General features: G+C 48.5%; 113 protein-coding genes (2 of these 113 cut by a window edge). 23 read left to right on the top strand and 90 right to left on the bottom strand.

Going from position 1 to position 115,343, the window contains the following annotated elements; translation table 11 throughout:
- From ABH899_RS17295 to ABH899_RS17240, 12 genes are all read right to left on the bottom strand, one after another.
- Positions 1–380, bottom strand: the 5' portion of a protein-coding gene (locus ABH899_RS17295) for a GNAT family N-acetyltransferase (RefSeq protein WP_369998619.1). The gene continues 148 nt to the left of window position 1, outside the view; only the first 380 of its 528 coding nucleotides appear in the window; the start codon lies at positions 378–380; its stop codon lies beyond the left edge, outside the window.
- A gap of 44 nt (positions 381–424) precedes the next feature.
- Complete coding sequence (locus tag ABH899_RS17290) at positions 425–622, bottom strand: hypothetical protein (protein WP_369998617.1); 198 nt, start codon at positions 620–622, stop codon at positions 425–427.
- On the bottom strand, positions 619–1,125 hold the full coding sequence (locus tag ABH899_RS17285) for a MarR family winged helix-turn-helix transcriptional regulator (RefSeq protein ID WP_369998614.1): 507 nt from the start codon (positions 1,123–1,125) through the stop codon (positions 619–621). The genes ABH899_RS17290 and ABH899_RS17285 overlap by 4 nt, the downstream gene beginning before the upstream one ends.
- A 44-nt stretch (positions 1,126–1,169) precedes the next feature.
- Complete coding sequence (locus ABH899_RS17280; protein ID WP_369998611.1) at positions 1,170–2,186, bottom strand: glycoside hydrolase family 113 protein; 1,017 nt, start codon at positions 2,184–2,186, stop codon at positions 1,170–1,172.
- Between the two features lie 634 nt (positions 2,187–2,820).
- On the bottom strand, positions 2,821–4,023 hold the full coding sequence (locus ABH899_RS17275; RefSeq protein WP_369998608.1) for an MFS transporter: 1,203 nt from the start codon (positions 4,021–4,023) through the stop codon (positions 2,821–2,823).
- Positions 4,024–4,047: 24 nt separating this feature from the next.
- Positions 4,048–4,638 carry a TetR/AcrR family transcriptional regulator gene (locus tag ABH899_RS17270; RefSeq protein WP_369999048.1) on the bottom strand — a complete coding sequence of 197 codons (591 nt, stop codon included), beginning with the start codon at positions 4,636–4,638 and terminating at the stop codon, positions 4,048–4,050.
- A 307-nt stretch (positions 4,639–4,945) separates the two neighbouring features.
- Complete coding sequence (locus tag ABH899_RS17265) at positions 4,946–5,167, bottom strand: helix-turn-helix domain-containing protein (RefSeq protein ID WP_369998605.1); 222 nt, start codon at positions 5,165–5,167, stop codon at positions 4,946–4,948.
- 10 nt (positions 5,168–5,177) lie between these two features.
- Complete coding sequence (locus ABH899_RS17260; RefSeq protein WP_009674457.1) at positions 5,178–5,660, bottom strand: DUF2975 domain-containing protein; 483 nt, start codon at positions 5,658–5,660, stop codon at positions 5,178–5,180.
- A gap of 309 nt (positions 5,661–5,969) precedes the next feature.
- Positions 5,970–7,400 (bottom strand): hypothetical protein, encoded by a 1,431-nt coding sequence (locus tag ABH899_RS17255; protein ID WP_369998602.1) that lies wholly within the window; start codon positions 7,398–7,400, stop codon positions 5,970–5,972.
- A gap of 65 nt (positions 7,401–7,465) precedes the next feature.
- Positions 7,466–7,750 carry an ArsR/SmtB family transcription factor gene (locus tag ABH899_RS17250; RefSeq protein ID WP_369998599.1) on the bottom strand — a complete coding sequence of 95 codons (285 nt, stop codon included), beginning with the start codon at positions 7,748–7,750 and terminating at the stop codon, positions 7,466–7,468.
- Between the two features lie 143 nt (positions 7,751–7,893).
- Entirely contained in the window at positions 7,894–8,547 is a 654-nt protein-coding gene (locus ABH899_RS17245) for a M48 family metallopeptidase (RefSeq protein WP_369999045.1), read from the bottom strand.
- Between the two features lie 435 nt (positions 8,548–8,982).
- Positions 8,983–9,210, bottom strand: a complete 228-nt coding sequence (locus ABH899_RS17240) for an LCI fold-containing protein (RefSeq protein WP_369998596.1) — start codon at positions 9,208–9,210, stop codon at positions 8,983–8,985.
- Between the two features lie 238 nt (positions 9,211–9,448).
- Here ABH899_RS17240 and ABH899_RS17235 point away from each other — a divergent pair, with 238 nt between their 5' ends.
- Positions 9,449–10,936, top strand: a complete 1,488-nt coding sequence (locus tag ABH899_RS17235; protein WP_369998593.1) for a carbohydrate binding domain-containing protein — start codon at positions 9,449–9,451, stop codon at positions 10,934–10,936.
- A 102-nt stretch (positions 10,937–11,038) separates the two neighbouring features.
- Here the strand turns inward: ABH899_RS17235 and ABH899_RS17230 are convergent, their stop codons facing one another.
- Complete coding sequence (locus tag ABH899_RS17230) at positions 11,039–11,917, bottom strand: LysR family transcriptional regulator (RefSeq protein ID WP_369998590.1); 879 nt, start codon at positions 11,915–11,917, stop codon at positions 11,039–11,041.
- Between the two features lie 115 nt (positions 11,918–12,032).
- Between ABH899_RS17230 and ABH899_RS17225 the strand changes: the two genes are divergently transcribed.
- Together ABH899_RS17225 and ABH899_RS17220 are read left to right on the top strand one after the other, a co-directional pair.
- Positions 12,033–13,394, top strand: coding sequence for an MFS transporter (locus ABH899_RS17225; RefSeq protein WP_369998587.1), 1,362 nt, complete (start codon positions 12,033–12,035; stop codon positions 13,392–13,394).
- Between the two features lie 245 nt (positions 13,395–13,639).
- The gene (locus tag ABH899_RS17220; protein WP_369998584.1) at positions 13,640–15,694 is read left to right on the top strand and encodes a serine hydrolase domain-containing protein; all 2,055 of its coding nucleotides are present in this window, start codon (positions 13,640–13,642) and stop codon (positions 15,692–15,694) included.
- Between the two features lie 68 nt (positions 15,695–15,762).
- Here the strand turns inward: ABH899_RS17220 and ABH899_RS17215 are convergent, their stop codons facing one another.
- The 16 genes from ABH899_RS17215 to ABH899_RS17140 form a co-directional block, all read right to left on the bottom strand.
- A complete protein-coding gene (locus tag ABH899_RS17215; RefSeq protein ID WP_369998581.1) occupies positions 15,763–16,146 on the bottom strand; it encodes a flagellar basal body-associated FliL family protein in 384 nt (127 codons plus the stop codon).
- 231 nt (positions 16,147–16,377) lie between these two features.
- The gene (locus ABH899_RS17210) at positions 16,378–18,354 is read right to left on the bottom strand and encodes an AraC family transcriptional regulator (RefSeq protein WP_369998579.1); all 1,977 of its coding nucleotides are present in this window, start codon (positions 18,352–18,354) and stop codon (positions 16,378–16,380) included.
- A gap of 70 nt (positions 18,355–18,424) precedes the next feature.
- A complete protein-coding gene (locus tag ABH899_RS17205; RefSeq protein WP_369998576.1) occupies positions 18,425–18,979 on the bottom strand; it encodes a (2Fe-2S)-binding protein in 555 nt (184 codons plus the stop codon).
- 140 nt (positions 18,980–19,119) lie between these two features.
- Positions 19,120–20,091 (bottom strand): alpha/beta hydrolase, encoded by a 972-nt coding sequence (locus ABH899_RS17200; RefSeq protein ID WP_369998573.1) that lies wholly within the window; start codon positions 20,089–20,091, stop codon positions 19,120–19,122.
- A 127-nt stretch (positions 20,092–20,218) separates the two neighbouring features.
- Positions 20,219–21,208, bottom strand: a complete 990-nt coding sequence (locus ABH899_RS17195) for an alpha/beta fold hydrolase (RefSeq protein ID WP_369998570.1) — start codon at positions 21,206–21,208, stop codon at positions 20,219–20,221.
- A gap of 211 nt (positions 21,209–21,419) precedes the next feature.
- Positions 21,420–22,433: an alpha/beta fold hydrolase gene (locus tag ABH899_RS17190; RefSeq protein ID WP_369998567.1), complete on the bottom strand. Its 1,014-nt coding sequence runs from the start codon at positions 22,431–22,433 to the stop codon at positions 21,420–21,422.
- Positions 22,434–22,649: 216 nt separating this feature from the next.
- Complete coding sequence (locus ABH899_RS17185; RefSeq protein WP_369998564.1) at positions 22,650–24,017, bottom strand: sensor histidine kinase; 1,368 nt, start codon at positions 24,015–24,017, stop codon at positions 22,650–22,652.
- Entirely contained in the window at positions 24,014–24,688 is a 675-nt protein-coding gene (locus ABH899_RS17180) for a response regulator transcription factor (RefSeq protein WP_369998561.1), read from the bottom strand. The genes ABH899_RS17185 and ABH899_RS17180 overlap by 4 nt, the downstream gene beginning before the upstream one ends.
- Before the next feature lie 256 nt (positions 24,689–24,944).
- Entirely contained in the window at positions 24,945–25,814 is an 870-nt protein-coding gene (locus tag ABH899_RS17175) for a methyl-accepting chemotaxis protein (protein ID WP_369998558.1), read from the bottom strand.
- A gap of 17 nt (positions 25,815–25,831) precedes the next feature.
- Complete coding sequence (gene yfmT / locus ABH899_RS17170; protein WP_369998556.1) at positions 25,832–27,286, bottom strand: benzaldehyde dehydrogenase; 1,455 nt, start codon at positions 27,284–27,286, stop codon at positions 25,832–25,834.
- A 222-nt stretch (positions 27,287–27,508) separates the two neighbouring features.
- Entirely contained in the window at positions 27,509–29,050 is a 1,542-nt protein-coding gene (locus tag ABH899_RS17165; protein ID WP_369998553.1) for a choice-of-anchor Q domain-containing protein, read from the bottom strand.
- A 104-nt stretch (positions 29,051–29,154) separates the two neighbouring features.
- Positions 29,155–30,114, bottom strand: a complete 960-nt coding sequence (locus ABH899_RS17160) for a carbohydrate kinase family protein (RefSeq protein ID WP_369998551.1) — start codon at positions 30,112–30,114, stop codon at positions 29,155–29,157.
- Positions 30,111–31,412: an alpha-galactosidase gene (melA, locus tag ABH899_RS17155; RefSeq protein ID WP_218231039.1), complete on the bottom strand. Its 1,302-nt coding sequence runs from the start codon at positions 31,410–31,412 to the stop codon at positions 30,111–30,113. The genes ABH899_RS17160 and melA overlap by 4 nt, the downstream gene beginning before the upstream one ends.
- 22 nt (positions 31,413–31,434) lie before the next feature.
- The gene (locus ABH899_RS17150) at positions 31,435–32,259 is read right to left on the bottom strand and encodes a carbohydrate ABC transporter permease (protein WP_369998548.1); all 825 of its coding nucleotides are present in this window, start codon (positions 32,257–32,259) and stop codon (positions 31,435–31,437) included.
- Positions 32,260–32,276: 17 nt separating this feature from the next.
- Entirely contained in the window at positions 32,277–33,212 is a 936-nt protein-coding gene (locus ABH899_RS17145) for a carbohydrate ABC transporter permease (RefSeq protein WP_369998546.1), read from the bottom strand.
- 16 nt (positions 33,213–33,228) lie between these two features.
- Positions 33,229–34,365, bottom strand: a complete 1,137-nt coding sequence (locus ABH899_RS17140) for an ABC transporter substrate-binding protein (protein ID WP_369998543.1) — start codon at positions 34,363–34,365, stop codon at positions 33,229–33,231.
- A 390-nt stretch (positions 34,366–34,755) separates the two neighbouring features.
- Here ABH899_RS17140 and ABH899_RS17135 point away from each other — a divergent pair, with 390 nt between their 5' ends.
- The 5 genes from ABH899_RS17135 to ABH899_RS17115 all read left to right on the top strand — a co-directional run bounded on the left by ABH899_RS17135 (position 34,756) and on the right by ABH899_RS17115 (position 40,489).
- Positions 34,756–35,799 (top strand): LacI family DNA-binding transcriptional regulator, encoded by a 1,044-nt coding sequence (locus ABH899_RS17135; protein ID WP_369998540.1) that lies wholly within the window; start codon positions 34,756–34,758, stop codon positions 35,797–35,799.
- A 324-nt stretch (positions 35,800–36,123) separates the two neighbouring features.
- The gene (locus ABH899_RS17130; protein WP_369999043.1) at positions 36,124–36,918 is read left to right on the top strand and encodes a DeoR/GlpR family DNA-binding transcription regulator; all 795 of its coding nucleotides are present in this window, start codon (positions 36,124–36,126) and stop codon (positions 36,916–36,918) included.
- On the top strand, positions 36,908–38,053 hold the full coding sequence (nagA, locus tag ABH899_RS17125; RefSeq protein WP_369998537.1) for an N-acetylglucosamine-6-phosphate deacetylase: 1,146 nt from the start codon (positions 36,908–36,910) through the stop codon (positions 38,051–38,053). Before ABH899_RS17130 ends, nagA begins: the two co-directional genes overlap by 11 nt.
- Before the next feature lie 369 nt (positions 38,054–38,422).
- Positions 38,423–39,604: an alpha/beta hydrolase family protein gene (locus tag ABH899_RS17120; protein WP_369998534.1), complete on the top strand. Its 1,182-nt coding sequence runs from the start codon at positions 38,423–38,425 to the stop codon at positions 39,602–39,604.
- A gap of 111 nt (positions 39,605–39,715) precedes the next feature.
- Complete coding sequence (locus tag ABH899_RS17115; protein ID WP_369998532.1) at positions 39,716–40,489, top strand: hypothetical protein; 774 nt, start codon at positions 39,716–39,718, stop codon at positions 40,487–40,489.
- A gap of 155 nt (positions 40,490–40,644) precedes the next feature.
- Here ABH899_RS17115 and ABH899_RS17110 read toward each other — a convergent pair whose 3' ends face one another.
- The 8 genes from ABH899_RS17110 to ABH899_RS17075 all read right to left on the bottom strand — a co-directional run bounded on the left by ABH899_RS17110 (position 40,645) and on the right by ABH899_RS17075 (position 51,088).
- A complete protein-coding gene (locus ABH899_RS17110; RefSeq protein ID WP_369998529.1) occupies positions 40,645–41,673 on the bottom strand; it encodes a lytic polysaccharide monooxygenase in 1,029 nt (342 codons plus the stop codon).
- Positions 41,674–42,012: 339 nt separating this feature from the next.
- Positions 42,013–43,767, bottom strand: coding sequence for an ABC transporter ATP-binding protein (locus ABH899_RS17105; RefSeq protein ID WP_369998527.1), 1,755 nt, complete (start codon positions 43,765–43,767; stop codon positions 42,013–42,015).
- On the bottom strand, positions 43,736–45,568 hold the full coding sequence (locus ABH899_RS17100) for an ABC transporter ATP-binding protein (protein WP_369998524.1): 1,833 nt from the start codon (positions 45,566–45,568) through the stop codon (positions 43,736–43,738). Before ABH899_RS17100 ends, ABH899_RS17105 begins: the two co-directional genes overlap by 32 nt.
- A gap of 40 nt (positions 45,569–45,608) precedes the next feature.
- Positions 45,609–46,571: an ABC transporter substrate-binding protein gene (locus ABH899_RS17095; protein ID WP_369998522.1), complete on the bottom strand. Its 963-nt coding sequence runs from the start codon at positions 46,569–46,571 to the stop codon at positions 45,609–45,611.
- A gap of 192 nt (positions 46,572–46,763) precedes the next feature.
- Positions 46,764–47,747, bottom strand: coding sequence for a helix-turn-helix transcriptional regulator (locus ABH899_RS17090; RefSeq protein ID WP_369998519.1), 984 nt, complete (start codon positions 47,745–47,747; stop codon positions 46,764–46,766).
- Between the two features lie 177 nt (positions 47,748–47,924).
- Positions 47,925–49,589 carry a DUF6138 family protein gene (locus ABH899_RS17085; protein WP_369998516.1) on the bottom strand — a complete coding sequence of 555 codons (1,665 nt, stop codon included), beginning with the start codon at positions 49,587–49,589 and terminating at the stop codon, positions 47,925–47,927.
- Positions 49,590–49,853: 264 nt separating this feature from the next.
- Positions 49,854–50,633, bottom strand: a complete 780-nt coding sequence (locus ABH899_RS17080) for a class I SAM-dependent methyltransferase (protein ID WP_369998513.1) — start codon at positions 50,631–50,633, stop codon at positions 49,854–49,856.
- 293 nt (positions 50,634–50,926) lie between these two features.
- Entirely contained in the window at positions 50,927–51,088 is a 162-nt protein-coding gene (locus ABH899_RS17075; RefSeq protein ID WP_369998510.1) for a hypothetical protein, read from the bottom strand.
- Positions 51,089–51,345: 257 nt separating this feature from the next.
- Here ABH899_RS17075 and ABH899_RS17070 point away from each other — a divergent pair, with 257 nt between their 5' ends.
- Positions 51,346–52,422, top strand: coding sequence for a leucine-rich repeat domain-containing protein (locus ABH899_RS17070; protein WP_369998507.1), 1,077 nt, complete (start codon positions 51,346–51,348; stop codon positions 52,420–52,422).
- Between the two features lie 158 nt (positions 52,423–52,580).
- On the opposite strand, the gene ABH899_RS17065 is transcribed toward ABH899_RS17070, so the two are convergent.
- The 5 genes from ABH899_RS17065 to ABH899_RS17045 all read right to left on the bottom strand — a co-directional run bounded on the left by ABH899_RS17065 (position 52,581) and on the right by ABH899_RS17045 (position 56,624).
- Positions 52,581–53,024, bottom strand: coding sequence for an SMI1/KNR4 family protein (locus tag ABH899_RS17065; protein ID WP_369998505.1), 444 nt, complete (start codon positions 53,022–53,024; stop codon positions 52,581–52,583).
- 104 nt (positions 53,025–53,128) lie between these two features.
- Positions 53,129–53,707, bottom strand: a complete 579-nt coding sequence (locus tag ABH899_RS17060) for a TetR/AcrR family transcriptional regulator (protein WP_218231055.1) — start codon at positions 53,705–53,707, stop codon at positions 53,129–53,131.
- A 71-nt stretch (positions 53,708–53,778) separates the two neighbouring features.
- Positions 53,779–54,540 carry an SDR family oxidoreductase gene (locus ABH899_RS17055; RefSeq protein ID WP_218231056.1) on the bottom strand — a complete coding sequence of 254 codons (762 nt, stop codon included), beginning with the start codon at positions 54,538–54,540 and terminating at the stop codon, positions 53,779–53,781.
- A 198-nt stretch (positions 54,541–54,738) separates the two neighbouring features.
- Entirely contained in the window at positions 54,739–55,761 is a 1,023-nt protein-coding gene (locus tag ABH899_RS17050) for a serine hydrolase domain-containing protein (protein ID WP_369998500.1), read from the bottom strand.
- A 38-nt stretch (positions 55,762–55,799) separates the two neighbouring features.
- On the bottom strand, positions 55,800–56,624 hold the full coding sequence (locus ABH899_RS17045; RefSeq protein ID WP_369998498.1) for a MerR family transcriptional regulator: 825 nt from the start codon (positions 56,622–56,624) through the stop codon (positions 55,800–55,802).
- 206 nt (positions 56,625–56,830) lie between these two features.
- Here ABH899_RS17045 and ABH899_RS17040 point away from each other — a divergent pair, with 206 nt between their 5' ends.
- Positions 56,831–57,187, top strand: coding sequence for a winged helix-turn-helix transcriptional regulator (locus tag ABH899_RS17040; protein ID WP_369998495.1), 357 nt, complete (start codon positions 56,831–56,833; stop codon positions 57,185–57,187).
- A gap of 80 nt (positions 57,188–57,267) precedes the next feature.
- Here the strand turns inward: ABH899_RS17040 and ABH899_RS17035 are convergent, their stop codons facing one another.
- The 4 genes from ABH899_RS17035 to ABH899_RS17020 form a co-directional block, all read right to left on the bottom strand.
- Positions 57,268–57,828: an NAD(P)H-dependent oxidoreductase gene (locus ABH899_RS17035; protein WP_369999041.1), complete on the bottom strand. Its 561-nt coding sequence runs from the start codon at positions 57,826–57,828 to the stop codon at positions 57,268–57,270.
- A gap of 213 nt (positions 57,829–58,041) precedes the next feature.
- Positions 58,042–58,944, bottom strand: coding sequence for an SDR family oxidoreductase (locus tag ABH899_RS17030; protein ID WP_218231060.1), 903 nt, complete (start codon positions 58,942–58,944; stop codon positions 58,042–58,044).
- Positions 58,945–59,235: 291 nt separating this feature from the next.
- Positions 59,236–59,715: a cysteine hydrolase family protein gene (locus ABH899_RS17025; protein ID WP_218231061.1), complete on the bottom strand. Its 480-nt coding sequence runs from the start codon at positions 59,713–59,715 to the stop codon at positions 59,236–59,238.
- Positions 59,716–59,819: 104 nt separating this feature from the next.
- A complete protein-coding gene (locus ABH899_RS17020) occupies positions 59,820–60,443 on the bottom strand; it encodes a TetR family transcriptional regulator (RefSeq protein WP_369998492.1) in 624 nt (207 codons plus the stop codon).
- 240 nt (positions 60,444–60,683) lie between these two features.
- Between ABH899_RS17020 and ABH899_RS17015 the strand changes: the two genes are divergently transcribed.
- Positions 60,684–61,949 (top strand): cytochrome P450 family protein, encoded by a 1,266-nt coding sequence (locus ABH899_RS17015; RefSeq protein WP_369998490.1) that lies wholly within the window; start codon positions 60,684–60,686, stop codon positions 61,947–61,949.
- Between the two features lie 255 nt (positions 61,950–62,204).
- Here the strand turns inward: ABH899_RS17015 and ABH899_RS17010 are convergent, their stop codons facing one another.
- The 3 genes from ABH899_RS17010 to ABH899_RS17000 all read right to left on the bottom strand — a co-directional run bounded on the left by ABH899_RS17010 (position 62,205) and on the right by ABH899_RS17000 (position 64,782).
- The gene (locus tag ABH899_RS17010) at positions 62,205–63,653 is read right to left on the bottom strand and encodes a catalase (RefSeq protein ID WP_369998487.1); all 1,449 of its coding nucleotides are present in this window, start codon (positions 63,651–63,653) and stop codon (positions 62,205–62,207) included.
- Between the two features lie 245 nt (positions 63,654–63,898).
- Positions 63,899–64,408, bottom strand: a complete 510-nt coding sequence (locus tag ABH899_RS17005; protein WP_218231064.1) for an SRPBCC domain-containing protein — start codon at positions 64,406–64,408, stop codon at positions 63,899–63,901.
- A 35-nt stretch (positions 64,409–64,443) separates the two neighbouring features.
- Positions 64,444–64,782, bottom strand: a complete 339-nt coding sequence (locus ABH899_RS17000) for an ArsR/SmtB family transcription factor (RefSeq protein WP_009676488.1) — start codon at positions 64,780–64,782, stop codon at positions 64,444–64,446.
- A 131-nt stretch (positions 64,783–64,913) separates the two neighbouring features.
- Here ABH899_RS17000 and ABH899_RS16995 point away from each other — a divergent pair, with 131 nt between their 5' ends.
- From ABH899_RS16995 to ABH899_RS16980, 4 genes are all read left to right on the top strand, one after another.
- A complete protein-coding gene (locus tag ABH899_RS16995; protein WP_369999038.1) occupies positions 64,914–65,216 on the top strand; it encodes an Lrp/AsnC family transcriptional regulator in 303 nt (100 codons plus the stop codon).
- A complete protein-coding gene (locus ABH899_RS16990; RefSeq protein ID WP_369998483.1) occupies positions 65,161–65,478 on the top strand; it encodes an EamA family transporter in 318 nt (105 codons plus the stop codon). The genes ABH899_RS16995 and ABH899_RS16990 overlap by 56 nt, the downstream gene beginning before the upstream one ends.
- A gap of 259 nt (positions 65,479–65,737) precedes the next feature.
- Positions 65,738–66,487 carry a hypothetical protein gene (locus ABH899_RS16985; protein WP_369998481.1) on the top strand — a complete coding sequence of 250 codons (750 nt, stop codon included), beginning with the start codon at positions 65,738–65,740 and terminating at the stop codon, positions 66,485–66,487.
- Between the two features lie 310 nt (positions 66,488–66,797).
- On the top strand, positions 66,798–67,175 hold the full coding sequence (locus tag ABH899_RS16980) for a hypothetical protein (protein WP_369998479.1): 378 nt from the start codon (positions 66,798–66,800) through the stop codon (positions 67,173–67,175).
- 129 nt (positions 67,176–67,304) lie between these two features.
- Here ABH899_RS16980 and ABH899_RS16975 read toward each other — a convergent pair whose 3' ends face one another.
- The 3 genes from ABH899_RS16975 to ABH899_RS16965 are packed head-to-tail and all read right to left on the bottom strand — an operon-like array spanning position 67,305 to position 69,232.
- Positions 67,305–68,093, bottom strand: coding sequence for an ABC transporter permease subunit (locus tag ABH899_RS16975; protein ID WP_369998477.1), 789 nt, complete (start codon positions 68,091–68,093; stop codon positions 67,305–67,307).
- A complete protein-coding gene (locus ABH899_RS16970; RefSeq protein WP_369998475.1) occupies positions 68,094–68,996 on the bottom strand; it encodes an ABC transporter ATP-binding protein in 903 nt (300 codons plus the stop codon). It lies immediately after the preceding gene.
- Positions 68,993–69,232 (bottom strand): PLD nuclease N-terminal domain-containing protein, encoded by a 240-nt coding sequence (locus ABH899_RS16965; protein ID WP_369998472.1) that lies wholly within the window; start codon positions 69,230–69,232, stop codon positions 68,993–68,995. The genes ABH899_RS16970 and ABH899_RS16965 overlap by 4 nt, the downstream gene beginning before the upstream one ends.
- Positions 69,233–69,380: 148 nt before the next feature.
- Between ABH899_RS16965 and ABH899_RS16960 the strand changes: the two genes are divergently transcribed.
- The gene (locus ABH899_RS16960; RefSeq protein WP_369998469.1) at positions 69,381–69,920 is read left to right on the top strand and encodes a helix-turn-helix domain-containing protein; all 540 of its coding nucleotides are present in this window, start codon (positions 69,381–69,383) and stop codon (positions 69,918–69,920) included.
- A gap of 121 nt (positions 69,921–70,041) precedes the next feature.
- On the opposite strand, the gene ABH899_RS16955 is transcribed toward ABH899_RS16960, so the two are convergent.
- From ABH899_RS16955 to ABH899_RS16935, 5 genes are all read right to left on the bottom strand, one after another.
- A complete protein-coding gene (locus ABH899_RS16955) occupies positions 70,042–71,097 on the bottom strand; it encodes a DUF1835 domain-containing protein (protein WP_369998466.1) in 1,056 nt (351 codons plus the stop codon).
- A 64-nt stretch (positions 71,098–71,161) separates the two neighbouring features.
- Entirely contained in the window at positions 71,162–71,344 is a 183-nt protein-coding gene (locus tag ABH899_RS16950) for a hypothetical protein (protein WP_009676436.1), read from the bottom strand.
- A 159-nt stretch (positions 71,345–71,503) separates the two neighbouring features.
- The gene (locus ABH899_RS16945; protein WP_369998464.1) at positions 71,504–72,259 is read right to left on the bottom strand and encodes a sulfite exporter TauE/SafE family protein; all 756 of its coding nucleotides are present in this window, start codon (positions 72,257–72,259) and stop codon (positions 71,504–71,506) included.
- 359 nt (positions 72,260–72,618) lie between these two features.
- A complete protein-coding gene (locus tag ABH899_RS16940) occupies positions 72,619–73,677 on the bottom strand; it encodes a flavin-containing monooxygenase (protein WP_369998462.1) in 1,059 nt (352 codons plus the stop codon).
- 36 nt (positions 73,678–73,713) lie between these two features.
- Positions 73,714–74,304, bottom strand: coding sequence for a TetR/AcrR family transcriptional regulator (locus ABH899_RS16935; RefSeq protein WP_369998460.1), 591 nt, complete (start codon positions 74,302–74,304; stop codon positions 73,714–73,716).
- Between the two features lie 256 nt (positions 74,305–74,560).
- On the opposite strand from ABH899_RS16935, the gene ABH899_RS16930 reads away from it, so the two are divergent.
- The gene (locus ABH899_RS16930) at positions 74,561–75,112 is read left to right on the top strand and encodes a glutathione peroxidase (RefSeq protein WP_218231072.1); all 552 of its coding nucleotides are present in this window, start codon (positions 74,561–74,563) and stop codon (positions 75,110–75,112) included.
- A 147-nt stretch (positions 75,113–75,259) separates the two neighbouring features.
- Positions 75,260–75,973 carry an HAD family hydrolase gene (locus tag ABH899_RS16925; protein WP_369998458.1) on the top strand — a complete coding sequence of 238 codons (714 nt, stop codon included), beginning with the start codon at positions 75,260–75,262 and terminating at the stop codon, positions 75,971–75,973.
- A gap of 172 nt (positions 75,974–76,145) precedes the next feature.
- Here ABH899_RS16925 and ABH899_RS16920 read toward each other — a convergent pair whose 3' ends face one another.
- From ABH899_RS16920 to ABH899_RS16905, 4 genes are all read right to left on the bottom strand, one after another.
- Positions 76,146–76,457: a hypothetical protein gene (locus ABH899_RS16920; protein ID WP_369998456.1), complete on the bottom strand. Its 312-nt coding sequence runs from the start codon at positions 76,455–76,457 to the stop codon at positions 76,146–76,148.
- 64 nt (positions 76,458–76,521) lie between these two features.
- The gene (locus tag ABH899_RS16915) at positions 76,522–77,751 is read right to left on the bottom strand and encodes an MFS transporter (RefSeq protein ID WP_369998453.1); all 1,230 of its coding nucleotides are present in this window, start codon (positions 77,749–77,751) and stop codon (positions 76,522–76,524) included.
- 3 nt (positions 77,752–77,754) lie between these two features.
- Entirely contained in the window at positions 77,755–78,750 is a 996-nt protein-coding gene (locus ABH899_RS16910; RefSeq protein ID WP_369999036.1) for an ROK family transcriptional regulator, read from the bottom strand.
- Positions 78,751–78,948: 198 nt separating this feature from the next.
- Positions 78,949–79,617, bottom strand: a complete 669-nt coding sequence (locus tag ABH899_RS16905; protein WP_369998451.1) for a helix-turn-helix domain-containing protein — start codon at positions 79,615–79,617, stop codon at positions 78,949–78,951.
- A 176-nt stretch (positions 79,618–79,793) separates the two neighbouring features.
- Here ABH899_RS16905 and ytaF point away from each other — a divergent pair, with 176 nt between their 5' ends.
- Positions 79,794–80,417, top strand: coding sequence for a sporulation membrane protein YtaF (ytaF, locus tag ABH899_RS16900; protein WP_369998447.1), 624 nt, complete (start codon positions 79,794–79,796; stop codon positions 80,415–80,417).
- 472 nt (positions 80,418–80,889) lie between these two features.
- On the opposite strand, the gene ABH899_RS16895 is transcribed toward ytaF, so the two are convergent.
- The 3 genes from ABH899_RS16895 to ABH899_RS16885 form a co-directional block, all read right to left on the bottom strand.
- Positions 80,890–81,312 (bottom strand): DUF3995 domain-containing protein, encoded by a 423-nt coding sequence (locus ABH899_RS16895; RefSeq protein ID WP_369998445.1) that lies wholly within the window; start codon positions 81,310–81,312, stop codon positions 80,890–80,892.
- A 129-nt stretch (positions 81,313–81,441) separates the two neighbouring features.
- Complete coding sequence (locus ABH899_RS16890) at positions 81,442–81,957, bottom strand: TetR/AcrR family transcriptional regulator (protein WP_369998442.1); 516 nt, start codon at positions 81,955–81,957, stop codon at positions 81,442–81,444.
- A 182-nt stretch (positions 81,958–82,139) separates the two neighbouring features.
- Positions 82,140–83,123 (bottom strand): phosphotransferase family protein, encoded by a 984-nt coding sequence (locus tag ABH899_RS16885; RefSeq protein WP_369998440.1) that lies wholly within the window; start codon positions 83,121–83,123, stop codon positions 82,140–82,142.
- Positions 83,124–83,306: 183 nt separating this feature from the next.
- Between ABH899_RS16885 and ABH899_RS16880 the strand changes: the two genes are divergently transcribed.
- Positions 83,307–84,494 carry a multidrug effflux MFS transporter gene (locus ABH899_RS16880; protein ID WP_369998437.1) on the top strand — a complete coding sequence of 396 codons (1,188 nt, stop codon included), beginning with the start codon at positions 83,307–83,309 and terminating at the stop codon, positions 84,492–84,494.
- A gap of 109 nt (positions 84,495–84,603) precedes the next feature.
- On the opposite strand, the gene ABH899_RS16875 is transcribed toward ABH899_RS16880, so the two are convergent.
- Together ABH899_RS16875 and ABH899_RS16870 are read right to left on the bottom strand one after the other, a co-directional pair.
- Positions 84,604–86,988 (bottom strand): polyprenyl synthetase family protein, encoded by a 2,385-nt coding sequence (locus tag ABH899_RS16875; protein ID WP_369998435.1) that lies wholly within the window; start codon positions 86,986–86,988, stop codon positions 84,604–84,606.
- A 173-nt stretch (positions 86,989–87,161) separates the two neighbouring features.
- Positions 87,162–88,889, bottom strand: a complete 1,728-nt coding sequence (locus ABH899_RS16870) for an ABC transporter ATP-binding protein (RefSeq protein ID WP_369998432.1) — start codon at positions 88,887–88,889, stop codon at positions 87,162–87,164.
- Positions 88,890–89,178: 289 nt separating this feature from the next.
- On the opposite strand from ABH899_RS16870, the gene ABH899_RS16865 reads away from it, so the two are divergent.
- Both ABH899_RS16865 and ABH899_RS16860 read left to right on the top strand, forming a co-directional pair.
- On the top strand, positions 89,179–89,676 hold the full coding sequence (locus ABH899_RS16865; protein ID WP_369999033.1) for a DinB family protein: 498 nt from the start codon (positions 89,179–89,181) through the stop codon (positions 89,674–89,676).
- A gap of 283 nt (positions 89,677–89,959) precedes the next feature.
- On the top strand, positions 89,960–90,664 hold the full coding sequence (locus tag ABH899_RS16860) for an MBL fold metallo-hydrolase (protein WP_369998429.1): 705 nt from the start codon (positions 89,960–89,962) through the stop codon (positions 90,662–90,664).
- A 206-nt stretch (positions 90,665–90,870) separates the two neighbouring features.
- Here ABH899_RS16860 and ABH899_RS16855 read toward each other — a convergent pair whose 3' ends face one another.
- Positions 90,871–91,440, bottom strand: a complete 570-nt coding sequence (locus tag ABH899_RS16855; protein WP_369998427.1) for a TetR/AcrR family transcriptional regulator — start codon at positions 91,438–91,440, stop codon at positions 90,871–90,873.
- A 171-nt stretch (positions 91,441–91,611) separates the two neighbouring features.
- Here ABH899_RS16855 and ABH899_RS16850 point away from each other — a divergent pair, with 171 nt between their 5' ends.
- Entirely contained in the window at positions 91,612–92,604 is a 993-nt protein-coding gene (locus ABH899_RS16850) for an NADP-dependent oxidoreductase (protein WP_369998425.1), read from the top strand.
- A 257-nt stretch (positions 92,605–92,861) separates the two neighbouring features.
- Here the strand turns inward: ABH899_RS16850 and ABH899_RS16845 are convergent, their stop codons facing one another.
- From ABH899_RS16845 to ABH899_RS16735, 23 genes are all read right to left on the bottom strand, one after another.
- Entirely contained in the window at positions 92,862–93,212 is a 351-nt protein-coding gene (locus ABH899_RS16845) for a DUF1801 domain-containing protein (RefSeq protein WP_369998422.1), read from the bottom strand.
- Between the two features lie 13 nt (positions 93,213–93,225).
- Positions 93,226–93,660, bottom strand: coding sequence for a YciI family protein (locus ABH899_RS16840; protein WP_369998420.1), 435 nt, complete (start codon positions 93,658–93,660; stop codon positions 93,226–93,228).
- A 109-nt stretch (positions 93,661–93,769) separates the two neighbouring features.
- Positions 93,770–95,035 (bottom strand): RNA polymerase sigma factor, encoded by a 1,266-nt coding sequence (locus tag ABH899_RS16835; RefSeq protein ID WP_369998418.1) that lies wholly within the window; start codon positions 95,033–95,035, stop codon positions 93,770–93,772.
- Positions 95,032–95,466, bottom strand: a complete 435-nt coding sequence (locus ABH899_RS16830) for a YciI family protein (protein ID WP_009676473.1) — start codon at positions 95,464–95,466, stop codon at positions 95,032–95,034. The genes ABH899_RS16835 and ABH899_RS16830 overlap by 4 nt, the downstream gene beginning before the upstream one ends.
- Positions 95,467–95,696: 230 nt before the next feature.
- Complete coding sequence (locus tag ABH899_RS16825; RefSeq protein ID WP_369999031.1) at positions 95,697–96,509, bottom strand: alpha/beta fold hydrolase; 813 nt, start codon at positions 96,507–96,509, stop codon at positions 95,697–95,699.
- A gap of 344 nt (positions 96,510–96,853) precedes the next feature.
- A complete protein-coding gene (locus tag ABH899_RS16820; protein ID WP_369998414.1) occupies positions 96,854–98,122 on the bottom strand; it encodes an MDR family MFS transporter in 1,269 nt (422 codons plus the stop codon).
- A 158-nt stretch (positions 98,123–98,280) separates the two neighbouring features.
- Positions 98,281–100,302: an ABC transporter ATP-binding protein gene (locus ABH899_RS16815; protein WP_369998411.1), complete on the bottom strand. Its 2,022-nt coding sequence runs from the start codon at positions 100,300–100,302 to the stop codon at positions 98,281–98,283.
- 14 nt (positions 100,303–100,316) lie between these two features.
- Complete coding sequence (locus ABH899_RS16810) at positions 100,317–102,065, bottom strand: ABC transporter ATP-binding protein (RefSeq protein WP_369999028.1); 1,749 nt, start codon at positions 102,063–102,065, stop codon at positions 100,317–100,319.
- A gap of 54 nt (positions 102,066–102,119) precedes the next feature.
- On the bottom strand, positions 102,120–103,634 hold the full coding sequence (locus ABH899_RS16805; protein ID WP_369998408.1) for a GMC oxidoreductase: 1,515 nt from the start codon (positions 103,632–103,634) through the stop codon (positions 102,120–102,122).
- 37 nt (positions 103,635–103,671) lie between these two features.
- Positions 103,672–103,920 carry a DUF6137 domain-containing protein gene (locus ABH899_RS16800; RefSeq protein WP_369998406.1) on the bottom strand — a complete coding sequence of 83 codons (249 nt, stop codon included), beginning with the start codon at positions 103,918–103,920 and terminating at the stop codon, positions 103,672–103,674.
- Positions 103,921–103,936: 16 nt separating this feature from the next.
- On the bottom strand, positions 103,937–104,578 hold the full coding sequence (locus ABH899_RS16795; protein WP_009676453.1) for a histidine phosphatase family protein: 642 nt from the start codon (positions 104,576–104,578) through the stop codon (positions 103,937–103,939).
- A 38-nt stretch (positions 104,579–104,616) separates the two neighbouring features.
- Positions 104,617–105,642: an LLM class flavin-dependent oxidoreductase gene (locus ABH899_RS16790; RefSeq protein ID WP_369998402.1), complete on the bottom strand. Its 1,026-nt coding sequence runs from the start codon at positions 105,640–105,642 to the stop codon at positions 104,617–104,619.
- Between the two features lie 27 nt (positions 105,643–105,669).
- Complete coding sequence (locus ABH899_RS16785; protein WP_369998399.1) at positions 105,670–106,956, bottom strand: type III PLP-dependent enzyme; 1,287 nt, start codon at positions 106,954–106,956, stop codon at positions 105,670–105,672.
- A 27-nt stretch (positions 106,957–106,983) separates the two neighbouring features.
- A complete protein-coding gene (locus ABH899_RS16780; protein ID WP_369998396.1) occupies positions 106,984–108,243 on the bottom strand; it encodes an ATP-grasp domain-containing protein in 1,260 nt (419 codons plus the stop codon).
- Entirely contained in the window at positions 108,240–108,503 is a 264-nt protein-coding gene (locus ABH899_RS16775; RefSeq protein ID WP_009676518.1) for an acyl carrier protein, read from the bottom strand. Before ABH899_RS16775 ends, ABH899_RS16780 begins: the two co-directional genes overlap by 4 nt.
- Before the next feature lie 68 nt (positions 108,504–108,571).
- Complete coding sequence (locus ABH899_RS16770; protein ID WP_369998394.1) at positions 108,572–109,480, bottom strand: BtrH N-terminal domain-containing protein; 909 nt, start codon at positions 109,478–109,480, stop codon at positions 108,572–108,574.
- Positions 109,461–109,880, bottom strand: coding sequence for a gamma-glutamylcyclotransferase family protein (locus tag ABH899_RS16765; RefSeq protein WP_369998391.1), 420 nt, complete (start codon positions 109,878–109,880; stop codon positions 109,461–109,463). Before ABH899_RS16765 ends, ABH899_RS16770 begins: the two co-directional genes overlap by 20 nt.
- A gap of 67 nt (positions 109,881–109,947) precedes the next feature.
- Complete coding sequence (locus tag ABH899_RS16760) at positions 109,948–110,646, bottom strand: SDR family oxidoreductase (protein ID WP_369998388.1); 699 nt, start codon at positions 110,644–110,646, stop codon at positions 109,948–109,950.
- An 11-nt stretch (positions 110,647–110,657) separates the two neighbouring features.
- A complete protein-coding gene (locus ABH899_RS16755) occupies positions 110,658–111,707 on the bottom strand; it encodes a zinc-dependent alcohol dehydrogenase (RefSeq protein WP_369998386.1) in 1,050 nt (349 codons plus the stop codon).
- Positions 111,708–111,730: 23 nt separating this feature from the next.
- Positions 111,731–112,558: a PIG-L deacetylase family protein gene (locus tag ABH899_RS16750; RefSeq protein ID WP_369998384.1), complete on the bottom strand. Its 828-nt coding sequence runs from the start codon at positions 112,556–112,558 to the stop codon at positions 111,731–111,733.
- A 2-nt stretch (positions 112,559–112,560) separates the two neighbouring features.
- Positions 112,561–113,667 carry a 2-deoxy-scyllo-inosose synthase gene (locus ABH899_RS16745; RefSeq protein ID WP_218231100.1) on the bottom strand — a complete coding sequence of 369 codons (1,107 nt, stop codon included), beginning with the start codon at positions 113,665–113,667 and terminating at the stop codon, positions 112,561–112,563.
- Positions 113,668–113,669: 2 nt separating this feature from the next.
- A complete protein-coding gene (locus ABH899_RS16740; protein ID WP_369998382.1) occupies positions 113,670–114,968 on the bottom strand; it encodes an aminotransferase class III-fold pyridoxal phosphate-dependent enzyme in 1,299 nt (432 codons plus the stop codon).
- Between the two features lie 41 nt (positions 114,969–115,009).
- Positions 115,010–115,343 carry the 3' end of a hypothetical protein gene (locus tag ABH899_RS16735; protein WP_369998380.1) on the bottom strand. 3,341 nt of this gene lie beyond the right edge of the window, so 334 of the gene's 3,675 nt are visible here — the last part of the coding sequence; the start codon falls outside the window, past its right edge; its stop codon occupies positions 115,010–115,012.

The raw sequence follows: 115,343 nt of genomic DNA, 5'->3' as shown, positions 1-115,343 counted from the left end.
TTTTCAATGGCCGCTTTACTTAACTCATCCATTATTCGGCTGCCTATTCCTTGTCTCCGGTAATCCCGGGTAACATACATGAGGTCTATCTGAAGCCGGTCATTCTCTTGGCCTCTAAACTTATTAGCCAGGACACCGAACCCGACTAATGTTTCCCCGTCGTATGCCCCGAAAGCTGTACCGCCGTTTTTTAACTCATACTCATACCTTGAAATGACAGCGTTATAATCGTCTTCTTTCCAGTTAGGGCATTCATGACCTGTTTTTATTTCCTCCAGAACTTCATTCTTGCATGTATAGATGAGCTCTATGGTTTCGGAACGGTCTATATCGCGTATTTTAAACGAATCTTCGAGTTTCATTGGAATGATTGAAACCATACTCTTCCCCCCTATTTGCATTTCTGCGTTTTACTTCATATTACTTAAATATCTCTGCGAATAAAAGCTGATGTTGAAAACCATTTCGATGCGAATCGCCGTGCAATCGCCACGCATAGTACGGCACCGGTATTTAAAGCATTATTCGGACCGATGAGCAAGATATTGAGAAAGAGATCCGCATCATTTGGGAAGCATCGGGAAAGCCCGGTCAAATGATCGGGTTTTTCCTGCTTACTCATTTCGAGTCATTGTCTTCCGCAAGTAAGCTCCGGATATAAAATTCCTGCTGTTTAAGCATATAATCCGAAGCATCTCTCAGCAGTTCGGCAAAGAGCAGGCTTTTTTCCTCCCCCAGATGCTCAACGAGACCGACGAACATATTGAGGCGGGCTTCATTAATGTGTTGGATATACTTTTTGCCTTTATCCGAAAGCCGGATTCTGACAACCCGCCGATCGGCGGGATCGGCGTGACGCTCGACAAGTTCCTGTCCTTCCAGACTGTTGATATGCTGGGTTACCGTTGGCGAAGTGACATTCAGTTTACCGCTGATTTCCGAAACTTTCATTCCCGGACTTTCATCTTCGACATTCATACTAATGAAATAGAGAACCATTATTTCGCCCGGCTTTTGATTGTGTACCGCGCGATTCTGCATCATATTTCCGCCGACCTGCGCTTGGAAATACGATTCCATTAACTGCTCTGCGGTTTGCTTCCGCTCATCCGCCAATCCGTTCACTCCCCTAATATGAATAACATGTGAGATGCAAAGATTCGATTGTTCTATGATTTCATTGCAGCTTTATATCGCGCTGCGATAGTGTGAAAGACTTCCTTGGGCTCCCAAGGCATGTCGGGGTAAGTTGTACCGCAGCTTTCTGTCAGCACCCGTACAACTCCGTATGAGGCTCGATCAAAATCACGATCGGGATCTTCATCGTACGGCAAATTGTGGCTAGCAAAGGTGCACCAGAAGGCCGTGTCGACTCCGGCTTCTTCGAAAATGTCGACGCTGTCGTTGAAATATTGGCTTTGTTCGGACTCGTCACGCTCGTAGCTGCCCTTCAGCCCAACTGCCTGCGCACCGTCCCACTCTACGATGAACATTCCACGTGCCCCCAGATCGGCCGCACCCTTGAAGGTTGTGCACCCGAACTCGGAGATGACCAGAGGTTTGTTTGAGCCGGCCAGCTTCTTGATTGCATCCGCATAAAGATGAGCAACCTCGGCAGAGTTGTAAGCGTCGACAGCGCTGAAGTCGAAAGGTTCCCAGTTCACAGGTTCGCTGGGCAGGGCAGCGTACGTAACGGGACCCCCGAATCGGGCTCGCACGACGTCTACGGCACGTGTCAAAAAGCCGTTGAGCAGAGCCGGTAATTTGGCGAACGCGGTCCGGCTAACCGCCTGTTCGGATAATGCCGCGAGGCGCTCCGACAAAGTCTCGCCGGGAAGGAAACCGCGGGTAAAGAGCATGAGCTCGGCACCCGTCACCATGACCACCTTCGCCCCCGTAAGCCGGAGGCGTTCGGCTCGTTCTGCACAGTCTGCGAGCAAATCAAGCAGCACATCTTGGTCCAGATCGTTTGTGAACGGCGAGAACCATACCTCAAGGCCCGCTGCCGCAGCCGCTTGTGAAGCGATCTCCAGGCGAACGGGCTCGCCGCCCGTTACTCGTACGGCCGTGCAGTGCAGATCATGCCGTATAATTTCCATCTCCCTGTTCACTCTCGCCGCATCGAAATCGGGGTGTGTGCTGGTTCCCTCACTTAGAAATCCCGTGTCATAGGTCACTCCACGCATGCGCATAATGGACGACCTCCTTTCGTTTTCATCCTAAATAGGACGTTTAAATGTTAGGTAATCAATTAAATAGGTAACCTAAGTATATGCGTGTGCACACAGGTAGTCAACCGGGTAGGTGTTACTTAATCCTTAGACAACATGTTGTTAGGGATTGTTTTTTTCGTTTCAGGGCGTTTTTTATCCATCTGTCATTTTCCATATATGATTAGTTCAGTCAGCAGAATCCATAAAAACGCCGAGGAGGAATGATTCCTAAAGAAGATGGTTTCCGTACTCATGACCGCTACGCGGAATGCTTTCCGCCGAGTGTCTGGCCGTCGTGTATTTTATCCTATAAATCTTTAACTCCATTAACTACCTACGAAGGTACCCTTAAAGTATGGTTGAAAATTTATGCTTACGGAATTTTATAGGAGTTCTTGTTGGAATCAAACCGATATCCTGTATCGTTAAAACACAAAAAGCCGCGATTACCGCGACTTCATTTGCATCTAAAAGGAGCCGATGTGTCGGCATCCTTTCAAAAGAAAACTAAATAGTCTACACGATCAGCAGAAAATCAGAGTCGCAATACGGTGATTGACTCGTTTTCGCAAATTTCGCCAGTGCCACGGAAACCGAAGCTTTTATCTTATTTTACCAAGCTGCTAGCGGATTGTTTTTCTTTCCACATCATCGTAATGGCAAGACCAATAAACATAATGACAGCAGCAAAGAGATACGGATAGTTGATATTTACATCAAATAAGATACCGCCTAACGCGGGCCCGAAGATATTGCCCAGGCTTGTGTAGGTTGAGTTCATTCCGGCGATAAATCCTTGTTCTTTTTCGGCAGTTTTTGATAAATAGGTCGTTAATGCCGGTCGCAGCAAGTCAAATGCGAGAAAGATGAAGCAAGTTATCAGCAGAATGGCTAAATAGCTGGAGACCATGGTAGATGCTACCGCTAATACTACGCCAGAAATTAAGCATATTTGGATGAGTTTCTTTTCACCGAGTTTATCTACCATTTTACCAAACATAAAGACCTGCACTACAACCCCGAAGATTGAGCTGATTGTGATAATGGTAGCAATATTTCCTGGAGTGAAACCGAATTTATGATCGGAATACAGACTAAACACAGTTTCATATGCCGATAAACCAAAGGCCAGTACAAACACAATAATAAAGGCAATCATGTATAGTGGATGAAGGGATCGTTTGAGATCCATTACAAAGTTGGTATCTTTTTTAAGCTGAGTGATTTCCAAAAGCTGCTGTTTGGTTAGCGGCTCTTTTAAAATAAACAGGGATGAAATACAGGTGATTAATGCGAAGCCGGCAGCAAAGTAGAATGGGGCACGCACACCCAGCTCAGCAATAAAACCTCCGATACCCGGGCCGATAATAAAACCGATACTAATGGCGGCAGATATATAGCCCATCGCTTTTGGCCTTTCCTCTACCGAGGTAACATCTGCAACAAAAGCAGTTACAGCCGGCATAATAAATGCACCACTGATGCCTCCTAGAATTCTGGATAGATAAAGAACGGATACATGGGTACCTAAACCAAAGATCACCTCGGATACACTGAAGAGAAATAAACCGATTAAGATCATGTTTTTTCTGCCATAACAGTCAATCCAACGTCCTGCCAGGGGAGACATGAGTAATTGTGCGATCGAAAATGCCGCTATTAGATAACCCATCGTTTGGCCTGATAAATGCATCATATTCATAAAGGATGGCATAACAGGGATGATAAGTCCGATTCCTAGAAAAACGATGAATATATTACTTAATAGAATAAGTAAGACTGTTTTTTGTTCTTTCAATGGTTTCTTCATGAAGCAATACCTCTTTCTGTACCATCATAGCTGTGAAATCCCTCTCCAAAATACGGTCCATGAGGCATTTAGTTTATCGTTTAAACGTTTTTCATTATTTCCATATGCAAGCTCGAGCATGATCGAATCAACTATCCCTAAGAAGGCAAGAGTCGGGATAGAGGCTGTATCCTCCGTAATGGCTTTGGCATCGATCCAAGCTTGAAATTTGTTTTCCAATACGGTTTGAATCTTTTGTTCCGTATCGAAAACTTCTTCATTAATCGCTGTTGCAAGATGGAGAGGTGGAAAAAAAGACATACGCAGCCAAAACTTTAACTGCTCGCTCTGTTGAAACAAATCAATGACCAATTGCAAATATCCCAATAAATCCGCTTTGGGGTTTTGAGTATCCACTTTACTCAAATAGTCTAGTTTCGAAGAAATTTCCGTCTCTTTGGCATCTTGTAAAACTTGTAGAAACAGATCATCTTTTCCTTTGAAATGAGCATAGAGAGACTGTTTTTTCATCCCGACATTCTCGGCAATTTGAGATAGAGATGCTCCCTCATACCCATGAATTGTGAAAAATTTTAAAGCGATATCTTTAATCTCTTTACTTTTCAATAGTATCACCTCGATAATTAACGAACGTTCGTCAGTTATTTTATCAAATATAAATTTTTCATGCAAATGTAAGTTGCTTTTGATAAAAATGACACATGGAACTCATTCTTTAGGTTCCTTCTGGCTGACGTTGAACATTATTTTGCTGCAAATATTTCTACACAAAAAAACCTGTCGACACGACAGGCTTAATACTTATTAAATGTGCGGCGCCGAGAACATGGACCGCCTCATTTCTGTTCAAGAAGCCCGGAAGAGCGCTGCCTACCGGCTCCAATCCTACTCCGGGCGGTTATTATACGGTCGAGTGTTTATTCTACCCTTGAACGTCTTCGTCCATTTTGTATTCTAAAATATCTCCAGGCTGACAATCCAGAGCCTTGCAAATCGCCTCTAAAGTCGATAATCGAACCGCTTTTGCCTTCCCGTTTTTCAATATGGAAAGGTTAGCCATCGTGATTCCAACCCTCTCCGATAGTTCCGTTACGCTCATTTTTCTTTTAGCCAACATCACGTCAATATTGATTATAATCGCCATGTTATTCACCTCAGACCGTCAAATCATTTTCTGATTTTATATCGATTGCCTCTTTTAAAAGCTTTTGGAGAACCGCAGCAAAAACGGCGACCACCATGGAAGCGAATATCAGGACCATTCCGATAACAATGAAACCCGGTGCGTCGTCTTTCTCCGCCATAAGATAGAAAAGCGGCATGCCTGCGACATACAAACCGCCGAAAATGAGGGCGCAGGTTTTTATAATTTTCAATGCCTGTACGGATAACTCCGAGAAAGCTTTGTTCTTGTCAATGTAGCTTAAAAGTTTGAAAGCCTGATACAGGGCAAAGTAAAAGGGTAGCGCCGTTGCATACAAGTCAATCCATAGGAGATATTTCAAGTAACTATGTTCCGGATACAATTCCGCTGCAAAATTCGCAATTCCGGGCACCAAAAAAATACACATAGCAAGAACCGGGACTCCGATAAGAATAAGCGCTATTTTTAAAAAGAGTGTTGTTCCTCGTTCCATAATGCACCTCACTTAAAGTTATTGTCATTCTGAATTTAACATTAAATTTATCGCAATTCAATATATTTTGATTGATTTAAAATATTTCTTGATTGTTTTGTACATTCTCTTTAATTTTTGCACAAAAATAAAAAGCATTTCTCTTGGCAAAGAAATGCTTTATAACGATGCACTATTCGATTTATGACCGGATCAGCCTACACCGGCTCTGGATCGCAATGGCAATCCCATTAAAAGCGGCCATTAATTTTGATCAGTAATTCCAAAATTCGCTAGACCGCCATCAATATTGGAGTGGACGTTTCCTGATTAGCCGATCAGAAATTTCGCACCAAATCCTTTACCCGAACGATTAGCGTTCTGAAGCTCTTGCTCACAGACACTCCCAAGAAAAACAACGTTCTCCGGATATAGCTTACCTAATAGCGCCCATAGCACGAGTGGGTTGCCATCGGCTGAAATAAAATGTATACCTGACTCGTTTGTTACCAGACCGTGCAGGTTCAGGATGTCACAGACATCGTGAGTACTGATCTCCGTTGGTGTCTCTGTACGCTCTGTATTAGACCCGGATTGCTCCACCGGGTGATACATAAACCTGTGGCCTCTAAAGGCCTGGCCGAGATCCACTGTATACTCAACAGAGTGGATAGCCAACTTGTAATGTAGCACGACCCGCTCTTTGTCGCCCGATGGAACAATCCGCGCTTCGACTATATTCTTCAACTCCTGATCAGGTAGCTGTAATCCAGTGCTCTTGATGCCACCGGCTGTCTGACTGCGTGGTGCGGCAAAATAATCACTATATTCATAGTCAAAAGCTACGGATGCGGGCTTATTGTCATTACCAGCCATGACTGGTAGTACAGGGTACCAGCGAAGTAAATAACGGGAAGCGGTCCGTTGCCCAGAACTGAGGCTTGCCGGAAGTATGGTGCCGAGCTGGTATTGAAAGCCGTATCCTACCGTGGATAGCTCCGGACTTAGCACGTTTTGGGCAAACTGTACGATCGTCTTATGAGACATTTTTTTGCTTAGAAGCTTGTAGAAAAACTCCTCCCGGCCTCGCTCGACAAATCTCAGGCCTTTGCCCCGACTGCTGTCATCCGGTATTTCGATCGGCACTTCTTCCCAATTCTCGAAAGGCAGGAGCGCGTCCCTTAACAGGATGAGTTGGTGCAGGTATTCATTGAACAACTGCATGACATCAGGACCGCCTGCAGGGCCCATTAACATACTAGCAACCTGTTGTGTCCATAGATGGTTATCGCAGCGGCTTCTGAAATGCAACTGGTCAAGGGTGGAGTTTCCATTGGCTTTGGATGCCCATTTTTCGGAGTTGAATTCACGCGCCCAGCGAGATATTTCCTCTCCGATACGTTGTGCCTGCCGGGTCAACTCGATTCCAGGCTCAGTCTCAAGAGCCAGCTGTTCGAGCGGCAAATCCGACTCTCTCCCGGAAATCGCCAGAATAGCCTGGAGATTATACAGCAACGCCTCCGCGTCAGCCGCCATTCCAAGCTGAACAAGTACGGCCTCCAATAATGTGTCCAATTCTCTTACGATATCTTTGGCGCGGTATACGCCTGCCGAGAGATTCCAATCCATGGCTCCATTATCAAGCTGCACGAGGGTACTGACAGGCGACTGGACAACCAGGGATTCAATATTCAGCTCATTTCCTAAAACAATACTTTTGTTTCCTATAATCAGACGATTGTTATGATTCAATCTCAGCATCTCCTTTTAGTCAAGTGCTTCATTAATTTAATACATTTACATCTATCGAAATATAAAACAAAAAATTAATCCAGATCTCCCCCCAGCACAACATGACGCTTTAATGTATCTTGATTAATTTGATAAAAATGATAGGTCCCTTCCTTGCGCGCCAGCCTTAATACCCCGCAGTCGACGAGCTGTTTCAGATGGTGCGAAAGAGTGGAGCCTTTAAAATGCAGACGATCCCCGATCTCGGTACAGCTTAATTCTTTATGCTTGTTTAAGAGCTTTACAATATTTAACCGGGTTGGTTCCCCCAGTGCTTTGAATACTTTTACCGCTTCATGATGTGATTGCACATTATTCATGGGTTGCCATCCTCGTCTTATTCGATATTTCTATATTTACCGATATATTAAATGATTGAAGTTATCTTTGTCAATATTTCCTTTAAGCGCAGTCTACAACTGGACCGGCATACCTTTGTCATCCGAAAGCATGTATCTTTTCATTACAATGTCATGGCGTGTCCGTACCTAGCGAGGAACGCTTCCTTCGCTTTGTAATCCTTCATCACGCTTCCGACGCGCCGCCAGAAGGATCGATCATGATTCATATGCAAGAGATGACAAAGCTCGTGTATGACCACGTAATCAATAACGTCAACGGGCGCCATTGCCAGACGGTAATTGAAGGTAAGATGCTTAGCCGAGTTACAGCTCCCCCACTTCGTTCGGGACTCCTCGATGATGAAGGATTTGGGCGTGACTTTCAGCTGCTTCTGATAGATTTTTATGCGCTCCCCGATCACCTTCTTACAGCTCGCGAAGTAAAACTTCTTCAGATCATCTTGAAGCTCTTGTTCCGTACGCCCGTTTGTCTCGATTAACTCATGAAGCGGATAATATCGGCCCAGATGAAGGAACTTGCCTTCCTCTTCGTATTCCCTGAACTTCCGAGGCGCGCGAGCAGCCTCAATCGCTTGCAATTGCTTCAGAATTTTATTCCCATGCTGCCTTACCGCGTTCATCACCACATCATCAGCCGTATGATTCGGCGCCTTCACCGTGACGAGTCCCGAAGGATCGATGCGGAGCGAGAGCTTTTTGCGCGGACCGTATTCCACGTGAACTTCTATTTGTTGTTGGCCGAGTACGATTTTCATCATCAACATCATTTCTGTTCGTTTTATTGGGAGCAACCCTACGTAAGCAGCGGTCACCGAATCTTGTTTGACCCCCGACAGCTTCGGAATCCGCATGCTTGGGATACTCCTCTCCAAATGGTATCTCAGATTTTAGTTTATGGCTACCCTTTTAATGATCGATCACACGGTGATTTAAACTTTATGCACGCTATGCTTCACTTTGTTCTTCTGAAAATCGCATTGGGCATCCGAATCCTAGCGGAAGGACTGGAATACGCACGTTATTCATACAGCTCACACACGCTGTTTTTCGGTTATGAGTATACCGGGTAAGAATATTTAAAATAAAACAGCCCGGTCATAATTGACCGAACTGTTCTCGTAAAGGTTATTTTCTGAACGTTTGTTCTTGCCGGATTTACATGTTACGAGCGATCTGCGGGGATAAAAACATCAGCCGCAAACATGTGCCTGATAATGAGCCGTATACACAACGTATCCGCCGTCATTCGAAACATGCTCGGAAGTAATTCCCTTAATGTACCATGTAGTCCCGTTCTCCGTGAAATGATCCGAAAAAATTCCTGTCCTATTTTTTAGATATCTATCCTGGATCGTATCGTTACAAGTAGTAGGAGTTGAAGTGTCTACTGCGGCAAAAGCCGGTGCAGCGGAGAGCAACAGAGATAACGAAAGTGCCGAGTTGATTAAAATTTATATCTGTATAAACGATAGTCATCAGGTTGCTATGCAAAGTAATCAAATTACCATAAAAAGGATACATATCGTTTTATGTGTTCATTCTTCACGTTCTATGTCTATTAACAGTCTAAAAGCCGGCTTATATATACTATTAAATCAAGGCATGATACCATTAATATGTATTTAAGCCATTCTATGATAAAAAGGAGACATGCTGATGAAAAAGTTTGTGCACGCACCTTTGTCGCTTGGTATGGCATTTTCCCTCTTATTTGGCCTCTCGGGGTTGCCTTCTAATGGACATGCGGCGGGTAAAGATTTGCTGCTGAATCCTGAGATCATTAGCGGATCGACAGATCGTACCGATTCGGGCGCGGCTGCTTTGAATCTGGGCGATAATCTGATCGCCAATCCGGGATTTGAAGACAACTTGGCAAGCTGGACCAACTGGGGAAATACCTCCAGCGTCACTTCTCCGGCATTTGCGGGAGCGAAAGCGGCACGGATCGCTTCCGGTGAAGGGGGCGCGGGACAAATCATTCCCGGTATTCCGTCGGGAACGACCTATGTCTTGTCCGGACACGGCAGCGTTAGCGCCGGTACGGATACGGCCATTGTCGGTGTAGATTGTTTAGATGCAAATAACAATGTACTGGCCAAGAACACTTTGAGATTTAATGAAACGCTGTATGAATTTAAATCGACCGCTTTTACGACCGTTCCAGGGACCGCCAAACTCCAGGTATACATATATAAAAATGCCGACAGCGGGGCAAACGCCTTTCTGGACGATCTTAGTCTTAAAGCCAGAAGCGGTGTCCAAGCGATAAATAAGGATGTCAAAGCCATGTGGGTTTGGCAGGAAACGACTTCCGTGCTGGAGGATTCAACGGAACGTTCGACCCTGTTCCAATTCGCTCAAGACAAAGGGGTTAATGTTCTTCTTCTTGCCATAAACAAAACTCATTTGACCACATATAGCCCGCAGCTTAAGCAATTTATTTCTCAAGCGCATGCCAAAGGGATAAGGGTGGAAGCGGTAAGCGGGGAGATAGATTGGGGATTGACAGATAAGCATTCGGTAGGGCTTGAAAGAATAACCGATGTCATTACCTTCAACGGAAGTGCGGCATCGAACGAAAAATTCGACGGTGTACATCAAGATATCGAAGTTTACCGTAACCAAACCCTTTGGAACGACAATAAAGCCCTTGTCATGCAGCAAGCTCTTGCCTATATCGATAAAGCCACGGCACTTATGAGCGGAACCGGTATGACATACGCCCAAGATATTCCGAGATGGTATGACGGTCCGGAATACACGGTTACGTACAACGGCATCGATAAAGGGTTTTATAAGCACTTGATCGACCGGCTGGATTGGGTTGGACTTATGGACTACACGGACCGGTATTCCGATGGTCAATGGCAAGCCGTCCGGGACGCCCAGAGCGAAATTGACTACGCGGCACAAGTTGGCAAAAAAATTACGGTGGGACTTGAAACGATCGATCCCGTAACGGCCGGCGGGGACAGTGTGACATTTTATGAAGAAGGTTTGGACGATCTGGATCGCGCACTGGCCGCAATAAAAGCTCATTACGACGGACATGCCGGTTTTGGCGGCGTCGCGGTGCACAGTTACGGCAAACAAAAAGGAAACGCCTATTATTCTCTGCCGGTTAAAGCGGTGAATCATTATTAGGCAATCCCCTAAGAAGCGACGGGCACTCTACAGAAGAGTGCCCTTCTTCGTTCCCTGCTCCCCGAATCATTTTTCACTACTTCAGCTCCGCTTTTAACTCATCTATTTCGGGTTCGTCCCGAAATAGTCTACAACGACGTTACGGAATTCCAAAGCAGCCCGCGAAATGTAACGGCTCTTGTGCCCTATTAAAGCGATCTCCCTTACTAGCTCGTGGTCCTCTACTTGGAGATAGTGGATTTTTTCCCGCGAATTCCGTGCCGTGCTTGGTAGGAAGGCTATGCCAATTTCGGCTTCCACGAGAGCGCTCAGCCTTGCGGGTTCATCTCCCTCATATACATATTTAGGCGCAAATCCGGCCGATTCGCATACTGAATCCACTAAATCGCGAGTACCGTAGCCTCGCTTTACACCGACAAACCATTCCTCCCTAAGTTCCTTCAAGGATACGCTGCTTCGGTCGGCCAGCCGATGTCCCTTCGGAATAGCTACAAGGATCGGGTCTTTGCACACGATTTGACATTCAATATCTTCCCCTTCTATCGGAGGTGAAGACAAACAGAAATCGACCTCTCCCCTATGAAGAAGCGTTACCATTTCCTGCGTCGTAAGCATTTGGACATGAAATTGGATATCCGGCATTTTTTTCCGAAACTCTCGAAGAATAGGAGGCAGCGTGCTTGCGGTGGTCACCGCCAATTCAAGTGTGCTAGGTTCCAGGCCGGATAAATCCCTCATCTCCTGCTTCCCCTCTTTCAATTCAAACAAAGCCCTTTCCGCACGACGAAGGAATCTGCTTCCGAATTCATTCAAGCGCAGTTTCCTGCCTGTTCGATCGAATAAAGGGACCCCCAGATCCTCTTCCAGACGTTGAATCGTTTTGCTCAGCGACGATTGAGTAACGTGCAAACTCCGCGCTGCTTCGGTCATATGTTCCAATCGAGCTACCGCAAGAAAATAGTGCAATTGAAGAAGTTCCATTTCCTACCCCCCCATATATTCCTTCAAGTCTATGAAATCATAACATGAAATGCGTTGGAGTAAATACCTCTTTTCAAGTAGGCTATCATTAAAACACTTTAGGGGGACTCCACTAATGAATGCCCGCAGCTGGTGGTTGATGATTTCCGTTGGACTGGGGATCCTGCTCAACCCGTTAAATTCATCGATGGTTTCGGTTGCTATTCCAAATCTGCAAAATGTATTTCATCTTGACTTTACACGTGTTTCCTGGATTATTTTTTCATTCTACATTGCAAGTGCTGTCGCTCAACCTGTCATGGGAAAGGCCAGCGATCTATTCGGTCGCAGGAAGATATTTCTTACCGGGCTTCTTGTAGCTTTCTTTGCATCCATGGCAGCTCCACTTTCACCAAACTTCGGGTGGCTTATCGGGTTCCGCATTGTGCAATCTGTCGGAACAAGCATGATGGTTGGGGTTGGAATGGCCATCATTCGCATGTCTATTACGGAGAATCAAGCGACTGCGCTGTCTGTTTTGTCCATATTCCTATCGGGAGCGGCAGCCATTGGCCCCTTTATTGGCGGAATCTTGATTCATTTGTGGGATTGGCCCGCTATCTTCTTCGTCAATATTCCGTTTACGGTCGCCGGCTTTCTATTGGCTTGGAGGACGATTCCTAAGGACGAACCGCCAGCATCCGTTACACGGGGCATGTCCTTTCGTAAATGGTTGCATTTGATTGATGCGTCAGGGATCCTGCTGTTCACAGTGGGACTGGTTGCCCTGCTCGTTGGACTACTCTCGGTCAAATCATCCGGGCATATCACATTAGGAAATGGCATTGTCGGGCTGACAGGCCTCATTCTGCTTTTGGCTTTCGTACGACACGAGCTAAAAACGGCGTCACCCTTTATTCCTTTGCGCACATTCGCCAAATATCCTGCGATAACCTGGGTCAATGTCGAGTTCATGCTCGTTAACGTACTTTATTACTCGCTCTTTTTCGGGATTCCGTCCTACTTGCAAACGGTGCGTCATGTAAGCGAATTCCATACAGGAATTCTTATGTTATGTTTAGGCGTGTGTTCGCTCGCTGCTTCTCCATTGGCAGGTCGATGGATTGATAAATCAGGGCCCAGACCGGCATTGTTCCTGTCCGCAATCTTAATGACATTCGGGTCGGTGTGGCTCGTGACATTGAATCCAACTTCACCGGTTATCAGCGTGTGTTTGGCTTTGGCCGCATTCGGCATTAGCAACGGGTTAAACAATGTCGGTATGCAAGCGGCCTTGTTCCAACGTTCACCGAAAGAAATAATCGGTGTAGCATCCGGATTATTTAACACATCCAGATACTTCGGAACCATTCTCTCTTCTCTGTTGATTGGCACTGTCATGGGAGGTAATTTCAGCTTCGAGGGATTTCGAACGCTTGGGATTATCCTCACGGTAATTGCATTGTCTTTGGTATTCATGAGCCGGCGGCTCCGCTAAAAAAATTTCTTTCCTAATGTAAAATACTTATAACAAAAAAAATATGACCACTTCGGGCTATATCGAGAAACTTATTGTGAACTCCGTGATAAAAAAACTTCTCGATAACGAACAATCCTTAAACAAAATGTTGTTTAGGGATTGTTTTTTTCGTTTCAGGATGATTTTTTTATAAAAAAGTCTTCTCCCTTGTATGATCAATTTAGCTAGTAAAATCTAGTAATACCTACAAGGAGGATTTATTCATGAAAAAAATGGTTTCGGTATTCATAACCGCTATGCTGCTAACTATTCCGGCCACCTCTGTTTTTGCTCAAACGAATCATGATCCTGTAAAAGAAAAAGCCAAAGAGCTTGCGTTGAAGATCGTGTCCGGTTATGGCGCAAGCGGGATACAGTATGCAATCAGAGATCACGGATCCCTTGTTTTATCCGACAGCGCCGGTGTGTCCGACAAAGCTAACAAGCAGCCGATCACCCCAAACACCATGTTTGGCATCGGCTCGGTAAGTAAGATGTATGTTACCGCTGCAGCGATGATGTTAGCCGATTCTAAGAAAATTGAACTCGATAAACCGCTGACCACCTATATCAAGGAATTTAAAATGGCGGATGAACGATACAAAAAGATTACACCGCGCATGCTAATGAATCATTCATCGGGACTTTACGGCAGCCACTATGGCAACGGTACGATGTTCGATGACAATGATACGAGAAATCATGATGAATTACTGGAAAAGTTAAAATCAGAACACTTAAAAGCAAACCCGGGTGAATTTTCGGTATATTGCAATGACGGCTTCCAACTGCTTGAACTCTTGGTTGAACGCGTGAGCGGGTTAAGCTACAGCAGATTCCTCGAAACTCATGTAAGCAAACCACTTCAATTAACCTCAACTAAAACACCACTTGATTCCTTTGACAGAAACAGGCTCGCAAAAATCTATAATCCCGCGGTGGATCAAGCTTTACCCGTCGAAAATGTCAATGTCCTCGGAACAGGTGGCCTTTACTCCACAGCCGAGGAACTAAGCAAGTTCGGTGAAGTCCTGATCGGCAACCGAACTGATATTCTATCCGAGAAGTCGGTCAAAGCCATGCAAAGTCATGAGTATCTGAACGGCGTATGGGTCCCCGAAGAGAACAACACTATTAATTATGGTCTTGGCTGGGATGCCGTCCGTTTAACGCCCTTTGATGATTACGGAATAACGGCATTATCCAAGGGCGGTGATACGCAATCGTATCACGCTGTCTTGGCTTCCCTGCCCGAACATGATATTTCCATCGCCGTGCTTTCGTCGGGAGGGACTTCTATCCACAATACCGCTTTCGCTTCGAATGTTTTATTGGAATATGCAAAAGCCAAAGGCATCATTAAAGAGATTTTGCCTGAGAAGACATTTCAACCGCCCGTGAAAGTGGATATGCCTTCGGATATGCAGGCTTATTCCGGATTATACGGTTCCGTAGGTAAAACGGCAGATTTGGAGATCAAGAACGGAGAGATTGATTTGCCTGCTCTTCTGGGCGAAGTCATACCGGCTCAAAAATATGTGTATACGGGCAGCGGACAATTCAAAAACAACGACGGGAATGTGACCCTGAGCTTTGACCTAGCGAAAAACGGAAAAACCTATTTAAAGCTTAACACTTATTTGAATTTTCCCGGCGTAGGTCAAATCGTCATCGTAACCTATGATTTTCAAAAATTAGACCCTAACCCGCTCGATCAGACGACTAAAACGGTGTGGGAACATCGAAACGGGAAAAACTACTACGCAGTGGATGAAAAGATAACTTCCGTCCGTTATATCAACCAAGCGGGTGTGACCATCAAAATATCCGTCGATACCGGTCATGGATACGCATCCGGCACTAAAATTGTTAGCGGGAATAAAGCAGTGAATGCAGCCGCTATTCCGGTTATTTCCGGGAGAGATGTTTTTGACTTGAATTTCTATCAAAAGAACCATAAGGAATATCTATCAACCCATGGACAGGCCTATATCCGTGAAGATGCGATTCAGCCCTTTTCCCAAGCAAACTCCGGAATTCGCAGCATACCTTCTGATGGAAAGGCCGTCTGGTATAAAATTGATAAAAAATCAGCCAATCGAGTGTTAACCGTTAAGGCTCCGGCAAGCGGGGGATTCGCCGTTTATGACGCGAAGGGAACGGTCGTGAACTTCTCAAAGGTAAGCGGCATGCATTCGGTAGTACTGCCTGAAGGCGGGATGATCGTTTTTGGCGGCAACGCAGGGGATGTATTTAAAATTGATCTGAAGAATAACTAGATCTAACAAGAAAAAGCCCGCGATTTTTTGCGGACTTGACTCGCCTGTGACACAGGTTTCTACAGGATTTAGAATGGAGTAATGGATACACTCCAATCCGATCTTGGAGCTGTAGAGTACACCCGAATTACGTATTCACTCCCGGTGACTAAAGGAAGAAATTGCGCGCTTGCAGCAAATGAGCGGGGGGAGTAATAAAGAGGAAAGAAGCGCTCCTCTCTGTCCAGATCTTCTTCTCCCCATGAATGTACTTTAAATAATGCTGCCTTCAAGCTAGGGGTGCTGCCGCTTCCCGAATAATAAGCATTCAGATTATAGTTAAAAGTCCACAGCGGTCCTTGAAATGTAAATCGGTAACTATACACTTCCTCTTCGCCGCTTGCCGCTGCCGTTGAAGATATGGAAAATAAAAGGGTCAAAAATACTAAAATCATACTAAATCTTCTTTTCATTTTATCCATCTCCTTTTTGGAAAAAACGGGTTCATCCTGAGCAGAATACTCAGCCTAAAACCCATAATTTGCCTGTTTAGAGGATTATAGCATGAAACCATTAGCCTATCCATATATTTTAAATACTAGAAAATATTACAAAGAAGACAATCGTTTTGATTTAAAAAGTGGGAACAAATCCATTTGACTTGCTCCCGCTTTTCCGGCTTTTGAAAGTTGTTTAGTAAGCTTCTACTTTTGCCCAGCCAATAAAACCTTCACAACCTTGTCCAGTTGAAGCTCCAGCGAATATGGATCCTCCATTACAAACTCATCTTGTTTCTCTCCGGAGGAACCGTAATAGTACACCTGGCCTTTTTTAACGGCAGGAACACCTTTCCATACCGGACTGTTTAAGATTTTCTCTGCCCCTTTGTCTTCTGCGCCGTAGACAAACACATGATCACCTAAATAGTCGGGAAGCACTTCAAGAGAAACCTTCGCAAATCCATCTTTCATTTGGAGAGCTTGTTTCGTAGGAGGCAGCCGCAGCATTTGATAGATCGTTGAACTGCCGTAATTACCGCCTTCCGCTGCCAGAACATACAGCCCATTCCACCCGAATTGCACGATCGAAACGGTCTCCCCTTCTTTGATGATTCCGGCAATTTTCTTTTTAGCATCCGCTACTTTCTGCTCGTATTCAGCTATCCATTCCTCCGCTGCCTGTTCCTTGCCGAATATTTTACTAATTCTGCGGAATTTATCTATGGGTCCTGCAGTTGAATTATCTTCCCAGTAGGGCAAGAATACGGTAGTTCCGATTTTCTCGTAAAGCTCAATATTCTCTTCGATTGAGCTTATAATTAAATCCGGCTCCAGATAGGTTAATTTCTCCGGATTCATCGGAAAATCGCCGAGATCTTCAATGCCGGCCATAACGGTTTCCGGTAGGCCCGATTTACTGATCCACGCCTCGTTGAGCATGATGCTTCTAACTCCGACCGGTACTATACCCAGTTTCAATAAATAGCCGAAATATTGATCGGAGGCCACTCGTTTAGGCTCAGCCGGTATCTTTATATCTCCCTTCTGGGTAGATACTATTCTTGTTTTTACTGTCGCCGCTGCTTGCTGATTAGACTGTTCCGTCTTATTTGCCGAGCCTTGCGAATTAACGTTTGGATGTGCCGTATTCCCGCACGCACTCACCAATAAAGAAATACACATTACCAAGGCCATGACCGCTATCTTCGTTCTTCTTTGCATCAATAACTCTCTCCCCGTTTTGTATTGATAATGATTTTCAATATCATTATAGAGAGGATTATTAGTTTGCAGAACGGCAATTCCATCCATAGATAATGGCAATTCCCGATCTTGCCAATCATGAGCATGCTTTTTCCTAAAGCGGGCAGGAGATAGTCCCTTATATTTTTTGAAGCTGCGGCTTAAGGAATGCGCATCCATAAAGCCAACCTGTTCCGCGATCTCCTGCAAAGTTGCGTCCGTTCGCATCAGCAGCCGTATAGCATTGTTCATTCGCACTTGATTTAGATAGTGAATCGGACTATTCTGCATCTCACTCTTGAACTGCCTGGACAGATGTCCTTCACTGCAATCAAGCGCTTGGGCCAGCGATTCCAGCGTAATCGTCTCAGCGTAATGCTCATGTATGTAATGAGCGGCCAGTGAAGCCAGATTAGGCCTTACGGGTCTAATCCTTTGTTGATCCAGTTGCCTTAACAGTTCATAGACGAATTGATAAAAAATCGCTTTGACATGCAGCTTATCCAATGCATGGGTCTGATCCCACTCTTTCTCCAACCGTACAAGCTTATCAAATAAAGCTAAAGGATGGCTTGGAGCAAAAGCATATTGAAAGTGAAAAGGATTATCCTCTCCCATCAAGTGCACAAATTCCTGGCGATTAGGCAAAGGCAGAATCGGTTTGTACAAGATCATATAATATTCCAGCTCATCGCTTGCCAAAATAGTCAAATTCATACCCTTCCCCCCATGAAAAATATAGGGCTCTTTGGCCACGTGGGCATTTCCGTCCAGCCATACCTGAGCACTTCCACGTATCGTATAGAGGAATGCGCTGACAGGCAGCCGATAAGCTCGCAGCGCTTCTCCCTGCTCCATGGCTGTATGTCGAACATCCATGATCTTTATAAAAACCTGATTCCATAGCATCATGTGATCCTCTAATTTCAAGTGGTCCACTCCTTTTCCCGTCCGCAAAAAAACCATTTTCTTTCGCCGAATCGAAAGGAGATGGTTCTTTGGGGGCCGTTTATTTAGCTTTCTGCTCTTCTCTGTATTCTTCACGCCATTTGTCACGCTCAGTTTCTTTGACCCGAGGGCAAGTAAAACAGTAATGGCCGCCATCAACCAGATAATACAGACAGCAAGCTGCTTTCAACCGTACTTGCTTATCGGGAGAGGCCTTTGATTGGGTCATACGAAATTTGACGTTGAGCGGATTTTTGCTTTTTCCAAAAACAGCCCCGTTCAATGATTTCACAATCTCGTAGTTTCTCGTCATCCGGTGCATGACAGTCTCACATTCTTCGGATTCCATCAGCCTTTCGTACCCGTACTCAAGCATGGTCGGCAACTGGCTCCACAGCATGCCCGTCTTTAAGGTGCCCGCTTTTGCAATCGTCTCAAAAACCGGCCGCACGGTCTGGGATAAAAAGCGGCTCAGCTTCTCTTCCGTCCAGCTTGCGCGTTCCAGCGGTTCGTCAGGTCCGTCATGAAGCTCAAGATTGGTCAATAAAAAGTTAATCGCATAATATTCGCGGTCATTATAAGAAGCGGTATACATTTGAACGGTCAGATTATCCAACGTGAGATCCGGCGTTTTACATGGAAATCGGTTTTATTATACCTTGACTGATAATGATTATCAATAAAGTTAAGTAAACAAACCCTAATAACCTGCCCATAGGGCGGTTTATTAGGGTTTAGAGACCTTTTTAAGAGGGGTTATTTTATTCCTTTCATAAATTCTCTAAAATTTTCAGCGATTTCTTTGAATTTGGTATGGTGTAAATAATGGGATCCGTCCATTGTTATTACTTTTCCATGTACAGAATCTTTTATTTGCCCTTCATGCAGAGGTATCCATCCTTCTACACTTGTATTATCCGCTTGTACAAAGAGAAGAAGGGGAAGATTTTTAGGGAATGTTAAATTTTGAGCCCCCTTAAAGTTAGAAGAAATATTTTTCATTTCATTTAACATCGTGTTATTATTCGCGTTTTTATTCATAATCATCTTCATTTGTTCCTTTGTTTTATCCTCAAATAATAAGGATGCATATGGGTCACTGCCTACATTCACGATGAATCTTTGAAGGCCTGATTGCTTAAGAAATTTAAACATGGTTAATGGGAATTTAACATCCATACCCGGTTGTGTGGGTACACTGCTATCGATTCCGACAAATGCACTCACCTCGTTTGGATATTTGTTCACATAATCCAATCCGTAAATGCCTGCAATGGAATGGCCCATTAGCGTGTACCGGTCTATATGAAGCTGCTGTAAGGCTTCATGTATTTCACTTACAATATTCTCTGTGCTCCGCTCTTTTTCGGTTCTATCACTTAATCCATAACCGAAAGGATCAATCGCAACAACTTTGTAGTATGGCGATAATTCATCGATAAGCAGCTTAAAATCAAGTGCTGGTGCGGCTGTTCCGTAACCAGGCAGAAGCACTACCGTTTCTTGACCTTTTCCTTGAATCAAAACATTCATTTTTTTCCCATCGACGGTTACAGACTGACCATAGGGTTCTATTTTTTCTTGTTCCGATTTACTAGCGACCTTATCAACAATAAAAACAATGGCTAGAAAAAGTACGATTAATATAGCTATAGCTCCTAATGATTTAAGTATCATTCGAAGCGGCTTACTCATCCTCTTTTTTATTACCTCTGCTTTTAGTTCCATACTCATCTTCTCCTATCTTTATCTGTTTATCTGGCTGCCAAAACGGGTTACTACAGATAGCTTACACGACGAAGATGTACTCCCTATGACGACAATATGAACGGAGGATGAACAAGATTAGGATGACTTATTTTATTTCTTTCATAAATTCTCTAAAGTTCTCTGCGATTTCTTTGGAATGGGAACGATATAAATAATGTCCTGCTTCCAGTAGGACCACTTTTCCAAGTACAGAATCTTTTATTTGCTTTTCGTGCTCGGGTATCCATCGATCCGTTGCTGGATGATTCGCTTGGATAAAGAAAATAACAGGAAGATTTTTGGGGAATGTTGAATTTTCAGCCCTTGTAAAATTAGAATACATATATTCAATTTCATTCAATTGGTTGGAATTAACCATGTTTTTGTACATAAGAATTCTGATTTGTTCTATTGTTTGATCATCATAGGGTAGTTCAGCATATACGTCGGTATCCGGTTTCATTAGCAATCTGGAGAAACCTGATTTTTTGAGTAGTTTAACCGTTTCTATTTCTGAAGATGAAAACCTCTTCTCGCTTAGCGTTGGAACACTGCTATCGAGCCCGACAAATGCACTCACTTCGTTTGGATACTTGTTTACATAATCTAGTCCGTAAATCCCTGAAATGGAGTGGCCCATTAGAACATAACGCTCAATATGAAGACCCTGCAGGGCTTCATGAATTTCACTCACAATGTTCTCTGTGCTTCGTTCCTTATCGGTTAGATCACTTAATCCATAACCAAATGGCTCAACCACGACGACTTTGTAAAAGGGTGATAGCTCTTCTATTAGCGGTTTAAAATCAAGAGCCGGTGCTGCTGTTCCAAAACCAGGCAGGAGCACGACGGTTTCTTCGCCTTGTCCTTGAATGGTAACATTCATATTTTTCCCATCTACCGCTACGTGCTGACCATAGGGCTCTAATCTTTTTTGCTCCGAATGAGTGCTGATTGTATGAACTGTATAAACAATAGCTAGCAAAAGCACGATTGCTATAAGGATCGCTCCTATGACTTTAAGCAAAATGGTGCGCACTTTATTAGTTCTTGTTCCATGCCTCATTTTCATTTCTTCTGTTTGTGTCACTCTCATCGTCTCCTGTCCTCATCTGTTTATAGAGCTGCCTAAACGGGCCGTTAAGGCAAGCTTATACGATGAAAATGTACTCCCTATGTCGACAATATGAACGGAGGATGAACAAGAAAAAAAAAGCTACGTCGTCACATGCAAGGAAGCTCGCATGTGACGACGTAGCATGGAGAATACGGGGTCAGCGTTTGACAATCCGAATCAACAACTTTTCTTATTTGATTCCTTCCATAAATGCTCTGAAGTTTTCAGCGATTTCTTTTGATTGGGTATGGTGTAAATAATGGGTTCCTTCAAATGTCATCACTTTCCCATGTACAGAATCTTTTACTTGCTCTTCATGTAGGGTTGACCATCCTTCAAGTGCTGCACTATCCGGTTGTAAAAAGAAAATGACAGGCAGGTTTTTTGGGAATGTTAAATTTTCAGCCGCTTTAAAATTAGGAGACCTATTTTCTATTTCATTCACAATGGTGGGATTTCTAAAGTTTTTGTAAGAAAGAATTCTCATTTGTTCTTTTGTTTCATCATCAACGGGTAGTGCAGCATATGGGTCAGCACTTAGTTTCATTATCAATCTGCCTAAACCTGATTCTTTGAGTAGAGTAATTACTGAAGAAGGTATTGGAGATTCAACAACCTTATTCCCGTATTGCTTTGGAGCACTGCTATCGATCCCGGCAAATGCACTCACTTCGTGTTCATATTTGTTCACATAATTTAGTGCGTAAATACCCGAAATGGAGTGACCCATTAGAATATATCGGTCAATGTTAAGACGCTGTAAAGCTTCATGAATTTCACTTACAATATTTTCTGTGCTTCGTTCCTTATCCGTTCCATCACTTAATCCATAACCAAAAGGCTCAACCACTACGACTTTGTAAAATGGTGATAACTCTTCTACTAGCGGTTTAAAATCAAGTGCTGGTGTTCCTGTTCCCAAACCCGGTAGTAGCACGACGGTTTCTTCGCCTTGTCCTTGAATCAAAACATTCATATTTTTCCCATCTACTGTTACAGACTGACCATAGGGTTTTATTTTTCCTTCCTCTGATTTACTGCTGATCTTATCAACGACAAAAACAATGGCTAGAAAAACGACGATTGCCATAACGAATGCTGCAACTATTTTAAGTAAAACGATAAGCCATTTTTTCATCTTATTAGCTGGTTTTTTGCTTGTTGTTGTGTCCAAGTTCATTTTCTCCACCTCTTGTATTTTCACTCACACCTTCTCCTATCGTTATCTCTGTATTGGGCTGCCTTAACGGGTCGTTAAGGAAAGCATATACGATGAAGATGTACTCTCCATGACCGCAATATGAACGGAATATGAACAAGTAAAAAATGCTGCGGCCCACATACAAGGAAGTTTGCATGTGGGCCGCAGCAGTATGGAGAACGCGGTCTAGTCAATCCGATGGATACCCGGTGAATCCAATTAATCAGTTGGCGGAGTGATTGGCAAGGCGACAATGAAGGTCGTTCCTTGACCAAGCTCACTTTCTACTCGAATGTCGCCTTGATGCAGCGATACGATCTGTTTAACGATGGCAAGTCCCATCCCGCTCCCGTCAACCTTGCGACTGTGGGAACGATCAGCCTTGAAAAATCGCTCAAATATACGCTTCTGGTCCTCAAGGGGGATGCCGATACCGGTGTCAGATATTCGGACTGTCACGTTTTTGATATCTTGTCTGACACTTACGTTAATCATGCCGCCATCCTCGGAAAATTTGATGCTATTGCCGATAATATTCGTCCATACCTGGTTTAATAGCTCATGATCCGCCGTTACTTGTATCGTATCTAAATCAAGCTCAAACTGCAGCCTGCGAGCATTCCATTGCGGCTGGAGCGCAACGATGACCCGTCTGATCTGTTCATCGAGGCTAAGGGTGGTCAAACGAAGTTGCCGTGACTGCGATTCCAGCAAACTCAGCTTGAGCAGGCTATCGCTCATTTTGGACATCCGCTTCGCTTCAGCGATAATAATATCCAGATAGCGGCTTCGTTCATGATCAGAGAGACCTACTTGCTTGAGTGCTGAAGCATAACCGGATATCGAAGTGAGCGGAGACTGCACCTCGTGGGACACGTTCGTCACGAATTCCCTGCGCATCTGCTCAAGTTGCTTCAAATCGTGCATCATGTCTTCGAAGCTGCGAGCCAACGTACCCAGCTCACTCGACTGCTTAATATTCAGCTTGACGTTGAAGTCTCCAGCGGCTATCCGCTTGGTTGCTTTTGTCAGCTTTTTGATTGGCCTTACTAAGAATATAGAGGCAACCAGAATCAATAAGCTTCCTGCGATCAACGAACAGGTTGCAAAGATTATTGCCCAACTGGCGACAAAAGTGGCGGAAGGGGGGGCGAGGGTTTCCAAAAACATCGCCTTTGTTCCCATTTCTGTTTTCAACGGCAACCCTAAGAGGACCGAAGCAATCCCATTTGGCGTGGCTTGAACAACGCCGCCATCAATTACCTTTTTTAGCTGCTCCATCGTCACAGGGGCAGACTTATGTCCGTTAAGCTTTCCGTAAGACTGGAACTCACCCGTTGCTTCGTAAATTCGAATATGATAGGAATCGAGCTGCTTCATTTCGCTTACGAAAGAATCCGCTTCACGTAACGGAAGGGTTTTATAAATCCGGACAATGTCTTGGCCAAAGTTACGTAAGTTGATTTGCGCGTTTAAGTTTAATTTATCTTCGAATATCCAAGTCGACACAAAAAAAGCAATGACCGTGCCTGCGATGACGCTGACTAGAAATGTCAGGACAACACGTATATATAAGGATCTGATCATTCGCAGACCTCAAGCCGGTAGCCAAGCCCGCGCACCGTTTCGATACGAAAATCGGGTGTAGTCGCGAATCGTTCGCGCAGGCGTTTAATATGCACGTCTATCGTTCGATCATCTCCGACGTAATCGATCCCCCAAATTTGATCGATCAACTGCCCGCGCGTATAGACTTGTCCGGGTGTTCCGGCAAGCTTATACAGGAGTTCAAACTCCTTGAGCGGCAACGTGAGCGACTCCGTCCCTCTCATTACCTTATAGGTCTGCCGATCAAGAATGACATTGCCGAACTGGATCGTTTGCGTGGAGCCAATCCGGTATCGTTTCAATAATGCCTTAACACGAACCGTTAACTCCAACGGATCGAATGGTTTGGTCAAATAATCGTCCGTCCCAAGTTCGAAACCTTTCACTTTCTCCCATGTTTCGCCTCTCGCGGTCAGCATAAGTAACGGAAGATCAGGGTTGGCCCTTCGAAGTTCCTTGCATAATGTCCAGCCATCCATAATCGGCATCATAATATCGAGCACGACAAGATCAATATGCGTCGAGGCATAGACGGTCAGTGCTTCCTTGCCGTCTGCCGCTTCCGCTGTTGCGAACCCGTCGTTGCGTAGAAACAAACAGACGAGTTCGCGAATGTTCGCATCGTCATCTGCAACCAGTATAGTAGGCATCTGTTCCCTCATTCCTGTTTTCCATCCTAGACAGTAGTACATATTATTATACTATACATAGATTTGATATACCCTTCTCCTATTATTTCTACGCCGCCCTCGTTTAGCTTGGCTGCCATCATGTTGTCCTCTGTCATTATCTGGACTTAGAACTTCTTACAAATTAACCCCGTATAAAAGAAAAAACATAAAAAGAAGTGCATAACAACTGCACTTCTTCTTTTTGAATCGTTCAAAAGAGAAAATCGTTACTTTCCTATTGCCTGTTCTCTTTGGAATAAAGTGTTTCTTCAGCAACCTGCGCTAATTCCTCTGCTTTAATACTTATCTCCTGGATCGTTGCAGAGAATTCATGAATCGCCCCTGACTGGGTATCGGTTAGCGTGTTGATATCAGAAAAAGTATGGTTTAACCGCAGCAAAAGTTCTTGAATATTCTTAGTAATGCCATTAATCTGGTCCACATTCTCTTTGGAACTGGTCGCGAGCTTCCGGATCTCATCGGCAACGACGGAGAAGCCTCTTCCCACTTCCCCGGCTCTTGCCGCTTCGATGGCAGCATTAAGCCCCAACATGTTACTCTGATCCGAAATCTCCTTAACGACAGTGGAAATCTTACCGATCTGCTGCGCACTGGAGCTAACGTCTTTCATTTGGTTCGTTACGTCGGTCACACGGTCGGTAAGGTTAGAAACGGATTGGCTGATATCTCCGATGGACGCCGTTGTTTGTTCGACAATTGCGGAAAAGCTTTCGGCCATCTCAAAAAGCTTATTCGCTTTCTCGAGGCTTGTACCCATGCCTACACCGCCGATAACCCTGCCCTGCTCGTCATGCAGCGGGATGGCGCGTGCAGCAAGCGGAAAACCGAACAGCTCTTTCGGAACGACAGCCGATAATGCCGTATTATTTCGGATCGCATTTGTCACAATGTCTCCCTCCATTAGAGGGTCCCCCGGGCTGACATTCAGCGAGAAGGTATTGCCCGGAATGTTGATGATCAGCTTCTCTGTGTCATAAATGCCGATTGTGATGTCATCATTAGTGAGATTTTTGAGCAGTGGAGCTACCTTTACAAAGGCTCTGATCAGCTCATGCTGTGTTTGTCCTTCAGTCTCAATATTCATGCTTTCTCCCCCAGCCCTTAATACGGGAATTTCCTTTGTCCGTAATTAACCGAAATCCACTTCAGCGTCGTAAATTCATCCAAGCTCCATTCGCCGTTCAGACGGCCCAAGCCGGACTGCTTCTCTCCGCCAAAAGCCACAATCGGCTCGTCATTGATGGTGACATCGTTCACATGGATCATACCGGTGTGGATCTTCTTCGCCATTTCTACTCCGCGCTCAAGATTGGAGGTATGAATAGCCCCGCTAAGCCCGAAACGTGTATCGTTGGCAATTTCGATGGCTTCCTCTTCGGTTTCGAACGGCATGATACACACAACCGGGCCAAACAACTCATCTTGAGCAACATCCATGTCCGGTTTGACATTGACGAGGACGGTAGGCTCTACCATTCTTCCGGTAATCTTCCCCTGCACCAGCACAGCAGCGCCCTGCTCGATTCCGCTTGCGATCAGCTTCTCCAATGTTTCGGCTTGACGATTGTTGATGACAGGACCAATGATCGTCTTCGGATCACTCGGATCACCTGTTGTAAGCGTGGAGACCTTCTCCTTGAATTTATCCACAAAATCCGGATAGATCGTCTTCTGTACAAGAATCCGATTAGCCGACATACAGATCTGGCCTTGATGCGTGAATCTGCTGAATGTCGCCGCTTGTACCGCGTAGTCGATATCCGCATCTTCTAGGATAATGAACGCACTGTTGCCGCCGAGCTCCAGCAGCGGCTTTTTGAAGTTCTTGACGGCCAGTTGGCCGATATGACTTCCCACTTTAGTCGAACCCGTGAAGGAAATGATTCTAGGAATCGGATGCTCGACGAACGCATCGCCAATCTCCTTAATATCTGTCACCACAACATTCAACAGGCCCTTCGGTACACCCGCTTCTTCGAAAATCTTGCCGATAAGCGTTCCGCCTGTAATCGGTGAATCCTCATGCGGCTTCAGCACTACGCCATTGCCTGCACCCAGCGCGGGAGCAACCGACTTCATAGACAAGAAGAACGGGAAATTAAACGGACTGATAACCCCAACCACGCCGGCGGGGATCCGGTACAGCCGGTTCTCTTTACCGTCCTCTACGGAAGGCAAAATCTTGCCCTCCATTCTAAGCGGGAACGTTGCCGCTTCCTTAATCATATTTTTCACAAGACCGATCTCAAAGGCAGCCTTCAGACGCGTTCCACCCAGCTCCTGAATAATAAGGGACGTAATTTCTTCCTCATGAGCTTCTATGTATGTAACCGCATTTTCAAGAATGTCGCGTTTCTTGTAAGGGTTAACCTTGTCCCAATCCAGCTTAGCTTTATAGGCAGCTTGATAAGCATTGTCTATGTCTGCAACGTTGGCTATTTGAAAAGTGGCGATAACCGCATCATTATACGGATTAATGTCAGGCATCGATTTAGCGCTCTTGCCGTCTCTCCATTCGCCGCCTATAAATTGTTTGCCTAACTGTTGGAAGTCCATATAATCCCCTCTTTGTTTGTTAATTAATAGCAATATATATATCGACAAGCTGCCGAAAATTGTTAAGCCTCTCGAGATTTACACTTTTGTTCAGGACACCGTTCCAAATGAATCCGCAAAGACTAATTGCTCGTTTATATGGACACGCAAAACCAGCCTTCCCTATAAAAGGAAAGGCTGGTTGTCTTCATGCGGCTAGCGCTTGGCTCGGCAGCGAAGGTTTTATTCGTCCGCCCCTATATTCACTGCGGCACCCCGTACACGAGGATCTCCGTCGATATCAAACGAGCCGATAATGTCCGGCTCGGTCGATCCGGCGTCAATTGCCGGAGAGCCCGGCCGCAGATGAAAATCGCTCGATGCCGCATTTACGAATGAAGGATCGGCAAACAGCGAGTGGGCGTCATTGCCCGTGCCTTTTTTATAGGCGGCGAAACCGTTATACGTCACATTTTTCCATGTCCAGGCCGCGTTGGCACTGCCCCCTGGCGCAAAGTACAAATTATAATCCACAATGTTCCCCGAATTTTTCGTATATTCATTATAGATCAGAACATCCGAGGTACCGGCTACGAAAATATTATTTTTAATGACATTGTTCTGAGTATCGTACTGGACATACAACTGCCCGCTGCCGTCTCCCAAGCTGTCGTTCTTATAGAATGTATTGTTCACAATGTCGCAGTTTACCGTCGCTCCCCGCTTCTTGTCGTAACCTCCCATAGCCAGGCCGGTCAAGCGGTTGTTGTAGATCATATTACTGCGGACCGTAATACGGCTGGTCGCTTTGCCCGCGTGTTCGGAAGCGATCTCGATGCCGATATCGTTGCCGTAGCTGTAGTTCCGCTCGATCAGGTTGTCTTTGCCGCCATCGACATAAATGCCGCCTGCCGAATTGCTGTTGTTCGGAAGCTTTTTGCCGTAAGAAGGGTTGTTATTGGATGAAATGTTGTATACGCGATTTCCGCGGATGACTCCGTTTCTGGCCTGGTCATACGAAGCATCGGGCGCTTTGCCCTCGAAACCGATCACATCGATGCCGATATTGTCGTTATCGTGGATCGTGTTGTTCGTCACGGCGAACGTGTCGACATTACCGTTGAGAACCAAAGATTCGCTCGATCCGAGCACGAGATTGTACAGCTCGTTTCCGTCAATCGTAAGGTCGTGGATCGACTGGGGAGCTTTCGTCCCGTACACGGCAATGCCGTGGGCGTCCCTTCCCAGAAGGTCGGTTCCGGTCGGAGCGGCCGTGTTCTTGATAGCATGCACTTTGTTGCCGGACAGGTTGATGAAGCCTCCGGCACCGTGCACGTAAATACCGACCGGCATGACATTGCTTTTGGCCGTCGTGAAGTTGCGGACCTCAAATCCTTGAATGTTGACGTAACTGGCATCGGCGAGATCGATCAGCCCTTCCGTTCCGCTGACCGCAAGTCCCGTACCGTCGATGACGGCGGCCTCCGAATTGTAGGACGCGAACGTGATGGGGCCTTGCTGCGCAGAGCCGGATTTCGTGATCTTCAATTTCTCATTGTACACGCCGCCCCGGACATACACGGTGCTGCCGGGACCCGCTTGATCCGCCGCATGCTGCAGCGTCTTCCACGGCGAGCTTAACGTACCCGGATTCGAATCGCTCCCGTTCGCTGCCACATAATAGTCGGTGCCTAAAGCCGATACAGACGGCGATTGAGCAATGCCCAGCCCTAAACCAAGCACAGCCAAACTTAACCCCGTGATTAACGTTTTGCCGAATTGCACGAATGATCATCTCCCTGATTGGTTAATAGTCGGACTTTGATTCGCTTCAATAGAACCGCGTATATCTCTGCGAGATTGTGCGGGCCTCACCTCCCTGTCCGAGTTTAGGCGGTTGACTGCTCTTTGAGCAGCCTGCCGACGGCCGCAGTCGTCGGCAGATTGCCCGTTCCCCCGACGCCGAGCGTGGACAGTGCGCCGCACGCGTTGCCGTACTGCAGCAGCTCCTCCCCTTGCAAGCCATGGAGAGAACCGTAAATGATGCCGGCGTTAAAACAATCCCCGGCTCCTGTCGTATCCCGGGGAGATACCCGGCACGGTCCGGCTGTTGCGACGCTCCCGTCCGGAGCAAGAAGGCTCGCGCCTTTGGACCCTTGCTTGACGGCCACCCGCCCATCTGCGCTTCCGAGCTTCTCGCGGATATCTGCGATCCGGTCCGCTGCGAAAATATGCAGCGCCTCTTCCTCGCTCGGCATAAACAAGTCCGTTTCCTCCAGCAGGGAACGGATGCCCTCGGAATCCCACTCGTTGCGCACGTCCCATCCCGCATCGAATGAAGTACGCGTCCCCCTGGTCCGGGCCTCTTTGAAAAGCTTTTTCCAGTGCGGCCTCATGCCGTCCTGCAAATAGTAGGAACCGAAATGCAGATGGTCCGCTTTGCACAGAATGCTTTCCGGAATATATTCGGGTACTAACATCGGAATACTGCCCGGATAAGTCAAGAGACCCCGGTCGGATGGAGTCGTGAACGACAAGGTGACACCGGTCTTAACATCCGGCAGTACCGTTACTCCATCGGTGTTAACCCCCATCCGCTGAAGCTCGCCGATGCAGTAGGCGCCAAGATCGTCCTGGCCCGCAACTCCCACGAACCTTACGTCGACCCCCAGACTGGCCAGCGCGCAAGCGGTAATCGCGGAAGAGGAACCGAGCACGGTTTGGAATCCGTCAATGATTTTCTCCCGGTTCCACTCCGGTATTACATCCCTGCCGGATACGATTATATCCGCATTCAGCTCGCCGGCGACGACAACGACCGGTTTTCTCGTGCTTGCGGTATGTATCATTTCAGCACCGGTACGAAGTCCCGCTCCGCTTCGTACAGCTCCTCGAACATCTCGCCGATTTCTTCGAGCGAGCATACGGCTGCGGATAAGGGGTCCACCATCAGGGCGTGGCGGGCCATCTCTTTATCCTTGTGGAGCACAGCGCCTACAGCCAGTTCGAAAAAGGCCATATTGGAGCGGCACAAAGCGGCGAGATGCTCCGGCAAGCTGCCGAAATAACAAGGATGAATGCCGTTGCGGTCGATCATGCAGGCCACTTCCACGATACCGTCGGCGGTCAGATTTGTGATCAGGCCGTTATTGGGCACGTTGCCGTAGATGACTTTCGGCTCGTTTTTGAGCATTCCTTCGATAATAATGGCCGCATATTCGTTGCTCGGCTCAAGCTCAAGCGGCCTTTTTCCTTCGAGCTGCTCGATGATTTTCTCGTCGTTTTCCTTGCGCCATATCGGCCAATTGTCCGCGTAATAGCCGGTCGCCCCGTTGTATCCCGAGCTGCAGTGCCGGTCGATCAACGACTGGCGTTTGCGGTAGTAAGGAATGTACTCCGAGAAATGCCCGCTCGATTCCGATACGAACGCCCCCAAATATTTCATCGCGTCGAAGCGCACCGGATCTTTTTTCAGCAGTTCGGGGTCCTGAATTTTCTCCCGAAGCAGCGGGTACAAATCTTGTCCTTCATGGGTCAGTTCGACAAACCAGGACATATGATTGATGCCTCCCGCTTTCCACTGCATCTGCTCGTAAGGCACGCCGGCATATTTGGACAACTGCCTGGACGTGTTCTGAATAGAGTGGCACAGGCCCACAACGGGCAGCGTCGTGATGCGGGACGTAAGCAGCGTGACGGCCGACATCGGGTTGGTATAATTGAGAATCGTCGCATCCGGGCACAAATCCTCGATATCCCGTACGATGTCCATCCAGGTGGGAAGCGTCCGCAGCGTCTTAAACAGCCCCCCGGGCCCGAGCGTATCGCCGATACACTGATTCACGCCGTATTTCAACGGAATTTCGTATTCGTAGCGGACGGTCTGCAGCCCGCCCACTTCAATCTGATTAATGACGAATCGGGATCCGCCGATTACCTCCCTGCGGTCGGTAGAAGCGATTACGTTCCATTTCTTCCCCGTTTGCTCTATAATCCGGGCCACCAGCTTGCGGGCAATCTCCAGCCGTTCCCCGTCGATATCCACGAGTGCGAGGGTTCCTCCCTCTATTCCTTCGATCAGCAAAATATCTGTCGCTATTTCCTGCGTAAATGCGCTTCCCGCGCCGATAATTGAAATTTTGGTCATGGTTGTTCTCTCCTTATTAGGTCTATTTCATGCCGGTCATCGTCAAGCCTTTAATAAACTGCTTCTGGAAAATGAGAAAGACGATGATCACCGGAACCGTTATAAGAACGGCCGCCGACATGACGACGTTATAATTGACGGTATGCGTTCCGTTAAAATAAACGAGAGCCAGCGGCACCGTCATTTTCCGGGTGTCGTCCAATACGATGAGCGGCCACAAATAATTGTTCCACGAATTCATGAAGGTAAAGATGCCGAGCGCCGACAGCATGGGAAAAATAAGCGGGGCGATAATCCGAACCATCAGCCGCAGCTCCCCCGCACCGTCTATTCTGGCGGCATCAAGCAAATCCTGCGGGATGTCCTCGATAAATTGCTTGGCGAGAAAAACCCCGTACGAGCTGACCAGATTCGGTAAAATAATCGCCAGCAAATGGTTGACGAGACCGAGTTTGGCCGTGATCAAATAAGTCGGGATCATGACGACCTGAAACGGGATCATCATCGTCGCCAGAATGAGCAGAAACCAGATCTTTTTTCCTCTGAACTCGTGTTTGGCGAAAATATAACCGGCCAGCGCGCTCGTAAAAAGAGTCGCTGCCGTAATGACGACAGATGTCACCGCGCTGTTTAACAGCCATCTTACAAAGGGCGCGTCCATAAACACTGTGCGATAGCCCTCCAGGCTTGCCTCTTGCGGGAACAAGGTGTGCGATCCGGAGACAATTTCCATATTGCTTTTCAGCGAAGACAGCACCATCCAGAGATAAGGCAGCAGCATTGCACAACCGGCAGCCGTCAGTACCATCAGAATCGCTCCGTCCAGCCATCTGTTTCTACGTTGCATCTATTCTCAAGCCTCCTTCAATGTTCCCAATCCGTGCGGCCCCATTTAAGCTGCAGGACGGTCACGGCCAGAATGATCATCAAGAAAACAGTCGCCATCGCCGACGCATAGCCCATGTTGGAGTTGGAGAAAGCCATCTCATAAATGTGCAGGGCAATCACTCTCGTTTCGTTAAACGGTTCTCCCTTAGTCATGATCTGAAATTGGGCGAAGGCCTGAAAATAGGAGACGACCGTAGTCACGGATACGAACAGCATCGTTCTCCGCAGAAGCGGCAGCGTCAGATATCGGAAGGAATGCCAGCGGTTCGCTCCGTCCAGGAGAGCGGCTTCGTAATATAGCCCGGGAATGGAATCGATTCCGGCGATGAACAGGACGATATTGTAGCCGATGTCCGCCCACAACGTCATGATAATGACGGAATACAGCGCATAATGCGGGTCGCTCAGCCATTGGACGGGCGCCATATGCAGCTTCTCAAGCAGCATGTTGAACAAGCCGTGATTATAATTGAACATCGTGCTCCACACGATAGCCGTTCCGGCAAGCGGAGCGATCGTCGGCAGAAAAAACACCGTGCGCATTAAATTGCGCAGCCATCCTGCCTGCAGCCGCTGAATGGCTACCGCAATCAGCAGTGTGACGGCTATATTCACCGCAACGGCAACGACGACGAATTTTACCGTCACCCAGAGCGATTTCAGAAAAATCGAATCTTCCAGCATCCGCACGTAGTTCGCCATACCGACGAAAATCGTGTTGGAACTGAGGGGATTATATTTGAAAAGGGACAGCCCGAGACTCCAGCCGATCGGCAGGAAAGCGAATGCGCCGAATAACAGCAGAATCGGAATCAGCGACAAATAAATGAACGCGCGCCCGCTCTTTCGGCCTTTGTACGGGGCTGCCGGTGGAATCTTTCGGGTTCTGCCTGCTGCCGGTTCAAGATTCATACTCCGATCACTCCGATCATTTGTGTTGATCCTGATTGTCGTTTATTGATTTTTCAATGCCGCTCAGACCCGCTTCCACGGTTTCCTGTCCGCTTGCCATTAATTGAAAATGATCGTTGATCGCTTTGAAGAAATAATCCCGGTCCGTAATCGGTCCGATCCACTCTCCCAGCGTCAAAATATCCAGCGAAGTTTTCATAAACGGATTGGCTTTGAGAAATTCGGGATTTTCGGCCACCTCTTTTTTGGCGGGGACCGTAAACGTGCTCAGATTCCATTGCAGCAGATTCTCATTGGAAGAAACGAATTCGATGAAATCGACGGCGGCTTTCCGCTGCTTGCTTTTCTGAGCGGCTACCAGTCCCCATCCGGATTCGGCCGCGTATAAGGGCGGATTCCCCGTGAAAGACGGCACCGGCACATACTCGAAGTCGTCTGCCTTGTATGTATTCAAACCGGCGGCTATGGACCAGGGTCCGCGATACGTCATCGCCGAGCTTCCCTGAAAGAAATAGTCGGAGGTGTCAAGCTCGCCGCCGAACGTCGTGAGGTCCGCGACTTTATCGTCTTTGATAAGCGAGATTAGAGCTTCCATCGCTTTTTTCGCCTCCGGCGTCCGAAAGTTCACATGATCGTTTTCGCCCCAATACTTCCCGTTTTGCTGCAAAATCATGGACAAGAACGTAAAGGTGATATTGTCGCCGGATACAAAATCAAATCCCTTCACTTTGATGCCTTTCCCGTCCCGGACCGTCAGCTTACGGGCGCTCTCCACAAGCTCTTCCCATGTAGACGGAGGCCCTGCGATCCCCTTCTCTTTCAACATTTGCGGGTGGATCAGCATGCCGCCGTTTTCGATATTGAATTCGAGCGGAAGTCCGTAAAGCTTGCCGTTCAATGAATATCCCCCTAACGGAGCTTTGTAATAGCCGTCCCGGAGACGTTCGCCGTCCGGTATTTCCGCCAGCAGCCCGTTCGTGGAGTAGACGGGAACCCAGGTGCCGAACATCTCGGCGATGTCCGGAGGATTTTTGGCAATGAAAGAAGCTTTTAGCTTCTGAGGGTAAACATCGTATGGAAAGGATTGATAGTCGATCTCTACTTCCGGATGCTTTGCCTGATAAGCGGCAATCAAATTTTTATACGCATTCATAAAGGCATCTTCCTGATGGCTCCAAAAAACGAGTTTTACTTTTCCGTCCGGATTTGCAGAATTATCAGCCGTCGTTTCTTTATCATTTGCGCAAGACGAAACGATAATTAATGCAAACAATAGAGAAATAAATGAAAATAAGCGGACTCTTTTCAAATTGTAACCCCTTTCTTTTTATTTCATCTGGAATTTTCTACGTCCACATAGAAATAATACCTCTACAAAAATGAGGCGTCAATATTTATTTTGCATTTTAGTTGCATTTTTTTGATCGTAAATTGCAATTTATTTGTTCTTATTTTCAGTTGACCTGCGTTTTTATTTTACTTAACATAGAGAGTAAGTATTTTGGTTCGTTCAATCTTAGATGAAATGAAGGCAGGTCATAGCATGCCCACACTAAAAGATATAGCGGACCGGGTCGGCGTCTCTATCTCTACGGTTTCCCGCGTTCTGGCCGACGATATCAGCCGTGCCTCCCATAGCAAAACACGCCGGAAGATTTGGGACGCTGCCCAAGAACTGGGCTACACGGTCAAGCTTCCCGCACATGAGCCGGTGAAGAAAATAGGCTGTATCGTTTCCACGATGCAGGGACGGCGCTACCATCCCTACTTTTCCGTTATTTTCGAGGGAATAGAGAAAGAATTATCTCTTCACGGCTATCAGATTGCGTTCACTTATACGCAAGAAGATTTGCAAAAACCTGAAATTTTGCAGCAAGTCATCCACAAAGATCAAATCGGAGGCCTAATTATTATCGAGGGCATCGAGAAACAATTGTATGATGATATCCGCAAGCATGTGGAGCATATCGTCGGAATCGACGTGTCCGATCCGGACATTCCTACCATCTCCTATGACCGGGTCGAAGCGGCTCGTACAGCCGTCCAACATTTAACGGATCAAGGCCACAAGGACATCCTCTTTATCGGGGGCACCGGCTTGTCCGGAGAATTCCGGAGGGAGAAGCGCTACCGGGGCTACAAGCTGGCACTGGAGCAAGCCGGTTTGGCGGTTAAGCCGCAGTACGTGCTTAACGCCGAGTGGGAACCGGATCAGGCTTACCGTCTTGTCCTGAATTACATCGACGAGCATCGCGGCCACCTGCCTACGGCGGTTTTTGCGGCCAGCGATATTATGGCGATGGCGGCTATGCGGGCCATTTCCGAGAAGGGCTATCAAATCCCGCAAGATTTCGCCATTATCGGTTTTGACGACAACGAGCCTTCCCGTTACACGGTTCCTCCTCTCTCCACTATTCATATTCCTACCTTTGAAATCGGAAGTGTCGCCGCAAGAACGCTCCTTCAGGAAATGCAGACGCCGTATCCTCTGCCCGTCAAAATTTTGCTGCCGTTTCAACCTTTATTTCGCCAATCAAGCGACCGCCGTTTGCAGAAGCTTCAAGACGAGAACAACGCAGCTCGCTAAACACGCCTGCCCGGAAAAAATCTTGCTCCTCCGCAAGGTCTATATTTTTCCCGGTCGGAGCGATACCTCGTCTTAAAGGCCGATCCGTTTATTCATAAAAACAAGCCATCCTGGACTAAAGCGAAGGATGGCTTGTTTTTTTAATTTTCATTTCGCACTTCTTCATCCCGGCCTCGATTCGTCCTCGTGATTGCTGCCCAGCCTTATTTCAGCCTGTATAGATCAAATGATTTAGGTAAATCAACAAAATACTTACATGTACTTAAAATTTTATCTTGAAATACTTAAAATATATGATAAATTTACTTATAAGAGGTGAAAATGATGTATCAAGAAGAACGATTACTGAAGATACTCGACTATATTAATAAACACCACGCGATGAGTGTGATGGATATTTGTTCGCTTCTAAATGTATCTAGGGATACGGCCCGAAGAGATATTGTTAAATTAGTGCAAGAAGGGGTCGTTATTCGTACACACGGAGGTGTCGCTCTCCCTCAATTACAGAAGGAAATAGCTACTTATCAGGAACGTTTAATTGACGAAACAGACAGTAAAAGAAAAATCGGGAAGTTAGCGGCTAAATTAGTTCAAGATCACGAAACCGTCATTTTGGACGTATCCACTACGGTACAGTCCGCAGCCGAACAAATTTCAGCTAAACATATTACGGCGGTCACGCACTCCATAGACATTGTAGGGATTCTCTCCGGTCGGGAAGATCTGCAAGTTTACGTGCTCGGCGGCTATTTACATGCCAAAAACCGGTTGTTATACGGACCTTCCGTCATCGAGAAGCTAAGGGAATTAAGAGCCGATAAGGCATTTATCGGGGCTACGGCTATACGAGCCGATGGGCTTTACTTTCCGTACGAAGAGGATGTTTCGGTTAAAAAAGAGATGGCCCGCAGATCGGATCAGGTCATTGTTGTGGCAGATTCTACGAAGTTTACAAGCAAGTCGGTTTATCGGTTGGATTTTGATTTTGTAGATATTTTGATTACCGATCAAGAAGTGCCTTTCGCTATTAGAGAGGTCCTTCATACTAAAAATATAACGCTTATACAATGTCAGGAGAAAGACAAATACGAGGAGGAATATACAGATGAGTCTTAAAATTTTGCACAATGTAAACGTGGTTCAAGAAGATAACTCCGGTATGTCTGCCACACTTTGGATACGAGACGGAATTATTGAACGGATAGAAAGTTCCCTATCTGCTCTTCCGGAGGGCGAATATGAATTTATGGACGGTCAAGGCCACTTATTAATCCCGGGCATGATCGATGTCCATATTCACGGCGCCAACGGTTTCGATATGATGGATGGAAGCGAGACGAGTATTCAGGAGGTTTCGCGAGCTTGTGCAGCAACGGGCTGCACCTCATTTCTGGTTACCTCCGTCAGCTCAACGATTGAAGCATTAATAGCCATGATTCGTAGTGTGAAGCGTGTCGCAGGGCATGAAGCCGGGGCCAAAATTGCCGGGCTTCATCTAGAAGGTCCTTACCTGAATCCGAAGCGCAAAGGGATGCAAAATGAACGGTTTTTAAGACATCCGGATCTTACTGAAATGAAAGAAATTTTTGATGAGGCGGACGGGCTGATCAAGATGGTTACAATAGCTCCCGAATTACCCGGCGGTATGGAACTCGTCTCTTTTCTGAAGGAAAGGGGCGTAATTATCGCCGTCGCGCATTCGGATGCCACATACGAGGAGGCCAAGCAGGCCTTTGAAGCGGGAGCCAGTCATGTTACGCATTGTTTCAACGGCATGCGTCCGATTCATCATCGGGATCCCGGTCTGGTTGTAGCCGCTTTTGAACAAGAACATGTAAGCCTCCAAGCGATTGTAGACGGCATTCATTTGCATCCTGCGATCGTTCGAATGATGCATCGTCTCAAAGGACCGGATGGCATGGTACTTATCACAGATGCTCTGCAAGCCATGGGGCTCGGTGATGGGAAATATATGTTCGGCGGCCATCCCGTTACGGTTTCCGAAGGTGTAGCACGCCTTGAGGACGGAACTTTAGCTTCCAGTACGGTTACGATGAATGAGGCACTTCGTCTAACCGTAGAAACCGGTATTTCTTTAACGGACGCGGTTAAAATGGCATCCAGTTCACCTGCACGGCTGTTAGGACTTGCTGCCAAAGGTAAGATTTCCGCGGGTTTTGATGCCGATCTTGTCTTGTTAGACGAACAATTTCAAGTACAATGGACAATGATTAAGGGTTCTATCGTCTAATTAACCAACATTTAAACTCCCTCCCCCCTCACCTTTAACCTTGGATTTCTACAATAGAGAAGGAAAAAAGATGTAAAACGGGGAGAGATTGTTATGCGTTTGTATGAAGTCCTACTTATGGGCTCCAATTTGGTTCTGCTGGTGGTACTGCTTTTCATGAGGAATCGAAAAATCAGCCTGGGTGCAGGCCTTGCGGCTGTCTGCGCACTGAGCCTTCATCTGATTCAGGAAGGTTACCGATGGCAAATGGTCCCCTCCTACTTCGCTGCGGTTATCCTGTTCATTCTGGTTGCCATAAGGATTTATCGAAATCCGAAATCCGTTAAACCCCGGAAAAAAATACGATACATCGGCTATTTTATAGTCGCCGTGCTGCTGAGTTTTTCTGTTTTCTTGGCACAGGCGATGCCGATATTGGTTTTGCCAAAGCCAGGAGGAGAAGCGGCCGTGGGAACCCGAATCTTTCACTTTACGGATTTCACGCGACAAGAGAGCTATCCTAACGTCCCCAAAAATGACCGCGAGCTTATGGTTAGAGTGTGGTATCCCGCAAAACCTCAATCCGGAAAAGGGGAACTGCTATTTCCCGAAGATCCGGCGCAGTTTAGAACATACAAGGAAAACTTCTCAGGAGTGTTCAAGGTCCCCGCATTCATTCTCGATTACTGGAAATATACGCGCGGCTATTCCCATCTCAATGCTGAACTTCTCCCCGCTTCCGCGCCTTCTCCCGTGGTACTGATTAGTCATGGTATGGGTACCGGCAGCGTGCTGCATGTCTCTCAGGCAGAGAACTTGGCCAGTCACGGGTTCATAGTAGCTGCTATCGACCATACCTACAGCACAGCGGCTACCCTTTTCCCGGACGGGCGGATAACCGGGTTCGAGACAAAGACGCCGGCAGATGATTTTTACACGTATGCCAAGCAGGTCGGAGCCGTGTGGGCAGCAGATATTCAGTTTGTCCTTTCGGAAATGGAACAATTGAATCAAGATCCAAATTCCAGCTTGAAGGGCATGATGGATGTAACCCATACAGGTATCATGGGGCATTCGTTCGGGGGCGCCACTTCTTTTAACGCCACCTATTCCAACGATAAGATCAAAGCCGGGATTGATATGGATGGAACGCTTTATGACCTGGAGGATAAAGGGCCGATGCCGAAGCCGTTCATGTTCCTTAACTCCGACCAAAGATCCATGCTTTCCGCGGCGATAAAAAACAATGAGGTTCCGGGCAGTATCCGGGCACAACTGGTGAAGGAACAACGGATGATGGACAGTGTCGGCGCCCATAACGGGCAGGTCATTCATATACGGGGAACGGACCATTTCAATTTCACCGATCTGCAGTTCTATACGCCGATGTTAAAATATACCGGTATGACCGGGAGCATTAACGGGTACAGAGGGGCTGACATTGTCAATTCCTATGTGCTTGATTTCTTTACCAAACATTTGAAAAAGAAGGGCGGTCAACTGCTTGACAATGGTCCTCATCCCCAATACCCGGAAGTTGAATTTCAAAAAGCTACTCTAGCGGCGGAATAGAATGTAATCCGGACCAGCGGCAGGTATCCATCCTTCCAGCAGGGCTCCCCGAGACGCGCGAATAAAAAATCCTATGCGCTATGGGGATCGGTCGCTGCCTGTGTCGCACTGGTGTCGGGGCTGGCGCTTTATGAGTCCCCCTCTATTCTCCAGCCTGCCTCCCCGCAAATTTTGCAGCAGGCACCGTCCGCGTCTCCGACCGGAATCCGGAAATTTCTAACGTACAACGGCTATCGTTATGCGTTCGTCGACGATGGCGCTCCGTTTAAGTTCACGGGAACTGAACCGGTAAAATCGCTCGGAACATTAGCAGTTGATCTCAACCGCGAGACCGGGAAGAATATCGAAGGCAGCGATGTGGAAAAGGACTATGCCGCAACTTTCGCCGTCGGAGGGGAACTGTATGAGATCCCGGCGTACCCTTCACATTTCCGGATTGCGGTTCGATATGAACAGAACTTCTACCTGGCGGAAATCGTCGCGAAGGTAAACGACTCCGCGATAACTGCCAAGGATTATCTGGATATGTCTAATCTTAAGGAACATGTGCGGGACATCCATATTCTGAATCATGCGGGGAATGACGTGCTGAAGAAAATGACGGACCCTGCTTCTGTGAAATCCATCATCGAAGGCCTTTACACGGCCAAAACGGCGGATTTAACCAACCGGGAATTCGAGGGCATCGCGGAAGCGCAATCCCAGGGGAAATCGTATCAACTGAAGTTTAACCTTAAGGACGGGACTAGCATGGCCATGTATATCATCCCGGAGTTAAAAATCGTGTCGATGGGAGATGCGTATTATCAATTGCCCGACCGTTTCTTGGATCAATCCGGCGATACCTTTAAAAACCTGAAACAAGACGCGCTGCCGCTCTACTAAGCTTGTGAACCTGAAACCAACCCTGTTTATTCATTCCTCACGCGACTTCTAAAGGATATATTCTTGGCAACCGTCAAGCGCTTCGCTCCGAATTCCATATCCATGCAAAAAAAGCCCTGGAGGTTTCCGCCTCCAGGGCTTGTGCTGCGTAAACGTTAAGGAATGACCTTCCATACGTTGGTACCCGTCGGAGTTTCGCCTTGTGTCCACCATTTGGCCTCATAGTTGACACCGTTGTAGGATACCTTGTTTCCGCCTACATAAACCGTAGTCGCGCTCCAGGCCGGATACGTCGTTGTGCTGCCGCCCGTCGTTTTGACCGTCACTACGGAAGAGGATGCAGATGCTTTGCCCGAGGAGTCGATAGCGGTCACGGTAAAGCTGTAGGAAGTGCCGCTCGACAAGCCCGTGTTCGTGTAGGAGGTCGAAGTTGTCGTGCCTACCGCAACGTTATCGCGGTATACTTGATAACTAGCCGCTCCCGCTACCGATGCCCAGCTCAAGGAAACGCTGTTGTCCGTTACGGCTGTGGAAGCCAAATTCGTCGGAGCGGGAAGTGCGCTGCCTCCGCCGAAATCTACATCCGCTACATTGACGTAAGCGGTAGGCGCACCGGAGACTTCCCAGATAGCCAGGATGACATGATAACCGGTTCTCTCGGGAACGTTACAATTCGTGGTGTAATAGTTGCTAGGGCTTGCACCGTTCAGATCCACTTGGCAGAAAGGCGTCAAGTCAAAGGAAGCTCTCGTCAGAGGGGCGTTCGGATTCCAGCCCGGCTTGGTGATGAAATATTTGAAGGTCGTTGTAGCGTGTGCGGCGTTCAGCTGCCATTTGAAAGCCTGCGGGCCCGCCTTCATAGGAACTTTGCTCCAACGTGTCGAGGTTTGCTCGTCAAGTTTGGGGAAGGTGTTGCCGGCGCTCGCGATGTGACCGTCGCCGGGGCCTCCGTTAGGAAAGCCTTTGCCCGCTTCGGCGCTTTGCGGCTCGTAAGAGGCTCCTCCACAATCCGTGTTCACGTTGTTCTTGCATAAAAGCCCACGGCTGGCGGGAACATCCAAATATCCGTGAGCCGAGCTGGTTTCGGGAAACAAAACCATCAGTAAAGCGAGCATCAGCAGCATTCCGCATGCGGCAACCAGTTTGTGCAGCAATGCGTGGTTCGGTAAAGCCAAATTCATCATTCATTCCTCCTCAAATTTGGGTTTTCAACGCCAAAAGCGCTTACATTTCATTGTTTTAAACGACATCACCTCCCTAAAAATCTAGCAGCGAGCCATAGTAGTGTAGCAGACACTTGGTGGATACATCTTCCATATTATAAGCCGGATCCGAGCCTATCACAATAATTTTTTAACAAAAAAAGGAGACCCTGTAACGGAATGTCTCCTTCTCTGTGAGCATATAACACCTTCTTGTAACACCCAGCTTGGCGATCAAGAAGTCTTTCGCCGCATCGGTATGAATCTTCACCCCGGCGATCCTCGCACGGATAAATTCGTGTTCGTGTTCTCAACCGTTCATTAAATTAAAGTACTGTTTTGTTCAATCATTTTCCAAGTATCTGTTTGCTGCTGGATATCCCACAATCGGGCGTACAACCCTTTCGCGGCCAGAAGATTGGAATGGCTGCCCTGCTCGACGATGCTGCCGTTATCCAGCACGACAATATTGTCCGCACTTCGAACTGTTTTCAGGCGATGCGCAATGACGATGACAGTTTTGCCCTGTACAAGCCGGTCGATCGCCTGCTGAATGACGGCCTCGTTCTCCGGGTCCAGTGACGCCGTAGCTTCGTCAAGCAAGACGATAGGTGCATCCTTGAGAAGCGCTCTGGCAATGGAAATCCGCTGCTTCTCACCTCCGGAGAGCGTACTTCCTCCTTCTCCGACAAGGGTATCGTAACCGTTCGGAAGTTTCATGATGAAATCGTGGCAGCAAGCCTGGCGCGCCGCTTCCTCGATCTCTTTCATCGTGGCGTTATTGCGTCCGAAGCGGATGTTGCCCGCGATCGTATCCTGAAACAGATACACATCCTGAAAGACCATGGATACTTTGCTCAGCAGCGCTTCGGGCTCCATATCCCGGATATTTTCGCCGCCCAGAAGAACTTTTCCCCCAACAGGATCATAGAAACGCGCGATCAGACGCAAAACCGTGCTTTTGCCGCTGCCCGAAGGACCGACAAGTGCCGTAAACGTACCGGCTGGGATGAACAGATTCACTTCATTGAGCACCGTTTGCCGGTTATAACCGAATGTGACCTGCTCCAGCTCGATATCATAAGCCGCCGGAGGCTGGCTTTTACCCGGCATAACCGGCTCTTGAAGAAGCCGTACAATACGTTCACCCGCTTGTTCGTGATATCGGAATTCCGCATAATTTACGAGCGCCGCGGTTAGCGGATCGTAAATCCGGGTGCCGACGATGAGAAAAGAAACAAACACGACCAGATCCAGACTGCCTCCAAGCAGAAGATGAACGCCGACCATGATCATGAAGGTAAGGCCGGCGCGGATACAGGCAATCGCACTCAGGACGATCGGCCCTAGCAGCCCTTCAATCCGGATGCTTTGCCTCATCAGCTCCCTGAACGATAGGGTCAGCCTTGTAAAGCTCTCCCCCGTCACGTTGTAGGCTTTGATGACACGGATGCCGTTCAGATACTCCTGCAGACGGTTGGCGGCATCGATTTTGGCGCGCATATGGTTGGCGCCAAGCTTATGCTGAATTCGGGAAGTCAGCATCACGAGCGCGACAGCGAGCGGAAACGCGGCGAATAAGGCAAGCGCCATACGCCAGTCCAGAAATGACAATCCCGCAATAGCGAGAACCGGCATGACAAGCGCGCCGATCATTTGCGGAACAAGATGAGAAATACCATGCTCGACCATAGTAAAATCGCCCATCATCATGTTTGCGAGATCTCCGGGATCCCGTTTGTTCAGAAAACCGAGCGGCAGCTTGCGCAAATGCTCGGCCAAGCGCGTCCGCCCTTCCGCCGCGGCGCTGTATGCTTGACGGAATTGGGAACGGTATGCCGGGACTTCACTGACATACATAAGGACCAGAGAGGCGGCCATGCCACCGCATACCCACCACAGCCGCTCTGCTTGAAGAGCGGCCCCGGGTGACGCAAACGGTTCGAAAATGAGCCGTGCCGCTTCCACTAGCAGGGCGAACGGAACAATTCCGATCAGATTGGCCAGCGTCGTATAAAACACCGGCTTGATCAACGCACGGGGGTTACCTGCCGTGATGTTGCGCAGTAAATCCATCGTCTGTCGCCTCCTTCTTCATGCCGATATGCCATTTCTCCGAATCCGTGTAGGTATGCCACATTCTGGCGTAAAGGCCGCCTGCGGCAACCAGCTCGTCATGCTTACCTTGTTCGGTAAGTCTGCCGCCGCTCAGAACAAGGATCTGATCCGCATCGCGGATCACATGGAGCCGGTGGGCAATAACAAGAACCGTCTTGCCCCGGATTAACTCTTTGAGGGCAAGCTGCATCTCATTTTCGTTCTCCGGGTCCGCAAATGCGGTAGCTTCGTCCAGTACGAGAACGGGCGCGTTTTTCAAGATAGAACGCGCTACGGCAATCCGCTGTTCCTCGCCCCCTGACAAGTAAACGCCGCCTTCGCCGATCCGGGTCTCGTAACCCTGAGGGAGCCTGCCGATAAACTCATGGCACTGTGCCGCTCTTGCGGCCGCATACACGTCTTCCGCAGCGGCGCCCGGCCGGCCTACCGCGATATTGTTATACACCGTATCGTAAAAAAGAAATGTCTCTTGAAAGACAAAAGCGACCGTATCCATTAAGTCCGTAACAGACATATCCCGCACGTCGACACCGCCGATACGGATAGCGCCCTGATTAACGTCCCAGAAGCGGGGAACCAGATTCGCTACGGTAGATTTGCCCGCTCCGGACGGGCCGACCAACGCTGTAACCTGCCCTTGTGCGGCGGTGAACGAAATATTCGAGAGCGCTTCGCCGCTTCCGGCTTTCGCCTCGTACGAGAAGCTCACCTTATCAAATGTGACCTCATATTGATCGGGTCTAACCGGACGTTCGGGTTCCGGGATCGGTTTTTCCGCCAATAGACGGTCGATACGTTCTACCCCTTCGCCGATATCACGAAGGGTTGACATCAAGTACATAATCTTAAACATCGGAGCCGACACACCCGGCGCCATGACAAGGAAAAACAGCAGCACGGAAGCGAAGGCGACGTTGCCCGGATCGCGGCTGAGCAGAAATACGCCGACCGGCAGCACGAAGGCCGCAAACGAAACCAGAATCACTTTAAAAATCAGAAAACCGTTCTGAAACTGGTCGGTGTATTTCACGCAGTAATCACGATAGTAAATCATATCGGCATAAAACTTGCGGAAAGAATGCACCGTCTGCCCGAACACCTTCACGGCCGGCATTCCGCGCACATATTGAATCGCCGAGCTGTTTAACCTCTCCAGCGCATCATGGTATTTTTTAACGTTTTTCTTCGTCTCCGGTCCTGTCATCAGAATGATTTGTACGCCGAAGCCGACCAGAATCGGCACGATGCAGGCAAATGCCAGCCATACGTTCAAATAAAACATCACGGTAATCATGAGAAGAGTTGTCACCGCGACGTGAACGAGATCCGGCAGTTGATGGGCGACGAATGTTTCAACTTTCTCCACGTTCTGCTCCAGTGTCTTCTTCACCGCTCCGGTAGACGTGCCGTTCAGCCAGCCTAAAGGCAGCTTTCCGATGTGGGAAGACAGTTTGATTCGCAGGCCGTACAAAATCCGGAAGGCAGCGATGTGGGATATCAATCCTCCCGCGTACATCAGAACAAGACTCCCGATTAGCCCCAGCAGGGCGATGATTCCCCATCGGACCATCAACGCACCGTCCGCTTCGGCAGGATGTGCCGCATGAGCAAGCAGCTCTTTCAGGATAAAATAAACCGATATGTAGGGAATCAGCTGGCCGATCGCGCTAAGTGCGGACAATATACCGGAAACTACGAGAAGACCTCGCTTCTCTTCCGCGATCTGCAGCAGCCGGGCCACGCCAGACTTGTTGCTCATAAGATTCGCTCCTATTCTATTAACAGTGGATTATCCCGATTTACTGTCCGCTCATGGCTTTCATAATCTCATCGATCGCCACGATTTTTCCGAGCGGCATCGGCCCGATAACCGAAGTGTCGTCCAGGACAAATACACGGTTGTTCTTCACCGCTTTTAAACGGTTCCAGATCGGGTTGTCCTTCATCGAAGCCATCACACCGCCGGCAACGGGCTGGACATAGTTATTCACAATGAACAGATAATCCGGATCGGCTTCCGCCAGTCCTTCCAGATTAAAATTCCCCCCCTGCTTAAACGCCTCGACCGGCGTTAATGCCAGATCCTCATAGAAAACCTGCATCCGGCTTCTGTTGAAAGTAGTGAACTCTTTTCCGCTGAACATGGCGGCCAAGACCGTCTCTCCGCGTTTTGACGCCAGCTTTTCTTTGTATTCGGCCGCTTTTTTTTCATAATCGGCAATGACGCTTTCCGCTTTCTCTTCGGCTCCGATGACTTTAGCGATGATCCGAAGCTGCGCCTTCCAGTCCTCGCTGTGCGGTATAATGACAGTCGGGGCGATTTTGTTGTATTCAGTAAATTTGTTTTCATCTTCCGAGATAATCAAATCGGGGGATGCGGCCAGCAGCTTTTCCATACTCGGTTCCCGGCCAAGATCCATTACCTGCTTGCCTTCGAGCCGTTTCTTCAAATTAGGGAAACTGGCGATCATATCCATCCCCTGCGAAGCGTGCGGCGGCTCGCCGAGTACGGTCAAGTAGTCCAAATAAACGATGTATGGGGTAGCTACTTTCTCCGGCTTCTTATCGATCACAAGCGAACCTTTCGCATGTTGGATCGCACGCGGGAACGCCCCCTTTTCACCGGTCGTTTGTGCTGCGGGTCCGCTTGATGGACTACCCGCTTCCGGGGAAACGGTTTTCTCTGCATGGGAACATCCCGTCACAAGAAGAATAAACAGGGCTGCTGCCCAAAAAGGTAACGTTATACGGCTGCGTATCATGTTTGCTAACCCTCTCTCTTTGTTGATAATGATTTTCACTCTCGATCAATCAACATCCTATACCAATTCTTTCTTCCTTGCCGCCTCCATACGGATTTTAAAGCGGTCAGACGGATTTTTTTATCGGGCGAATCTAATAAAAAAACACCGGATGCAGGCATCCGGCGTCTCTTAAATGAAAGAACGTAGCGATCAAAAAACAGTCGAGGAACTCCTCATGAATTCTCCCGGATTAACCCCATAGTGCTTGCGGAAAGCATCGGCAAAATAACTGGAATTCGTGTATCCGACGTAAGCCGCAGCCTCCCCCACCCGGAATCGGCCGCTCTGAAGCAATTGTTTCGCTTTTTCCAGTCTTTGCTCGCGCAAATATCCGAATACGGTCGTACCGTAAACTTTCTTGAATCCGGCTTTCAATTTAAAATCGTTTAACCCGGCGATCCGGGACAGCTCCAGCAAAGACGGCGGACACTCCATCCGTTCCAGCAAAATTTCCCTCGCGCGGCGAATCTTCTCCAGCTCGCTTCGAGTCATGGAAAACGCGGAAGGACTGGGTTCGTTTTCAAACAGCAGCTGCTGAAACGATAAAGAGAGCATTTCAAGAACTTTACATTCCATATGGATGTTGCGGATTGCCTGGGAGAAAGGCATATGAATAAGCTGCCGGACGAGCTGGAGCATGGCGGGATTTATCGCTTGTCTGTACTGATGGAATGATTTGGAGCCGAGCAGACGATGGAAATCGGCCGTTTTGCCCTGGACGATGTTTTCAAGATAATGATTGAAAGACGATACCGGAATATAAATACTTGCCGTTACGAGAGAGCGGCCGCCGACAAAACAAAATTCTCCGGCCCCATGCCCCATAAGACCGAGATTAACCGTATTCGGACATAGTGGAATCTCAAGGCCGTTAACTTGGCCAGCTCCCTCCCCTTCCAGACAGATCGACAGTTCCACCATCGGAATGTCGAACCGGAAATTAACTTGTTTGTTCTTATATAACGTACAATTGGTGAGAACAATAATCAGTTCAGGTCTCGGTACGATGCGCAAAGCAAAACCTTCACCTGTCGAATCGCTTCTCTCCATATTCTCTGTCCGGTTCAAAGAACGATAGAAAAAATCCATTTGATCAAAAAACTGATTCACGTTGTCATGAACAGATTCAGTCATCCTTTTCCCACCATTCCGAATTTTTCTAATCGCTGGCTGCTTTAATGATATTGATAATCATTATCATTGTCAAGGAGTTCATTTTAGGGTTCATGGTATGGAAGAACAATTTCTAGTATGAAATCAGAAAAAGCCGCCCACTTGGCGGCTTCTTTAACTGGGAGTAAAGCACGATGATTACTGGTGGCCGGCGAGCTGCAGCAGCTCGGAAAGCCGTTGCCGACGATCCCCTTCCTCCTTGGCGGCCATTTTCTTCAACTTATCTGTTCTGCCCCAGATCAAATAATTGATATGCGCCACCTCATAGGACTGAAGGCCGCGAACCTGTTCAAGCAGCACTCTGAGATGCGTATCGTCTTCCATATCCGCTTTGATCTTCAGCTTCATCGAATCCGTGCTGTGCAGCATGCATTTCACGAGCGTAGGAATTGTCTCCGCGTTAACGCCATGCCGCTCGGCCAGAGCGACTGTGAAGTGGTTCTGAACGGACTGGTGTTCTTCGTCAATTTTCCCCATATAATCTTCAACTAACGGAAAATAGGCCCGATCCGCCAATCCGAGGCCGAAGACGGCATAGCTGCCGGGCATGCAATTCTTTTCCCCTTCCGTATCCGCATACCATTCGAACGGTTCCATCGCCGCTCGGGCGTACGCCTCCAGCAAGGGATGCAAATTCGGATATTCCAAGGCTTGAGCGAAGAAGAGGTGTGTTCCCGACTTGGCCAGCCCTTTGATCGGCAGCCATTGTTTGAGACCGGATTTCAGCTTGATTTGATAGCTTTTGGGAAAGCCCAGGCTTAACAAGCGAGTCAGAAACCGGAGCGCACGACCGTAGCTCTCCTCCGTTTCCTGCTTAATAACAAGGGTCACCTCGGCAAACACATCATTGGCTGTACATTCCGCCACTTCGTCGCGAAAGCAGACGTCTTCCTTGGCGTATGTACCGCTGCCTTCCACAGTAAGACGTTTTGCCCTGGAACTTCCCAGCTCGATCGCGCAATCCAACATAGCCAGCCCCGTGCTTCTGCTGTAGGAGGGTTCGTATTTCAGAATCAAGATTGCGGCATAAATGATAAGCTCGATCGGACCCTGCTCGGTATTTTCCAGCCAAGCCTCGCTTTTTTTCTTATATTGTTGCTGGAACTGTGTCCCTGCCTGATCAAAATAACGGGGCAGCCATTGATCCTCCGCCCAATTCCGCAAAGCCACTGTCAGGTAGTTCCGATGTTCGGCAAGATGTTTGTTCCCTTTATTCACTTGTTGAATCTTCTCGAAAAGAGAAATGATCCGCCCGACATCCATGTTCGGAAACAGCCGCTCGTCAAGCAGATGTCTGGAGAGGAAAAAAGTCTCCAAAGGTTTGGTCGGATAGTTTCCCGCTTCGAGCTTTTTCTCGATGTAGAAAGAGATTCGTTCCAGCAGTTGTTTCTTCTTCGTCTCGTTGACGTATTCGTAAATACGAACGCGGACCTCGCCTTCCCTCGTCCGGAATTTTCCAGTGAAGGTAAAATGATAATCAATTAACGCAGGCGTCAGAGCGTCCAATGTTTGCCCGATATAACCAGCAAGTTCAGGAACGATCCTCTCCCTCACTTGTTCCTCTGTCAGGGTTTCCGCGGAATCACCTCGTCTGGCCGCAGCTCCTGGCACTGTAAAGTCAAGTTCCTTATCCGACACGTCCGCTCTGCCCTTGGCGTATTCCAGCAGAGCGTAATCGTGAATGCCTACCTGAAGCGAAGTGCGCTTCACGATTTGGTCCGCGTCCTTATCGCTAATATAGGCCGCCCATTTATCGATTTGCCGTTTCATTTCGTCCAGAATCGTTTCTAGAGTAAGATCCATGTCCCTCTGATGCTCCTTTATATGGCTACCGTAAAATCCCTTCTAATCAAGGATATTTACTTTATTTTACCATACGAAAACATCTAGTATCAGGACAAAGATGAATTTTACTGAGAAAAAAACTATATAAAGCGTTTATGAAGAAGCAGCATTTTTAGCTTCGACCGATGCCGACGCTGAGTTTGTACTTATGCGTTCACCGGTTTCTTCACTCCTGACCGTTTGTAATCCGGGAGGTATGAAGGCCCGTAGGGCGGCATCACTTCAATCAAGGGATTCCTTGACGGCGACGATGCGTAACCGGCTTGTGTCCATCATCCATTGACCTTCACGGACGAGGTGCGGTTTAACCTTTGCCTCGATAGCACGGTAGATGGACGCTTTGTCAGCTAAGGTGACGTCCCGGAAGAAATAATCGGCGAAACTGTCCAGCCATTTCCTGACTCCGATATCTCCCTTAAGCGGAGTGGGCTTGTCGAAGTGCTGAGCCAGCATAACGCGAAAGCCGGTCTGCTCCAGCAGGCTGGCGTATTCGCCGATCGTGGGAAAATACCACGGACTCCGTCCCGCCCACGTATAACCATGAGCTTCCAGCTCCTGCTCCATGGCCGTGGTCAGCGCGGCAACATTGCCTCTGCCGGCGAATTCGGCAACGAATCGGCCTCCCTCCCGGAGGGCCAGCCAGATGGTGCGGGCGGCAGCGGGGGCATCCTTGATCCAATGCAAAACCGCATTGGAGAACACAGCGTCATATCGGACATCTGTCCGGTAATGACAAACGTCTTCCACCTGAAAATTCAGTTCGGGATACTTCTGTCCGGCCCTCCTCACCATCTCCTCCGATAGGTCGATACCTGTGGGTACCGCTCCCACGGCTGCGATCTTCGCCGTCAGGTCCCCAGTCCCGCATCCTACGTCCAGGATTCGTTCTCCGGATTGCGGCAGCAGCAGGGATAAGACTTCCGCTCCCGGTTTGACGACGAAATCCGGATTATCCTGATACGCTTTCGAGTTCCAGTGGTTGTTAGATGGTTCGCTGCACATAGGCTTTGTCTCCTTTTTTGTATGATTGGCAATTCTCTTCCGTGAGGTCCGCAACAGCGGCCAACGCTTCTTTGCTGCCGGAGGCTGCGGTATAAATCAATCGGGAAGGCATCTCATAGACAGAATCCCCGGCTGCGTATACTCCACATGGTAGTCCCGCCCGACGCACCGGTAACAAAGCATTTCATTGACTTCACAGATATTTTATATCCATAATTAAGCAAGGCTTAACATTGCCCTTTGTGTACTAACAAAGACGATGCAGCTTGATCGGCAAACAGATCATTACGATGTTACTCAGATGCCATTCCATCGCGTCTCTTCCTCACAAGCTCGATCATTTTGGTATTCTTCAGATGCCGCTCCATGGCTTCCTCGGCAGTGAACATCGCCTGTTGGATAACGGGCCGCGAATCCTCGCTGAGGGCATCGTTCGCCGCTTTCGAACAGTTCATTGTCTTCACTCTAGTTAAAGACTTTACGAATCTATAATAGCTTCGATTCTGCGAACCTGTCAAGAAGATTCCGAAGAACTTCTTATATACCTTGCTTACATCCGTAGGGATAGTGCTCCAGTGAATTTCAATTTTGATAGATGGGCCCAGACTTGCAATAATGTTGGAAATAGATTACTTTATAGCTGTTAAAGTTTGTCGCATAACAAGGCTTTTTGCCGAATGAACGGAAAAACCATATCGCGGGGAGATTTGTCATGGATATTACCCAAGATTTCATGGATGAACGTTTTAAAACGTATGTTCTGGACCATTTTAGCGAGAATCCCGGTCGGATTCAAACAGGCGATGTGGAAGGAATCGTCTCCCTTCAGCTTGCGAATCTGCAATTTTCCAGTCTGAAAGGGCTTGAACACTTCACTTCTCTTGAGGAGCTTGATTGCTCGTTTAATAACTTGACGGAACTTGACATCAGCCAAAATGCGCACCTTAAACGACTCGAATGCAAGAGAAATAACCTTCATCTGCTGGATACGAGCCATAACTCGAAACTGAAGGAGCTGTCCTGCAGCAACAACGAGATTTATTCCCTAGATTTGACGGCCAATGTGCAGTTGGAAGCGGTGGATTGCAGCTTTAACCGGCTTAGGAACCTGGATGTCAGCCGCAATCCTATGATCACCAAGTTGATCTGCTGCTGGAACATGATTTCAGACTTACATGTAGAGCAAAACCCCAATCTGCAGGAACTTAACTGCTCCTACAATTCCCTATTCAATTTGGAACTGAAGCGGAATGCATCCCTCATGTACCTGGATTGCGGAAGCAATTATTTGATCGAATTGATTATACAAGATGGCGCCGGCCTCGTTGAAATACGCTGCAACAACAATCATTTGAAGCAATTGGACGTATCTCAGTGCCCGGTTTTAGAAAGTTTAAGATGCTTCCAGAATCATCTTACAAGCTTGGATCTCAGTCACAATCCGCTTTTGAACGAGCTTTACTGCTCGGAAAATAAACTCCCGGAACTCCATACTCGTTGTAATCCGATGCTGAAACGGCTGGATTATGCCGATAATCTGATCGTTGAGCCGGATCATACGGTCAAAGGAATGGGTACTTTTCAATACGACAGCTCGTTTTGTTCCTATCAAACCGCACTTCGTTATAAGGACAAGGAACTATCCGTTAGAGCCGATGTACCCACCAAGGCGGATATGAAACGTCTGTCACCGGTGATCAAGAAGACCTGGGAACGATTGGATCAGCTTCATGAGCAGGCAGCAGACCTTATTGCACATACACATCCTGACGAAGATGTTCCGAATTAGTCCTGTCCGAGCTCGTATTCGATAAAGACGCCGCCTTTCGGATAGGCAACGATGCAGGCGAGTCTCCGGCCGGACATCTGTACATTTACGCCATATTTAACCGCAAGCATGAAATGAACAGTCAGCTCGTCTATGAAACCTATTAGGGCATCTGTAACTCACCACTCATAAAAATGTTCTTCGATCAGCGCTTCGAAGGAATCCGCCAATAACTTGATCTCCCCGGTATCGTGATCACAGAAGATGACCTGTCCGGACTGATTGATGATAATCGGATTACCGGAACCATCCATTGAGATGACATAGCCGGTTCGCAAAACCTCTGCTAAGGGAAGCTCCTTGAATTGCTCCCGGTACCCCAGCGTCAAATCGACAACCGTTTCATTTCCGAGACTGGAGCCGTTAGAAAACGCATACACCGCAAGACCTGCATACGCTCCCCCAAACGTCCGGATAAAATGCACATAATCCTCATGAAAGGTTACGCCCAACTGCTGCTGTGCATGAGCTACTTCCTGTTGGCTCGCCGGACTGCCTGCCAGTGTGCTATTATCCTCCCGGTGAAGGAAAGCCTTTAATCTCTCCATTAACGCCTTTTTCATAGGTACATCCCCTTCCCTGCCGAATCAGCTGCGGTTCAAGCTGTCCACCGCATCCGGCCGAATTTTTTCAGGTGATCAAATCATACATGCCCGTCCGCTGAAGTTTATTCGGAGAACGAACCTTTATCGGGTTTCCTTAAAAAATAAGTGAGCTGTTTGTTCATATACTCCGGGCTGCGGGCAAAGCCGTCTTCACTCCATTGGAGGAGCAAGCCCATAATCGCGTTGGCCTGATAAGCAACCAGCAGGGAGAGATCTCTATCCTCCAAAGGATAAACCTGCGAGTTAGTCCGCATCAGGCTTTTTATTTTCGCTAACAAGGAATAATAGTAAGCCAGCGGCGACTTTTTCTCGAATACAATCTCGTAAAACGGCTGGAATTTCTTCACATGGTGGAAGATACGAATCGTCGAAGGATCGAGTTCGCTCGGGTTTACATGTACCACATGGCGGTAAGGCTCGTTGTACGAATCCTCCAAATCTTGGAGCAAGAAATGGAGATGCTCATCGAACAAAGCCCCGATGTCTGTGTAATGCAAGTAGAAAGTCCCCCGGTTTACGGCAGCCTCGCGGCAGAGAGCGGATACGGTGATCGCTTCGAGCGATTGTGTTTTTAACAAGGCTAGGAGTGCTTGATGCAGCGCTTTCTTCGTCTTTATCACTCTTAAATCGGTTTCATTCATAGAAGCTGTTCTCCTTATAAAAAAAGCTGCAACCAGCCGGGCTGCTTGCAGCTTTTAAAGTCCCGCCGCCGTCAGAAACCTGCCGTCCAGCCGCCGTCCGCGGCGATAACCGCGCCGTTCACGAAGCTCGATTCGTCGGAAGCGAGGAACAGGGCCACTTGTGCGATCTCTTCCGCTTGCCCGACACGAGGAATAACGCCTTGAGTTACCTTCGTTCGCGAAGCGCCGAACTCGTTCACGTTGGTGATCGTCGAAGCGATGTTCGTCATCGTAGCGCCCGGTGCTATCGCATTGCAGCGAATGCCTTTTTGCGCGTACATGAAGGCCGTGTTTTTGGTGAGGCCGATGACGGCATGTTTGGAAGCCGTATAAGCGGCGCCCGCATGCGCTCCGCTGAAACCGCCTGTCGAAGCCGTATTGATAATAACGCCTTTCCCTTTCTCCAGGAAGATCGGAATCGAACTACGGATCGCACGCATAACGCCTTTCGTATTGATGTCGAAAATAAGATCCCATCTCTCGTCGTCCACGTCGCCCGCTGCCGCCATATTATCCATAATACCGGCATTGTTAACCAATATATCGAGCGTGCCGTATTTAGTGACAGCCGTGTCGATCATGGCATGAATATCATTCAGGTCGGCAACGTTGGTTTTTACCGCGGTCGCTTCGCCGCCGTTCGCCTTAATACCGGATGCAACCGCTTCCGCGCCTTCGACATTCAAATCGGAAACGACGACTTTTGCTCCTTCATTCGCGTACAGCTCGGCAATCGCTTTGCCCATGCCCGATGCGGCGCCGGTGACGACCGCCACTTTACCTTCCAGTCTCATGTGGATTCCCTCCAAAGGAGTTATTGAACAGGTGTTCATTTAAATTATAGGGATGCTTAAGCGGCTATGTCAAATAACGAAAGCCACGCTTTGGTTTAGATTCACCCGTTGGCTTCTGCACAACGATGTTTAACGCTTCCCCATCAGGAGAAGCGTTAAGCATGTTCTATGTATTGTCTTACAGCTTGGCGGTAATGACTAGTCTAACACAGCCGGGATCACATGATCCTTGATCAGTGTCCACCTGTCCCGGGGATGAGCGACAAATTCGGATGCAATTGCCACGACCAGGTCTTTTCCCGGGATACAACAAATGACATTCCCCCCGTCCCCTATTGCCGAGTAAGCATAGACCCCGTCCTCTTCACGTAACCACCATAAATATCCGTAATTATTTGCGTTCATTGCCGTGGATTCGTTCACCCATGTCCCGGAAATAATCGGATGATGATTCCATAAGCCACGGTTCAAATATAGAAGACCGAAACGCGCCATGTCACGGGGAGTCAGCGTAAGTCCCCATCCTCCGGTGGAAATCCGGTTCGGGTCTTGAACCCATCCTCTTACCTTCTTCCCGAATAAGTCCTCGAACCCGAATGATTCCATTTCATAATCCGGGATCTCTTTCATGCCGATGGGTCTGAATAATCGTTCGTTGGCGAATTCACGGGCGCTTTTTCCTGTGCTGCGAGTAAGGATGCTTGACAGCAGGTGCGCCCCCGCGGTGGAATACTTAAAAGTTCCGATTTCCCCTTTTTGGCCCAGCATATCCAGCGTATACTTTACCCAGTCAGGCTGCATGCACATCTTGTCCAGCGGTTCGTGCCAATCCTCGAATGGATAAGGAGCCGTCATAGTGAGAAGATGGCGCAAGGTGATTTCCCGTTTCTGGCTATCGGCGGCATCGGAAACATATTCGGGGAAGAAATCCAGGACCTTCTGGTCCACATGTTTAATAAAACCGGTATCTATGGCAATGCCAATGAGGGCGGACAGGATGCTTTTCGTTACCGATGCCATATGATGCGTATCTTCAGGGCCATAGCCGTTGTAATAGCTCTCGCAGGCAATAGCTCCATTCCTCACGATAACCACACCGTTTATATTGCTGTACTCGGATCGGATGACAGGTTCAAGCTCTGCAAGCTTTTCAGGGTCCATTCTTAAGAGCGCCGGGTCTGCGGCTTGCCATTCTGCAGTCGGCCAGTCGTTTTTTTGCACGATAGATACCTCCCCAAAGATAATGTCAGGTCTTTCTGCTATTTTTTCTTTACAGGAAAATATACCTCGGTCACAAGTTCACCGGAATCTTCGGCTTGAGTGGGATCGGTTACATACACTTCGTAAGGGGATCTTACCAATTGATATCCTTCATTCTCGACCCACTCCATCAGTCTGGCATACACCGTGGTCAATTCCGAATAAGCCCCCTCCAGAACGGACTTCGCGCATAGACCTCCGGGCAAGTCCCGTGTTCCCTTTACGAACTCTCCTACCGGGATGGCAAACTCTGTATCATTGCCGGCAGGATTGTATTCAGAGCTGTGATAAATGGTCATTGGCGTACCAAGCAGGGTGAGTTTTTCAACCGCGATCTTTTCATACAGCTTGCCAAAATAGTTCTCGTATCCTCGAACAAAGTCATCCCGGCTCATCATTTGACGCGTATACAGGATATTCATGGGCTGGGTTTCAACGAGCTCCACTTCTATCCGGTCCAGGTGGGACAGAATGGGGATGCCTTTCTGTACGTTTAAAATATCCGTGCTTATCTGGTTTAGGGTGTATTCAAAAGCAGTCAGCTTTTCCTGTAATTCCTTTCTCTTGCGATGAAGGGCGGAACAAAGCTTTTCTTCGGATTGATCCTCTTCCGTTTCCAGCATGGTTTTGATTTCTTCCAGAGAAAAGTGATAAGATTTCAACCGGTTGATCAAAAGCATCTTTTTAAGCTGCCGGATGGAGTAATATCGATACCCGTTCTCCGGGTTAATCTCATCCGGATGAATTAATTCGATCTCATCATAATACCGGAGCGTTTTTGTAGACACTTCGCAAATCTTCGAGAACTCCCCAATCGACAGCAAGAGGTCACCTCCCTTTTTCTTGTTTTTTACGAACGATACGGTCTGATTATCCTTGCTTTGTTCACCTTCACTGTACAGCTTACCCTAGGGGCAAAGTCAACCGCAAAAGCCGTCTGCCTTTACATTCCTTCCAAAAGATAGCATAATGTTCTATTAGATCGTATCCCTATTTATGTCCTATACTCACCCAAAGGAGAGTGTAATTCATGCGTGAAACTTGTGTTCCCTCCGGCGTGGCACTAAAAGACACCGGCTTTGGCTATACGTTGTCTTTAATAGGCGGTAAATATAAAATGATCATTATGTATTGGCTGGCCGAGAACAAGGTGATGCGGCATAATGAGCTGAAGCGAAGCATCGGAAGCATTTCTTTTAAAACCTTAAGTATCATGTTAAAAGAGATGGAGGCAGACGGGCTTATCCTGCGCAAAGAATTCCCTCAAGTTCCTCCTAAAGTCGAGTATTCTTTATCGGAACGCGGCCTTTCTCTCCTTCCGCTGCTGAACATGATGTGCGAGTGGGGCGAGAACAATTTGCCCGATCCCCAGGCTGTACAGCGGTAGGCAAAAGGTATTAGTTCGTAAGAAAAGAAGTATCTCCCCTGAGGAAATACTTCTTTTTTATAGTTCAATATAATTGCTTCTTAAAGATGATCAATAAAACTCACATACTTTTGTGCGCTTTTATCCAAATTGTTAGCCGGCGGTTCTTTTTCCGCACCGGGTTCATTTTCGCCAGGCTCGGTTTCTGTACCGTAATACGCATAGAACGAACGATAGTCCGCATGGCAGTATCGGAAGGTCGTTTCAAAAGGGGTTAGCAACTGTTCAAGCGTATAGCGGTACTTCCCCTCTTCCCTGTAGTCTTCTTCTTTAATTCCGACAGAAACTGCTAAAGCCGCTTTGCGATTCCTTAATTTATCGCCGTTAGAACCATAGGCCCAGCCATAAGCAAGAACATCGTCGAGCCATTTTTTTAGAAGAGGCGGACAATTAAACCAATACACAGGGAATTGCAGAACAAGGTTGCCGTGCGATTCAATCAGCTGCTGTTCTCTCTCCACGTCTATGTTTCCGTCAGGATAAACTTTATGCAATTCGTGTACCGTATATTTTTCCGGGTATTTTGTGAGTTCTTCTACCCAGCGTTTATTAATGACGGATGTTTCCAGGCTCGGATGTGTGACGATAACAAGAGTTTTCAGAGTGCTCTCCTCCTAAAAGTGTATTTACTTCTTGAGTATAGAGTCCAGCCTACAAATATGTAAGTATGCACTTTTAGTACAGGTACTTACATAAAGGTGAGTGTGGCGGGTTCTTGTTGGTCCGTTCGTTGTTGAACCTAAAAAAACCTTACCGATCTTAATTAAGACCGGAAAGGTTTTTAGTTAACGGTTTGAACATGAATTCCGCTACGGTTAAGGCGTTGGCGTACCGCCGTTAGCGTTAAGGGTTTCCCCGCTGATATAGCTGGATTCCTGACTGGCCAAGAAGACAAAAGCCGGAGCCATTTCAGCAGGCTGTCCCGGACGGCCGAGCGGCGTATTCGTACCGAATTCCGCCAGCTTCTCGGTCGGTTGTCCGCCCGCAACTTGCAGGGGCGTCCATACGGGGCCCGGCGCCACCACATTGACCCGGATGCCCTTACTCGCTACCTGCTGTGCGAGGGCTTTGCTGAAGGTATTAATCGCGGATTTCGTAGTCGCATAATCCAAAAGAATCGGGGACGGTTTATACGCTTGAATGGAGGACGTGTTAATGATGGAGCCGCCCGGCTTCATATGTCTGACCGCGGCCTTGCAAAGCCAGAAGAGAGAGTAGACATTGGTCTTGAAAGTGGCATCGAATTGTTCGGTCGTCAGATCCGCAATGTTCTCCACGAACTGCTGCATGCCGGCCACGTTGGCAAGAATATCGATTCCGTCCAGTTTATCTATCGCGGTCGCAATCAACTGTTCGCAGTACTGCTCGTCCTTCAGATCGCCAGGAAAAGCAATGGCTTTACGGCCGGCTTCTTCGATCAGTTTGACGACCTCTTGCGCATCCGCCTCTTCCTCCGGCAAGTAAGACAACAGCACGTCGGCACCTTCACGGGCAAAAGCAATCGCCGCCGCACGGCCGATTCCGCTGTCGGCTCCCGTCACCACTGCTTTGCGTCCGGTTAATCGTCCGGTTCCGCGGTAGCTTGTCTCCCCTGCATCGGGCACGGGAGTCATTTTCTTTTGGAGACCCGGCTCAGGCTGCTTTTGCTTCCATTCAGGTGTCGGCTTCGGATATTGGGCGGTTGGATCTTGCACTTTATATTGATCTTGTTCAGGCATAGTGAAGTCCTCCTCTTGGTCCTATCTGTATCGATCGGCAGGGTCTGAAAAGTGTCCGACACTTTTCTTTGTAACCAGGATCGGCGACATTTAAACGGTACCCTCAAAGAATCCTGCCGCACAGCTAACACCACGTTTCCTTTTTTATGCCCCTGTTCCACGCAACGACAGGGGCCTTTGCGAGGCTCCCGTTGAATACGGTCCGATTGGAATAAAATACCGAAATTTTCTCCCTGAAAATAAAAAAATCCGCGGTTTCGCGGATGTTCGAATTTGTACCTTTCTTGCCGGTTATGACTGAACCATGAACTCAATGACCGGATAGGAAATCACATGCCGATCGCGGTATGTCAGGGCAACAAGATCTTCTTTGGCACTCAAAATTCCATTTTGTAAAATAGCGGCCTTAAACCCGCGCTCAATCGCGCCATTGTAGGTAAATAAGACGCAATTCCCCGCGTCAAAGCCTGCTATCACAACAAGGCCGATCTGGCGGTCAAGCAGAATTTGTTCCAAATCCGTTTGCCAGAAAGCATTGGAGAACGTCTTCTTCACGACAAGGTCGTCTTTCTCCACTTGAATCTCGGGAATGAACTCGAGCCGTTCCGGACTAATCGTTCCGGCCTCTTCTACATCCTGGATATGAATGACTTGATGTCCACCGGAACGTAAAATTTGAGCGGTATGATTAATATACGCGCTTGCGGTTGCCACCGGACGGTCTTGCAGGAAATCAATTTGCATATCGACGATTAAAAGTGCAATAGTCATCGCTTCACTTCCTCGCATTCAGTCGTATTATTTTCTTCACTATACCAAAACCAGGTAAGAGTTGTACATCCATTTGCAGTACCTCTATACAAGCAAACTAGCGTTCATTCATCGGTCCGCTTCGGCTCGGTAGAGAAGCAGTCCAGATGGCTGTACAGCAGGGAGACGAGATCACGGCTTTCCTCATCCTCCAGCCACTCTTCCAGGGAGACACGTAATGCCGCCATATAGACCGCGACCAGGAAGCGCATCTCATTGCGGTCCCTTGCCGGTTCGAGGCGGGAGCAAACCGCTTCGCAGATGGCCGGCTCGGTTTCCAGCAGCGCATACAGAAACAAGGAAGCGATGGACGGGGTTTGCATGGCTATCTGATGGCGGATGAATAGATTGGACCGCTGCTCCTGATACCTGCCCGCCAGATACCCGAAGACTTCCCGCAGCGCAGTGTGCGGCGATACCGTTGACGCAACGTGCATGAGCGTACGGACACCGTCGCTCTGTATGGTATGAATGAGCCCGGAGAGGACCTCTTCCTTGGACGCATAATAGCGAAAAAAAGTACGCGGAGACATCGTCACCGCATCAGCTATGTCCTGGATGGAGGTTTGTTCGTAGCCCTTTTGCTGAAAAAGCCGGAGCGCCGCTTCTTCAATGGCAGCCTGTGCCTGGCGTTTCTTGCGTTCCCGCAAGCTTTCCGGCCGCGCATCCACATTTGGAAATGATTGCATGTTATTCACCCCAATTCTTCCTTCATTGACATTTTTCATTCAGTGACATTATACTTTTTGGAAAGACAATTTACAAGGCAAGACTGTGAAAACACGCAATGAATCCGTCGTTGACATTTTGTCCGGACGTGACTCCGCGGTTTTCGGTTTACTGTCGTGATTTCCGCACCCGGACATGTTGACTTTGGAGGCTCCGTTTCCTTTTTTTAAAATAAAGGCTCTAGCGAAGGGATGGTATTCATGAATAATCCGGATCCAATCGTACCAAAGAAATCGGCACTCAGCTTGTTTAGCGGCGAAAGCGATGAAAGCCCTTTCGCGATATTTGCGCAAATGCGGGCAATGGGATCCGTTATTTCTGTCCCGTTCCCGGTGGCGGGAGCGGACAAGCAGGCCTGGATGGTGACGCGTATGGAAGAGGCGATGCGGGTACTCAAGGATCATACCCGCTTTACGGTCGATCCGAGTACCATCGACGGACACGGCGATATCAGGCAAACTTTAGCCGGCGGCAATCCGGACCCTTCCGCTCCTCCTACCTTCTTTACCGGAAGTTCCATGCTTTCTGTCGATGAACCCGATCACCGCAGATTGCGGGGGTTGGTGTCCAAAGTCTTCACGCCAAGATACATGGAAGGCTTGCGTCCCCGCGTGCAGGAAATTGCGGACGAATTACTCGACCGGGTGCAGGATCAAGGCGAGATGGATCTCGTCAAAGACTATGCCTATCCTTTGCCGATCAACGTCATATCCGATATGCTCGGAGTGCCGGAAGCTGACCGGGAGCAAATCCATGTCTGGTCCGCGGCCATCGCGCACGGCCTGGGTCTCGGAAGACGGGAGCCGGGGGTCGATGAACATCTGCGAGCCTTCGGCGAATACACCGCGCAGCTTGTGGCCGACAAACGCCGCTGTCCTGCCGATGACTTGATCAGCCGGCTGATCGAGATGGAATCGGAGGGAGACCGGCTCAGCGAAGCGGAACTGCTCTCGATGATCACGTTATTGATCTTTGCCGGCCATGAGACAACCTCGAATCTGATCGCCACCGGAGCCTTCACCCTGCTGGATCATCCGGGGCAGCTCGAGAAACTCAAATCCGATCTTAGCCTGGTTCCTTCCGCCGTCGAAGAGCTGCTGCGCTTCAATGGACCTGCCACCATAGCCGGACCGCGTTTTGCAACGGAAGATCTCGAGCTTGCCGGACAGGCGATCAAGAAGGGCGATATCGTCATTCCCGTGTTGAAATCAGCGAACCGCGATGAAAATCAGTTTACGCAGCCGGAGGAACTCGATATCACTCGTACAATCCATCGCCATCTCGCCTTTGGACAAGGCATCCATATGTGCTTGGGGGCTCCGCTTGCCCGTGTGGAAGGTGACATTGCTTTTACCACCCTGCTAAGGCGCTTGCCTAATCTGCGGCTCAACGTCCCGCGGGAGAGCGTCGCCTGGAGTTTCACGCTGAGCTCGCAGGGGATAACCTCCCTTCCCGTCGCTTTTTGACAATACAACGATTGCACGAATGACTGGGACGGCGGAGTCTGGTCTTGGCTGACGCGGAATCGTACAGCTTCTCCTTCCCTGCTCCGCCTCTGTGATTTGCCTGAAATAGAGAATGCTGCCGGTTATACGGAAAAGGATAGATGTTCTTGTCCGGTGTCTAAGACAAGAACATCTATCCTTTTTATAAAACAGATTGTGCTCTAAGCAGGTCCAACCATGCGTGCTGCCCTGAGGGGCCCTTCATTTTTGGGGGATTTATCCTTTAGTCTGCATTTGAATGTGCCGGGCAACCCGTTCTCCCAGTTCCGCCGAGGCGTGGTACAGATAGCTTAAGACAATGCTTTGCGTTTCACGGGATATTCCGGCAAGATCGGCAGAGAGGTTATCCACCAGATGCTCTTGCTGTACAGGAGGCAGAGCGCGATAATACTGGCCGGCCTGTGTAAAATTATCCGGTTCGGACAGATCGGTCCGCACGAGACGGCCTTCCACATATCTGCCGCTGCCGCTGGTCACAAGGGAATCGGGCGACCAATTTTCTTGATGATTGACAGGGATTTTGCGGAAATCCGTCCCCAACCGCCGGCGCTGAGAATCCCAGTAAATGTTCGCGCGTCCTTGCAGCAACTTATCGTCCGATAACTCAGCTCCATCCAAGAGATTGGACGGCGAGAAAGCAATTTTCTCCACCTGATCCATATAGTTGTCCGGGTTGCGGTTCAGTATCAGCCGGCCTACCGGCACCAGAGGATATTGCCTCTCGTCCCAGACCTTGGTATCATCCAGCGGATCAAAAGGAAGTTTGGCCTCGTCGTCCGGGTTCATAAGCTGTACATGCAGCCCGTATTCAACGGTGCTGCCCGCTGCCAGGGTATCGAATAAATCTTGGCCTGCAAGATCCGGATTCTCGCTCAATCGGGCCGCTTCGTGACGGTCTATCACCTGCACGCCGGCAAACGGGATCCAGTGGTATTTTACGTAGGTACGGACGCCCTGCGTGTTTCTCCACACATAGGTGTTTACACTATGACCCGGGATATGGCGAAAGCTCTTGACCGTACCCGCGTCCGAGTAGAGCCGGACAAGGAAATGAGTGGATTCGGGCGCTCTGGCGACAAAGCTCCACATCCGTTCCGGATCGATCAGGTTGTTTACCGGCGAGGGCAGAAAGGCTTGAACGAACTCCGGAAAACGAATGGCATCCCGTACGGAAAATACGGGGATATGATTGCAGAGCAAATCAAAAACACCTTGCTCCGTGTAAAACTTGGTGGAGAAACCGCGCACATTGCGGGAAGTATCCGGGGTGCCTTTATTGCTTACGGCGAGGGAAAACCTCACGGTGACGGGAACCTGCTGGCCGGGGCTTTGTAAAAAGCAGAGCTTGGTGTAGGCCGCCATGGAATGGACGGTTTGAAAGTAACCGAAGGCTCCATTGCCTTTCACGTGCACCGGCCTTTCGATAATTTTTGTATGTACAAAGGTTTCCAGTGTTTCGTGTAAAATATTGTCCTGTTCGAGTACCGGACCTCTTTCGCCTATCGTCTGTGAATGGAATGCTGCCGGTATGTTCCCCGCCCCTTGCGCAGGAATGTGACTTCTAGGAGCATGCTCTTTGGGTACATGCTGCGCTGAAGATCTCTGCGGAGAACCGCTGCGCGGTGATGTTGCGTCTGATTGAAACCGTCCGTTGTTTCCTTCCATAATCATTGTCCCTCCCACACGTCCATTTTTCCGGATACCTTATTGTATATGTGGAGCAATGGAGCATTTATACCCCTGTACCATCTGTCCGGGAACGACAATGACTTCATCTTCTGCTGCGGCACGCGCCCGGCTCCGGAAATGCCCATAGACGGCTATCGATAAAAAGGATCACTCCGGGGAGCGATCCTCTTCTCTCATTTATGGATTTTAAAGATGACTGGCCGCGTGACCGACCGGCTGTTCTACTGAATCGATTCCAGGTGCTCGCCCAGACGATCCCATGTTTCGGTGATGCCTTGCAGCATGCCCATATCCAGTACCTGCTTCAAGTCCTCGGCCGTTGCATATTCGCCTCTGCTGACGACTTTGGTGCCGCCTTCAACTTCGATGAACGTCAGCGTGCAAATCGTAGCCGGCATTGTTTCCGCAATGCCGCCTTCCGCGTCGGAGAAATAGTCCGTGTACACGATCTTCTCCGGTGCTTGGATCTCGCTGTATACCGCTTTGCCCCACGATTCCATCCCGTAGAATTCGCCCTGATTTTTGTCCTCGCATTTCATGCAATAATGCCAAACGCCGCCGACACGGAAATCCATGCTGCATACCGGTATGCTCCAGCCTCTCGGACCCCACCAGTGCTTCAGATGCTCGGCCTGGGAGAAGGCCTCGAACACCAGCTCGCGGGGAGCCTTGAATACGCGCTCCAGCGTCAGGGTCTTGTCTTCCACCTTGGAAGTGATTGGATTTGTCATTGTAAATTCCTCCTCAATAATTGGCTTCTCTTCGGTCAATCTTGCCGATCTTCCCCGGTTTCCCGGCCCTGCAGCTTCTGTAGATAGTCGTCCAGACGGTCGAATCGTTCCTCCCAGATGACGCGGTAGCTCTCCAGCCATTCATCCAGCTCCCGGAAAGGGTCCGGCTGAAGGCTGTAGATTCGCCGATTCGCATCCGCCTGTGCCTTAACAAGGCCCGCTTCGCTCAGAACACGCAAATGCTTCGATGCCTGAGGCTGGCGCATCTGCAGCCGCTCCGCAATTTCCCCTACCGTGAGCGGACACTCCCGCAGCAGCTCCAAAATCAACAGCCGGTTCGGCTCGGCAAGAGCACTCATGACGCGAGCGTCCATGGTCATCATCCATTCTCTGCCGGTCTTGTAGGTAAGTGTCCGGAGTCGTTGTTCGGTTCCTTTTTCTTGCTGAAATCAATATACCATATAAGGAATATTCCTGTAAAGGAATATTCATAACTCTTATAGAGATGGACTCTATCGACATAAAAATCATCCGGTTGCTTGAAGAGGACGGGAGACTTTCCCATGAAGAGATAAGCAAATGTTTTCACATTTCCCCTCCGGCAGTTCATCAGCGGGTCGCAAAGCTTGAAAAAAACGGAATTATCAAAGGGTATCGCGGCATCGTGGATTGGAGTTTAAGATTCACGAGGTTCAAGAAACTTCCACGACTTTCATTTTGTCTACCGTATATGAAAATGGGCGGAAAGAAAATTGAGTCCGCACTATCCGCAGTCTTCAGTTTGGACAGGAAAGGAGCACGAATATGAAACTGCCTGCGGCCACAAATCTTACTCAGGCGGGAAACATCCAAATTTCTGGGCATTGCAGCCGAGTGCAATTACCCTTCGTTCTTATGCAGCTCTTGGATATTTAATCGCGTTCGGCTCTATCGTCAGTTATACGGCCTACATCTGGCTGTTAAAACGTGCGGAACCTGTGCTGGTTTCCACCTATGCCTTCGTCAATCCCGTCGTTGCCGTATTTCTGGGCTGGTCCCTGGCCGGTGAGCAGTTGTCCCCCATTCGCTGACGGCCGCTGTCTTCATTATAGCCGCGGTTGTCGTGATTACGGTTTCTCGAAAATTACGTTAGCAAAAAAACAAGCCATTCCCTTCGTTCGATCTCCGAGGATGGCTTGTTTTCGTATGTAGAACAATTCCCCCTGAGTCATTTAGGGATGAATTCACCTTATCAAAAAAACTTGGGCTTTCGTCTAGAACCGGATAGGCTATAACACAATAATATAATGTATCAAATTTTCAAAATAAACATAATGAGGATTAATTCATATGTCAAACCAAAATTTACCGACAAGAAACCAAGGCCTCAATACGGATAATTATGATTTCTTTGAGGTTGTGGAGCAGGTTACTGCTTACCGATGGAACCCTGAGGTTTATTCTTATATTGCAGAACCTCGGCCACCTGTAAAGATATGTTATAAGAACGGACCGGGCGGTATTAAGATACCCTACCCTTGCCCTGGCGGACAAGAACAAGGAGCTCCAAAAGGACGTTATGAAAAAACACTTTTTTCGCTTGAATATCCCGAATTCAAGGCTGCAACCTGTGTAACGGGATGGACTTGGGTCCCTTGTCCCACTTGGAACAATCCCGGACGCAAATGCAAACAAGATATAAAATTACCCTGCACCCAAACCAGAAAAAGCCGATTTCGCGTCTATGCCGAAGCCACTTATCCAGAGACATTAGAGGAAGCTGTGAAAAGAGAAATTGAAGGATGTCATTTGATCGCTGCAGGATTAGCCACTAATGTTGTATATGGTGCGGCCACGGCATCAAGTGTTGTAGGACCTCAAGCAACCATAGCTGCTGCCGTTGGTTCTATACCTGCTGCTCTGGAGGTGTATCTTAAATCATTCCTGGAGTGTATAAAAGGACTGAGTATCTCTGATGCTTTGCGAAGACAAATAAAGGCAGATATTAAGCATACGACAAACAAAATATCTGACTGGCGTGTAAATAATGCAGGCTTCATACCTTATCCCTCCAATAACATAGAACCATACTATGGTTAATGAGCTGCTGTGGTGTTTAGAGGAAGATATCCCCCGCAACTCAATAAGGTTACGGTTTATAAAACGACAGGTCCTACGAGATTAGGGTTTGTCGTTTTTTGGGGTTTTAGATTGGATTTCATACATTCCTCTTCGTACTTCTGATCAAGCTCATTGCTGTGAGTTGAATAAAAGGAACAAGCAGCGCTCAAATCTATGGAAAAATGGTAGTCTAGTTTAAAAGTTTAATAATCTGATAGGTTATAATCCAATCCATCGCTAGAAGCCGTTCATATCATATAGCAGAACTAGCGAAAGGAGAGGAATGTGTATGCCATTTTCAACAGGTGTAATTACCAATACGAGAGACGTAGGTACCGCATCTTCTAACATTGTTATGAACGTCAGAAACTTGGATACCACAAACCCGGTGACCGTTACGGTGCAGGTATTCGCTTCTGTAAATTCCACTACATTCTACACGGCCTATCTGATAACGTATGTGGTTCCTGCAAATTCTTATAATGTTAGAGAATTTTTTATTGCCGGGAACGTCTCTTATGAAGTTCAAATTAATACGACTTCCGTCGCAACACCCAATGCGTTACTTTCCGTTTTCGGCATCGATGGATTTGGTAATCTTGTCACGGATCAGCGTATTCTTCAATCCGAATTAAGCGTTATTTCGTCACTTAGTCCGATCATGTAAATAGGGTTTGGGTTTTTCCTGATCTGTTCTCGTGAACTCCATGATTATATTCTTCACATAAATTTGTGAAGAATGTACATAAAAAGAATGCGTATCCTGTCGCGCTAAGTCCAGTCCAATGCAGTTTACTTAATCGGAATTGATTTTTTTGCCCGAAATCCAGTAATTCGTTACAAAGAGGATCAGCGTAATCCAAACAAGCGTTACGAGTGTATGCTCCACTGCTCGTGAAGGCATAGATCCTGCGATCAGCAATTCCATGGCCAGCTTGCTCATACTTGCCGGATTTATTAAATCGCCGATCGGACTTATACCCGCCATAATCCGGGAGCCGATAAGCAAAACAATCGCCGTTAATGCAATCATACTCTGGCTGTTAAAAAGGGTACTGAGCATAGTGATAAAAGAGGTAACAAAACAAATCCATACCAGATAAAGCAATAAGGCCGTCATCATCTGGAAAAACGGAACCTTCGTAAAAAGAAAATGAACATATACATAAGAAACGAAGTATCCCATTGCTACACTGAAAGCGGCCATCAAATAATGGGTTATGATTTTTCCAGCTAGATAGGTACGGACAGTTACAGGCCGTGTCAGAATGAAAGCCAACATGCCGTTTGCCTTTTCGCTTTGAATCATCCCCATCATGGAGACGGCAAGAATAATCAGGCCGAGTTGATCAAATTGAGATCCCAACGTGCCGGCTAGAACTTCCCCGCCTTTTTGAGCAGCCATAATCGGATCGATGGTGATTCCCTTCCCACTGCCTAACGCTCCCAGAATGGATGGCAAGTAATGAGTCACTATGGGCTGGGTCATTCCCAATAAAATAAAAACGACCGGCAGCCATATCACTTTTAGCTCACGTATCATTTGAACCCCTTCTTTTTTTACGAGCACATAGAATGTATTCATTTACTTCACCACCAATTGAAGGAAAATTTCTTCTAACGTGTCGGTATGGATTTCGAATTTTACGATGTCCACTTCATGAACAAGAGCGTTTTCCAATACTCTGTTTTTATCTGTTTGGATATTTTCGACTTCGATATCAATCCTGTTCCCGGTAACTTCTATCTCTCTCACGTAAGGCAATTTTTTTGCAACGTCAATCCATTTTAAATCTTTCGCTGTACATTGTATGCTCAGCTTGTTTTTGTTACTGCGAGCGAAAAGTTCGGCAAACGTGGTGTCTTCTATTTTGATTCCGTTGCTTATCATCACAAATCGTTCGCATATTTCTTCAGCATCGCTAAGTATGTGGGTGGACAATATAATCGTGGTATCTTGGTTTATATCCCGGATCAGGTTTACCACTTCCCGCCGGCCAATCGGATCCAGTGCGGATACCGGTTCATCCATAACGATGAGCGCAGGCTTGTGCAGCAGTGCTTGTGCAATACCGAGCCGCTGTTTCATACCGCCGGAAAAGGTGCCGACTTTTGAGTTCCCGACTTCCCTTAGTCCAACTTTAGCCAAAATCTCCGGGATTGAATGGATTAATTCTTCTTTTTGCAGTCCGGAAAGCTGCCCCATAAACGCAAGAGTTTCCCGAGCTGTCATCCAATGATAAAAGTTTGGGTACTGCGGCAAGTAGCCGATTTCCCTTTTCATTTGCGCTATTTTATTCCCATTGAGCAAAACTTCGCCTTCGTCCGGCTTGATCATATCTGTAATCATTTTTAGTAAAGTCGATTTCCCCGCTCCGTTCGGACCGATTAAGCCGACACATTCCCCCGTACTAAGCTCCATCGAGAAATCATTTACCGCAATTTTATCTTTATAGGCCTTCTTTACATGCTTGATCTCCAATTTCATAGTTTCACGTCATCCTTTCGGCCTAGCACAAAGTACAGAATCGGACCCAGTGTATGAACGAAAAGGATTATACAGGTCCATAGGAGAACGCTCTTTCTCGTCGTTCTGTGCCGGTATAGATCAATTAAGGCAATCAGAACCAGCAGGGCACCAATGGCTAAAAACGGGAGAAGCATAGGGATAAAAGCCATAAAGTCAATTTCTTTTAATTCGTCAAACCCATAATGCAGCTGCATGTGTGTAGCACCTCTTTTATTATCGTTATTGATAATGATAATATTAACTTCAAAGTGCGTTCGTTGCAATACCTATTCTCATTATTTATAATAAGAATAGAAATACAGAGCTTCGAAAACCAATTCATGCCCACACAAGGAGAAAATGATGGCTAACAAAGCGGAAATTTTAATGCATCCGGTAAGAATGAAAATCTCTCAAGTGCTGATGAGGAATAAAGACACGGGACTGACATCCTTGGAAATGGTCAAAATCATCAAAGACGTACCTCAAGCCACTTTATATAGACATATACAGGTGATGTTGGATGCGGGAATCCTACGTGTATTTAAAGAAAAAAAAGTGAAATCCGTTGTGGAAAAATACTATGTTCTGAATGAACTTGAAGCGAAGTTAAATATGGAAGAATGGAAAAAAGCTTCTCATGAAAAGAAGCTTGATTATGTTTCCTATTATCAGCTGTCCCTTATGACTCAATATCAAATTTATCTCAAAAAAATAGAAGAACAAAACACCCGGGAAGACGGTGCCACTTTTTCATTGGTAGAAATGAAGCTGGATGAGGAACAATTCAGTCAGTTTCAGAACGAATTAAACGAATTGATGACGAAGTATTACCATTCCGCGGGCAAAGATACCGAAGCACCGGTCAGAACGATTGCCTTTACAATTATTCCGGATGCTTAGAAGTCTGAGATGCTGATACAGCTTGCCTTCATCCTCTCTGTTCTTCGGGTCCCTAGGCGGGCCGAGTTATAGCTGCATGCGCCGCTGGAAATCCTGAACAGGTTCCTTACAATCTCGGAACTCAGTTTGACGAAAGCTTTTTACGTCTGACGCTATAGCGTCTCATCGAGCTGGGAACACCTTTAATCTCAAGAATACCTTCATAAATCAACTGCCTCAACCGAAATTCAAAATAGGCGTCTCCGATATATTGCTCACAACAGCCCATCGCTTCTCCAATTAGACGGGCTGCTTTCACATAACGAGGATCGGAGGCAGGTCTTAGCTTGTCCAGCTTGTCCAGCAAGTACATGTCATAATAATCATCCGGCACCTCAGCCACCGCTGCATCACGCCAAATTCGAAGTGCTCCGCTTTGCTTCGAGATTGTTTGCCATTCCCGCTCCAACCGTGTCTTATCCGAATCACTCAGGTAGCTGTTCTCCTTCATGCGGACAAGCGCCGCTTGCAGTTTGTCTGACGGAATCTCTCCCGAGTGCCTATAGCTGATCGTGGCATTCGGACGATTATCAAGCTCCTCGCAGATTGTGCAGGCATCATAGAGTGCTAAAAAATTTGACCGCCCGCTCAGCAAACGGAACGCGTGCAGCATTCCCGTCTGCTCGCATGCGTTGCGGCTGGTCCAGACAATTACCTTCGCCTGCTCCGGAATTTTGTTGACCCTTTCCAGTAACTGATCGTAATCTTCTTCAGGGTCATCGCAGACTTCAAAGGACTCCGTAATATGGTCCTGAAACCAGTCCCGCCTTGCTTTCCGTCCTTCGTATGAGTCCAAGGCGTGAACCGGTCCAATGGCGTAGTTCCCGCTCAGCGTAATCACCTTATGTGTGCCCGACCAGTTGAGCTGCTTCAGAGCCGCTTTTATACTGCCCGCAAAGGAATAGCCTACAACAAAATGGACATGGGTACAGGTCGGAACCGGGTCCCAGGCCGCCTTTTTTTCTGCGGATTCAATTAATTCGTCATACAGTTCAATGAGTTCGGAAACCGATGTTTCCAGCGGCGCTTCCCGTTCTTTCAGCTTCCTGATTTGTTCCAAAGCAAACGCCAGATAAATTTTCGCGCCCTGTCCCTCCAAACTATCGATTGCCCTCGCGATCCCCGGTCTATTTCTCATTTTGATCCCTCTCTTTCCCTCTAAAATCTCTTTCCTATAAAAATTACAGCCTTTACGCGGTTATCTAGAATAAATTTAGCAAGGCCGACAAAATGACAACAACTATAGGACCTATCACCGCGAATCCGATAAAAACGGCTAATAATTTAAGAGGGGCGGATAATCCTTTTGCGGCGATTAAATGATCGATTTTTTCGTTTAAGTTCCTTAGTTCTTTTAATATTTCCTTATTGGTTTCATCATTCATAATTTATCGCCTCTTTCGTATATAACAAAGAAATACCGCACTCACTTATTTTACCATAATTAGGTTTGACGTTTCCCTTTATCTGGTTCCAACCAGTTAGATCTAGAAAGCTATTACGATCATGCTGCCGCAAAAAACGGTACAAGATATCGGATAAGCTTAGTTAGAACCGCTTGGCAGAATTAACAAAATTCCAAGTGCGATGATGATCATAAATAAGTACCGCTCGAAATTTTCAGCAGAAATCCGCTTATTCAAGAGGACGCCAAGTCCGGTAGCCGCAAGAATAGCGGGCAAAGAGTACGCATACAAAACCAACGCGTCTACCGTCCATAATCCGCCGAGTGCATGTCCTGTCACAACGAGTAAGCCGGATATAAGAAAATGTGCTTGCAGCGTGCCCCGAAAACGATCGGGATTCCAGCGCCGCAAGGTACCGTAAACAACGACCGGTACACCGTTGAAATTATAGGCGCTGCCAAGAACTCCGGAAGCAAAACCGAACGGCAAAACCCATCCTCGGTTGTGAAGCAGCGGCCGCCCGATTTTCCGGGAAAGTAACTTCTTCAGCAAGGAATAACAGCCGAAAATGACTAAGAAAATACCAAGTGCGGAAGTAATCACGATAGCAGGAATAAGGTGAAGCATAATAAGCCCGAAAGGAATACCGATTACAGTGGAAACGGCCAATCGAATCAAGACAGGACGTTCAACATGGCGCCAGCCGCTAAACACGGTCAGCAAAGCAACGGTCAGTCCTGCCAAACCGATCAGAGAAACCGACGTTTGCAGAGGCACCGGCAGCAGGGCAAGCAAAGGCATGCTCACGATCGCCTCCCCGAAGCCGAACATAGATTTCATGAAGGCGCCGACAAAAACCGCAGCGACCACCAGCACGATCAGAGAGATAGTCATTGCTCCCTCCCATCGGCTAAATAAGACCGCCTGTTCAACGATTTTGCATCAACATTAAAATAACGCAAAGAACCCCTCCTTTTTGTACAGGTCTATATAATATCATACGTTTCCTATGTATAAAATGCGTGTTTTAACGGGTTTTAAGTGCTTTTAAAACGGTTTTAAGACCATCAAACAAGATCCTATACATGAAGTTTTTATACGGTCTTTAAACGTAGTCACAGACTCTCTGATAAGGCGTGAAATTTATGGAGTTTTCCGTTATCATGTACGTATGTTTCTGGTGTGCACGCGCGTCACTCGTTTTCTCCGGCGGGCTCCCCGCTCTTGGCTGTTCTCATCGACAGTCGCTTGTTTCACCCTGATCGCTCAGCATACTGTTCGATGACTTCCGCCAAGTGTTCGGCATCTCGCCCCATCCACCCTAACAAAGCGGAGCCGCGGCAGGATTGCCAAGGCAATCCTAAATAATACAATCCTTTTACCTTGCTGACACCGCTGCGATGGATCGGCTTTCCGTTGGCATCTACCGCTTCCGGAATGTCGATCCACGGATATGCGTTTCGAAAACCGGTGGCCCAAATGACAGTAGACACCTTCATCCGCGATTTGTCCTTAAAAAGAATCTCTGCGGAGTCTGCATCTATTGCTCTTTGCTTCAAAGAAACGATTCTTTTTTTCAGGAGGGATTTTAATTCGGTCCCGTATACTTGCTCGGGTTGTTTTTTCAGCCAAGAACCAAGCGGAGACTCCGCGTTCGCTTTCAGCAAACCGAATGTCTCGAAATACCAGAAAATGTTTCTTCCGAACAATCGCATGGGTTTAAAATGCATGGGTCGGCTCACTGAGATCGTGACTGGCCTGCGATCCGAAAGCTCAACCGCGATTTGCGCACCCGAATTGCCGCCGCCGACCACCAGTACGGGACCGTCCGCAAGCTGGGATTCATTTTTATAGCCGGAAGAATGCAGCTGAACGATTTCTTTCGGCAGTTTTTTCGCAAAATCCGGGATAACAGGTTCTTGAAAAGGCCCCGTGGCCACGACTACTTGACGCGCAATAAAAGTTTCCTGTCCGGTTTCAATTTTAAAACCAAACTCATGTTTAGTAAGTGAATGTACATTCGTCTGATGCCGGATAGGCAGAGCGAAAGCCTTGGCATACGCCTCCAAATAATCAGCCGTTTCATCCTTGGCAGGCAAACCTTCAGGCACCCCCGGAAACTTCATGCCGGGAAGGCCGCTGTACATCCTCGGTGTAAATAAAGTCAAGGAGTCGTAGCGCGATCTCCAGGAATCTCCGGTCCGTTCATGGGCATCCAGAATAAAGAAGGTGACTCCTTTCCGTTTCAGTAAATACCCCATAGCCAGACCGGCTTGTCCTCCGCCGATTATGATAACTTCCACATGGTTCATCTTCACATTTCCCCTAGCTGCGATTTTATCGTTTCTCTAATGTCCCTTTAACAAACCTTGAGCGAATGTACAAACACCGAACTGGAGAAAATCTTCGACTTTTACGAGCGTTATTTTTTGACCGTAAAGCGAAGCGGATATAAAATAGCCGAGATTCATCCAAATAAAAGTCATCGCCGACGCTTCAAAATCGGTTCTCTGAATGACGCCCTTCTCGTACATACGGGTTAAATAGTCGACAAGCAGCTCCTTTAATTGAATCGGTATAGCGGCTGTTTTTTCGTCCAGTTCAGGAAACTGCCCGGTCTCTCTTAATCCGATTAACACCATCTCGCCATTGTGCTTCATAAACTCCTGGTACGCTCGCGCAACGTGGGTCAGGTCGGATTGAAGCTCTCCCGTTAAGCTGTCAAAGACTTGATGGATGCCGGGAACATAGGAATACCGGTCCACTAAGGCGTCCAAAATTCCCTGTTTATTAACAAAATGCCGGAAAATCGTACTTTCGTTCACACCGGCTGCTTTTGCGATTGCGCGTGTCGTCATGCCTTTGTATCCCTTTTCCTTCATTAAAGAGATGGCGGCAGTTAAAATCTTCTCTCGGGTTTCTTGCGCAGTTTGTTCCATCTGCATCACCTTTCATGCATGCAAGTACTTGCTTGCATGCAGTATAGCATGGCGGACCACGTTTTGAAAGATTCATTCCGGCTGCATCAAATGGATGAATAGTTGAGAGAAAGCAGTATTGAAAGTGTATTTTTGACGGATGAATATTTGTTTATTGCATTTACCTATAAACGTTATTTCCATTATATATTATACCAATAAAAGTCGATGTGTTATTGTTATAAATTAAATAACGGGATTGGGGTGGAATGCACTTATGTCTATCTATGATTTTCAAGTGAACACAATTAACGGTAATCTTATTGAATTGTCAATTTATCGTGGAAAAGTTCTCCTAATTGTCAACACTGCCAGTAGGTGCAGTTATTCTCGCCAATTCGCTGGTCTTCAAAAGCTTTACGAAAGTCATAATGAGCGAGATTTTGAGATTCTCTGTTTTCCTTGTAACCAATTCAACGAAAAAGAGCCAGGGAGCAACTCGGAAGTGCGAGAATATTGTGAGAGTAACTTTGGAGTGACGTTTCCGTTATTTGAGAAAATGGAGGTTAGAGGTCAAAAGACTCACCCATTATTTCAATTTTTGACAGAGCAAGCTCCATTTCATGGTTTCAATACCCAGACTTCAGACGGTCAAAAGATGCAAAACTTTCTGCAAGAAAAATATCCTGATTTATACGCTGGTGATGGGATCAAGTGGAATTTCACAAAGTTTTTGATCGATCAGAACGGTCAGTTGTACGGAAGATACGAAACAACGACGGAACCATTTGAAATAGAGCCAATAATTAAATCATTGCTTTTAAAGTAAATGAACATTTTCGGTAATAAACGGACACGTTTGCTCAATTAACCCAGACTCAACATTGAGGTTAAACTTAGCCTAATCTTTAAAAGAACGAACGAATATGCTAGCATGAGTTTGTAATCCGCGCTGTATGTCAAAGGAGGAATTTCATTGGAGGATTTAAACAAATCCGAATGGAAGGCAGCTTCCATAAAAGCGGTTCTGTTCGATATGGACGGCGTCCTTATAGACAGCGAACCGATATATTTTGATATTGAACGCAGTTCGTTCGACCATTTCGGCGTGCCTGTGAGCGAAGAGGACCATCATAGTTTTGTCGGTGTAACGCTGGAATCCATGTGGGAGCAAATACTGGACAAGCACCGGATTCCGTTTGCGCTGGAACAAGTGTTAACGTATCACAAGGACAATGTGATGACTATTTTGTCCGGACATACGGAGCTTACGGCCATGCCTCAAGCGGAACGCTGGTTAAGCTGGCTCAAAGAAAAGCAGATTCCGGTAGCTGTCGCCTCCTCTTCCCCCCGGCCGCTTATTGAGCTGATTATGGACAAGACCGGCCTTGGACATTATTTCGACGTACGAGTCAGCGGAGAGGAAGTCAATCACGGAAAACCGGCGCCGGACATTTTTCTTCATGCGGCCGGCTTGCTGGGAGTGGAACCCTCTTCCTGTCTCGTCATCGAAGATTCGCGCAACGGCGTCATTGCCGCGAAAAGCGCCGGCATGCGGTGCATCGGACTTCAAAATCCCGGTTCGGGCAATCAGGATCTTTCACTCGCCGATCACCGGGTAAGAAGTTTTGAAGAGCTCTGGGCTTTAAAAGATTCGCTGCCTTTTGCCCCGCTTTCTTCGCTAACTTAACCGTTACAAAAGGCGAAAAGAGCTTGCCTTCTAATGAAGACAAGCTCTTTTGTCATTCCCGCCCATCCTTCATTTCACTGAACGTAACATCCCGCAGCTTCGCATTTCCTTTCAGGGTAATCGTAAAATCGCCCCGGAAGACTTCCTGCTTTCGTACGATTCAGTTTAGGATCTACTCCTCCTGTACATCCGCCCCTAATTCGCTCGCAATTTCAATGACCAAGGGAATGACGACTTTATTCGTACCGGACACGTAGATGTCCCCCTCGTAATGCCTGAATGGAATCTTGGTGTCCTCGTCGTAGCTCCACATGAAAAAGTCCCCTTCAATGGACATGCTGGTTGCGCCATTCACCGTAAAAACGGTTGTATAAGAAAAATCGGCTTTGGACGAGAAAAGCTGTTTGCACTCCTCCAAAGAGATCGTTTTTGCGGAATTGCCGTTTTCCTGAAACGCCCTTGTAATGCGATAACGCTGGCTCATTGAAATGCCTCCCCTATTTTTTAGTACATCTATTATATCTTAGGAACGCATAAGGACAAAATGATCATCCTGTGAAAGTCGTGTTGTTCTTCAAGGCATTCTTCCTGGCCGTTAGGAAGACATTCAGTTTTTCCGAAAACAAGAACATAGCTGCGGCGGACAGTACAATGTAAAACGGGAACACTCCGATGCCGAAAAGGGAAGCCAGAAAACCGAGCAGAGGAGGCATAAACGTGCTGCCCACATAGGCCACGGCCATTTGATACCCCATAATCGACTGGGAGTGTTTCCGGCCGAAACGCACGGGCGTTTCATGCAGCATACACGGGTAGATAGGCGCCAGGCCCAATCCCGTTATCATAAAACCCGCAAGCGAGAAAACAGGCGGCAATGGCAGAATCAGCAAGGCCGCACCGGCGAGAGCGGTGATTTGGCCGCACCGGATAAGAGTTCGGTTAGACACTTTGAACGTAATAAAACCCGTAACCATTCTGCCGACTGTGATTCCCGCATAATAAAGGGACACCCACTGCGCCCCGACCGCGGCCGGCAGCTCTTTCATATTCACCAGAAAACTGCTTCCCCACAGCCCGATTGTCGCTTCCGCTCCGGAATAAAACAAAAAGGTGACCAAAGCGAGCTTAACTCCCCTGATTTGTAAAGGCTTTGCGGAGCTCTCGGAACGCTCATCCCCTGCCCCGTGCGGGTCTTCCGTTTCTTTGTCCAAAGCCGCGTGGTTATTCCTTGCCACCCGGTTCCATAAGGGCAGGGTGACGAACAGGAGGATCACCAGGGCAAACTGAATCCCGGCAACCGTGAGGTATCCATCTCTCCAGGAGTCCGGCCCTGAAATAAATTGCGCCATAATAATCGGCCCGAGCGTAGCTCCTACTCCCCAGAAGCAATGAAGCCAACTCATATGATGCGCTTTGTAATGTGCGGCAACGTAATTGTTCAGGCCCGCATCTACGGCGCCTCCGCCCAATCCAAGGGGTATGGCGCAGATCATTAACCAGACAAGCGACGGGGCTGCAGCGAAGCCGAGCAGAGCACCGGCCGTCATGATGCAGCTGATGAGAGTGAGTTTCCCCGTTCCGAACCATTTAAGCAGGGTTCCGCTTGCCATACTGGAAACAATCGTACCGGCTGTGACGGTCATAAACAGCAAACCGGCGGTTTCGAGCGGCGCGCCTAGATCCGTCTGCATGACGGGCCAAGCCGATCCCAGCAAGGAATCAGGCAGGCCCAGGCTGATAAAAGCCATATAAATAATCAATAAAAAGAAAGTAGCCATAGGTCACCTCTTCTCCCACATCATAAGGTCAAGCCCGAGGTGCTGTAATCCGTTCAAATAATCCTGCTTCCAGTCACTGGTACACAGTTCCGGAAGATGTTCTTCCGGTATGTAGGCGGCACTCCTATTTGCGATTAAATTAAGAAGAGAGCTGCTGACTTCATTGATGCAAAAAATAATCGCGTGAGGATTAAGAATAGCGGTAAACGAAGCGATCAACCTGCTAACGGCATCTATCTCCTTCTCGCGAAGTGCTTCTTCTTCAGATCCCGCTTCACGCTCCAAAGCTTGCAGGAAATTGCGGTCGTCATACTGAGGCACGAATGAAACTTCTCCCGAAAAGAACGTGCTTCCCCGCACCACGTCGCCATTGACCAGAATGCCGGCACCGGGTCCGTTTTGTCCGAAATTCAGATAGATCAGAGTCGGATTGTCTGTCTGGGTCCCTTTTAAATGATAGCCGAGAATGGCCGCATTCATATCGTTTTCAACCGCGACCGGAATGGAAAAACGCTCTTCAAAATAGCTTTTCAGATCAAACTGATGAAACTGCTCATAGCCGGGAATATAGATGATCCGGCCATTGTTGACCGCGCCGGGCACACCGACCGCTATGGATCGGATTTTCGGATACTTCGCGATGATCCTCCCGATTTGATCCGTTAAGCCGGGAATAGGACCCGTCAGGACACCGGATGTTTGGCCATATTCCTTTATGTCCCCCGAACAATTGAAAATCGTGTAATTCGTTTCCGTTTTCTCCAGAAACAGAGCCAAACCTAACATATAATCCGGATTATACGCGTATCTTTCGGCCCGTCTTCCCCCACTCGAACCATCAAGACCGGTTGAAAAAATTTCCCCGTCCTTCGCCATTTGAGTCAGAAACTTACTGACGGTAGGAAAGCTGATGCCTAGTTTGTGACTAAGTTCAACCTTCGTTGCGCTTCCAAGCTCCAGAAGAGCTGCGCGTATGCTGCGAAGGATCGCTTTCTTCATGCTGTCATTGGATGTAGGAGGCAGCTCACTCACCCTATATCACACTCCTCGCTTACTTATTAAACGCATTTAATAAGTTGTCATGATAATAACAGAAATTGCTTATGTAAGCAATCAAAAAGAAAAAGCCCTAGGGCGCAGGAGAGGGACAAATTCGTTATAGGACCCCCCTATTATAAAAAAACCGCCTGCAGGCGGTCAAAGCTTGTGCGGAAATCCTCTTTGACTCAGCCTGTCTAGAACAAGATGAACAGCCATGGCATCGTCCACGTAACCGATCGGAAACAGATAGTCGGGTATAATATCAGCAGATAAAATGAAGTACAACAAAGCGCTTCCGAGGATAGCCTGATGGGTTTCGGAGGAACTTTTGGCGCAGTAGAGAGTATACATTTCCTTCAATTGATCGATTAACGGCCCTACCCCGTTCACTTGTGCCAGCTTGGTATCGAACTCCCGGCAAATCAAGCGGTGTCCTTCTTCCGTCTGCGCATACAGCTCGTATTTGGCCAATTCCTGCTCAATGCGCCCCGTCGTAGCTTTTAAATCGGACACGCTAGAGTCCCCGAACAATTCCAGCAGCATACCCAGCGAATGATAGATGTGAGAATGGCCGGTTTCTTTTCCAGGGTTCACTCTATAACCGGAAGCTTCGATCAACCTATCCAGCGACAGATCCAGGTATTCGGAAAAAAGCTTTAGATGAATGAGCTTCGGCTCCTGTTTGCCGTTTACGATTCGTGAAATCGTAGCGGTGTCCATTCCGCAGAGACTGCTAAGCTTACGCATGGAAAGCGATTGCTTTTTCAACTGAACCTTAATGAGTTCCCCAATCGTGCTTTCCTTCGGCGGATCAAGAGCTTCCATCGGGGCATCTCCTTTCTCGACCCTTTATGAACCAGTATATGAAAGACTGTTGAAAAATTTACCTTGTCTTTGTCCGTAAAAGCACGAAGTTTGTTGAGATTTTTGGGTGGTACTGGCACTACTTTCTCAACGGCACATACTTTAAAAGCAAATACAACATAACGAGGTGTTGAGAAATGGCGTGGCTGCTTATCTTAGGTTTTGCAATTTCATCGAGTCTCGATAATTTAGGTGTGGGAATTTCTTACGGGATTCGAAAAATCCGAATCGGAATTTTGTCCAACTTGATCGTTGCCGCTGTCTGCTTCTTGTTCAGCTATACGGGAATATGGTTTGGAAAATGGATTTCTTCCGTCCTGCCCGGCATGCTCCCCGTCCTTCTGGGCGCGTTTAGCCTCTTCTTCATCGGAATACGGATCATTTTGATGGCAACTCCGGGAAAGGAGCCCGAAATAGCTCCCTCTCAGTCAAAGAGTAATGGATTACGGGGGATTTTACAGAATCCCGAGCAGGTGGACCGGGACAATTCCAAGCATATCGGAATCGCCGAATCGTTTATTCTGGGAATTGCCCTTTCGGCCAATGCGCTGACCAATGGGTTAAGTGCGGGGCTGCTCGGCCTCTCTCCCTTTGCGATATCTCTTACGGCGGCTTTTGGAAGTTTTCTGACCGTATGGCTTGGAGTCTGGCTGGGCGGCAAAGTTGCCGGCATCCGCATCGGTTCCTTTACGTTAGGCCAATTCGGCACCCTCGTTAGCGGCATGATGCTTCTCATGATTGCCGCCAACAGCTTACTGTGAACGATGAGGAACTAAAAAGAAACAGAAGGTAAATCCATTCCGATTTTTTCCAGGCCCGGACTTGACTCGGGTCTCTTTGTTTTTCCACCTGGTTGTAGAAAGAATTGTGCGGTTTACTGGTGATTTCTAAGTTACCTTTCTATCAATTCTCGCATTAACTATAGTATTCAGAGGAAAGCGAGGTGATTAATATGGCCCGCATAAGAAGAGATGTAGTCGAAATCAAGTTTAGACGCAGTGTCATAACCGGACGAAGAATTATCATCGCCTTCCGTATAATCGGCAGCGCCCGACCATGCAACCGTTTCTTATTCTTTGGCGGCCGTGTGTTTTTTGCTAAACGATGTCTGTTAAGACACGGCTTCCGGCTTGTGTCGTCCAGACGGAATGTTCTGGTTTTTGAACGAAGAATCTAATTTCCATGAAGCGATAACCCTAAGGGGTTGCCGCTTCATTTTTTTGAGCCCGCAACTTAAAACAGAAGAATCGTACACGTTAGCGCTAAATATAAACAAAGCGGGCTATATAACCACGTATCATTTCTTGCAAATACCGTGTGCTTTACTTTCTTGAAAAATCCGATATGTCTAAAGTCACCGACCGCCCGCAGGAAGAAAACAGAAGCGCAAACGATACACCCCGTTCTTGAAAGGGTATTTGCCGGAAGTTGGTCTATATAACCGCCTTGCATCAGGAGTATGAAACAAACCATTAAAAGAAGAAGAGCCACGAAGAGCGTCCCCGACTTCCCGGGTTTAAAAGCAGGCTTATACTCCCCCGCTTTCGAAGGTATGGCCGCACCGATCCCCCAGCGCCCCCCATACGCCCAATAAATATGTAAGATGTTGATTAGAGCCAAAATACTTACGGCTGACAAAGCCATAACGGATTTCATTAAGTCCGCCTCCCGATTCGGCCTTTCTTCATCTAACAAACGGCAGTTAACAGCTAAACATACGTCTCCGTATGGTTGTACATTTTTTATGTCCCTGCAGCACGTACAGCCACATCGGGACATGAGTGTTCATAGCTTTAATAAAATCTCAAACATTTTGACGATATCAAAATTCGTATTGCTCTCAAACCGAGTCATCCATCCTACATAAGTTAAATAGGTAAGTCTGGACCTGTCGGCGGCCTCTGAATGCGTCAACCCTCTCTTCTGATACAAGACGGAAATAAAATGAATTCTTTGTTCCTCGATATCGACTAGTCGGGATGCCACGGTAGGATCATGTTTAGCCCAGGCATAAATGCCGATCTCCATTTTCTTGTCCCGGTTGTTGATACTAAGATTAAGCAGTTGTTCCAACGAGGAGTTATCCTGTTCTACATTCCGGATGATCCGTTTGGTTGCATGATCTTCCCAATAATCCAGCATGGAATCCAGAAGTTCTTTACGGTCTCGAAAATAGTGGTAGAAGCTGCCTTTACTTATCTTCAGCGCCTTGGCAAGTACTTCGACACGCACTTCATGTATGCCGGCTTCGCCCAGCTTATTTAGTCCGGCTTTTACCCAATCTTCTCTCGTTACTTGCATGACTCCTCCTTTAGATACGGAAGCGTATGTTTTTATCAGAATACGATTCGAATTTTATTTTGTCAATGGAGAGCCAGTCGGTCGTCCCGGTTAATAAAAAAGTGCCGGCAATTGTGCCGACACTTTTCAGACTATGACAAACGTTTAATGATCACGGTCGACTAGATAAGTCAATAAATGCTTCAAAAAAGCGGGATTGCGCGGAACCTCTTCAAAGATTCCAGTTCATGGATCAATTGCTTGAGAGTGCCTTCTTTTTCAGATTCACTTTGTTCGTCATATAAAAATTGTTCCGTAAATTCCCAAATATCTTCAAGCAGCCTCCTGATTTTATAAAATCGGAGCGCTTCTTCATCTACGATATAGTTGGGATGTATTTTTTTATATAAAGCGAAGAAATCGTGAAAATAAGTTTCATCTGTCAGGAACATCAAGTCGGCTTCCACCGGTGCCAGCTTCAAACCTTCCCAATCAATCAAAATCAGCTGATGATCGCTCTGCATCATGTTCCAGGGATGAATATCCGTATGACACCAGCGCAGGGGCAGCATGCGACCGGCCAATTTCGAAGATAGCTCCTGCAAAATGGATATATGTTCAAACAAAACGTTTTCGTAAGGTTTTATTGCGGATCTTAATCTTGGAGATAAATGGCGGGCTGCCATCGTTTCGTTGAGTGCGTTTATAAAAGGGACATGAAAATCCTCCGTCAGATGTTCTTCAGGCACCGGGATGGAATTTCCGACCTTGTGCAGCTCGGCCAATATATGGGTCAGTTGTTCGATCTGAGCTTGGTTTAAAGCTTTTTCTCCGATCGTTTCTCCGTGAATATATTCGTAAAGAAGAAAAATACCGTCCGCATTTTCACATACATATTCCCCCGATTGAGTTTTCAGAGGCACCGGGATTTTACCGGCCAGGTCCGTGTTTTCGTTAAGCCAGCCGGTTACGGGGATATATTTGTCCAGCCGTGCGGTTAATTTGGGAGTCGACGACCGTTTTTTCTCATACTCTTTCAAAAAATAGGTCGCGTTACTTCGGGTCTCGATCCGGTAAGCCAAGGAAGCCCATCCTCCTTGCTGCCGGCTGATGCTAAGCGGCTCCAGCTGATAATGTTCCGCAACCAATTTTGTGAGCCTGGCGAGCTTCAAGCTCTCTGTTTCCATTTCTTTTCCCCCTCCAGTGTTGGGAACTTTGAGAATTCTTGCTATAATACTCGTTATAGTCCCCCTATAAAAAAATAAGGTGAAATTACATGCTCTCATTTACCCGATTGATTAAATGCAAGCCCCCTATCCCGTAATACCCGGGACGAATTGAGATTTTTCAATTTATAGGGGGCATGAACTGTGTTAACAAAAAAAATCTCAACACCATCCATCCTGCTGTTTATTATTCTTGTGGGTTTTCCGCAAATTAGCGAAACGATATACACGCCTTCTTTACCGGATATCGCGAATCATTTCCAGGTCAGCCGGAACTTGATCCAACTGACGCTCAGTATCTACTTCCTGGGCTTTGCCCTTGGTGTTTTCTGCTGGGGAAGGCTCTCGGATTCAATCGGACGGCGTCCCGCGCTGCTTTGGGGAATCCTCGTTTATGGTCTCGGAAGCTTGGGGTGTTATTTGTCCGGCACGGCCGAATGGCTATTGGTAAGCCGGTTCGTTCAGGCTTTCGGAGCCAGTACCGGCTCGGTTGTCACGCAAACCATCCTGCGCGAGAGTATCGACGGAGCCAAACGTCACGCCGTGTTTGCCCAAATTTCCGCAGCGCTGGCCTTCACTCCGGCGATCGGCCCGTTAATTGGCGGCTGGGTAGATCAAGCGCTCGGTTTCAGAGCGGTTTTCCTCACACTTGTTATCATGAGCGCGGCCGTTTTTGCGTATACGTTCGCTGCACTCCCTGAAACAAAAGGAGCCGTAACAACTGACATCAAAATCCGGTCTGTGCTCCGGCGCATGATTGGCGATAGAAAGTTATGGGCATTCGGTTTTCTCATTGGTGCAACTAACGGTCTTTTGTTCAGTTACTATGCCGAGTCGCCGTTTATTTTTATGGAGTATTTTCGACTGACACCTGGCGAGTTCGGTATTTTCGGTATTCTTGTGGCGCTTTCTTCCATTCTCGGCGCCTTGTTGTCGAAAAAACTGTTAACGAGATTCACCGCTGAAACGATCATCGTCGCCGGCACGGTACTATCCGCTGTCGGAGCGGCCTGCATGACCGCCATCATATTGTACAAGGCGAGTCCTACCGCAATTTTTCTAATTCTTCTGGCCGTCTGTATCTTCATCTTCCTGCTGGGAATCGGGATGGCTATACCCAACTGTCTAAGCTTGGCGCTGGTCCGATACAGCGATGTACTCGGGACGGCGGGCGCCATCTTCGGCTTGGGCTACTATATCCTTGTCAGTCTGATCACGAGCGGCATGAGTTACCTGCACAATGATTCTTTGCTCACCATGCCGCTTTATTTCCTCGTTTTGTCGCTGATAATGGTATTCGTAAGTAAAAAGCTGCAGCTGCCCGTAAAATAAAAGCGGCCTATTCAGGTAAACGTTCTTCCCTGCAAAAGCCGATTTTCTGTATTCAGAAAATCGGCTTTTTTTATGTTTTACAGAGCCTTATGTTTGTGCTCCCGCAAGATTAATGGTCCCGGCCGACTATATAAGTCAACAAATGCTTCAGGAAAGCGGTATTGCGGGGAATTTCCTTCAGCGTTTCCGTTGCCAGGCAGTAGTGCTCCCACATCTCTTTGCCGGCGCCGTCCTCTCCCAGGATCGTCACAAAAGTCGAGTTGTTGTTTTCAATATCTTGGCCGGCAGGTTTGCCGAGCACATCCAAATTTCCTTCCGCGTCAAGCAAATCGTCTTTGATCTGAAAGGCTATGCCCGCATGGTAGGCGAACTTTTTCAAAGCTTCCATCTCAGGAGCCGGAACTTCCGCAAGAATGGCCGGCATGACGAGAGCCGCCTCGAATGCGATGCCGGTCTTGTAAAAGCAGATCCGGTTCAACTGCTCCAGGGTCAAAGCTTTTCCCCTGGCCTGCAGGTCCATCGCCTGTCCCATACACATTTCTTCGGTCTTTTCGGCCGAATAGCGGATAAGGGCAAGTACGGATTTGGCTGGAAAACGGTCCAGCGATGTCTGCTCTTGGGTGGCCTTCTGGATCAGGTACAGACCGGTCAGTTCAGCGGTGGCAATGTTATGCACCTGATGCAGGGTCGGCCGTCCTCTCCTCGTGGACGCATTATCCTGGGAAGGCAGATCGTCGAAGATGAGGGAGGCGGTGTGCATATATTCGAGCGATCTGAGAAGCGGGACGATCTCTTTCTCCTTCAGGCCATATTCGTTTACACCCATAACCCAGGTTAAAATTGGCCGGATACGCTTTCCCGATCCTTCCAGACTGTAATTGGCGGCGTCAATAAGCGCTTCTTTCATCCCCGGCATTCCGTGAGGCTTGGAAATGTGCAGGAAGCTGTTGATCTGATCCCGGACAGTCCGGATCGTATCGGAGAAAGCCTCTTTCTCCCTCCGGTTGTTTTGGAGAACGGTAACCACCTGATCCCGCAGCAGTTTATCGAAGAAATCAACATCGTCCGCTTTGCTTACCATGGTTTGGACGAGATGGTTGAATTCGGGGTCTCCGGAAGCAAATATCTCCATAATCTCGTTATACTTGCCGGCACCGAGACGTTCTCTGCATCGTTTGAGTCCGTTGATCGCACGATCCAGGATGACCTCACGGGTCTTCGCATCGGACCGGTACACGTTATGAATCAGATGGGAGATGACCGTCCAGTACAATTCATAGGGGTTGATCAGATCCGGACGGCGATCCCGGTATTTTAAATAGTACGTATAGGGGGTTACCGCACCGTCTTTCCTGTCATCGAACATATCCGCGAAATCATCGGCCAACTGATTGTAAATGCCGTAATAAAAAGTCCGGTTATCAAAGCCTTCGTCCGCATCCGCGCTAAGTACGGAACGCACAATCAGCCGGGAAGAAGAGGATTTTAAAATGATGGGGACATACAGCTCTTCATTCGTGTAAGACTCACAGGACAGATCCTTTATACGGTCCAGCTCTTGGGAGTGGAAGAACACATACGATTGTTCGTAAAAGGTTCTCCTTGTTTCCGGCCGCTGGTACGCCTGGATCGACTGAAAAGCTTCCCGCAGCTCCGCATGTACGAATTCCAGCAAAGTCCGGTTGTTCTCGGACCACTCGCCTAATTCAGGCACGGAACCCGTCAGAAGCGCGTTGCGTATCATGCCGGTAAATTGTTCTTTCTCTAAGTCAGTTAAGATCCCCGAATCGAGAAGATCGTCTATGAAAGGATAGGTCAGTCCGTATGAATATCCGAGCCGGATGGCTTCATCAAGTCTGCGGGACCGTTCATCCGGCGGCGTTTCATCCTCCATATCGTCGTCTACGTGCAGAATGACACCGAGAATGATTTTGAGCAGTTTGCGCTGGGCTTGCTCGGCATTCATTTCTTTGGGGATGCGGGAAGAAACGTTTTTGAGCTTGGTTATTAACCATATTGTGGCGGTTTCGATACCTTCCTTCTGGGCCCAGCGGTACAAGCCCGCCCAGCTTATATAATCCGGCTGATCTCCCCCGTCCGCTTTGCCGGAATCCATCAACTGGTTTTTGATATCGCCGATCAGGCCCAGGACCTTCTTCTGTGTGGCGGGGGCATCCAGGGCTTGGCCCAGATCCCGCAAATAAATGTAAGAAATGCTCCGGTCCAGATAATCGTCCAATTTTCCCGTGTAACGGAGCCATTGGATATATCGGGAATAATCCCGTGAATCGGGCCTTCTTTTTCTTCGGGATAAGAAGGAAAATAGCGAATAAGGCGGGATATGATCTTTTTTCCAAACGCGGATATCTTCAGTCAGGACCGGCACATAGCTCTTCTCCTTGACCTGTTCGTAAAGCGATGTGAAATACTGCACGGCTCTCTGTTCAGCCAGCCGGTACCAGGTTTCGGGCTGGCCTGTAAATGTCTGATTCATAGGATGCACGACCTCGACTTCTATTTGGTTAAACCGTCTTAGAAGAACAATTCCCTCGCCGGACGGCAACCGATTTTGTTCTATTTATACGGGAAAGAATCGTTTGGGTTACGAAATGTTTATCCTGGATTTTAAACATCTCCGCGTGAACCGTGCCGGCATATCAGCCGCGCTCAATTCGACTGCATGTTATTCAGCTTCGCGTACGTCCCTCCCTGTCTCATAAGCGTCTCATGAGTTCCCTCCTCGGCGATTCCCTGTTCCGTAAGCACAACAATCCGGTCGGCATTCCGGATCGTGGACAACCGGTGGGCGATGATTAAGGCCGTGCGGTTTCGGGCCAGCGTTTCCAAACGGTGTTGAATGATCTTCTCGCTTTCGTTGTCGAGAGCGGAAGTGGCTTCATCGAAGATCAGGATGGCCGGGTTTCTCAAAATAACGCGGGCGATGCTGATGCGTTGTTTCTGTCCGCCCGAAAGCTTGCTTCCCCGCTGGCCGACAATGGCTTCATAAGCGCCCGGTAAACCCGTAATGAATTCATGAGCATGCGCCAATTTGGCGGCAGCTATAATTTCCTCCTCGGTTGCGTCCGGTTTTCCGTACCTAATATTGTCGCGTACGGTGCCCGCGAATAAATAAACGTCCTGCTGCACAATTCCGATTTGGCTGCGCAGCGATTTTAGCTCCACATCTTTAATGTTCAGATCATCCACGTATACATGTCCTTCACAGGGATCGTAGAAGCGGGGAATCAATTGACAAAGGGTCGTTTTCCCCACACCGGACGAACCGACTAGCGCAACGGTTTCACCGGGAAGCACGGTTAAGTTTAAATGACTGAACACGGGGGAATTGTCGCCCGAATACCGGAAACCAACGTTTTCGAATCGGATTTTTCCGCGGACCCGGTCTAACGTTACTGCGTCTTCCGAGTCGGTGATATCGGGTTTTATCGAGAGGATTTCTACAAACCGCTCGAAACCCGCCGCCCCGTTTTGCAGATTTTGCGTAAAGTTAACCAGTCTTTTTACCGGATCGGTGATGGTGTTTATATACAGCAGAAAAGTAATCAATTCCGTCAAGAGAAGCATGTTATTGCTGATGAGAAGCGCACCCGCGACAACGACCGCTATATTCATCAAGGACATGAATGAAGTCAACCCGTTAAAAAATAAAGCCTCGGCTTTATAGCCTTTTTTTCGGCTCCCGAGGAACAACTCGTTGCTGGCTTTGAATTTGGCGGTTTCAATCTCTTCGTTGGCGAAAGACTGGACGACGCGAACGCCGGCAAGGCTGTCTTCCAGCTGAGCGTTAAGATCTCCGATTCGTTCGTTGTTCCTTTTCAGCGCTTCTTTTACCTTCATACTGTAGCGATAGGCAAACAGGACCATAAACGGCAGAATCGCTAACAGAGTCATGGCCAGCACGGGGTTCAGCAGCCACAAAATAAGCGCCGATCCCGCGATTCTTACGAACGAAATGACCAGATCCTCCGGACCATGGTGCGCAAGTTCGGAGATGTTAAACAAATCATGGGTGGCGCGGGACATAATCTGACCGGTAGCTGTCTTGTCATGAAAGCTGAACGGAAGACTTTGAACATGCCGAAACAAGTCGTTTCGCATATCCGCCTCCATCGCCGCGCCCATCGCATGTCCGTAATAGTCCGTATAAAAGCCGCTTCCATACTCTACCGCCATCAGAAATAAAAAAACGGCAATCATTTTGACAAGAAGCGCAGCCGCGATCCCCTCCTCGCTGATAGCGCTCGAGGTCATGAAATGGACCAGCATCGGAAAGGCAAGCGCGCACATGGAAGCAAGCGCCGCAAATATCAAATCGGCAAACAGCACCTTTTTATAAGGCTTGTAATAAGTCACGAACCTTTTTATCATTTTCACCCGGATACCTCCGTATGGTTTGGATTGCACAGCCGGTTTTTCCGGCACAATCGGCGTTCTTTCTAATTTTGGCTGCCGGGTAAAAAGTCATGGTTATCACTCCCGTTGTTTTTTATTAGGATATCACTACTGAAGTCCGACCAACAAAGGGTTAATCGGTTTGCAGTTGTTTTTTACAGGTTCTTTTTAGATCGTTTTATTTACAAAAAAAAGATGCCCTCACATTCAGTTAGGACATCTTTGCACTGGAATTTATAGTATGCTAAACCGTAAGAGAGGAGACGGATTTATGGACAAACAACTGATCATCGGCGACGCAGCACATGAACTGACCCATACGCGCCGCATTCTGGAACGCTTGCCCGAGGAGCATATGTCGTGGAAGCCCCACGAGAAATCGATGACGCTCGGCGGGCTGGCCACGCACCTGATCAACTTGCTGAACTGGCAAATCGCGATTTTTCAGTACCCGGAGTTTGATCTTTCGACCGTGGGGCTGCGGCGGGAGCCTTTGGACAAACGCGCTGACATTCTGGAAGAGTTCGACGCGAACGTTGACAAGTTTCAAAAGCTGCTCGCCGAATGCGACGAGAGAACGCTCGGCGAGGAATGGACGCTGCGCAACGGCAGCCATGTCATCCTCCGCGAGCCGCGGGCGATCGCGCTCCGCACCTTCGGAGTAAGCCATATGGTCCACCACCGGGCGCAACTCGGGGTATACTTGCGGCTTCTCGATATTCCGGTGCCTGGCTTCTACGGTCCGTCGGCCGATGATGAAGCCCGATAAACTAAGTTTCTCGATCCCATAACGGCCGCTTGCTGTATAGAATCGTTCCGGAAAACGTCAAGTAGCCCCCGCCCCTAATAAAGCGGGAGTTATTTGACGCTTCCTTTCATGCAGTGCGATGTTTTGCCAGCCTCTGCAGCCGCGCCCCCACTCTATTGACACGTAAATTTTTTAGTTCTAAAATAAATTCATCCGATACGCACTACGAAAGGAGGCAGCCGGTTCAGGCCACTGACAGAAGGCTTGAAGCGGCGTTCATATGCGAATTGCCGAAGGTATTGAGATGTTAGAGCTGCAATTAGGACCGATGACGATTCATCCAGTAATCTTGTTTGATAAGGACTCCTGGACGCTGATCGATACAGGCATGCCGGGGTCCGCTCCGGCGATTCTGGAGCTGGCGAGACAAGCGGGCACCGGAGATCTGCCGCTTCGCTCCATTGTTCTGACGCACCAGGACATCGACCACATCGGGGGACTGCCCGGCATCTTGGCTGCTACCGGCGGCTCGGCGACCGTCCTCGCTCATCCCGGCGACGAAGGCGCCATTAACGGCACGCAGCCGATGCTGAAAATGACGCCGGAACGGCTGTCCGGTTTCCTCGAGCAGGTGCCCGCGGACGTCCGGGAGCAGTTCGAGCGGACGTTCCTGAATCCGCAGCGCCCAAACGTGGACCGGACATTTGCCGACGGAGAGACGCTGCCTGACGGCGGAGGATTAACCGTTATCCATACTCCGGGGCACACGCCAGGCCATGTCAGCCTGTACCATGCGCACAGCAAGACGCTGATTGCCGGGGACGCCATGATCGCCAAGAACGGCGAATTGTTAGGGCCCAACCCGACGGTTACGCCCAATATGGAGCAGGCGCTAGAGTCACTGAAGAAGTTCGCCTCCTTCGATATTGATCGGGTGATCTGTTACCACGGCGGTCTCGCTCAGGGCGGTGTCAACGAAAGCATCGCACGAGTGGCGCGGCAGTCGTAGCGTCTCCATATTACCTGTATCAGCAATTTTAAAAACGCACCCGCCAGGGTGAACTGAACCCCGAATAGGGACACTTTATAAAGTGTCCACTATTCGGGGTTCAGTTCAAACATGGATCAAAACAAGTTCTTTATTGTACACCACTGTTTCACAATCAATATCGTATCTCAATAGTTCAAAACACTGGACGCTCTAACGGTTTTGAGTCATTTTAATACACTATTTTCTTCGAACATTTGCAATTGGAATCTGTTCAACAATTTCCAATATTGTTCAACCATGACCGATGGTGGATATGGCATCGAACGGGTAATCCACCATTCCAATAAACCCACTCCCGCTGAAATTAAAAATTGTACCGTAATGTCCCTGTTCAGCTCCCGATCGAGACTGATCGAAACCGTGCTCAGACTTTGCTGGAACATTGTCTCCAATTGGTTTCGGAAAACCGCGCTTCCCTTGCTAGTCAGCATTATGGAATAGAATGAAGCATGCTGTTCCAAATATTCAAACGTGCGCAGCAGCGCGGTTTTGGAAGTGAGAAGAACCAAGCCCTCTTCAGGCATACAACTGAGCCGCAACTGGTTTAATTGTGCTTCCACGCATTGATCGCGCAGATCGTACTTGTCAGCGAAATGCAGATACACCGTTCCCCGATTGACATTCGCTTCCTCCGCAATTTGGTTGATCGTCATGCTCTCGAAGTCCTTTTCCGACATCAACCTCATAAAAGCATCCATAATCGCTCGCCTCGATTTTTGAATACGCCTGTCCATATCATTCTCCCCCTTTATCCCATAAAAATGAACATATCGAAGCCCTCTGTTGAAAAACCAACAACGGAGCTTGTTTTAACCATTGAACACTATCTACCGCCTTGATACGCTCACTATATAGAACACATGTTGGAAATTCAACGTTTGTTCAACTTATGAGGAGGCGGAATCATGAAAGCAATTGCTTTGACAAGCTTTGGAATCCCCGAAGTGCTAGAGGAACTGGAAGTGCCGGTTCCCACAATCACCAACACACAGGTTCTCATCGAAATGCGTGTCTCGTCCATCAATCCCGCAGATATTCTATTGCGTAGCGGCGCGATTCTTAGGAGTCCGATGGCCGATAAATTTCCGGCTCAATTGCCGCTTGTTCTTGGTAATGAAGTAGCCGGCATCGTAAAAGAGGTTGGAGAAAAAGTGCGTCATTTCAAGCCGGGGGATCGTGTCATGGGCATGGTTCCGATGGGTTCCTACATGGACTATGTTGCGGTGGAGGAAAATCATCTTGCCATTATCCCGGAGAGTCTTTCCTTCGAAGAGGTAGGTGCCGCGCCTGCGGTTGCCCTGACAGCTTGGCAAGCGCTGTTTGAGCATGGCCGTCTTCAACCGGGACAACGCATCCTCGTTCAGGCCGGCGCCGGAGGTGTAGGGCATGCGGCGGTTCAGTTGGCCAAGCAACATGGAGCGTATGTTATCGCGACCGCGAGGGACTATAATCATGATTTCGTCAAAGGACTCGGTGCGGACGAGGTGTTCGACTACACGAAAGTCGACTTTGCCACCCAAATAACAGAACCTGTTGATCTCGTATTGGATTCCGCTATGGACCAATCCACTTTTGGATCCACTTTTGGTACCGGGTTACCGGGAGAAATCGGAAAGAAGAACTACTCGGTCATCAAGGATGGTGGAACCTATATTTCATTAGTGGCATTCGCGATTAATCAATATCCGAAGGTCCGCGACATTGACGCCTATTACTTCCAGGCAAGACCTAACCGTCCCGATTTTGAATCTATTGTTCGCCATATGAAAGAGAATAAATTGAGTATCTATATCGATGAGACCTATCCCTTTACTGCTCAAGGCCTACTTAAGGCGTATCGCAAAAGCGAAGAGATGCCGAAACGGGGAAAAATCGTCATATCGAAAAACATGGTATAAGCCTTGAGGATCCATATTCTTTAGATGAACAGTTGACGACGATTAAGCGTGCTTTACTAATATAAATGTAACGAGGAAGGTCATTGATTTACCCCGCCAAACAACTTCGCTATACGGTCACAAACTAGCGAGATCATTTTCTCCCGTATGCTTTCCGGCCCGTTTTCCGCCTGACACAGCTTGAGAACCAACAAAAAAGCAGGGATTGATTTAGCGTGTGCTAAATCAGTCCCTGCTTTTTTTTGCGGTTCTCATAACTAAAGCGTGCTTGAAGCTTGGACAACCAGAGGAACCAGAAGCCCGGAATCAAACGTCTCCCCTTTACGCAGCTTCAAAGTTTTTCTTTCTGGAGGACCGTCAAACATTCCTTCGGGCAGCTGCAGATCGGTGGCGTTAAAGATCGTAAAGCTCACCGCATCTTTGGAAGTCGAAATGACGGCGGCATATTTTCCGTTTTTCAGAAAATGCGGCTTCTTGTACTGAATCCGTTCCGCCACATCGGGGATAGCCTGGCGAACGACCTCACGCAGCCCGGCGGACAGTTCTTTCTGCCATTGTTCCTTCAACGCTTCAATAAAATCGGTTACTTCCTGGTTTGTGGGATTCATATTTTTGTCTCCTTTAGGTATGTTTCAGCATATCGAGCTGATTTTTCAAATCGGCTTCCAAGGCCCGATTCATCGGTTCTTTTACCCGATTGGATTGCTCAGTGAGCTCTCGGACTTCAATACCGAAAGTCCCGAGTCCTGGCGGAACCGGCATCTGTCGCGCCCAGTTCACGGCCTCCTGTTCGGAATTCACCTCAATGAGTGTGTAGCCTCCCAAAAGCCCTTGCCCGGTTTGAAAAGGCCCAGCCTCGAATTCAGGCTCCTCTCCATTCGGCGAATAGCCTATCCGGATTACGCTGGAGCTCGGCCGCAGCTCTTCCGCTGCAAGCAGCACACCGGCCTCTGCCAGTGACTTGCGGTACGCAGCCACCGCTTCGGCGTATACCCGGCCGGGTTTTACGCCTGCCTCCGAATAACTTGTCGCTTTTACAATCAGCATAAATCGCATCCCCTGTCTCCTCCTCGCGGGAAGAATACTTGCGGCAGTTTCCTCCGCAGCTCTTCCCCTTATTAGGACAACGAACGAGAAGCCTTGCGATCGACAAGCCGGCACACAATTATTCCGCGGCATCCGTCCTGCACTCAGCGGCCCGGCTCAGCAAGAGATCCCGTTCCCGGGCATTGCGCGTCATGGAAGCCGCCCGCTCGAATTCCGCACGGGCTTCTTCCAGCCGTCCGAGCTTCACCAGAAGGTCGCCGCGGACGCTCGGCAGCAGATGGTATCCCTTCAGAGCAGGCTCGCCGCTCAGCTCTTCGACAATCTGCAGTCCGAAGGCCGGACCGAACGCCATAGCGATGGCGACGGCCCGGTTCAGCTCGACAATCGGCGACGGCGCAGCTCTTGACAGCGCTTCGTAAAGCGCCGCGATCCGGATCCAATCGGTCTCGGCAGCGTTTAGTGCCTCCGCATGGCAGGCGGAGATGGCAGCCTGCAGCGCATAAGGACCGAGCGGGCGTCCGAGTTTCCGGCTGCGTTCAAGTGCCGCCAAACCCCGCCGTATCAGCAGGCGGTCCCAATGCGCGCGGTTCTGGTCCATCAAGAGGACGGGCTCGCCCGCTGCGCCAATCCGTGTTCGAAACCGCGAAGATTGAATTTCCATCAGGGCGACCAGTCCATGGACCTCCCCTTCCCCAGGAGCGATCTCGGCCAGCACGCGGCCGAGTCTCAACGCCTCCTGGCACAGCAGCGGCCGGATCCAGTCCTCCCCCGACGTTGCGGAATAGCCTTCGTTAAACATCAGGTAAATCACCTCGAGTACGGCCGACAAACGTTCCTTGAGCGCTTCTCCGGCCGGCACTTCAAAAGGTATTTTCTCCGTGCTTAACGTTTTTTTGGCTCGTACGATCCGCTGGGCAACCGTTGACTCCGCAGCCAGGAAAGAACGGGCGATTTCATCCGTGGTAAGCCCGCATAACAGGCGGAGCGTCAGCGCGACTCGGGCTTCCTGCGACAGCACCGGATGGCAGGTCATAAAGATCAGACGAAGGAGATCGTCGCCGATCTCCCCGTCCAGTGTGGGATTGAGGTCTTCCTCCGTATACAAATCCATGCTTTGGGCCATTTCGGCGTATTTCCGGTCACGCACCTTCGTTCTTCGCAGGAGGTCAATCGCACGCCGCTTCGCCGTCGTCATCAGCCAGGCCCCGGGATTGTCCGGAATACCGGAAAGGGGCCATTTCTTCAGCGCGATTACGAGAGCATCCTGGGCGAGATCCTCTGCGAGTCCTACGTCCCTCACCATACGCGTCAGTCCCGCGATAAGTTTGGCCGATTCGATACGCCATATCGCATCGATCGTCCGGTGTGCGGAAGACTGCGTCACGCTTTCTTCTGCTCCTCAACCTGTCTGCGGAGCGATTTTTCCTTCTCGGCCGTCTCGGGATTACTCATCAGATCTTCCACCTCAAACACCTGTCTCAGCTCGATCTCGCCTTGTCCATATCCGTGCGGATCCGGCATACGCATAGCCCACTCGATAGCTTCTTCTCTCGTTTTGACTTCAATAAGCGTATAGCCCGCAATCATTTCTTTCGCCTCGGTGAACGGTCCGTCTACCACCTTCGGTTTGCCTCCGGGTTCCGGATAGGAAATCCGGATTCCGCTCGAGCTTGGCTGCAGGCCGTCGGCGGCCAGCAGAACGCCCGCTTTTACCAACTCTTCGTTATACTTCTGCATCGCCTCGATAAGCTCTTGGCTGGGCATGGCCCCTGCCTCGGAATCCGTCGTCGCTTTCACAATCATCATAAATCTCATCGGTATATTTCCTCCTCTTTTTCGTGAACCTTCACTTATACGACGAATGGGTATACGAAAGATCGACAACCGGATCCTTTTTCGTTTTCCATTTTCCCGTTTCGATTTCTCACGTTAACTTTGGTTACTAGGTTTCGGCGAAAGCAAGTCTAGTTCCTGCCATTCGGAAATATAGGTTACATTCCGGACACTCCCCTATCCTCGCTTACCTGCCAACTGCAAATCGAACATCACTGTTTCCCTGTAAAAAACGCCGAAAGTTCCGTTGAAATTAACTTTGCGGGGAGCTTTTTCGTGTGACCGAGTCCTTTCTTGCTGAGCAGCCGCGCATTGGGAAGAGCATGAGCGAGCGCTTGTGCGCCATGACGCAGACCCGCCGGACTTTCCGTCCCTTCAAGCACAAGAACAGGCAGCGTGACGGAGCGCCATAGTTCGGCTGGCAATGGCGTTCCTTCCATATAGCCATCGAGCAGGACGGCATCGTAAGGGAGCGTATGGGCAACGGCCATCAGGTTTGGCCAGACACCCGGCATCAGCTTCATCATGCCGACCACGAACGAAGGCGCGCCCATGCCCTGGGTCATAAAATATTTGATGGCCTCGGCACGACGTCCGGCGGCAATTAGCTCGCTTACATGCGCCGTAAAATTGTGAGGCGGCTTCCGATCGGCCGGGTCGACCACAAACGGGGGTTCATGCAAAGCTAATTTGGCGATGCCCGCCCCGCTCGCCGCCGCCTGTAAGGCAAGGACCGCTCCGGAAGACAAGCCCCAGACGAAAGCGAAGCCGCCGGCTTCGTCAATAACAGCCTGCAGATCCTCGATTTCGCGTTCAATGGCATAGGGCTGTTTGTCTCCGCTGTCGCCTCTTCCCCGACGGTCGTAGTTATACACCGTGAATTGCCCGGACAACAGCTCGGCCAGCTGCACCTGCCCCGGAAATTTGCGGTAGCTGAACGCTCCGGTCACGAGAATAAGCGCCGGGCCTTGCCCTGTCTTGTCGTAAACGATTTTTGTACCGTCTTTTGAAATTACCGAGTCCATCATAAATGTCTCCTTTTCTGCTGAACGGATTATTTAGCTATCTTAAAACGGAACGCTGTTTTTGGAAAGTACCGGACCATGCAGGCGGGCGTCTTTCCAACGTGCCTGTATTCAACCGCTTCTTTCTCCAGCGCTTTCTTTCCGGCTTTCTCTGGTTCGGATCGTCCCGAATGAATGCTTCATCGGCCGCCTTCTATTAAGACGACGAAGAACAAACGACAAAATCGACAGCCCTCCCAAAAAAAGAAATTATTTTTACTTCATACCGTTCGCATCTCCGCAACAAAAAAAGAAAGCCTCTCCGGCTTTCTTTCAAGTTTGTTTTACCCCCAATCGTTTCTTAGTCAGATGGCATCCGCTTCCCGCTGGTGGTCGTAGTAGCTGGCAGGGAGCATTTTAAACAGGCGTATATAAAGGAGAGAACTGAAGATGGTAACCAAAAAAATAAATCCGAACACCACTAGCGGAGGAAACCAGCCCGAGAACAAAACCGTAACGGGCGCAATCAGCCTGCCGATCGAAAACTGAAGACCCGATGCCCCCATATACCGGCCTCTGGCATGGTCCGGCGCATATTTGCTGATGAAGCTTTCCGTAACCGGGCTGCGTGACAGCTCTCCAATCGTGAAAATAACCGTGAAAATCAGTAGCAGCCCTATTTGTGTCGTGAACCCGAACATAAACATTCCCGCTCCGAACAGCAGCGAAGACAGGATAAGGACGTTGCGTTCCGGCCATGTCTCAAACCATTTCGTTACCGGCATCACACACAGGACGAACAGCAGGCCGTTCAGGCCGAGGATCAAACCGAATGCCTGCGAACTGCTGAGGGAAAAGCTCCAATCCCGGATGGTCAGCAGCTTCTGCGCCGGTACGTATTCGGTCACGTACACCGCCAGGTACATATCGAGCTGCATAAAGGCGATCGTAACCAGAACGCCTGCGGCGATGTAGAGAGCAAATAGTTTATCCCGGAAAATGACGCCGTAGCTGCTCACCTGCTCCTTCAAAATTCCGGACAGCCTCATGCTTTGCCGGGCTGCTCCGGCCGCCGCCGGCAGCGTCTCCTTGATCATCAGCAGGATGGCCAGCGAATACAGCAGCGTGACAGCGGTGCAGGTCCAGAGCAGCTCTTGCCGGTACTGGAAAAAGAAGACCGAACCGAGCGCGGGTCCGAACACGGCCCCGATGTTCCTTCCGGTCACAAAAGTGGCATAGACCATCCGCCTGTCTTTGGGCGGTGTCACATCCGCCACCATGGCCGAACTGGCCGGATTATAGATGGCTCCCCCGAGCCCGATGCCGATGTAAGCGAAATAGTCCAGCCAGTGGGAGGAAGATAACGCAAACACGGCAAACATCGAAGCTTGCATAAACGCGCCCAGCAGCATGGCCGGCCTCCTGCCCAGGCGGTCCGACAGAAAACCGCCGAACAAGCCGCCAGCCAGGCTGAATATAGGCGGTACAGCCATCAGCACGCTGGCAACGGATTTGCCGAACGCTTCGCTGAAAAACAAGGTGATGAAAGGGAAATACATCCAAAAAAGCAGATTGAACACGGTATCGCCTGTTAATCTGATTTTTAGATTCAGATCCCATTTGAGCCAATTCATGTGAAATAATCCTCCCGATTCTTACTGGATAGGAGCTAAATTACCATGAACAGGCAATTTTTACAACCCTTATTTCCACAGGATTTTCTAATCCACGTCGGTTTGCTTAAAAAGCAAAAAAGCAGTGTCCGCACGATGCGGTCGACTGCTTTCTTGGATTAAACGGGAACGTTCGCCCTATCACGCATTTGCAATTGATACATCTGGTAGTAGATGCCCCGCTGCCGCATCAATTCGTCGTGATTGCCGCGTTCCGCGATTTGGCCCCGGTCCATCACTAGAATGAGATCCGCATGGTGGATGGTAGACAACCGGTGGGCAATGACAAACGTAGTTCTTCCTTTCTTCAACACTTCCAGTGCCGATTGGATCATCCCTTCGGTCTCCGTATCGATGTTGGACGTTGCCTCATCCAGGATAAGGACAGGCGTGTTGTAGGCGAGCGCCCTTGCAAACGAAATCAACTGCTTCTGCCCGACCGATAAGGTGCTTCCTTTTTCAATCACGGGTTCGTCCAATCCATTGGACAAATGTTGAAGCACGCGCTGGGCTCCGACCGCTCTTAGCGAATCCTCGATCAACTCACGGCTGATGGCCGGATTATCCAAACTGATATTGCTGGCAATGGTGCCTGTGAACAAGAAAGGTTCCTGTAGAACGATGCCGATCTGTTTCCTTACTTGCTGCCTGGAGAGGGTCTGGATATTGTGCCCGTCAATCGTAACGGTTCCCTTTTGCAGCTCGTAAAATCTCAGCAGTACGTTCATGATGGAACTTTTCCCCGATCCCGTATGCCCGACGAATGCGATCGTCTGTCCCTGCTTTGCCTCGAAAGAAATATCTCGGAGAACGTAATGATCGTCCGAATAGGCAAAGCAAACGTTCTCGAATTTTACGTTCCCTTTCATTCTCGGCGTTTCCTCGTCTTCAACATCCGAGCCTTCCTCTTCCATCAGCCTGAAAACCCGTTCGGCCGAAACGAGGGAATGATTCAGCTGAGCCAGTTGATTCACCATTCCCACCAGAGGCTGGAATAAGCGTTCCACATATTCCACAAAGGCATAAATCATGCCAAAGGTAAAAACCGATTGATGGCTCAAACCGGTGCCGCCGAAATACCAGATGATTGCGGCGAGAGCGAGACTTCTGAGAACCGTAACCAGATTATTGGAGGTGAGCGCTTTTAAGGTAAGCAGTTTATTGGAATACGTAAAGTAACGTACATTTTTATCCTCAAATTCCTGCCGCACGGTGCGCTGCCGGGAGAACGCGCGAATGACAGGCATACATTGAATGGTTTCGTTGATCAACCCGTTGATATCGCTCAATGTGGAGCGGATGGTTTGGCTGTACTTGGATGCAAATTTCTGATAAAGGTAAATCCAGCCCGCAAGGGCAGGAATGATAAGCGTGCAAATAAGCGCGAGCCTGACGTCCAGTATAAAGAGGGCCGTCAAGATTCCGGTGATGTAGACGGCTCCGGTAAAAAAATTTCTCAATACGGTAACAAACAATTCTTTCACGGCTTCGGTATCGTTGGTTACGCAAGATACGATCCGGCCGGCCGGTATTCGGTCGAAGTACGGAATGGGAATCCGGTGGATTTGCTTTAGAACATCTACCCGCATTTTTTGAATGACACGGTTGGAAGAGACTTGCAAGGCATACGTTTGACCGTATTCGAGCAAGCTGGCTGCCCCTACGAATCCGAAATAAAGAAGGATCAAGTGGACGATTTTCCCCAATTCCGGTTCATAAAAGAGAAACAAGTCGCGCGTGGAGAGAATATCGGCCGGATAAGTCCCGGTTTCCGCATTTCGCTTGATGATGAGTTGTTCCCCTTGTACAAGGCGTTCACCGTCCACCTTCACGGCTTCGGGAACAAATACGAACTGCCGCTGCACCTGAAGAATGCGGACCTCTTGTCCCTTCTCTTCCTGCTCGTGAAAATAATCGCCTCTTTTATAATACTTCCCTTTATAAGGCACGGCATTTTCCCCGGGTTCCCGTGTTTCGTACCAAGGTTTTTCAATCCCCAGAATATGTTGGTCGATTAACCGTTTGGCGATAAGCGGTCCGGACAATTCCGCCGCTACCATCAGCAAGAGAAGACAAAGCGCCCCGATAAACGATTTCTTGTAGTAAAGAACATACTTGAACAGTTTCTTTCCTACATTCATAGGATTTTCCACGCTCACTTTAACAAGTTCATTTGCAATTTTTGTGACTCGTATTGTTCTTTATACCAACCGTGGCAGGCAATCAATTGTACATGCGTGCCGCATTGGATGATTCGGCCCTGATCCATTACGACGATGAAATCGGAATGTTCTACGGCGGATAACCGGTGCGTCGAAATGAGCGTCGTACGCCCCTTTCGCTCCGCAATAAGGTTCGCGATTATGCTCGCCTCCGTTTTAGCGTCGACAGCGGATAAAGCGTCATCCAGCAGCATCATTTCGGGTTCGGAAATGATCGCCCGCGCAAAAGCGATTCTTTGCTTCTGTCCGCCCGACAAGGACACCCCTCTTTCCCCTACCAGTGTATCGATCCCGTCCGGAAGCGTATGAATATCCTGCATAAAGGAAGCCAGCTCCAGAGCTCGGAACACTTCCTGGTCGGTCGAGTTCTCCTTGCCGAATCGAACATTTTCTTTGACGGTTTTCGAAAATAGCAGCTGCTCCTGCGGGACATAACCGATCCATTGATTCCAGGCTTCAAGCCGAATGCGTTCCAGCGGGATGCCCGAAACGGTGATTTCGCCCCTGTCTGCCGGATACTCCCTGAGCAGCTGCCTTAACAGGGTAGTCTTGCCGCTTCCTGTCCGGCCCACGATACCGATGGTCTGTCCGCGGTTAATATGCAGCGTGATGTCTTTCAGGTTATCGGTTTGGGAAGACGGATAGCGGAAGCTTACGCGGTGGAATTGCAGGGTATGCGGCAGCGCGATGTCCTCCTCAAGATCTTCCCCATCCCGTACGTCGGGCGGATAGGTCATGATCTCATCCAAACGGTCCAAGGAAGCGCTCCCCCGCTGCATAATATTAATCAGTTCACCGATCGCGTACATGGGCCAGATCAGCATGCCCAAATAGACGTTGAACGTGATGAGTTCGCCCAGTGAAATGCGCTGCTGAAAAACCAGATAGGTCCCGTATCCGAGACCGATCAAATAACTGATCCCGATTAACATGCGGATGGTGGGCTCGAATAAAGCTTCGACCCGCGCGATGGCGATATTTTTCCGGAACAGATCTTCCGCCATGGTTTCAAAATTTTTCTGATTCGCCTCTTCCCGCACATAAGCTCTAACAACGCGAATACCGGTAATGGTCTCCAGCACTTGATCGTTAAGCGCGCCGAAAGCATCCTGGGCGATCGTAAAACGGCGGTGAAGGTATTTTCCGAAAAAGGTAATGACCGCCGCGATAAGCGGAAGCGGCAAGATGGTGACCAGCATTAAATTCCAGTCGATAAACAAGCCCATCGTAATCAAGATCGTCACCGAAAACAAACAGGAATCGACCAAGGTTAGAATGCCGGAACCCGACGTTTCTCCGATGGATTTGATATCATTGGTCGCCCGGGCCATGAGATCTCCGGTCCGGTACTTTTCGAAAAAGGGCGGTGTCATCTTCAGCAGATGGCTCATTAAGCGGGAACGCATCTTTAGCTGCAGACGGTTCGCTCCGCCGTGCAATTGAAACATCCAAGCGTAATTCAGGGTATAGATGACGACGGAGAGTCCGAGAATAAATCCGATATACTGCGCCAGACTCGCCGGGGTCAGCGTGTTTTGCTGGATATGGTCAAGAGCGGAGCCCAGCAGCAGCGGCGGCAGCATTTCGACCCCGTTTACGAGGACCAGGATGAGTACCGCCAGCGTATACCGGATTTTATGCTCTTTAAAAAACCAGCCGAGCCTTACTAAAACAGAAACGATAACGATCACTTCCCTGCTTCCGGATTTCCCGTCTTACACAGGTATCGCGCGTAATCAGACCCTCATATTTTCGGCTATTCGTAAAGCGTTGGCCTGGATCGTCAAGGTCGGATTAACGCCGCCCGCAAAAGGCATGAAGGACCCGTCCGCCGCAAACAAATTGTCGATCGTATGGAACCGGCCGAACTTATCGACAACGGAAGTCAGCTCATCCGTGCCTGCCCTGCAAGTTCCGTGCAAATGAGCGCTCCCCAAATAGTAATAGGAAGGGTTGCATTGTACCTGCTTGGCTCCCATGGCCGTCAAAATTTCTCCGGCCCTCTCGATCATAAAGCTCAGCCGGCGCTTGTCCCATTCATGTGTCTGATAATCAAGGACAATTTTGGGAACCCCCGTGGCTTCTTTATCGTTCGATAACCGGACTTTATTGGTCACCATAGGCTGGTCCGCTATGATACATTCCAATTGAACATACATGCCGCTGCCTTCATGACCGTAATAGGTCCACGGGTTCGCTTCGTAGATCAGCCCGCCCAGACCGGAATGACAGTGCGGATCTTGATAATAATCCGTAATCGAAACGGTGGAATACAGCCCTTTGAGCGGTTCGTTCAACTGCTCGTAGGGATGATTGTCCACCCAGCCGGATACGTATTCGCTGTTCTTGAAGCTTAATCCCGAGCCGACCAGACCGGATTTGTTCCCTACTCCCTCCGGCCACCATTTGTTCGTTGAACGCAGTACGAGCGCGGCGCTTTGGATGGCGTTTCCGGCGAGAACGAATTGTTTCGCTCTGATGTGGAACCTTTCTTTCGTACCCAAGTCCAGGCATTCCAAGGAGTCGATTACGGACGGGTCCGTCTGATGGAACGCCAGAGCCTTCGTATTTTTCATCAGCGTCACATGCTCCAGCTTCAACACGGGCTTCAGAATACGCGTAAAACTGTCCGCTTTGGCGCCGATCGGGCACGCGTAATCCGTGCAGCTGGTTAAGTTGTCGCAGCCCGGATATCCGTTATGATCCGTTGTGTTAACCGCCAGCGGAGTCGGAAACGGATGCAGGCCGAGCTCTTTGCCCGCCTGGTCGATCAGGGCTCCCTGCTGGCTGTAGGAATGGGCCGTTCGGAGCGAACCGGTACCGGCCCTGTTTTTGAACGGATCGGCATTCAAATCCCCGGACACCCCAAGCCACTGTTCAATCTTGTTGTAGTAGGGGTCCAAATCCGAATACCGGATGGGCCACTGGGGGTCCAGAGCATCGGGTGCCACGTATTCCCTCGCATCGAAGTCGACGTCTTTGTACCGGAACGAGATACCGGCATAAAAAATCGTTCCGCCGCCTACCGCACTGGCAGACCAGGGGTATCCGTTATCCCCCCAGGTTCCGTCCGACTCTCTCGCGTAGGCTTTCTCCGCATGGCTCATGACCGAATCTATATTCGTTCCCGGTTCAATGAGTTCGCCTTGTTCCACGATAACGACTTCCAGGCCTTTCTCGGCCAAATACTTGCTGACAACGGAGCCGCCGGCTCCGCTGCCGATCACACATACATCGAATTGCTTGGTCAAGGTGATTCCCCCCACTTGATTTTTTCAATTGCCGGGACTAAACGTTTAGCTTAGTAATCTTAGTCACGATCTCATCGGCATGTATCAAATAAGGACCTTCCAAATTCATATCCAGCGTGCAGTCAAAAAGGGATTCAACCCGCTGTATAATTTCAAAGAAATCCCGCTTATCCACTTCCATCGGTCCCTGTTTAAACGTTTCCACAAGCTCGTCCCCATCCTCGCCGGTCACACCGGAAATCGCATAGATCACTTGATACAAACAGTTCCGTTCTTTGTTATCCATCCCGTCTCGCCCTCTCTTATCCGGTTGTTTGGAGATGTGAACGGTTGTTCAGACTCTCCAGGAGAAAACTGCTGCTAGTCGGATCGTAATGAATGATGTGCATCGCCGTATTGCTTGCTTTGATTTGCCATTGCAGGAGCTGTTCGTTCCCGAGTCCTAGAAAAAACAGGATGGACAGCTGGATGCTGAAAGCGTGGGTAAAAATGACGATGTTGCACGCTTCTTCGGCATACTTCCGAAACAGATCCTTATAGAACCGCTCGATCCGTTCCCGCTGTACGTCAAGCGACTCCAAGCCCTTTACGATCTCCAAATGAGGCGACCGGATCCGCTGCTCCAGATACAGATCCCACTGCCCCTGCGTAATCGGCGGGATAAAAGACTCCGGAGCTTTCAGCTCGCTCAAACGCTCGTCTTCGATGAAAGGCACGGCCGGAAACCGCCCTTGGAAAATGGCCGCCGTTTCCCTCGCCCTTTTCAAAGGGCTGGAATAAATGACCGACGGCGTCAGAGAAACCGGGTATTCATCCCGGAGCTTCACAGCCTGGCCGATCCCCGCTTCCGTCAGCTCGCAATGAGGATCGTAAGCGTCCATAAGAGCGTCGTCCTCCAGAATATTGCAGTGGGCCTGCGCATGACGGATTAAAATCAATCGCATGCTATCTCTCCTTCCGTCGGATTGTTCGCTGCGGTACCCTAGACCGGATTCCAAATTCCTTCCTTCACCCGGCTGAAATGAATAAAATCCTCCTCGCTGTACATGGAACCCAGTAACACGGCTTTTACGCCGAGTTTATAATACTCATTCAAATAAGCGGCCACTTGTTCGTAATCCCCGACTAACACGGGACTGTAAATTCCGCCGTTCATGTACCCGCCCATCCAGAAGACTTCATCGTACGTCTCACTCGCTAAAGCCAGTTCGGCCAGCGTCCGCTGCCAGCTTGATTCCGAATTTTTTTTCATCCGGAGCTGGATCGACCCCTGCCGGTTGCCGGGATAACGGGTATGAGCGACCTTCCATGCTTCCTCCGCCGATTCTCTGGCAATGATCTCGATTCTTATGGCGCTTTGAACAGGCGATCCCTGCACCTTTTCGCTAAAATGGCGTTTAAAATGTTCCAGCGGTCCCGGATGAGTAACGACGAAATCCGCCGCTTTCAAACCCGTTTCAAGCCCTTCCTCGGAAGAACCGGACATAAATATGCGCGGGAAAAGCTGTTTGTCCGGCAGCGAAGGCTTGAACTCCAAATTATTCAGCTCATAATAATCGCCTTTGAACGAAACGGCAGAATCGGATTCCAGGAGCAGACGGAGCACCTGAACATATTCGTACAGTTTCTTGTAGCGGGACGAATGGTCGATATAGCCCCCGGTTTGCTGGAGTTCGCCGGTAACGGCGCCGGTGATCATATTCAAGTCAATCCGCCGGTTGTACAAATAAGTGAAGCTCTGAATTAATTTGGCCGCCGTATAGGGAGGATACATATAGGGCTGAAGCGCAATTAGAGGAACATGACGTTCCGTATGCTGCATAATAACCGAGCTGACGGCCCAAGGGTCCAATACGGAATGGTTAAAAAACGACAGGGACCCGACTATGCCGTAAGCATCGGACAGTTGAGCGATTTTGACGGAGTTTTCCATGAATTCTTTTTTGGCCGCATAATGGTTGACGCCTGGAATTTGGCAATAATACTGAATCGTATCCAATGCAATCATCCCCCTGCTTTTCGTATATTGGGCTTTCTATTTGTCCACAAAGAGGAGATTCGATTCGGTCTGCAACTGGGTCGCGACTATATCATCCGCCGTTCCTTTCCGTCTGATCAGCTCGTATGAACCGTTCCGTTTGAGAATTTCAATGGGGGTCGGATGCCCCAGAAAATGAACCGGGCTGAAGCTCAGTCCGTAGGCGCCCGAGTTCAACACACACACGAGGTCGCCCGGATACAAGGCCGGCACATGGACATCCTTCCCCACACAATCCTCGGGCGTACAGAGAGGACCGGCAATGGTGACTTTTTCGAGTTCGCGACGGCCGGAGTCTTCCCTAACGGGAATACATTCCATAGGGTAATTGCTCCGCATACTTCTTCCCCGGAAAGTGGAGGCCGCATGGTGGTGCATTCCCCCGTCTACGATCACAAAAGTCTCTCCCTTGGACGTTTTACGGTAAAGCACCTCGGTTACATACACGGCCGCTTGAGCCAATAAGTATCTTCCGCTTTCGATAATAAAGGTCGTTTGAGGGAACAAGGAATCTCTGGCCTCTTGAACGTAATCACTGATCGTTTGAGTAATTCTGCCGATATCCAGCGCCTTTTCGTGTGAAAAATACGGGACTCCGAACCCTCCGCCAAGATTAATAAATTCACAGACGATTCCGTATCGTTCATACAGGCTTCTGCCTAGATCTACGGTATATTTCATTGACTCGATAATGCTGTCGGTATTCAGATTCTGGGTTCCCGTATAGACGTGTATCCCGATAAATTTGGTGAATTGAAGAGACCGGATGGCATCAATTACGGCATCCAGCATGGATTCGTCCATCCCGAACTGTCGGGGTACCCCGCCCATTTTAATGGCCGTGCTGCCGAAGCTTTTGTCGGGGTTGATCCGGATCGCGACGCGGGCCGTTTTGTTTTCTTTTTCAGCCAGTTCTTCTATGTAAAAGAGTTCTTCGACGGATTCCGCGATGATGCAGTAAATCCCGCTTTTAACGGCCATCTCCAGCTCGCTTCGCTTCTTCCCCGGTCCCGAGAAAATGATGTTTTCGGCTGAAAATCCGGCATGCCGTGCTAAAGCGAGTTCTCCGGCGGATGCAACCTCGACGCCAAGCCCCCACTGCCGGAACAACTTGGCCAGATGAATATTGTTATTCGCCTTTAGGGACAAATAAAACTGAATCGCGGGGTTCGTCCGGCTTCTTAATTGCCGGTAATGCGCTTCGATAAAATCGCCGTCATACAAATAAAAAGGAGTCTCAAACCTTTTCGTTAAGGCCGTGATTTCAGCTTGATCCAGGTTCATCCGCAAGTCTCCTTCCTTCTTCATGACTTAATGAACAGCCGTTGTCATTTTCGTGTTCAGCTCGTCAAGCAGGCTTCGGACCTTTTTCAACTCTTCGGAATTGTGGGCAGAGACTAACACAAAGAGCTTATAGGTGTTTTTAAAGGCTCCCGAAGCCTTGCAGAAATTGTATAGATCGATTTCGACCGGTAAATCGCGGGTCACTTCCGAGAGATCGTTTACGTAATCTTCAAAATTCAGATCCGCCCTGGAATTAAACACCAGCACCCTGCTTTCGACAAACTCATAACGCTTCTTCTGTTCGATAACCAAAGGAAGAATATAGGTGACCTGAGTGAGCCTGGCATTAATCTCGATAACCGGAATCAGTTCTCCGTTCGTATCGATGATCGAATCGATCCCAAGCACGCCGGTATACCCCATCTGCCGTATCAGTTCTCCTGCCCGCAAAATTTCTTCGCGATAATCGGCCGCTTCCGATTGCGATAAGGCAGGCGTGAAATTCGTTCCTTTGTAGACACCGTTCGGGTCTACGATTTGCTCGGTGACGGCCAGAAGATGGACTTCATGTTCGGAAATGAAAAGCTGAGACGTCAGGCTGAGACGGTGGGGATGCCAGCCTTCCAGGAGCAGGTCGACGTTTGTCTGGCGGTTTCGAATATAATTCAGCAAAAAACGGAAGTTCCGTTCGTTGTCGATGACTTTGAGACCTTTACCCGACGAACCGTATGGAACTTTTAACACGCACTTGGAAAAGCCGGCGGAAATGAGCTGATCGTAGGCATGCTCCAAGCTCTCGATATCGCTGCAGAAATAACCGGTTGTGACGTTGAACCCGTTCCGCTCCATAAGTCTTCTCGTGTTGAACTTATGATTGATTTCCCGGCAGACCGACAAATCCGGCGCAAGGATATCCAAGTGCGGATACCGCCGCTTCAGCTCAAGCAGGTGATCCGAAACGATGAACGGGATAACCGTATAACCCGCCAGGTCAGGCACTTGCGAAAGTTCGTCGCGACAAATTATCGACGGCAAGGAGAGGCGGCGCTCTTTCCAATAATCGAGAAAGGCTTGCTCCGGCATCGTATGAAAAAACACCGTGTCCTGCGGCCTCGCCAGAAAGAGAAGCTGATGCTCCTGCTGCACGACAATCTTCTCGGATTGAGGATCCTTGACGGAGGGAAAGTAATTAGACGCCTGGCTGTCCTGGTCTTCGCCGATATTCATGTACCACAGGATTTGTTTGCCGTTCAGACGATAATAATCCAGCGGATGAGTGAACTTCATAAGGTACCCTCAAGTTTATCCGTCACATGTTCCGTAATTTTCCGCACCGTTGAAAAATTTTCTACGATCAGTTCGTCGTCGTTGAACGTGATACCGAATTGGCTTTCCAAACTGACGATCAGATTAACGGCGGTTACCGAGTCCAACCCAAGCAGAAACAAATCGGTTTCCGGGGTAATGGATTCCTTCGTCTGTAGAATTTCATTCACACAGGATACAATTTGAGCGGTCCGAACATTTTCCTGAGTTTCTAAAGACATCGCATTCAACTCCTTCTGTATTGGATGACGGTTTCCGCACAGCGGTTTATCCGCTTTTGGTGCCGTAACTAGCCGTAACGGCTCTTTAGCTTTCGCATAAAGTCGTCCTCTTGCTCTCTTAATTGCTGAATCTTGCAAGCTGCGCCGTCCCAGTCGATCTGCCCCGCGATCATGTACCGCCTGACGATGGTCGCGATATGGTTAGCGAGTTGATGATTGCGGATAAGCAGACCGACTTCCTCAGGGGCATCCTCTATATAATGAAGAAACTTGGAGAAAGCATGCCGGGATGCGGCGATTAAACGTAGACCGTGATCCATCGAGATCAGCCGGTTTTCCTCGTAATCACGCATATCGAGCAGCACCCGGTCATAGAAGATATAGTCGTCCTCGAAGGCTTGCAGCCACTGCCGGAACAAGGCCAGATCTTCTTGTTTGTTTTCCCGTATTTCCTCGTCGTTAAGTTCCAGAACCAACAATGTCCTCATCTGCCCGGACAGACTGTCGAAAGCCGCTTCCAAATGCGCAGCCGGCAAATATCCGTAAAGCCCGTCCCAATCTTCCACGTAGTACGCCTTTTTCTCACCGTCATAGCCCGTGACGACAAGCGAATGAGTGGAATGAATGGCATGGAAGGCTTCCTTCCGGTAAGGCAGATAATACTCGTCCCCCCATACGAAAACGAGTTTATGCCGGGCCAGCAAATCCTTTAAACAATCCGAAGCCTGGCTGAAGTCGGGAAAAGAAGTCCGAACAGGCACAATTCCTTTTCTTAGTAAATCATCGTCGGAAAAAGAAGGCTCCGAATACTTCCACTTGCTCTTTTTTTCGATAAAGATCTGGCGGTAAATTTCCGCTGTACTTTGATAACTGTTATAAAATAGAGGGATGACGGGGACCCGGTTTGAGTCCAAGTACGCGATTATCTGCGATTTTCTGCAATCGAAAAATTTCTCGTCATAACGAGTGAGGCACATCTTGCTTCTCCTCTATTCCGGATGCATGCTGCAACCGGTATTGTTTCCAGTCGGAAAACCTTGTTTGCAGGTAATCGTCCCGGTTGTAAACGTACGTCCAACCCAGATGTGTTCCGCCGCTCTCGTTTACTTGGCATTCGATTCGGTCAAATAAGTTCCTTGTATCCCCGGGACCGAAATACTCTTCCAGCTCATCTATCCGTTTCAGCGTTTCTTCCGAAACTTCATACCACTCGCCCGCCACCAGCTGATTGTCCAGCAATAAGCCGGGGTAACCGTTGCCGGTATCAACCAAGGAACCGGCTATGCTGGCCTTTCGTGAAAGCAGGGTGGCTTCTTTCATATACTTGTGATTGTTTTCTCCCTCACGCAGGGTCCCGTAGACAAATAATTTGGGCATGAAAATTCTCCCCTTTAAACGGCTTTGGTAAAAGCTTTCGTCCAGCTAATCATCGTCTTGAACTCCCTTACAGGGGCATGCGGTTTCCAAGATGATCGACGATGTTAAAATCAACCTCATTCCCAAGTGATTCCGTGAGGCGTTCGTACAAATGCCGGGCGATTTCAGCGGGTTCGTAAGGGGCGTCTTCTCCCCCCATTTCGGTTTTCATCCAGCCGGGGTGAACCGCAAGGACCTTAAAGTTCTCCGGCTTCAGTTCTCTCTCCAGCATACGGGTAAACATATTAAGAGCCGCTTTGGAGATACAATAACCGTATGTTTTCAAAGGAAGTTCAGAAATGCTTCCGGCCTCGGAGCTGATATTAAGAATGCTTTTGACCGCGCTGCTTTCCATCATAGGCTTGAGGTATTTGATAATGGCCATCGGACCCAAAACGTTCGTTTTCCACGTTTCTTCGAAATCCGCGATGTCCACTTCCTGGATCTTTTTGCATCGTATGCCTTCACGGGCCGCATTATTGATAATCGCGTCAAGCTTTGGCGTCACGGCGGTAATCAGGGAATAAGCCTGCCGGATTGAATCCTGGCTGCTTACATCCACGGGAATGATGCTCAGTTCTTCCTTGTATTTGGTTTTTAACGGGAGCAGCCGCTCGGCTCTGTTCATGTTTCTCACTCCGGCAAGAACGTGATGTCCCCGTTCCAGAAAAACCTCACAAAGACTAAGTCCCAGCCCGCGGTTCGCGCCGGTTATGAAAACGATCATGGGCTTCCCCCTTAAGAGTAGGTCAGAACGACCTGCAGAACTTCATGCGGATGTTTATCGATCATTTCGTAGGCTTTCGGCGCATCGCCGAACGGAATCCGGTGGCTGATCAGGTTACGGAGCTTCAGCTTGAGCAGCAGATCTTTCCCGATATTCCTTCTTCTCGCATCGTTATACATATGGCTGATGGAAGGATCGATCCCGAGGGTTTGCGAAGCGCGGATCGTAATCCGGTTCTGGTGAAATTCTTCGGAAAGATTCAGCACCGATTGCCCGCCCTGATACCAGCCTACGGCTGTAATTACCGTGTCCGGCGCCGCTATGCGAATCGCCTGATTCAAAGCCGTTGAATGACCGGATACTTCAAAGACGGCATCGGCACCCCGGTTATTCGTAATCTCTCTGATTTCCTTGGCGACATCCGTCCGATTCGGATTAAACACATGGTCGATTTCAACTTCCCTGGCGATGTTCAGTCTGTTCTCAAGCGGGTCCACTCCGACGACTGTGGCGCCGGACAGTTTGGCTAATTGAGCGATTAATTGCCCGACTACACCGAGTCCCGATACGACGACAACGTCCCCGATTTTCATTCTCGTGTCCAATACAGCGTTATAAGCCGTCATCAGGTTTGTGTAGAAGATGCCGAGCTCAGGCTCCAGCTTTTGGGGAAGTTTAAAAATCTTTTTGTGATGCTTGCACACGATCGTTTGATGCCTGCCGTGGGAAAAAACGATATCTCCGACCGAAAATCCTTCGACATCGGCTCCGACTTCAATAATTTTCCCTACGTTCGAATACCCGATAAACCAGGCGTCGTCCTCGCAGCTCCGGATCGGATATTTAACTTTGTGCTCTTCGGCCAGGTCCTCGAACAACCGGGTTTCGGAATCCATATCTCTTGTGAAATAGGGAGCGATTCCTCTGTAAGCTCCCATTTCCGTTCCGTGACTGATTCCCGAATAGAGGGACTGTATCCGGCATTCGCCGCTTTTTAACGGCAATTCTTCTGCCGTTTCCACGATTAATCGACTTGGACCCGTGTACGTTAAAATTTCCATGGAAAGCACTCCTTTTCTTTGTGTCAGGTTTGAAGCGGTTCGGAACTTATTGCCCGGAATACCCGCCAAACCTGAGTATCCGTTTCTTGTATCCAAAATAGCTCGGCTTCGCTAAGGATTTCGCCGTTATTGATTTTCGTTTCCGCCTCTTCGCCGAACAATCCGAGCAGCTGCGTTTTGTATTCCAATACAGCGGCTCTTTTTACCGGCGTGTAGACGCTGTTCCTCAATTCCAACTGACTCCATCCGTCCTGTAAAAACTCATTGTACTGCTGCCAGTACGGAAATTCGGAATAGAAGAGCACCGGATACCCTTGCGACATCAGCCTCAATCCGGCTTTGGTCAGCAGCTGGTGATCGACATGTTTGGAGATGGCGGGAAATACCCAGGTGAATTTCCGGGCAAGATCGCAGGACTGCAAATATTTTTCGATTTTAGGCAGGAAAATGTCTTCGTCCTGTTTGTCGGGAATGCCGAATAAGTCTTCCTCCGTCCGGTAATAAGGCTGCCCCTTATTTTCCCTGTAGATGGCATCCGGAAAGGACAGTACTTCAACCTGTACACCGGCAAGATGCCGGAATGCCTGCTGATCCTCCTGGAGGCGGCGCGCCACGAGTATGGACAAGTGGTCGCCCTCTATTTCATCCTCGAACAGTCCCAAATCCTCGGCCGCATACTGTCTGGCAATCTCGCCGGGCTGAAAGCGAACCGACGGGCAGCCCCCGAATACGGTCAGCACCTTGCAGGTGTGCCCCTGATTCACCAGTTCCATTAAAGTCGAGGCACACGACAAAATGACATCATCGAAGTGAGGCGAGATAAACATAAAAGCACGCTTATCCTGCTTCATCCTTACAGCCCTTCCCGGATCACTTCTTTTATGAGCGTTTTTCTGACAGGGGTAAGCAGGGATTGGTTATACACCGCCGGTTTTCCTACTCCGCTAAGTAAAATCATGCCCAAGTTATCCTCATCCAGCTTAATGTAGCCTCTCTTGTTATCGTGGATTAAATAATGGAAGATCGAATCCGGGTCCGATTTGAGCGGAATATCCTGCAAAGCCCCTATTTTATTTAAAAGCCAGTAATGTGCGGACACGTCATGCTCGGACATCAGGTTCATCCGGTTCGCTATTTTAGCGGCGTAAATCATGCCCACTGCAATGGCTTCTCCGTGCGTGATTCCTCCCTGCTCGGCAAGCTCGATCGCATGACCGATCGTATGTCCGTATTCAAAGATCAGCCCCTTCTTTTTCTCGTAAATATCTTCGCTTAATACCGACATTTTGGCCGATATGCAGAAGTTAATAAACGTCTCCAACTGCTTCGGAGAATACACGTTGGCTGAATTTAAGTCATCCTCTGTAAATTCTTTGTTATCGTTTTCCAGGATGAGCATATTTTTTACCAGCTCGCACATTCCCGCTTTCACCTGACGGGGCGGCGACTCCGACAAGATTCGGGTATCGGCGAACACGAAGCGGGGCGGATAATAAAAGCCGACCAGGTTCTTTCCGCTCGTTAAATTAACAGCCTGCTTAATCGAAAGAACCGAATCGGAGGCCGCCAAAAACGTGGTCGGGACGTGAATAAGCGCAATCCCGCGAAACATCATACCGGCCGCCACTCCGGCCACGTTCCCGGTTAACCCTCCGCCAACCGCTACGATAGCGGTTCTGCGGTTGGCTCCCAGAGCAATTGCCTGCTCTTGCAAATTGGTCACGGTTGAGAGGGTTTTGTATTCTTCTCCGCCCTGGAAGCGAAGAATATGTACAGGGGCGAGTTTGCCGAAGTACTCGGCGGCATGATGAACAATAGAGTCCGGTACCCCCGAGTCCGAAATCACGATATATTGATCGAATTCATCCCGGGGAATATAGGATTCAATAGATTCCAGAACTTGTTCGCCGAATGAAAAGTTAAAACACCGGTCCGCAAAACAAATTTGAGTAGTCGTCATGTTTAACCTCCACCGATCAAATTATCGAGAAGTTTGAGCTGTTTCTCATAGGGGAGCAAATCCGATGCCCCGTCAATCATGTTCCAAGCGGTCCTGAACGTTTGCTCGGTCGTAACCTCTTTTCCTCTCAGGTGTTTAAATTGCTCCGATAAGACATCGGTTACGTTCGCAAACCTGCGAATCAGGTCCACTTGGACGTCTTTGTCCATGCATAGGGAAAGCGACTGATTATCCCCCTCGAATAGAATGAGTCCCTGATTAAAGGCTTCCCGGTAAAACGCTTCTTCCAGTTTTTCGTCTCCGAATACCAGCTGAAAAATGGAACTTCCGTTGACTTCGATAGGCAAAGCCGACTGAGCGAACAGCTCCTTTAAGTTCCCGGTCAAGGCATGGCCGTAGAAACGTATCAAATCGTAGCCTTTACCGGTTTCCATTTTTTTCAGCGTTTCCAGGGACGACAGAATCGGCAGCATTTGGTAATAGGACGTATACGTGTGTTCCTTGGTCTCCGCCATAATTTCGTCCGTACTCACCAGGCATGAAATCCGGTGTCCGTTCGACAACCCTTTGGAGAAGACGTACATATCGGCCTTCTCGGCCGTCACCATCTCGAGCGATGATCCTTGACGGTGCCGGTAGCCTTGTTTCACATCGTCGCAGCAAACCAGGACTCCGTGTGCCCGGCATATGGCAAGGATTCTCTCTATCGTCGACGCCGATAAATACGTATAGTCCGGCGAGAACAGAACCAGGGCGACTTGATCCTTGTGTTCCGTCAAGGCGCGTTCCAATAGCTCGGGGATAAAGTAAAACTCGATCACCCCATCCTCATTCGGTTCCAGAAGGGCCCCCTGCTGCCTCCACATGGGATCCCAGCCGTGATACCCGGAGCTGAGGACGATTTTCTTGCCGCTGTAATCGCGTGCGGCATACACGGCCGCTCTGCAGGCGGCGGTGCCGGTCGCGTAGAACGACACTTTCGCATCCGGCAAAGCACTGTCTTTCTTAATCCGTTCGGCCAGCTCGATGATCGGTTTGGACGGACCCGTCACTATTTCCCGGTCCTGCTCCAGAAAATTCCGTAAAGCGGCGTTGAGGTGAGGATCGTTATGCCCCAATATAATCGAGCCCTTCCCGTTCATCAGGTCGATATAATTGCCCCCGTTGTAATCGAATAAGTAAGCCCCGCTTCCCCTTGAAAACATTACTCTTTCATTGCGGAAAGGATCGACCGGCGAATCGATATGAGTACCGAGTACAGCTAGCAGCTTTTCCGAATTTTCAACCAAATCCTGTTTCATTTCAACGCTCACTCCTTAGTCATGACATGCGGTACGGCAGATCAGATATACAAAATTTCTTTTTGAATGTCATATCTCTTTTTCCCGGAATCCGTCAGGCATTTATCCAGCTGTTGATTTTGCGCCTCGGTCCCGGCATAAGGGACGTACTGCAAGTCGTCGATGAATTGTTGTAAAATGTCTGGCTCCAAGGAGTCCGCATACGCGTTGAGCAAAACTTGCTTGGCACGTTTAAACGATTTTTTTCGTTTGGAGAGCTCCATGGCCATGTCGTTAACAGATGAAACGGTTTTGAAAAATTTAGCCGGACAATAGTGCAGCAGCTTGTCCGTCACACTGGATTGCAGCGCTTTATCCCAGGACGGCAGCGTCTCG

It is taken from the genome of Paenibacillus sp. RC84 (assembly GCF_041260495.1).
Lineage (GTDB): Bacteria > Bacillota > Bacilli > Paenibacillales > NBRC-103111 > Paenibacillus_F.
Note: the sequence above shows the minus strand (reverse complement) of the source record. Positions and strands in the feature narration are given on the sequence as shown.

Coding starts and splice junctions, on each gene's coding strand:
- ABH899_RS17290 (WP_369998617.1), bottom strand. CDS start 622: ATGAGTAAGCAGGAAAAACCCGATCATTTGACCGGGCTTTCCCGATGC.
- ABH899_RS17280 (WP_369998611.1), bottom strand. CDS start 2,186: ATGCGTGGAGTGACCTATGACACGGGATTTCTAAGTGAGGGAACCAGC.
- ABH899_RS17275 (WP_369998608.1), bottom strand. CDS start 4,023: ATGAAGAAACCATTGAAAGAACAAAAAACAGTCTTACTTATTCTATTA.
- ABH899_RS17265 (WP_369998605.1), bottom strand. CDS start 5,167: ATGGCGATTATAATCAATATTGACGTGATGTTGGCTAAAAGAAAAATG.
- ABH899_RS17260 (WP_009674457.1), bottom strand. CDS start 5,660: ATGGAACGAGGAACAACACTCTTTTTAAAAATAGCGCTTATTCTTATC.
- ABH899_RS17255 (WP_369998602.1), bottom strand. CDS start 7,400: ATGCTGAGATTGAATCATAACAATCGTCTGATTATAGGAAACAAAAGT.
- ABH899_RS17250 (WP_369998599.1), bottom strand. CDS start 7,750: ATGAATAATGTGCAATCACATCATGAAGCGGTAAAAGTATTCAAAGCA.
- ABH899_RS17245 (WP_369999045.1), bottom strand. CDS start 8,547: ATGAAAATCGTACTCGGCCAACAACAAATAGAAGTTCACGTGGAATAC.
- ABH899_RS17235 (WP_369998593.1), top strand. CDS start 9,449: ATGAAAAAGTTTGTGCACGCACCTTTGTCGCTTGGTATGGCATTTTCC.
- ABH899_RS17230 (WP_369998590.1), bottom strand. CDS start 11,917: ATGGAACTTCTTCAATTGCACTATTTTCTTGCGGTAGCTCGATTGGAA.
- ABH899_RS17225 (WP_369998587.1), top strand. CDS start 12,033: ATGAATGCCCGCAGCTGGTGGTTGATGATTTCCGTTGGACTGGGGATC.
- ABH899_RS17220 (WP_369998584.1), top strand. CDS start 13,640: ATGAAAAAAATGGTTTCGGTATTCATAACCGCTATGCTGCTAACTATT.
- ABH899_RS17215 (WP_369998581.1), bottom strand. CDS start 16,146: ATGAAAAGAAGATTTAGTATGATTTTAGTATTTTTGACCCTTTTATTT.
- ABH899_RS17200 (WP_369998573.1), bottom strand. CDS start 20,091: ATGGAACTAAAAGCAGAGGTAATAAAAAAGAGGATGAGTAAGCCGCTT.
- ABH899_RS17195 (WP_369998570.1), bottom strand. CDS start 21,208: ATGAGAGTGACACAAACAGAAGAAATGAAAATGAGGCATGGAACAAGA.
- ABH899_RS17185 (WP_369998564.1), bottom strand. CDS start 24,017: ATGATCAGATCCTTATATATACGTGTTGTCCTGACATTTCTAGTCAGC.
- ABH899_RS17180 (WP_369998561.1), bottom strand. CDS start 24,688: ATGCCTACTATACTGGTTGCAGATGACGATGCGAACATTCGCGAACTC.
- ABH899_RS17175 (WP_369998558.1), bottom strand. CDS start 25,814: ATGAATATTGAGACTGAAGGACAAACACAGCATGAGCTGATCAGAGCC.
- yfmT (WP_369998556.1), bottom strand. CDS start 27,286: ATGGACTTCCAACAGTTAGGCAAACAATTTATAGGCGGCGAATGGAGA.
- ABH899_RS17160 (WP_369998551.1), bottom strand. CDS start 30,114: ATGATACATACCGCAAGCACGAGAAAACCGGTCGTTGTCGTCGCCGGC.
- melA (WP_218231039.1), bottom strand. CDS start 31,412: ATGACCAAAATTTCAATTATCGGCGCGGGAAGCGCATTTACGCAGGAA.
- ABH899_RS17150 (WP_369998548.1), bottom strand. CDS start 32,259: ATGCAACGTAGAAACAGATGGCTGGACGGAGCGATTCTGATGGTACTG.
- ABH899_RS17145 (WP_369998546.1), bottom strand. CDS start 33,212: ATGAATCTTGAACCGGCAGCAGGCAGAACCCGAAAGATTCCACCGGCA.
- ABH899_RS17140 (WP_369998543.1), bottom strand. CDS start 34,365: ATGAATGCGTATAAAAATTTGATTGCCGCTTATCAGGCAAAGCATCCG.
- ABH899_RS17135 (WP_369998540.1), top strand. CDS start 34,756: ATGCCCACACTAAAAGATATAGCGGACCGGGTCGGCGTCTCTATCTCT.
- ABH899_RS17130 (WP_369999043.1), top strand. CDS start 36,124: ATGTATCAAGAAGAACGATTACTGAAGATACTCGACTATATTAATAAA.
- nagA (WP_369998537.1), top strand. CDS start 36,908: ATGAGTCTTAAAATTTTGCACAATGTAAACGTGGTTCAAGAAGATAAC.
- ABH899_RS17110 (WP_369998529.1), bottom strand. CDS start 41,673: ATGATGAATTTGGCTTTACCGAACCACGCATTGCTGCACAAACTGGTT.
- ABH899_RS17105 (WP_369998527.1), bottom strand. CDS start 43,767: ATGGATTTACTGCGCAACATCACGGCAGGTAACCCCCGTGCGTTGATC.
- ABH899_RS17100 (WP_369998524.1), bottom strand. CDS start 45,568: ATGAGCAACAAGTCTGGCGTGGCCCGGCTGCTGCAGATCGCGGAAGAG.
- ABH899_RS17095 (WP_369998522.1), bottom strand. CDS start 46,571: ATGATACGCAGCCGTATAACGTTACCTTTTTGGGCAGCAGCCCTGTTT.
- ABH899_RS17090 (WP_369998519.1), bottom strand. CDS start 47,747: ATGACTGAATCTGTTCATGACAACGTGAATCAGTTTTTTGATCAAATG.
- ABH899_RS17085 (WP_369998516.1), bottom strand. CDS start 49,589: ATGGATCTTACTCTAGAAACGATTCTGGACGAAATGAAACGGCAAATC.
- ABH899_RS17080 (WP_369998513.1), bottom strand. CDS start 50,633: ATGTGCAGCGAACCATCTAACAACCACTGGAACTCGAAAGCGTATCAG.
- ABH899_RS17075 (WP_369998510.1), bottom strand. CDS start 51,088: ATGAACTGTTCGAAAGCGGCGAACGATGCCCTCAGCGAGGATTCGCGG.
- ABH899_RS17070 (WP_369998507.1), top strand. CDS start 51,346: ATGGATATTACCCAAGATTTCATGGATGAACGTTTTAAAACGTATGTT.
- ABH899_RS17065 (WP_369998505.1), bottom strand. CDS start 53,024: ATGAAAAAGGCGTTAATGGAGAGATTAAAGGCTTTCCTTCACCGGGAG.
- ABH899_RS17060 (WP_218231055.1), bottom strand. CDS start 53,707: ATGAATGAAACCGATTTAAGAGTGATAAAGACGAAGAAAGCGCTGCAT.
- ABH899_RS17055 (WP_218231056.1), bottom strand. CDS start 54,540: ATGAGACTGGAAGGTAAAGTGGCGGTCGTCACCGGCGCCGCATCGGGC.
- ABH899_RS17040 (WP_369998495.1), top strand. CDS start 56,831: ATGCGTGAAACTTGTGTTCCCTCCGGCGTGGCACTAAAAGACACCGGC.
- ABH899_RS17030 (WP_218231060.1), bottom strand. CDS start 58,944: ATGCCTGAACAAGATCAATATAAAGTGCAAGATCCAACCGCCCAATAT.
- ABH899_RS17025 (WP_218231061.1), bottom strand. CDS start 59,715: ATGACTATTGCACTTTTAATCGTCGATATGCAAATTGATTTCCTGCAA.
- ABH899_RS17020 (WP_369998492.1), bottom strand. CDS start 60,443: ATGCAATCATTTCCAAATGTGGATGCGCGGCCGGAAAGCTTGCGGGAA.
- ABH899_RS17015 (WP_369998490.1), top strand. CDS start 60,684: ATGAATAATCCGGATCCAATCGTACCAAAGAAATCGGCACTCAGCTTG.
- ABH899_RS17010 (WP_369998487.1), bottom strand. CDS start 63,653: ATGGAAGGAAACAACGGACGGTTTCAATCAGACGCAACATCACCGCGC.
- ABH899_RS17005 (WP_218231064.1), bottom strand. CDS start 64,408: ATGACAAATCCAATCACTTCCAAGGTGGAAGACAAGACCCTGACGCTG.
- ABH899_RS17000 (WP_009676488.1), bottom strand. CDS start 64,782: ATGGACGCTCGCGTCATGAGTGCTCTTGCCGAGCCGAACCGGCTGTTG.
- ABH899_RS16995 (WP_369999038.1), top strand. CDS start 64,914: ATGGACTCTATCGACATAAAAATCATCCGGTTGCTTGAAGAGGACGGG.
- ABH899_RS16985 (WP_369998481.1), top strand. CDS start 65,738: ATGTCAAACCAAAATTTACCGACAAGAAACCAAGGCCTCAATACGGAT.
- ABH899_RS16980 (WP_369998479.1), top strand. CDS start 66,798: ATGCCATTTTCAACAGGTGTAATTACCAATACGAGAGACGTAGGTACC.
- ABH899_RS16975 (WP_369998477.1), bottom strand. CDS start 68,093: ATGAATACATTCTATGTGCTCGTAAAAAAAGAAGGGGTTCAAATGATA.
- ABH899_RS16970 (WP_369998475.1), bottom strand. CDS start 68,996: ATGAAATTGGAGATCAAGCATGTAAAGAAGGCCTATAAAGATAAAATT.
- ABH899_RS16965 (WP_369998472.1), bottom strand. CDS start 69,232: ATGCAGCTGCATTATGGGTTTGACGAATTAAAAGAAATTGACTTTATG.
- ABH899_RS16960 (WP_369998469.1), top strand. CDS start 69,381: ATGGCTAACAAAGCGGAAATTTTAATGCATCCGGTAAGAATGAAAATC.
- ABH899_RS16955 (WP_369998466.1), bottom strand. CDS start 71,097: ATGAGAAATAGACCGGGGATCGCGAGGGCAATCGATAGTTTGGAGGGA.
- ABH899_RS16950 (WP_009676436.1), bottom strand. CDS start 71,344: ATGAATGATGAAACCAATAAGGAAATATTAAAAGAACTAAGGAACTTA.
- ABH899_RS16945 (WP_369998464.1), bottom strand. CDS start 72,259: ATGACTATCTCTCTGATCGTGCTGGTGGTCGCTGCGGTTTTTGTCGGC.
- ABH899_RS16940 (WP_369998462.1), bottom strand. CDS start 73,677: ATGAACCATGTGGAAGTTATCATAATCGGCGGAGGACAAGCCGGTCTG.
- ABH899_RS16935 (WP_369998460.1), bottom strand. CDS start 74,304: ATGGAACAAACTGCGCAAGAAACCCGAGAGAAGATTTTAACTGCCGCC.
- ABH899_RS16930 (WP_218231072.1), top strand. CDS start 74,561: ATGTCTATCTATGATTTTCAAGTGAACACAATTAACGGTAATCTTATT.
- ABH899_RS16920 (WP_369998456.1), bottom strand. CDS start 76,457: ATGAGCCAGCGTTATCGCATTACAAGGGCGTTTCAGGAAAACGGCAAT.
- ABH899_RS16915 (WP_369998453.1), bottom strand. CDS start 77,751: ATGGCTACTTTCTTTTTATTGATTATTTATATGGCTTTTATCAGCCTG.
- ABH899_RS16910 (WP_369999036.1), bottom strand. CDS start 78,750: ATGAAGAAAGCGATCCTTCGCAGCATACGCGCAGCTCTTCTGGAGCTT.
- ABH899_RS16905 (WP_369998451.1), bottom strand. CDS start 79,617: ATGGAAGCTCTTGATCCGCCGAAGGAAAGCACGATTGGGGAACTCATT.
- ytaF (WP_369998447.1), top strand. CDS start 79,794: ATGGCGTGGCTGCTTATCTTAGGTTTTGCAATTTCATCGAGTCTCGAT.
- ABH899_RS16895 (WP_369998445.1), bottom strand. CDS start 81,312: ATGAAATCCGTTATGGCTTTGTCAGCCGTAAGTATTTTGGCTCTAATC.
- ABH899_RS16890 (WP_369998442.1), bottom strand. CDS start 81,957: ATGCAAGTAACGAGAGAAGATTGGGTAAAAGCCGGACTAAATAAGCTG.
- ABH899_RS16885 (WP_369998440.1), bottom strand. CDS start 83,123: ATGGAAACAGAGAGCTTGAAGCTCGCCAGGCTCACAAAATTGGTTGCG.
- ABH899_RS16875 (WP_369998435.1), bottom strand. CDS start 86,988: ATGAATCAGACATTTACAGGCCAGCCCGAAACCTGGTACCGGCTGGCT.
- ABH899_RS16865 (WP_369999033.1), top strand. CDS start 89,179: ATGGACAAACAACTGATCATCGGCGACGCAGCACATGAACTGACCCAT.
- ABH899_RS16860 (WP_369998429.1), top strand. CDS start 89,960: ATGTTAGAGCTGCAATTAGGACCGATGACGATTCATCCAGTAATCTTG.
- ABH899_RS16855 (WP_369998427.1), bottom strand. CDS start 91,440: ATGGACAGGCGTATTCAAAAATCGAGGCGAGCGATTATGGATGCTTTT.
- ABH899_RS16850 (WP_369998425.1), top strand. CDS start 91,612: ATGAAAGCAATTGCTTTGACAAGCTTTGGAATCCCCGAAGTGCTAGAG.
- ABH899_RS16845 (WP_369998422.1), bottom strand. CDS start 93,212: ATGAATCCCACAAACCAGGAAGTAACCGATTTTATTGAAGCGTTGAAG.
- ABH899_RS16840 (WP_369998420.1), bottom strand. CDS start 93,660: ATGCGATTTATGCTGATTGTAAAAGCGACAAGTTATTCGGAGGCAGGC.
- ABH899_RS16830 (WP_009676473.1), bottom strand. CDS start 95,466: ATGAGATTTATGATGATTGTGAAAGCGACGACGGATTCCGAGGCAGGG.
- ABH899_RS16825 (WP_369999031.1), bottom strand. CDS start 96,509: ATGGACTCGGTAATTTCAAAAGACGGTACAAAAATCGTTTACGACAAG.
- ABH899_RS16820 (WP_369998414.1), bottom strand. CDS start 98,122: ATGAATTGGCTCAAATGGGATCTGAATCTAAAAATCAGATTAACAGGC.
- ABH899_RS16815 (WP_369998411.1), bottom strand. CDS start 100,302: ATGAATGTAGGAAAGAAACTGTTCAAGTATGTTCTTTACTACAAGAAA.
- ABH899_RS16800 (WP_369998406.1), bottom strand. CDS start 103,920: ATGGATAACAAAGAACGGAACTGTTTGTATCAAGTGATCTATGCGATT.
- ABH899_RS16795 (WP_009676453.1), bottom strand. CDS start 104,578: ATGCGATTGATTTTAATCCGTCATGCGCAGGCCCACTGCAATATTCTG.
- ABH899_RS16790 (WP_369998402.1), bottom strand. CDS start 105,642: ATGATTGCATTGGATACGATTCAGTATTATTGCCAAATTCCAGGCGTC.
- ABH899_RS16785 (WP_369998399.1), bottom strand. CDS start 106,956: ATGAACCTGGATCAAGCTGAAATCACGGCCTTAACGAAAAGGTTTGAG.
- ABH899_RS16780 (WP_369998396.1), bottom strand. CDS start 108,243: ATGAAGTTCACTCATCCGCTGGATTATTATCGTCTGAACGGCAAACAA.
- ABH899_RS16775 (WP_009676518.1), bottom strand. CDS start 108,503: ATGTCTTTAGAAACTCAGGAAAATGTTCGGACCGCTCAAATTGTATCC.
- ABH899_RS16770 (WP_369998394.1), bottom strand. CDS start 109,480: ATGTGCCTCACTCGTTATGACGAGAAATTTTTCGATTGCAGAAAATCG.
- ABH899_RS16765 (WP_369998391.1), bottom strand. CDS start 109,880: ATGCCCAAATTATTTGTCTACGGGACCCTGCGTGAGGGAGAAAACAAT.
- ABH899_RS16760 (WP_369998388.1), bottom strand. CDS start 110,646: ATGATCGTTTTCATAACCGGCGCGAACCGCGGGCTGGGACTTAGTCTT.
- ABH899_RS16755 (WP_369998386.1), bottom strand. CDS start 111,707: ATGGAAATTTTAACGTACACGGGTCCAAGTCGATTAATCGTGGAAACG.
- ABH899_RS16750 (WP_369998384.1), bottom strand. CDS start 112,558: ATGAAGCAGGATAAGCGTGCTTTTATGTTTATCTCGCCTCACTTCGAT.
- ABH899_RS16745 (WP_218231100.1), bottom strand. CDS start 113,667: ATGACGACTACTCAAATTTGTTTTGCGGACCGGTGTTTTAACTTTTCA.
- ABH899_RS16740 (WP_369998382.1), bottom strand. CDS start 114,968: ATGAAACAGGATTTGGTTGAAAATTCGGAAAAGCTGCTAGCTGTACTC.